This is a genomic window from Niastella soli, assembly GCF_017742245.1.
In the GTDB taxonomy this organism is placed as follows: Bacteria; Bacteroidota; Bacteroidia; order Chitinophagales; family Chitinophagaceae; genus Niastella; species Niastella soli.
Map to the genome: position 1 here is coordinate 346,027 of NZ_JAGHKO010000004.1, position 115,343 is coordinate 461,369.

Below are 115,343 nucleotides of genomic sequence, written 5' to 3' on the forward strand. Positions count from 1 at the left end.
TTGGGATCTCCTTTAATACGCCCACTGTATACGGGTTGAAGGAAAGATATACCGCCAAAATGGTTACCGATCTAGAAAATCTGTTCGCGCCCAACTATCCGGGCGTCGACAGCATTGATCAAAGTTATTATGGCCAGGACCCGGAATATAAATACGACATGTCTTCCCCCTGGAAGTTCCTGCTTAGCGGCTCGCATGTATTTAATGCAGTGGAAGACGTAACCCAGCAAAGAGGCTTTATTTCAGCTGATATAGAGTATGTGACCTATGGTTCTTCGAAATTCAGCCCTGCCGATCAGGGTGATGACCAATCTTATTATGATGACGTGAACAAGGTGGTAAAGGGCATGTATAAAGGCGCCTTTAACTTTCGCGTGGGTGGTGAAATGAAGTTCAACACATTTATGACCCGGTTGGGATTTGCACATTATGGCAATCCGTATGAAAATTCACCTGTTAGTTCCGGCAAAACATTGCTCAGCGGTGGCGTGGGTTATCGCAATAGTGGGATCTTTCTTGACCTTACCTATGTGTATACCCTTACACACGATGCTCATTTCCCATACCTGTTACCTGCACCCAAATCAAACGTATACGCTGATTACAAAAGCAAGATCGGACAAATACTGGTTACGATAGGTTTTAAATTATAGACAAAAGACCTGTAAGGTCCGCCATAGGGTCATGCGCAATTAGGCGGTTTAAGCGGTCCTGACAGGTCTTATCCGTTTTTTAAACCAGACCTGTCAGAGCTTGTCCCGCTTTGCGGGATGCAATTCAACCCACTACTATGGCAAGCCCAAATGATACACCTTACAGGTCTTCCACTTTTTAACCTATTCCCCTAATCAACTTGTCAACATATCACCTTTCTTCCTCCCATATCAACCCTATCAATTCCGTCACCCTCATCAATTTGACTTCCTGGTCACCTGGTCAACTCTATTAACCATCTCACCTATCGCCTCCGGAGATAACCACTCCATCTCCCCATCCTTCTTAAACCAGGTCATCTGGCGTTTGGCGTAGTGGCGGGTGTTTGTTTTTATTTGATCGATGGCTTGTTGCTGCGATATTTTTCCTTCCAGATATTCATACAATTCACTGTACCCAACTGTCTGCAACGCATTCAACTCTTTATAAGGCAACAGCGTTTCCACTTCTTCCAGCAATCCCTGTTTCATCATTATATCAACCCGGGTATTAATGCGCGCATGTAATTCTGGTTTTGGCAATTCAAGTCCGAGTTTGATGATATTAAAAGGACGGGTAACTTTTTTCTGTTGTTGAAAGGTGCGTATGCTCTGGCCCGTTGCCTGTATAACCTCCAGTGCGCGCATCAGTCGCTGTGGGTTTTGTATTTCGCCCGTAGTATAATACAAAGGGTCCTGCTCTTTTACCTGTTGTTGCAACCAGGCAAGCCCGTGTTGCTGGTATTGGTCCTGAATGACAGTGCGTATCTCGGGCGATAAAGGCGGCATATCATCGAGCCCCGCACAAAATGCTTTTATATACAAACCGGTACCACCGGTAACAACAGCTATATCCTGTTGCTGAAAAATTTTATCAATTGCGTGTAACGCATATTGCTCAAACACTGCAGCATTTACAGTATCATGAATGGAATGGGTGCTGATAAAATAGTGATGGACCTGTTTCAGTTCCTCAGGGGAAGGTTTGGCAACCCCAATGTTCATTTCTTTAAAACATTGCCGGGAATCGGCAGAAATGATCTCAGTATTAAAATGGCGGGCTATTTCAATAGCGGCAGCCGTTTTGCCCACAGCGGTGGGCCCGGCTAAAATAACGCAAGTTTTTTTATTCATGTTATTTGTCTGAGCTTGTAGAGAACCCACAACAAATTTTGAGATTTCCTGATTATGGGATTTGGAGATTTAGCGCATTTGAATTTTCTTATTACTCTCGAAAATAATGAAATCACAAAATCGCTAAATCCAGAAATCAGCAATTGCATTTATGCTTCATCATCCTGGCCTTCTTCGGCTTCTTCACTCTCACCAAGGTCTTCTTCGTCGTCGCTGTCGCCTTCAGTGCCAAAACCTTCGGTACCGGCTTTCAGATCGTATTTTTCTTCCATTTCAGTAAGCTTGTCACCGGCAATGCCTTTGGTGCCATACTGAGAAGGAGCGATCCCTTCGGATTTTACCATAGCAGGATAATCGATCTTGCTGCTTTCTTCTTTGGAAACACTGATCAATTCTACCAAAAAGCCCCAGTTCTTAACAAAATCGTAAACGTAAATAAATTTCTGGTTGGGATCTTTGATCTCCGTACCAATGGCCGTATTCTCCATTAGCAAGGGGGCCACTTTATAAGCCTTGTCGTAAACGGCCAAAGAGATCTCGCGTCCGCGTTGCCAGTTATCATTACTACGGTAAAAAGTAGCCTGATGTTTGTTATCAAACTCGTACGCTTTCAGTATTACCTGATGCAACTGCAAAAAAGTTTGCGTGTGTTTAATGGCAACATCGCGGTAGATACTGTCATCTTCTTCAAAATATATTCTGAATTTTAAAACAGCCATACTTAAAATTTCAGGTTACGTGTTTCTGATTTTATTATACTTATTGCTGAATACTGAGCTTATTCGAAATATAATTCTCTATAATCGTGCCAGCCGGCACACCTTTCCTGTTAATACACTGCGTCCTTGCCTCGGGTCAAAAATAAGACAATTCCCCAACTCTCAAACTATGCAATTTAAGTATTTACATAGCAACAAAATACCCGAACATACACAGTGATATTGACTTATGCAAATAAAACTATAGTTAAGAGGGAAAAAATACTACCTGGAAGGCAGCACCGGTCAGTTACCGGCTGCATTTTTGTTAACAATCTGCAACCCCATTTCTGTTGCTTTTTTCATCATAAAATCGTATGCGGCGTCATACGTGTTATCAATTTCACCATCCAGAATGGCTTCCCGGATGCAGTTTTTCAGGTCACCCACTATTTTACAGGGTGACAGCCCAAAGATATCCATTATTATTTCACCGGTGATGGGTGGTTGCCAGTTACGAATGCGGTCTTTTTCCTCCACCTCCTTCAATCGCTGACGAACCAGTTCAAAGTTCTCAAGAAAGCGGATCACCTTTTGTTTGTTCTTCGAGGTAATGTCGGCCTCACACAACATCATCAACCCATCTATATCATCACCAGCATCGAACAACAATCTGCGTATGGCAGAATCAGTGATATTCTCTTTTGTAAGGCTTATAGGCCGTAAATGCAGTTCAACCAGTTTGCGCACATAACGCATCTTTTCATTTTGTGGCAATTTTAATTTGGTGAACAAACGGGGTACCATCCTGCCCCCTACAACCTCGTGTCCATGGAACGTCCACCCATGGCCTTTTTCAAACTTCTTGGTGGCCGGTTTGGCAATGTCGTGCAGCAAAGCTGCCCAACGCAACCACAGGTCATTGGTATGTCTGGAAATATTATCTACTACCTGTAAGGTATGATAAAAATTATCTTTATGCCCTAAACCATCTATATATTCAGCACCCGCAAGGTCAACCAGCTGAGGAAAGATGATATGCAATAACCCGCTTTGGTACAACAGATCGAGCCCAACAGATGGTTTGGCGCTTAACAGGATCTTATTCAGTTCTTCAGTAATGCGTTCCTGCGAAATAATTCTAATGCGGTCTGCATGGTCCTTGATGCTTTGAAAGGTAGCCGGAGCAATGGTAAAATTCAGTTGCGAGGCAAACCGAACGGCCCGCATCATACGCAAAGGGTCATCACTGAATGTTTGGTCCGGATCGAGCGGGGTCTGTAAGATCTTCCGCTCAAGATCAAGCACCCCATTGAATGGGTCTATGAGCTTACCATAATCTTCGGCATTCAGGGAAATGGCCATGGCATTGATGGTAAAATCCCTTCTATCCTGGTCGTCTTTTAATGTTCCCGGCACCACTTCCGGGTTCCGGCTATGGTACCGGTAACTTTCTTTTCGCGCCCCTACAAATTCTATTTCAAGAGCCGACTTTTCTTGTACCGGCTCCGCCTCTGTGTCAAAAACCTTTCCCTCCTGGCCATTATCCTCGGCAACAATATGTTTGTGATCAACAGCACCGGGCTCCTCTTCATAAAAATGTTTCAGCTTTATCTGGGCTGTACCAAAATTCTTGAAGAAAGAAACGGATGGTTTGGGCTGGAACCGTTCTGCAACCTTATGTGCCAGCTGAATGCCATCGCCCACACAAACAATATCAGCATCCTTGGTGGCGCGACCCAATAATTTGTCGCGTACAAAACCACCAATTACATAGGTGGGCACCTTCAGCTCTTCAGCAGCATGTGCGATCTTTTTAAAAACAAACAGTTCCTTATCGTTGCATTTTATATCCATCAAACAACAAATGTAATTAATGTTTCGGGGTATAAACTATAAACTATTCAATAGTTGGGCATTGGTTATCTCATAAGCACATTTGAAATGTCCCAGCGGACACGCAGGCCGGCCATGCAACCCGCATGGGCGGCAGCTTAATGGCTCCTGTACTTCTACAATGAACCGCTTGTCAGACAAAGGCCCAAACCCGAATGAAGGCAGTGTTGAGCAATATACCGCCGTAACCGGTGCATTAACCGATGAAGCAAAATGCATGGGCGCCGAATCATTTACATAATTCATAACGGCCTCCTTCATGAGGGCCGCAGATTGTAAAAAACTAAGCTTGCCACACAGGTTCACAACAGTAGCACGGGCACCCACTGTACGGATCTCTTCCGCCAACGCTACATCACCCGGCGCACCGAGTAAATAAATGGTATAGTTCGCCGGGATCTCCTTGGCAAAGCTGATCCACTTATCTTTCGGAAATTGTTTGGTGAACCATACCGATGCTGGTGAAATGGTGATATAAGGAGGCTTTTTATAAGGCTGCACCATAGCTATATCCTGTTCAGAAGGATACAGGTGCGGGTTTATCACTTCCTCATTGGTAAACTCCCTGATCAATTCATTATTTCGGTCAACTTCATGAATGGGATGGTTCACGTCGCTGATAACATGTACTATTTTTTTATCGAACAGCCAGCTTAACGGATTTTTATTGAACCCGATCGTTTGTTTGGCGCCCGAAAAAGCCGTGAGTATACCGGTGGCGGCAAAACGCTGCACATTTATCACTTTATCATACCGGCGTTTACGAATGAGGCGTAACAGCTTCCACAGGTTTTTCAGCTTGCCGTTCTTTTTATCCCAGATCAATACTTCGTGCAGGTATGGGTGGTTTTGTAGCAGGCCTTCATTGCCTTTTCTTACCAGAAAATCAATTTGCGCCTCAGGAAAATGCCGATGCAGTTTTTCCACGATGCCCGTTGCCAGTACCACGTCACCTATAAAGGCTGTTTGTATTACGAGAAATTTCATTAGTTTGTTTGTTGTTACGCTCTGATCACCGTGACACTTCCATCCTTATTCCATTTTATAATGGATGAAGCCGCATGTTGAGTAGTTTCTTTTTGGCGGTGTTGTACTATATAATCAACGCCCTGCCAGATCGCCGGCGAAATATCGTGAAATATGGCCGGCGAGGGATCGCCCGAGATATTGGCGGAAGTAGATACTATGGGTTTGCGCAACCGCTTGATCAGGTGTTTGCAAAAAGCATCCTTTACAATACGAATAGCTACCGTTCCATCGGCATTGATCACATTATCGGCCAAACCGATGGCCCCCTCATAAATGACCGTGGTAGGCTTTTTTGTCTTGGCCAGGTAATCGAACACCTGCAGGTCAATATGCGCCACATACTGCATCAGCTCTTTTTCATCGGCCAGCAGAATGATCATACTTTTTGCCTCGGGGCGCTGTTTCAGATTAAAGATCCGGTTAACCGCCGTCGCATTGGTAGCGTCGCAGCCAAGGCCCCAGATGGTATCCGTAGGGTAAAGGATCAGCCCCCCACCCTGCAACACTTTTAAACAGTGATCAACGTCGTGTGAAAAATCCATGCTGCAAATGTAATGTCAAAATGCCAATAGCCCATACCAGGGGGAAAACCTGGCAATGCAGTTCGGGGAAAATACCAGTTACAGTTTTAAAATCACCACTTTACGGCCTTTTTTATCGTAATAGGCATAATAATATCCGCCATTGATCATAAAAAGGGTTTCTCCTAAGGGAGGCCTCTTCAGGTCCTTTGAAAATTGTTCAATTTCTTTACTCAGGATCGTTGGCGGCGCTCCCTTTACATGTTCTCCCGAACCTGCATCAATCAGCATTGTGAAATAATTAGTTTCCGGAACAACTTTTTTTGGACCTGCTGCTACTGGCAGCATCAGTAAATGTAGCGGAAACATTCCGGGTATTAAAAGAGGTACAGGAATAAAGTTATGCCCTCTTGCCACTGTATTTGTAATGGAACTTGATCCTATTGTTATGGCCAACTGATTGTTATTCGTTGGCATTGCCATGATCAGGGGATAATTACGCAAAATTTTCCGGTACAACTGGTCAGTTTCAGGTAACCGGTCGCCTTCAATGAAAGGTTCACTAAAAATAAGTGAATTTTTGAACCCGAGCACCTCTTTTGCCGAAGCCTTGAATGTAGTAAGCGTTGCCCCCGTATAAAAATTCAGGATCTGAATGCCCATGCTGTCTTTTGAAACCCTTACATACAATAATTTATCCTGTACCAGAAAAGAGTTGTCTACCGCATCATCAGATGATTTATACGGGAAGCCAGCAAAATGGGAAACCCCTCTTGTGGTTACCTGTTTATTTTTCAGATCGAAACAGTACACGCTGGTTTCCTTTAATTCATTATTCATTAACAACAGCAAGGTATCATTCCTGGAATATATTTTATTTGCACAGGCCGATAAAGGCAAATTGCCTTCGCCCTCCACTTCAATGTTTCCTACCTGCAGGCCCTTTTTTATATTGGCGGTCTTAATCAGTTTTCGCCAGAGTTCCGGATCGAAATGATATCGTAACGTAGCATACTCATGCTCATTGGCAAAGTCATGCACTAACAACTCAGCGTTTTTGGGGTTAATGTTTACATACACAAAATGATCACCACAGTTTACGGCACTTACAAGGTTTTCATCTTTAAAATCTAAAGGAATACCGGATTCGGTTACATCCCCTGTTGCACTATCCAGCTTCCAGGCACGCACAACCGGGGCTTCAGGATTTTGATTGTAGAGATACATTTTTCCTTCTTTTATAAACCCGCCCAATAACGGCTCCTCTAATCCGCGTGCCATAGCGAATTGTTTCACCACCTGCTTGTTACTGTTTATCCAGCTAACCCTGATACTATCCTCGTTCGCCACCAGCAATCCGCATTGTTGCTTCGCGTTATCTGAAACAGTATGTATCTCAATTGCATTGCCTTTCCAGCCAATGGCTTGTTCCAATTGTTTTTCCTGACTGAATAATTGGGAGGTAATTAAACAAAGAATGATTAATAATAGGGTGCGCATGTTCTGGTTAGTGTAAAAGCCCCAAAATATAAAAACCATTGCAATGCGCCAACTCCCTTAAAATTATCAGCTTGTTATCCTTAACTGATTTTTAAACCTTATGTCTTGTGCCTTGTTTGACTTATGTTTGCAAAAATTTAAAGAAATGCAAGACCTGATACTCGAAGCCTGGAGCAACCGCGAGTTATTAAAAGAAAAAAAATATACCGACGCGGTAAAAGCTGTTATTGAAGAAGTTGATAAAGGCCGTTTGCGCGTGGCAAGCCCCACCGATGGCAAATGGGCAGTGAACGAATGGGTAAAACAGGCTATCCTGATGTATTTCGGCATCCAGCCAATGCAAACCTGGACTATGGAGCCTTTTGAGTTCTATGACAAAATGCTGCTGAAGAAAAATTATAAAGAACTGGGCGTACGTGCTGTACCCCACGCTGTAGCGCGTTATGGTGCTTATGTGGCCAAAAACGTGGTACTGATGCCTTCTTACGTAAATATCGGTGCTTATGTCGACGAAGGCACCATGGTGGATACCTGGGCTACTGTAGGCAGTTGCGCCCAGATCGGAAAAGGTGTGCACCTGAGCGGTGGTGTAGGTATTGGCGGTGTACTGGAACCTTTACAGGCTACGCCTGTTATTGTGGAAGATGGTTGTTTTATCGGCAGCCGTTGTATTGTGGTGGAAGGCGTTGTGGTTGAAAAAGAAGCAGTATTGGGCGCCAACGTAGTATTAACACAAAGTACCAAGATCATCGATGTAAGCGGTGATACACCGGTTGAATACAAAGGCCGGGTACCAGCACGCAGTGTGGTGATCCCCGGTACCTATGCTAAAAAATTCCCTGCGGGCGAATACCATGTTAGTTGCGCACTCATCATTGGTCAGCGTAAACCCAGCACTGACCTGAAAACAAGTTTGAATGATGCGCTGAGAGATTTTAATGTATCCGTTTAAGATTTAATATTTGGAAGGGAAAAAACATACTGTTGCGCTAGCGGGTTTCCTCATTACCATAACAGGCTCCATTTTGTTTTCAACAAAAGCCATTATCGTAAAAGTGGCTTTTGCACACACGCATATGGACGCCCTTACCCTGCTGATGTTACGCATGACTTTTTCCCTTCCCTTCTATTTGGCCGCAGTCTGGCTCACCCGCCAAAAGGGACTCACCCCGCTTACTACCCGGCAATGGCTGGGTGTTATCGGTCTTGGCCTGTTTGGTTATTACCTCAGCAGCCTTTTTGATTTTGTTGGGCTGCAATATGTTACAGCAGGCCTTGAACGGCTGATCCTTTTTTTGTACCCCACCTTCGCCGTGCTGATCAACACCTTTATTTTTAAACAACCGGTTGTTCGCACGCAAAAAATAGCCCTGCTGCTTACCTACACGGGCATTGGCATCGCTTATTTAGGCGAATTGAACATTGACACGTCAAACCCTAACTTTTTCTGGGGCAGCTTTCTTATCTTTTTATGCTCTATCACCTATAGCGTTTATATTGTCGGCAGCGGCCGTATGATCCCCACTGTGGGTGTTACCCGCTTTACCGCGTATGCCATGCTGGCCTCCACCGCCGGCGTTTTTACCCATTTTGCCTTGCAAGGCCGCGGTTTGCACGACCTGCAACAAGGCGGCACGCCCATTATCTGGTATGGCATTTTACTCGCTACAATCGCCACTGTTTTGCCTACTTTTATGATGTCGACCGGCATGAAACACATCGGCTCCAACAATGTGGCCATTATATCAGCTGTTGGCCCCGTTTCAACCATCATTCAGGCACATTTCATCCTCGGCGAAAAGATCTTCACCGCACAAATTATTGGTACCGTGTTGGTTGTAATTGGTGTTATCCTTATTGGCTGGAAACGCAAATAGTTTACCATGCACAGTTTATAGTACGCAGTTCCTGGTTCAGCACGCAGGATTCCCATTTCATATATACAGATTATTCAGGGTATATTCGAATTTTACTTATAAGTATCTAAGCTATAAGCCGTACATAAGCCGTACCTATATAGGAACGTGATATGTACGGCTTATATACGGGATATATACGGGATATGTACGGGATATCTATCACAATGCAATGAATCAGAGATAGTTCTAACCTCTGTTAAAAGCGGTGTTTTCTGGCAAAATTGGGCAATCCACACATTGGGAGACCGCAGCGTGCAGTACATAAACACTGATGGTAGGGGTATTGATTTGATTAACCTGGAATTGAAACACAAGGATAGTAACATTATAAACCCACCCCAACCTCTCCCAGGATTCCCAGGAAGTAATTTCTTAAAACAAACATTAACTAAACGACATTAAATCGGCAATGGGTTTCCGAAATTCGGGAACCGTCTCTGCTTTTTGCTCTCTGCCTTTTGCACTTTCATCAATCCCAGTGCGAGCACCTGCTCCGGTAATAACTGCACGACTTTTTAGCCGGTGCTGTTGCGGCAGGTTTGGCAGTCCCTACTGTTGCTGGCGTTTCCCGTTTTACCGGCGCTACCGCTTTTGCCGGCGCCGCCTGTTGTTTGTTCTTGCTAAAGGAAAGCGGAATGCCGATATTAATATTCCAGGCAGATGAAGATGAAGATAAAGTAGTTGTAGTTAATTTATTCTCGATAGTAGTATTTAATGTTTCTGTGTTCATATTGCCAATGCCTTTGAGGTATTGTATACCTATCACATACTTGCTCACACTGCCTTTGGCAAATGCCAGGTTAACTCCGGTGATAAAAGCAGACGTATAGTTACCGGCATGGTACTGGTAAACAGTTTCGCTTCCCTGAACAGCCGTGGTAATACCCGGTTCAGGATTGGGCACAAACGCCATTCCCGCATAGGGCTGGACCCGCAGGCTCATCACTGGTTTTTGCGGCACAGCAGCCTGAGCCCTCATTACCCGCGCCGCCGCACACGGACTTAAATTAGCGGTAGATACAGCCGGCTCAGTTGTTTGTTTGGCCGCCTTACCCAAAGCAATGGCTTTACTGCTTACCTGATAACCAGCTTCCAACCGAAGCTTCCAGTCGCCCTGAGCGGAAGTAAATTCCTTGTCGCCAGTTTCCGGATTGGCAAACTCATAGGTGACAAGGGAACGGTTACTTGCAATACCTACAAACGGGCCATGAACATTGTTGAAGAGATAATCGGCCCTCACACTTACTTGTGGAGAGATGTTAGGTGAAATTGGATTAATACAGGACGAGTTGTTGTACTTCACACAGTTAAAAGCCTGTTCAATACCCACTCTGGGTGAAACAGAGAACTGGGCATTCGTTGCAAACCCACACGCAACGAACACCAGGCTGGTCAACGCTGCTTTTCTCATAGCTTAGTAATTTTATTGTCTTATAAGTTACACCATCTCCCGCAATTGAAAAATTAGAATCCATGAATGGCATTATCTAGAAAATATTTCTATCCACCTGTCCAATTGTAACAACCTCGATTGTAATAAGGGCATAATAATTATATTCAATAACTTAAAACTAAAAAACATGAATGAGTACATGTTGATCTTAAGGCATCAGGATGGCAAAAAAATTGCTTCGCCAGAACAGATGCAGATCTGGATGAAACAGACCATGGATTGGATTGGAAGTATTGCTGCCCAGGGAAAATTTGTTGAAGGCAACGGGTTGCTGTTTGATGACAGTAAAGTAGTGTGGCACCAGGGCGTTGTTACCGATGGTCCATTCGGTGAAATAAAAGAAACCATTGGCGGATACATGGTTGTAAAAGCCGGCTCGGTTGAAGAAGCCGCTGAATTTGCCAAGGGTTGCCCGGTTTTACAAGGTGAGGGCAATAGTGTGGAAGTGAGATTGATGGCCAAAAATGATGGCACCCATTAATAAAAGCAGCCAGTCAGACCAATGATCATTCAACTGATCTGACTGGCTTTTCATTATGCAACAACCCGAATTAATTCCGCATTTATTCAGAACAGAATACCGCAAGATCGTTGCGGTACTCTGTAAGCGATTCGGCTTTTATGAAATGGAAACGGCTGAAGACATTGCCAGCGACACCTTTATGCTGGCGGCTCAAACCTGGGGATTGAAAGGCATTCCGCCCAATCCTGTTGCCTGGTTATACACCGTTGCAAAGAACAAAGCCAAAAACTTCCTGCATCGCCAGGCTACTTTTAGCAGTAAGGTGGCAACAGCCTCAGCTGCTACTGAAACCCCTTCCTCCATCCCCGAATACGAGATCGACCTTTCTCCGCAAAATATAAACGACAGCCAGTTACAAATGATGTTTGCTATTTGTCACCCTACCATTGCACGGGAAGCACAAATAGGTTTATCCTTGCGCATTTTGTGCGGCTTTGGAATAGAAGAAATTGCCGATGCTTTTCTTACCAATAAAGAAACCATCAACAAACGGCTTTTCAGGGCCAAAGATAAACTTCGCTCCACAAACATTCCTATAGAATTGCCCGGCAGTTCTGAAATTGACGAGCGGCTGAATGCCGTCCTTGCTACCATTTACCTGCTGTTCAGTGAAGGGTATTATTCCATCAGCAATAACAACACCCTGCGCAAAGAGTTGTGTTTTGAAGCTATGCGTTTGTGTTATATGCTGGTGGAAAACAAACAAACCAACAAACCACCGGTGAATGCCCTGTTGTCGCTGATGTGTTTTCATGCCTCGCGTTTTGAGGCCCGCATGAACGAAAACGGCGAACTTATTTTGTACGATGAACAGGATACCAGTCTGTGGGATACCGACCTCATCAGCAAAGGCAGCTATTTTCTGAATTGTTCCGCCACCGGTAATCAACTAAGTAAATACCACATCGAAGCTGCGATTGCTTACTGGAACACGCAAAAAAACGATACCCGCGAAAAATGGGAAAGCGTTTTACAATTGTACAACCGGTTACTACAAATTGAATACTCTCCTATTGCCGCGCTCAACCGCACCTTTGCCCTGTCAAAAGCCAATGGCAAAGAGGAGGCAATCATTGAAGCAGAAAAACTCCAACTCACCAGTAATCATTTTTATTATACGCTACTGGGTGAATTGTATACCGGAATAGATAACGTTAAGGCAAGGTCGCATTTTGAACAAGCGCTTTCTTTGGCTAAAACTAATACGGATAGAGGTGTTATTCAGAGGAAAGTTAACCAGTTAACCAGTTGATCAGGGAGGAGGTTGATAGGGGTGATAGTGGTGATAAAGTTGACCCACCCCAGCCTCCCGCAAAGCAGGACAGGCTCTCCCAGGAGGGGATTAAACCAGGCCCTAACTAAACGACATTGATTGCCGTTTGCCGTCTGCCTTTAAATTAACTTATCAAGCGTTGATTTAAATTCCGCAATAGATGTTTGATCGGAAATGACCACATCAGCACCGGAAGGAATTTGATTTTCAACAGGGCCTGTTTGCATGGAGTAGATCGCGATCTTCATATGGGGGCATGCCGACTTAAGCATTTTTATGGTCTCATAACCCACTTTTTTTCTCGCATTAAACTCCAACAGGCAAACGTCAGGTACGTTTTCCTTTGTTAATCGATCAATAAGTTCCTTTCCATCATCAACCTGTAGCGTTATGGCATACTCAAAGCCGGATAAATAATTTGAGATGCACTCGCGCATTAATGGATGGCTGTCAATAAGGGCAATTTTAGTTGCACTGGTCATAGTAATAGCAAAGGTTTAAGTCTGTGGTAGCATAAAGGTAGTTCAACAACCAACTGATCACCGGTTTGGTATTACCGTTAATCATAATTTGCCCAAAATTCCTAAAACACCTCTAAGCAGAAATACGTATAACGGCCTGCTCACATTCGCATTTTCCACAATACAAGTGTAAATTTTACTTTTCTCGTAAATGGTTTTCCTGATCGCGCTCCCCACTTAATTGATCAACAGGTATTTTCGCGCCGATTAAACCAACCAAAGCCCGCGAAATGTTTATGAAAAAATCTGTCTTGCTACTACTAAGTAGTATCATTATTGTACCTGCAATGGCGCAGGACACGCTAAAAACTACCCATAAACAACTAAAGCAAGTGGTGGTAACCGGCAAAAGTGATCTGCGCGCCGCCAAAGAACAGGCCTATACCGTTTCGGCTATTGATGCCACCCGTTTGCATAATACTACCAAAGACATCAACCAGGTGCTCAACCGCTCCACAGGTGTAAAGATCCGGGAAGAAGGCGGTCTGGGTTCTAACTACTCTTTTTCTCTCAATGGTTTTACCGGTAAACAGGTGAAATTCTTTTTAGACGGGATGCCTATGGACAATTTCGGTTCCTCCCTGTCGCTGAACAATCTGCCAGTGAATATGGCCGAAAGAATTGAAATTTATAAGGGCGTGGTACCTGTTTTCCTGGGCTCCGATGCCCTGGGTGGCGCCGTGAACGTGGTCACCAACCAGAAAATAAAAGAATACCTGGATGCTTCATATAGTTTCGGCTCCTTTAATACACACCGGGCTTCGGTAAATTCCCGGTATACTACCAACAAAGGCTTTACCATTAACCTGAATGGTTTTTATAATTACAGCGATAACAATTATAAGATCGATGAACAGATACCCGACCCGCAAACCGGTATCTATGGTAACACCCTAAAAATAAAACGGTTCCACGATGCATACCGTTCTACAATGGGTCAACTGGAAGCCGGTTTTGTAAATAAGAAATTTGCCGACAAATTATTATTTGGTTTGATCCTGTCTGAAAACAAAAAAGAAGTACAAACCGGCATGAATATGGACCAGGTAACGGGTCAGGTATTCACCTCCAGCCAATCACTCATTCCTACTTTCAAGTACAAGAAAGAAAATTTCTTTTTGCCCGGTCTTACCTTAACAGCCAATGCCAATATGAGTTTTATAAAATCAGGTATTACCGATACCAGCTCACGGCTGTACGACTGGTATGGAAATTATACTGTAAAAACCTTTGGCAGCAACTCGGGTGAGATCTCTTATTACAAAACAAAATTCCATTTTAACGACCGCAATGCCCTGGCTTCCGCCAATTTGAGTTATGAGTTGAATAAACAACACAGTTTTAGTCTCAACCACAACTACACCTATTCGCGGCGTAAAGGTGATGACCCTATTGCCATTGACCCTATCCCCTTCGATATTCCTAATACACTATCCAAAAATATAACCGGACTGGCCTATAAATATTCAACCCTGAGCAACCGGTTCTCTGCCACCCTTTTTGCAAAGCAGTTCAGCATGAGCGCCCGTACGGTAGATGCTGAATGGGGCACACATGAAAGCATGAAAAGCAAACACAACAAAACAGGATATGGTGTAGCCGCTATGTATTATATTTTCCCGTTTGCACAGGTGAAAGCTTCTTATGAAAGTACCTGGCGCCTGCCCGAAGGGGAAGAAATGTTTGGGAATGGATTGCTGTTAAAAAATAATCCTTATTTAAAACCCGAACATAGCCATAACATCAACGTGGGTTTGGCACTGATGAAAACCTTCAACAAACACAAACTGGAAGGTGAGCTCAATTACCTGTATCGCAAAGCGGGTGATTTCATCAGACTGGAATCAGACGGACAGATCAGCCGTTACACCAACCTGGATAGTGTAAGGACCTCAGGTGTTGAATGGAGCGTGCGTTATACATACAACGACGCATTGACCTTTGAAGTGAACAGCACCTACCAGAACACGCTTAACATAAAAACATTCGACAAGGGCATTCCCAACTATACCTATTGGGACCGGCTGCCCAATATGCCTTATTTATTTGGCAGCTTCGATGCGGGCTATAAGATCAAAAAAGCATTTTATACGCATGACGTGCTGACGTTTAATGTAGGCGGCAATTTTGTTGAGAAATTCTACCTGTTCTGGCCAAGCCAGGGAAGTGCAGGCACCAAATTCATTATTCCCCGCCAGTTTACCCAGGATGCATCGATTACTTATTCTTTGCAAAACGGTAAATATAATATGGCTGCCGAATGTACCAACCTGGGCGATGTAAAATTGTATGACAATTTCAAACTGCAGAAACCCGGCCGGGCATTCAACATAAAACTCAGATACTTTTTTCACAACTAATTATTCATTGTAAAACACATTATCATGCGTTTTTGCAAATCAAGATATACCCAAACGTTTCTTATTTTATTGATAATATCAGTATTACTGAGTGGTTGTTATAAACCCAAGAGTCATTTTTTACAGGCCAGCGGTAATTATATCCTGGGCTTACGCACACAGGGCGCCAACGGAACCTCTGATTACCTGCTTTCGCAGGACACCATCAACAATGCTGCCAGATCTCTTTCCTCAACCGGCAATGGTATTGAACAACTTGGCTGGTGTTATTATGGTAGTACGGGTAACACGGTGTTCAGTTTTACCTATGACAACATTAAGACCGGTATTGGTTATGGGATAAATGAAGCCGGCGCTTTGTATGAAAAAGGAAGGTTTGCCTTTGAACGCCTGGACTGTTTTGGCAAAGGTGATGACAGTACCCTGGTTGCCATAGGTGCGCCCTGGGGCGGTGGCAGTTATGATTGTGAGATCCAGCTGATCGACGCCAATAACATCCGAATAAAGAAAAGAAGACTAACGCCCTTATACATGTGGAATAAATCGGACGTGCTGAACAAATGGCCTACTTCGATAGTAGTGAATGATAACAAAATGTATGTTTCGTTTTATCCGCTCGATGGCGGCACCTGGAATACAGAGTATACCGACACGGCCTATGTAACCATTTTCAGTTATCCCGGTCTGGATTCTTTAACTACCATCAAAGATCCCCGCACCGGCCCCATTGGCTTATACGGAAACCAGATAGGGATGATGAGGGCAGAGAATGGCGATATTTACACCGTTTCACCAAGCAGCCTGGCAGCCGGTTATACCCAGGTAACAAAAAAATCGGGTATCCTGCGCATCAAAAACGGACAACAGTCATTTGACCCTTCTTACTTCTTTGATGTAGAAACAGCTTCAGGCGGCGCCAAGGTGCTTACAGCAGCTTATGCAGGTGACGGTTTACTGGTAGCCAGGATGCAAATACCCGGCACCGATGATATCAATGCTGTTTGGGGCGCTTTTGATGTAACCAATCCCATTTGTAAAATGGCGATCATTGATCTGAATAATAAAACGGTTACCGATATTGCCGATATCCCTGCTCACGGTGGTCAATACGGGGCCCGATGGCTGGTAGAAGATGGAAAAGTATATGCGTCCATCACCTCTACCCCGGCAAGTGAAGCCCGTATTTATGCCATCGATCCGCTTACTGCCACCGCCACCAAGGCGGCAAAAATTGAAGGACAGGAAGTGCCGGCTATTTATAAAATAGGCAATTAGGATGGTGAGTTGTGAGTTGTGAGTTGTGAGTTGTGAGTTGTGAGTTGTGAGTTGTGAGTTGTGAGTTGTGAGTTGTGAGTTGTGAGTTGTGAGTTGTGGACTCGCGATTATTTACAACCCCGCAACTTCTCATAAAAAAAGACAACGAGAAGAAGAAATCAATTTAAGAAAAAGGCCAAAGTTGTTATAACAGCTTTGGCCTTTTGTATTTCCTACCTCCTATCTCCTATCTCTTATCTCTTATTGATCTAATTATATGCACACCACGCACTCAGGGCTGGTTAACATTTTAAACCCACCCCTACCCCTCCCGGGAGGGGATTCCTTAAAACAAGCATTTACTAAACGACATTGATTGCCTACTGCCTGATCCCAACGACGTCTGCCGAAGCCTTGGCGAAGGCAGATTGTCTACTGCCGTTGCCGCGTTGCAGTCTGCCGACTGACGTTTCACGGCCCTGAGCGTAGCGAAGGACCGAATCCCATTGCCCATTGCCTACTGCCCATTGCCTTTCCCGATTTCAACAGTATCTTGCTTCCATGTATACCCCTGATCTCCTTGTGCTGATTTTTATTGTAGTAAGTGTAGCGGCCACTATTATTTTCCGTAAACTGACCGTAGCCGGTGCGCTTACGGGTGGGTGCCTGGCGGCCCTGCTGTATACCGGCTTTGGGCTGACCGGCATTGGGTTATTAGGGACTTTTTTTGTAACAGGTACGGTGGCCACCTCGCTGGGTCGCCGTAAAAAAGAACAGTTAGCCATAGCAGAAAAAAATAAAGGGCAACGCACCGCCTCCCAGGTGCTGGCGAATGGCGGTGTGGCCGCATTAGCGGCCTTATTTACGTGGATCTATCCGGAATTCCTCCGTGCCTGGCAACTGGCAGCGGCAGCAGCCCTGGCCTCCGCAAGCGCCGATACGCTTTCTTCAGAATTGGGTAGTGTATATGGGAAGCGTTTTTATAACATCCTCACCTTTAAAAAAGATACCTGCGGTCTCGATGGAGTGATAAGTCTGGAGGGCACGTTATGGGGCATCGCCGGCAGTATCCTTATCGCGGTCATTTATTGCATTGGATATGGCTACACCGCCCTGGCCTGGTACATTGTACTGGGTGGCTTTATTGGCAATATAGCCGATTCCGTTCTTGGCGCCACCCTTGAACGGAAGGGATGGATAAAGAATGACCTGGTTAACTTTCTTAATACACTTATAGCAGCTTTGGTTAGTTTGTTAGTTATTTAGTTTGTTATTGCGTTCTTTGCCCGGAATTCATCGTTCTTGTTACACGATCATAACCGACCAGACCTGTCAGGGTCACATAAACCCACCCCAACCTCCCGCAAAGCGGGACTGGCTCTCCCAGGAGGGGATCAAGCTTTAACTAAACGACACCCCTTTCACGATTCACGTTTCACGATTCTTACAACTGACTCATGATCTTCTTCAACAACACGATCTGCCCCAGGTGATAATGATTATGCTCTACAATGCCCTGGAAGTTCCGGTAATAGCTCCCATACTTTTCATCATGAAAGATATCACCCAGCTTTTCTTCGGGGAACAGTTCAATTAACCGGGCGAATTTTTCAGCATCGGTAAAAACAGTGTTCTTTAACTGTTCCCAATCTTCGGCCGATTGGACCGGTGGCGCATCAAAAGCAAATTTATCACTGCCATCCAGTGGCTGCCCCTCCAATACTCTCGTTACCAACCGTACATAGTAATTCATGTGATAGATCAATACCGCAATGGTATTACACTTAAAGATGGAGGTAGTGGCTTGTTGCCAGGTCACCCCTTCGAGGACGTTCTTTAAATTTACATCTGTCCAGTTACCACCCGTGTAAAATGTTTTGAAGTGAGTGGCTATTTGTTTTGGCAAGTTCATGTCAGCAGGTTTAATGCCTACTAAAATAAACATTATTTACGAGCCGCCCCTGGCTCATCTGCTCAATCTGGGTGCCCCAACTCGTGACGCTGGTATTATTTTCCCTGGTTCAGGGCCAATTGATTCAGGGCGCTGAGCCAACCGGTACGCATACCCGACCAATCATCGGTAAGGGCTTCTGGTTTCAGGCCGTTCTCAAAATTCTTTAATAACCCGGCCGCATCCCCCATGGTTTTTGCCTTACTTCCCAGATCTATAAGTGATTTCCCCGTTGTGCCCGTTTTAAACATATCGGGTTTTACATAACCAATCAGTGAGGTAACTGTATTGGCCATTTCTGCAGCACTGGATATTTTTTGCGCCTGGCCTAAAAGGCCTTCTTTGGCACCGGAGAATTCGCTGGTAAATGCAGCAGGTTTAATGGCGTTTACCAACTGGGTCACTAATTGCCCTGCGTTTGCAATAGAACCTACTTTTGGCAATTGGGCCTGTAGCAACTGGCAGGAAAGGGTAAGCAGCGCCAGGCTGGCGAATAACTTTTTCATACTCGATAGTTTAGTATATATGTGTGAAGGAATAGCATGGTCTATGCACGCTACAAGAAAAGGGAAACCAATAAGAAGAAATGTATAAATGAGGGGATCAGCCCAGCATGCCTTTCAGTTTATCGAGCACGGAGCCGCCGCCTGCAAACAGGGATTTTAGGTCCTGCAGGTCAACATCGCCGTCTCTGTCGCTGTCGAGGCCGCCTTTTAGCTTATTCAGTATGCCCTGCATGTTCATCCCGGCAGTTTTACCACCGCTGAGTTGATTGAAGATCTGCTGTACGTCAAAACTATTATCATTGGGATTAGCAGTCTTTTGTGCCAGTTGGTTCATTACAGACGGGATCAGGCTTTGAGCAATACCGGATGCCTGGCTGCTGTTCAATCCGAATTTACTTTGCAGTCGTTCCATGAAATTACCGGTAGCCTGTTGTACTACGGGCGCACTGGCATTGGCCTGGCCGTTCGCAAACATGCTTAATACATCATTGATCTGTCCACCCGATAAGGCGTTTTTCAGGGAATCTATTACCGAATTACCGGCTTCCTTTACAGCTTCTTCATTGTGCTGGTTAGGAATGGCAGGATTATTAATAATAGCATCCCCGGCCTGTTGTTGTACGAGGTTGAAAAGATTTTCCAGCATATACACTTATTTTTTGGTGATAGTGCGGTGCGGGCCGGAATCGAATAGGGAGAGTTCTAAAGGGGTTGGAATAAGTATAACCGAAAATCAAATAAGCAATTCTCTAACAACGAATCATAATTGCTAACAGTGTTAGACTAAAGGTATGTTATTTATTTTATTTATAAATCAATTTCGCCATGCATTGATCTTTCTGAGCAGATTATTCTTCGTTCCACACTTCAATTTGAAGATGATACCCTACATCGAAATACCTGACAATTTTCCTTTTAAAAAGATCGAGCAGTGTATCTGCTTCCTGTGAAACCGGGCAAACTTCAAAATAATGCTCATCGGTTCTAACAACCTGGAATAAATTTCCGGTGCTTAATTCGCGGGGGGCGTTGTTGAATCTTATTCTATCGCCCTGATAAACTCGATGTGAGTTGGCAAGAGATTTCCACATGGTACTGGATTTTTATTGATTAATACGGATTTAAAAGTGACCAATTAATTATTAATACGAAATATAAAAATTAGGTAGAAGAAATGCAATGCCTCGATTGATATATTTTTTAACCACATAGGTCACAAGCTTATCCTGTAGTGCGGAAAACCTGTACCTATGTGGTATTACACGAGGTAAAGCGACATACTTGGCAATAGTATTAATACCTGTCCAAATAACGTCAATTAGTTAAAGTCCCGGGTTTTTACGAAATGATTATTGGGGTCAACGTAATAGTAACCAAGTTTAACCGCTGAATCAACCTTGTATGGTTTTTCTTCAGTGATTGATAATTCGGTTTTCTTAATGGTAAGAAAAACCCATTTGTCGGTAAACTGTGTTAGGAAATAATGAGCCTGGTTGTCGGTGCCGCGATAAAGAACGCAGTTAGTGTTGTACTTTTTAGCGGAATCTTTATTATACGATTCTTGCACCTCCTTTACGGTCCAGACTGATTTTTGGGCCTGGTAGGGTGCACTACATGCTACCAAAATAGCCATTGCGCCAATGGCGTAAAGAACGTTCATTTTCATCGGTAATGGATTAGATATTAGGTATACTTTATGCAAAGTATCGCATTTTGATCGCAAAACCAATGCCAGACATTGAAAATAATATTATGTAATACAACCTGTTACAGAATATAGTAAGCCTACTTCGAATAATCACGGTAGCTTGTATGAATAATTGCGGTAATATGTAGGCTAAAATCCGGGGAGGGCTAGAGAAGAGAAGGAAAATAAAAAAGCCCCCCCGATAAATCGGAGGGGCCAATCCGCAACTGTTATTGAAAATGAGAATTGAAAACGAGCATTACCAACCTGCGTTTTGATACGCCGCTTTCTGATCTGCAGTCAATGGCTGACCATTTTCCTTGATCACATCGAGAAAGCTTTGGGGTATCGGCCTCAGATAGTCTTTAGGAGCTGTAGGCTTTGCTAAGGCGTTAAAGGCTGCACAACGGGTTACCAGCGTTCTGGTACGCGTCAGGTCATCCCAGCGTTGCAATTCGCCCATCAGTTCGCGTGAACGTTCATTCAGAATAAAGCACAGGAACCTGTCCATATCAGAGCTAACCTTCAACTTGTCGTAAAACTCGCGGGTAGAAGCCAGGATATCATTTACACTGTTGATATGCATGGCGCTGACCGTGCTGGCATTGGTATTGGTATCTAAAGGTTGTACCATACCATTCGACTCATAATAAGTGTTCTTGTCGCTTAAAGAAACATAGGTAGCAGTACTGGCAGCCGGGTTGTTCTTGTAGGCTATACCACCATCTACATAGAAAGAACGGTCTTCCTTGGCTCTGTAAGCGGCGCGATCACGAATGGCATTGATAAAAGGCAATGCGTCCACGTATTGTCCTTTACGGCCATAGGCTTCCGCCACCATTAAATAAGTATCGGCCAGACGGGCCAGAATGCCATCACGACGGCCAAACTGGTTGGCCACATCAGCTCTTGAACCATCCATAAATTTCGACAGGCCTACGTAACGGGAAGCTTCATAATTCCCGTGACCACCCAGCATGTTTTCAGCCTCGCCATTGAAATAGCGAACAAACATATGCGGTGAACGGTACTTGATGCTTTCTTTTGTATAGCGGGTATCAGTACTGTTATTAACTATGTAAAGAATAGAGGTATCGCCACCGCCGAATTTTGCTTTACCGGTCTGACCAGCCGGAGCATAAGTAGCTTCCCATTTGGGAGCGCCACTTGGGTTATTACAAGAATATCTTGTTTTAAAGCTTTTCCAGAAACGGGAGTCGTTCACGCGGTCGTACACATCAAGGGCATAGTCAGTAGAACGTAAACGTTGGAACTCTCTTCCTCCGGGCAGGTCGCGTACCATCCCGGCCAGGTTCTGGTAAACGGAAGGATAATACAAATGCATCTGGTTACCGTAACGACCTTGCGTAGAGACGTTGTCAGAGAACTGGGCGCTCAAAATGATCTCGGCATTGGATTCATTAAGGCTGTTGGGCACCGTATAATTCCACAGATCGGTGAAGTTAGAGGCCAGTTTATGCCCGCTGTTATTGATCACGTCTGTACCAAACTTGATCGCATTGTCCAGATCAGCAGCAACGTTGGCGCTGTTCCAGCTTGCGTTCACTTCACTGGCGCGGAACAGGTAGATCTTGGACAAATAATGTGCAGCCGCCCATTTGGTAATGCGGCCTCTTTGTACCGGAGTGGCAGGCAACAGATCGTATGCCTGTTTCATATCACTCGTTATCTGATCATACACTTCCTTCACCGAATTACGGGGGAATTCAAAATCAACTTCAGTAGATGGTATCAGTTTAAGCGGCACGCCGCCATACTGGTTCACCAGTTTGAAATAGTTAAAGGCGCGCATGAAATAGGCTTCGCCCAACCGGGTATTTTTTTGTGAGCCATCATAATACACCGGAACGTTCTGTAACAGAATATTAGCAGAGTTAATGGCGCCGTACATGTTATCCCATACTGTTCTGATATCTTGTGTCTGCGAATTCAGGGTGCTACCATACGAATTCCACATTTCATAGGTAAGGTCGCCGCCCGCCGTGAATTCATCTACGCCATAGTTGGTACTGGTATAGGCCCACTCATAGTTAAAATGAAAGCGAAGACTTTGATACATACCTGTAGCCAGCTGGTCGAGCCCTACTGTTGTAACGTAATCCTGTGTTGTTTTTGAGGAGATCTGGTTTTCATCCAGAAAAGATTTTTTACAGCCCCCACCTATCGTCAGCATCAATGCCAAAGCACCTGCGGGGATCAATTTATTTGAACGTATCATATGATAGTATTAATCGTTAAAAATTAGAAACCTGCATTTACACCAATTACAAAACCTTTGTTATAAGCTGATACACCCAGATCTGGTTCGATCCAGCTGATCTTAGAATAGATCAAACCGGGGTTCATCAACTGTCCGTACAACCGGCAGTTTTTCATTTTCAGCTTGCTCATCACGTTTCCTGGCATAGTGTAAGACAGGGTTATATTTCTGATCTTTACGAACGAGCCATCCTGGTAGTTCATAGAAGAACGGTAAGCATCACCAGCCGCGTTGCCAAAGTTAGGAGCCGGATAATCGTTGGTAGGATTGCCGGGCGTCCAGTAGTTCAGCACGCGTTGCGCAAAGCGACCTTGTAACGATTCTGCACCTGTTTGGATGAAATAGCCCCAACGGGAGAAAATGAAGATGTTCAGGCCCCAGTTTCTGTAGGTGAATTCATTGCTCAAACCACCATTCCACCGAGGTTGTAAATTACCAACCACTTTACGGTCGTGGTTCGCATCAATGAGGTAATCGCCATTCTGGTCTTTTACTTTTATCATACCAGGTTTAAACTGGCTGGCCGCAGGCAGTTTCGCATTGAATAAAGCCAGCTCATCTTTATCACCTTCCTGCCAAATGCCAGCCTTCTCATAATCATAGATCGACTGTATGCGTTGACCAGGGAACCAGGCATTGGTTACATCATCAACTTTTCCATTGGCGGTCTCAATGATCCGGTCGCGGTTGGTTGAGAAATTAATAGTAGAACTCCACGTGAAATCTCCCTGTTGCATGTTGATCGTATTCAGGGTGATCTCTAACCCTTTGTTGCCGGTCAATCCTATGTTATCCAAACTTTGGGTATAACCAACAGCAGAAGGAATAGTGCGCAACATCAGCAGGTCTCTTGTTCTGGAAGAATACAGGTCAATAGCACCGTCCACTCTGCCTCTGAATAAGCGAAACTCTATACCGAGGTCTTCCTGGGTAGTACGTTCCCACTTCAGCTGAGGGTTAGGCATGGAAATAGGAGTAGCGGCAGAAGGATCTGATGATACAAACCCGAAATCAACCACATTGCCCCAGGTGTAATACAGCGGTTGCGCTGTACCTACTGTAGTATATGGGTTAATGGCAGCATTACCTACTGTACCAAATCCTAAACGGATCTTCAAATTATCAACCCATGAAACCTCTTTCATAAAAGGCTCCTCGCTTACACGCCAGGCTGCTGATGCAGCAGGGAATACATCCCATTTGTGACCAGGGGCCAGCTGCGAAGCGCCATCCCAACGGGTAAAGGCATCGAAATAATATTTTCCTCTATAGCTATAGGTAATACGGCCCATATAGGAAAGCAGTGATCTTTCTGACAAACTGGAGCTGTAGGCATCCAGTGCAGTTACCGAGTTCAATGCATACCATTTTTGACTGGCCCATGGTAATTTAGTGGCAGTCATGGAAGAGTTTTCATCACGCACCTGAGTAGCGCTGTACAGGAAACTGGCGCCTACGTTGTGCTCTCCACCAATTGTTTTATTATAAGTAAGCAAATGGTCAAGCGTCCAGGAAAAATTATTGGTCTGTGCCAACTGGGCATAGTTGCTTGAACCAGACTGGCCACTACCGCGTTGGATCGACATGGAATCCATGTAACGACCATTATAATAGTTGTTATAATCAGGCCCAAAGGTTACCCGGTAACGTAAGCCGGCTATAGGATTGAGCTCTATATGAAAAGCGCCCATCGCCCGCAGCGTTTTACGCAGGTTTATATTGTATTTGTCTTCACCAATAGGGTTATTGATATTAATGTCGCCGCCAGGTAAGTTGATACGTTTGCCGGTAGCCGTATCAAAAGGAACGGCATAAGGCAACATACCTTGTGCCGCGGCATACAACGATCCGGGGCCAGTGATGTTAGCGGCTGTAGCAAAGCCATAATTCTGCAAACCATATGAAGTGGTAATGCTGGTTCCCATAGTGAACCATTTAACCGGATTTACCTCAATGTTGAATTTGGAAGAATAGCGGGTAAAATCCTGACCCAGCTGTGTACCATCCTGTTTCAGATAACCAAAAGAGGCATAGGCTCTCACTTTTTGAGAACCACCGGCTACACTGATGATATGGTCATGGGTTACACCAGTTTGTTTCACCATGCTTCTCCAATCGGTTGTGGGTACCAGGCTGCCATCCCAGCTGCCATTGGCCCAACCTCTCAGCACGTTGCCATAAGCAATTGGATCGGCGCCAAAGATAGTTTTGTCTGCAGCAATGGTAGGATCATCGGGATAACTGGTACCAGTACCTCCCAGATATTTAACCCTTCTGTAAGCATCGCGGCGGAAATCGATGTATTGGGCGGAATTCATCATCTCCTGACGATCTTTGATATCTTCAACGGCTACAGTTCCTACATAATTCAGACTGAATTGTCCGTTCTTGCCTTTTTTCGTAGTGATAAGGATAACGCCATTGGCGCCTCTTGAACCGTAAATAGCGGTGGCAGAAGCGTCTTTAAGAACGTCGACAGTTTCGATATCGTTTGGGTTTACAGAAGCAATGCTTCCGAAGTTGAGCGGCACTCCATCTACCACATACAGCGGATCGTTGATGCGCTCCAATACAGTGGTGTTGGCCAGAGAACGCGTTCCCCTGATGGATACTTTGCCTACTTCACCAGGGCGTTCATTAGAAGTGATGTCGATACCTGCAGCCTTGCCCTGTAAGGCCTGCAGCGTATTCTGCACGGGTCTTGATTTAATATCCCCGGCATCGATACTAACAATAGAACTGGTTACCTCGCTTCTTTTACGGGTACCATAACCCACTACTACTACCTGATCTAGTGTGGATTCAAATTCATGCATGGTAACAACCAGTGATAATGATGCCCCCTCTTTAAGCGTATAACCATTCAAATCCTGCGACTGATAACCTACGCCTGTAAAAGTAAAATTGTACGGTCCACCAGCTGGCAAGTTGGTGAAAGTAAATACCCCGGCAGTGTCTGAACTTGCGCCGGCCGCAAAATTTGTCTTTGTGTTGCGCGCCACTACAGTCACATGCACCAGTGGCTGGTTCTTTTCATTGGATACAACCCCTGTTACGGTGCTGTTTTTTTGTTGCGCGTGTGTTGGTGTTAGAAATAGAAGGTTACTGAGAAAGAGTAGGGGCAATACAATTGCCCTGGATTTTAAAGCCGTCGTTGATCTCATATGCTTGCATTTTAAATAAAAACGGGTTACCTGCCCGGCCAGAAAGCAGCTCCTGTCCGGTACACCGTTTTAATATCGTTTGGTCTACTTAATTAATGGTTGGGTTCACTTATTGATGGATAATATAGGTGTTATCCTCACGGGTACATTTTAGTTTATTAGCTTTGGTTATTAAATTCAAGATCATTTCTATTGAGTCGGTCGTCCTGAACTGACCTACAAAATATTTTTGTTGCACATCTTTAGTATCATACACGACGGTCACTCCGTAACTGGATGCCAGGTGATCAAATACCTGCGACAATGCCTGGTTGTTATACATGCGCCAGGAGCCGCTTTTATTTACAGGCAACATGGGATTGTCATTGGGCATTACTTCTTCCTCCTCCTTTTTTACAACCGGCTCCTGATTGCCGCCGGCCCCAAATGAACGCACCAATGTTATAAGGGGGCCATACACAAACTCCTGACCTGGCAACAGATATACATCGTTCTTAAGCAGGTTATTTGTTGTTGCCAAAGGCTGTATCACCACTCTCCCATTGTATAATCGTACCGTGATCTGCTTTTTCGTTTTGTATGCATCCACGGTAAACTCAGTACCAAGCGCCGTTGTAGTAATTGCATCACTTTCTACACTAAAAGGCCTGCTTGCATTTTTTGCTACTTTAAAGAACGCTTTACCGGTGAGTTTAATATATCTTTCTATAAAATGTTTTTCAAACACTAATTCACTATTGTTGAACAACACGACCAAAGAACCATCGGCCAGCATTATTTTTCTTTCTTTACCTGTTGTATTTACCTCGTGTTGCCAAACTGTAGCAACACTTTCCTTTTTATTTTCTGTTTTCTTTACAACAGATCGCTGTTGGCCATTTTTATTTTTATAAAGCCAGCTTAACCCTATGGCCAGCAATAACGCGGCAGCAACACCCACCCGCAAAACCCTGCGGAAAATAACGCCGTTCGATCTTTTGTGAATGGGAACAACATTAGCATCTCTTGCAGAGATGTTTTCTCTGAATTTATTCCATTCTACGTCTTCATTCACCTGTTCTGTCAGCTTAACAGCGGTAAGCTGCCAGGCATTTTTGATATTTATAAAGTAGCGCTGGTTCTCCTCACTGGCATTGATCCAGGCAACTACCAACGCATGCTCTTCCTCATTCAGGTCATTGATCAGTAATCTGGCTATCAGCTCATTTATTTCATTGTTTCGTTCCATGCACAATAAATTGATACGACTGGGAAAGGGATTACCCTTACAAAGGCGTTAAAAAAAATTATTTATTAAACAGGATACTGAAAATCAATACAATATTTAGGTAAGAAAGATGGGGCGACAATTTCTCCCGCAACCTGGCCAGGGCCCTGCCCATCTGAGTTTCCACCGTTTTTACTGAAATACTCAACCGTTCGGCAATTTCACTGTATTTCAGGCCCTCGAACCGGCTCAATTCGAATACCCGGCGCATTTGCTCGGGCAGTTCAGCAATGGCTGCATTTATTTCTGACTGTAATTGTTTTACACTTAGCTCATCAAAACTATTGGTGGACGCATTTTCCGGCATCGTATGCAATACAAACTGCATGTATTGCTGTTTTATCTTCCCGTGTTTCAGGCTATCGAGCACATTGTTGGTGATGATCTTGTAGAGATATGACTTGGGGGAAAGGCCGGGGGTCAGGTTTTCACGGGCATCCCAAAGCTTAATGAAACCGGTATGCACTGCTTCCTTGGCCGTGTCGAGATCGAGCCCAAACTTAAACTGGCAGTATGCGCATAATGACGAAAACTGCTTTTTAAAGAAGTCTTCAAAGGAAGCATCATCAAATCGCCACTCATCAGTAGAAGCACCTTCAAAATTTTTCTCCGGTGGATTTCGGTTCATTAGCAAGCTGTTTCGTCTAGGTTACAACAACAAAATAAGCACAAATGGTGCTCATTGACAAAAAACTGTCATTTTAACGCAAAAAAGCCCTCCCGACTTTGGCCGGGAAGGCAAGCAAAAAAGTTTAGCAGCATCTAGTGTATTGATATGCAGCTTATTCAATCAATCACTATCGAAGACCTTCTCATTATTACTTCTTCGTTATCGGATTAAACCGGCAGGCATTTATAGCGGGGTTCGCCTGTAGCCCATTTGCTTCCCTGATCAATTGAAAAATATGATCGGGCCGAACTACTATATAATCACTGTTGAGGGAATTGGCCACGTTCTTGAAATTGGTGGGTTTTATATCCGTCCAGGGTTGCGCCTGAATGATGATGAATCTTGGCGAAGTGCCATTCCAGCCTGCAGCTGCACTGGCAATATGATCTTTCATTGCCTGTTCACTGGTGCAGTAGTTGCAGGAAAGCGCCATGCCAGGCAAACTGTTATTATAAATGGTCAATCCACCACCCGTGTTTTGCGCCGTGAGGCCTAACAACGATGGCGCAATACTGGCAAATGTTTGTCCAACATTCTGGTTAATGCCACCAGTAATAGTATTCCAGATGGTGATCACCCTGAAACCGGCACGGCGGTTATAATCGTCTGTTTTAGCCACAAACATATTCAGCAGGTTTTGATTGGGCCAGCTGTTCGGATAAGTATACCCATACCCTGAAGGGCCGGAAATAAGGTTATCATTATCGGTGGCTGTTTTCCAGTAATAATTGAGGGCACCGGGCATGGCATCCAACATGGCGGGTGATAACGTCCAGCCCATAGGCACAGAACCCCGGTCTGGGTTATTCCATAGTTTGCGCATTAAATGTTCAATGTACTGCAGGTTATCACCATCACTTAAGATAAAGGCAACATACAATTTGTTTTGCAACGTTGGTTTGGGCGGCGCGGGTTTAAGGGTTACTGTTCTGGAGGTACCACTGTGCATGGTTAAATTACTACACCAATCGCTGGCAATAGTGGTAATACCATATTGCGAAGTACGTTGTACACCCGGTTGTTCTTCGGGCCACCAGCCCATAAAATTGGAACCGGGCGGCATGGAAGACAGAAAGCTGTTTAACAAGGTACTTTCAGCCGCTACATTGGGATCGAGCCAGATAGCGGCAGCGCCCAGGGCAGTAGCATATTCGCGCAGGGCAGCCTTATGCACATCGGGGTTTAAACCAATTATTAACCGGTGATCGATGCCGGGCCAATACGTATTGTATAAAGTTTGGTATACCTGCAGCTTGCTGGTATATTGTCCGCGCAGGTCAACCAGCACGGGTAAATTATAGGGAGCAGCTGTTAAACGGGCTACCAATAAAGGCGAAGCGATCAGGGCCTTCCTGCTTTTTGCCATTACGGTGGCCAGGTTTACCGTATGGATCTGCGCTGGGTCATATACGATCAGTCCGGACAGTTCGCTGCGGTATTTGGTTATAAGACTGTATTTATCGGTGATCTCCGTATAACTCAAACCCAACGACTGCAACCAGGTATAAGGTCCTTCAGCAAACGCATCCCCTTCATAGGAGAAAATACGTGGCTTTGTTTTGTTTACTATACCTTTCAGTGAAGCAAACAAATACATTTCGGCAGAGGACGCATTTTGCTGCACAGCCACCCAGTCTACCTTTGTATAGGAGGTACCGCGCCAGTATACCCGCAGTTCAATGGATTGGTTATCGGCCGGCATGGTAAAGGGCAAGGTGAAATTTACATAGTCACCTGCAATGGAAAATTGTAACCGGGTAATTGTTTGTGAAGCCAGTACCTGGCCAGTGGTAGCGTTCCTGACATCGATATCAACAACCGGGTCGTTATTGGCGGTGTTGTTGTCAACCTTCATGCGGAACTCGGCCACATTGGGTCCTGCCGGTATGGTGGCATCATAAGGGCCATAGATCATATGATCGTTAGGCGCATCTATTCCGGTTTGGCAAAGCCAGCCATCGGATTCCAAGCGCCCGGTCTTGTGACCTAAGTTTGGCCCCTCGCCTTCCCAACGGGTACTTGTTTCGCGAAGGGTGATGAGGTCCTGCGTTGGTGCAGGGGCCGGAAAAGTAGGAAGCAGTTGTGATTGTGGCCAGCTGATCTGGGCCATTGCGGGTATAACGATCAATTGTAACAGGGGCAATAGCCAGCCTGTTCGCCTACAGAGCGAGGTAAGTAATTTCATAGAAACCAGTTTAATGTAATTAATGGACTTGTAATTTCGGCATTTAGCAAATACCAAATAAAAAAGGGGTAAGCGGTTAAGCTATAATGCCTTGTAGTGCTGAAACTAGGTAGGTTGGTTGATACGTTGATATGGGTGGCAGGTTGACCAGTTGACCAGTTGATCGGTTGATCGGTTGATCAGTTATTACAATTTAAAGAAGACCAGGGGCGTCCTTTAACGTAGAAGTAAAACACAATTTCACTTTTATCCTGTAGCTTGCAGCATGAGATATATTCTGAAGGACGAAAAAACAGGTGGTGATCTTTTGTTATTCAAGAATGAACCTGGTTTCGATCGTTTATATTTCAGTCGCGACCGTTTCAATAAATACTTTACCATAGCCTGGAATCCCGGGGAAAAGCAAACCGTGACCATCGATGGCACTGAACATGATCTTCCACCCAATACCCTGCTAACGCTGCTGTTCAACCAGTCGTTCTCATTCGAAAGATCGGAGGAGATCATTGCCTGGCAGTTTAACCGTGAATTTTACTGTTTGATAGATCATGATAAAGAAGTGAGCTGCGTTGGTTTTTTGTTTGGCAGTACCGATCATATTTTGATCCGGTTGCAGGAGGAAGCCCAGGAAAAACTGAAACTGCTCTCGGCCATATTCATGGATGAATTTAAAACAACCGATAATATCCAGAATGAAATGCTGCTGGCCTTATTGAAACGGCTCATCAGCTATATAACCCGTCTGGCCAGATCGGAGTATGTGCCAGAGAAAAAAGTGCAGGAAGAGAAATATCATTTGATAAGAAAATTCAATCTGTTGGTGGAAATGCATTTCAAAGAAGAGCACTCGGTGAGCTTTTATGCCCAACAACTTTTTAAATCACCCAAAACGCTGTCGAACCTTTTTGCCATTTATAATAACAAAACTCCTTCACAGGTAATACAGGAAAGAATACTTATTGAAGCCAAAAGGTTGCTGACCTACACCAGCAAAACGGTTAAGCAGATCACCTTTGAATTAGGCTTTGAAGACGTATCCTATTTCTCTAACTTTTTTAAAAAACACACATCCTTATCGCCTGTTGATTTCCGGCATGCGACCCCGGTCTCAAAAGAAGGGAAATAATTACAACTGACCGGGAAATCAGCCCAAGATCCAACGCCCTTTTCCGTACCATCTTTGTATCGTTGAAGCAAACAAAATCACTCAACAATCAAATAACATGGAAAAGCAAACATCCCCCATTAAAAATGTAGTATTAGTTCATGGCGCCTTCGCCGATGGATCAGGTTACAGAGGTCTTTATGAAGTGCTCACCCAAAAAGGGTATAATGTAACCGTAGTTCAAAACCCGTTATCTTCCCTGGAAGCCGATGTGAAGGCTACTACGCTGGCCCTTGACAAACAGGACGGCCCTACCATTCTGGCCGGTCACTCCTGGGGCGGTGCGGTGATCACAGAAGCCGGTAATCACCCCAAAGTGGCAGCCCTCGTTTACATTGCCGCCTTCCAGCCCGACAATGGCGAATCTCCCCTTACCTGGATCCAGACACTCCCTCCTGCCCCGGAAAACGGTATTACCCCCGATGAGAACGGTATTCTGTATTTTGTTAAAGAAAAGTACCATGCCGGTTTTTGTGCCGACCTGAGCGAAGCGGAAGCAGATTTCATGTACGCTTCACAAGGCGCCTTTTACGCCAGCGCATTCGCTACGAACATTACCAATGCCGCGTGGAGACATAAGCCAGCCTTTGGCATTGTAGCCACCGAGGACAAAGCTATTTTACCCGACATTGAACGGAATATGTACAAGCGTTCCAATACCAAAGTAACGGAAATACAGGGAAGCCATGTGGTGTTTATGTCACAACCTGCAAAGGTGGCCGCTGTGATCATTGAAGCTGCGGAAAGTGTGGCTGCTGAAAGTTTGGTTGCCAGTAAGTAATTGGGCTTGGTAAGTACGCCAAAACGGGCTGTTCCGACTAACGTTGGGGCAGCCCGTTTTATGAACCAATCGTTATATCTTGCCGCAAATAGCGTAGCTTCGTAATCAATTAAATCTGAAGCAGATGAGGAAGAAAATGCTTTTTTTCTTTATTAGTATGAGCTGCTCACTGCAATTACTGGCCCAGTCGAAACTAACCATTGCAGTGGCCGCTAATATGCAATATACCATACAGGAACTGATCACAGAATTCAATAAAGCAAACAAAACAAAGATCGATGTGGTGCTGGGCGCTTCCGGAAAACTCACCCAACAGGTACTGAACGGCGCCCCTTTTGATATTTTTATTTCAGCAGACAAGGAATTTCCCCAAAAGCTGGCGGACAATCATTTTACCCTGGAGCCGCCTAAAGTGTATGCACAGGGGCTGCTGGTATTGTGGAGCGTAAAACCCAACATTCAGCCGGCAAAGGACCTGAAGCTTCTGGTTAGCCCTGCTATTAAAAGTATTGCTATTGCCAACCCCAAAACAGCGCCCTATGGCAGCGCAGCAGAAGCAATTTTGAAGAAATATAATCTGTATGCTATTATTTCCTCAAAACTGGTAACCGGTGAAAGCATTACCCAAACAAGCCAGTTCATTGCCACCCGCAATGCAGACATTGGCTTTACGGCAAAGGCCATCGTGATCTCCGGTGAGATGAAGGGTAAGGGCAAATGGGTGGAATTAAATTCCGCGGATTATCCGCCTATTGAACAGGCGGCCGCCCTGTTGAAACACGCGAAAGAAGCCAACGAAGGGGCAGCCAAACAATTTTATAATTTCCTGTATTCAGCCAAAGCAAAAGCCATTTATAACAAATTTGGGTACATTGTAAAATGATCGCGTTAGCTCCTTTGTGGCTTACTTTAAAACTGGCGTTGAGCACAACGCTTATTTTGTTTATTATAGCTGTACCGTTGGCCAACTGGCTATCCGGTGATAAAGGCTTTTTCAAAATAATTGTAAAGACCATCGTCAGTATGCCGCTTGTTTTACCACCTACCGTTATTGGGTTTTATTTATTACTGGCATTCAGTCCGGCCAATTTTTTTGGCCATTGGCTGGAAGAATGGTTTGACATCCGGCTGGTATTTTCCTTTTCGGGGTTATTGATCGCATCGGTCATCTACAGTTTGCCTTTTATGGTGCATCCCATACAATCGGGTCTTTCTTCTTTATCGCCCAGTTTAAAAGAAGCAGCTTTCTCATTGGGAAAAACCAGGTGGCAAACGCTAACGCAGGTATTACTGCCAAACATCAAACCATCCCTGCTCACCGGCATTGTGCTCACCTTTGCGCATACCGTTGGGGAATTTGGCGTGGTACTGATGATCGGGGGTAATATGCCGGGCAAAACACGTACGGCCTCCATTGCAATCTATGATGAAGTGGAAGCATTCAATTACCATAATGCGAATGTATATGCAGGCATTTTGCTGGTGTTATCATTTGCGATATTACTGATACTCTATTCATTCAACCGTAAAATGCAGCAGACAAAATTTTACTGAGCGCTATGATCAATTTTTCCTTGCAAAAGAACTTACATACGGCAGAAGGTGAAATACAATTGAATGTAAGCGCCCGGATCGAAAGCGGGAAATTTGTGAGCTTATACGGCGCCTCGGGCGTTGGTAAAACATCCATTCTGCGTATGTTGGCGGGTTTTATGAAACCTGACAACGGGTATATCAATGTAAACAATTCGGTCTGGTACCATGCTTCCGCCAAAAAGCACATAGAGCCACAGCAAAGAAAGATCGGGTTTGTTTTCCAGGACTATGCCCTGTTTCCCAATATGAATGTGCGGGAAAACATCCGATTTGCATTAGGTAAAAATGAATCCCCTGCTATTGTAGATGAATTACTCGAGCTTACCGGGCTGATCAATCTTGCGGCCAGAAAGATCCAAACGCTTTCCGGCGGCCAGCAGCAACGCGTGGCGCTGGCAAGGGCCATTGCCAAAAGACCGGCCATTTTATTGCTGGATGAGCCGCTGTCGGCCATTGACAATGAGATGCGGGTATACCTGCAGGACACCTTAAAGGAAATACACCGGCGTTTTGCACTGACCACCATCCTGGTGAGCCATAATGCCAATGAGATCATCAAACTGTCAGATACTGTTATTCATCTTGAACAAGGCCGGTTCCAACAGCAAACAACGCCGGCGCGGTTTTTCCAGAACGGGAATGAGGCGGCAAAAATAACCGGGAATATAATCTCGATCGAGGAGAATGGCAACGCAGTTGTTTTAATTGAAAACCGCCTGGTAAGCGTGCCGGCAGCGGGAGAAAAACTAAACCCTGATGATAAGGTCGACATCACCTGTAGTAATATGAGGGCCGCTGTTTCAAAAAAGGAGAAATAACCAAGAAATAAACACCCAAAATTTTAAAAGCCATCCCGGTGACGGGATGGCTTTTTAGTTGGCGTGCCACGGTTTGAGACCTTGGCAGCCTTGCTGCTGTTTAACTGTTAACCCATCCGGGAGGGCTAAATCATTCGTAAATTTCCTTTAATATAAAAACCATGAACGCGCTTAGGGAAAATCTTTTTCAGGTGAATGCCATGTTGCTCGCATTCATTTTTTTCATCCAGATCTTTGCGTTTAATTGGTTGGGCTATTGGGTTAAGAAAAGAGTCGCCAAACGCCAACCTGATAAGGAAATTAGTTTAGGCACCGCCGAAGGGGCGCTTATGGGACTGATGGCATTATTGCTGGCGTTTACGTTTGGTATGGTTTCCACAAAATATGAATCCCGCCGGCAAACCATCATCGATGAAGCCAATTTGCTAAATACAGGTTTACTCCGATGCAGCCTCTTTCCTGATAGTATAAAAAAAACGTTGATCCCTGATTATAAAAACTACCTGGAATCAAGGATCGCCTATTATGATGCGGGCGATAACCCGGAAAAAATAAATACTGCGCTGGAAAATACCCGGAAATATTTCAATGGCATCTGGAACGAAAACGCATTGTTGATAAAGGACCAATATAACAGGCCCCTTGCCGAGCAATTGGTGCCGGCACTGATCAATTTGAGAAATATGGTTATTTCACGGGAAGCCGGAAGGATAGCAACCGTCCCCAGCCTGATCCTTGTTGTTTTGCTGATCCTGATTTTTGTAGCCAGTTTTTTGACCGGTTATGGCTTGAAACCAGGCGGAAGAAATCCGGTGTTCTCAATGGCCTTTGCCATTATGCTCTCCGTTGCTTTATACCTGATAATGGAACTGGGGCGTCCGCGGCAAGGTTATATAAATCTTGAAAATGCAGAAAAAGAAATAGTCAACCTAAGGAAAAATCTGCCATGATACGTTCATTTATTATTATGATTTTATTCGCATCGTGCTCCTCTTCATCGGATTCATCCTTTGATATCCAGGAAAGCGAGGTGCCACCCAATGTACTGGCCGCGTTTAAAGCAAAATACCCATCGGCCGAGCAAGCCACCTGGGAGGCAGAAAAAGAAGATGGCAAATTCTTTTTCGAAGTTGATTTTAAAGACAATGGCAAAGAGAAGGAAGTACATATAACACCTGATGGTTCGTCGATTGTAGAGGGAGATTAGAAATTGTAATCCGATTTTAAACCGTAGTTTTTACACTTTTAGAAAGAACGGTGTATCTTAGCCAGTAAAGAAACCTGGTGAGCAGAAAACTGATCTTATATATAGCCATGAGCCTTGACGGGTACATTGCCAAAAAGGACGACAATATTGACTTTTTGTCAATGGTAGAAATTCCCAATGAAGACTACGGCTATGCCGACCATTTACAAAATATTGATACCATCATCTGGGGAAGAAAGACCTTCGATAAGGTACTTTCTTTTGGAAAGGGTGTTCCCAATAAGGACAAAAAGATCTTTGTTATTTCCAGGTCAAAAACAGGAAAAGAAGAACACGCTGAATATGCTGATGACCTTATTCCCCTGGTTACTACCTTAAAGCAACAGGAAGGAAAAGACATTTATTGCGACGGCGGCGCTGAAATAGTGTATCAGTTATTACACCACCGCTTAATTGACCGTATTATTGTCAGTGTGATCCCCCACTTGTTGGGTGATGGTATCCGGCTTTTCAAGGATAACAACCTGGAACAAAAACTTTCCCTCAAAAGAAGCTTAAGTTATCCTTCGGGATTGGTTCAGCTCTGGTATGATGTCAGGAACGACTAAAACCCTAAGAATAATAAACCACCCGGCCGCTTATCAGCTTTTTTCATTCTAAAACACAACTACCCTGAAACAGTTACTTTTTTTCCTTTCCTCCTTTATTGTATTAAGTGCCGCTGCCAAACCTGAGTTGCCCCTCGTATTTGGCGATCATATGGTTTTGCAACGCAATAAGCCGGTTCCCGTATATGGTAAGGCCACAGCAGGCGCTTCGGTTAAATTGATCTTTGGTAACCAGGTAAAACCAGGTGTAGCCGGTGCAGATGGGTCCTTCCAGCTCCTGCTCGATCCCATGCCTGCTAACAGCAATGGGCAGTCCCTTTTCGTGATCAGTGGAGATACTGTTGAATACAAAGATGTGCTGGTTGGTGAAGTATGGCTGTGCTCCGGACAAAGCAACATGGAATATACCATGAACAGAAGTGCGCACTGGTATAAGGCTAAACGGTCTCAGGGTTTGGATTCCCTGCAGGTAAGCCAGGAAAACAATCCGGCCATCCGGCTCTTTCTGGTGCATCGCGATCTTAACAAACCTTCCGATCGGAATAAAGGCTGGCAAAAGGCTGAATCACCCTGGGTAGGACAATTTTCTGCCGCCGGTTATTACTATGCCCGGGAATTACAAGCGCGGTTGCATGTACCTGTTGGTATGATAGCTGCGTCCGTACCCGGCTCGGCTATTGAGCCCTGGCTGCCCGCAAGGCCATCTGCTCAAAACAAAGATTCGGTAGAACCTGCCGGTAAATTCTTCTCGGGTCTTATAAAACCACTGGCCCCCTATGCATTGAATGGCTTTCTCTGGTATCAGGGCGAAACCAATTGCATGTTGAATCAGCGGGAGGAATATACCCAAAGCTTTTTGTTGCTTATAAAAAGCTGGCGTGACCTTTGGAACAGCAGCAGCCTGCCTTTTTATTACGTGCAGATTGCGCCCTTCTACTACAGCCAATCCAAAGGTAAGCTCAAACAGAATGAGCGCAGCCTGGCCTTTTTCCGTGCGGCCCAGGATAAAGTACTCGCTACTACCCACCATACAGCCCGCATTATTACCACCGACCTCGCAGACAATCTGCAGGATATTCATCCTACCTACAAATGGGAAATTGGCAAGCGATTGGCCTGGCTGGCGCTGGACCGCACTTTTCATGTAAAGCAGGTTTCGCAAGGTCCGCGCATTAATGCAGTGAGCTACAATAATCATCAGGCTGTTGTCAATTTTGCAAATGCTGAGTCAGGACTGGTAGCGCATGATAGCAGCAAGATCGCAGGCTTTGAACTGGCGGGAAAGGATGGAAAATTTTATCCGGCCACGGGAATGATCATGAAGAACAAATATGTGCAGGTAAGCTCGCCCTCAGTTCCTGATCCGGTGATGTTACGATTTGCCTGGAAAGAAGATGCACAACCAAATCTGTTCAACAATGCGGGTTTACCGGCGGAGCCATATAGTACAGGGGGAGCGGAAGTTGCAGACTGATGAAATACATAAATCCGGAATCCGATCAGGAAAATCCAAATCAGTTCCATTTTTCACCTAACACAAAAGACACCATATAATACACATCATCCGGCAAAACCGGTTTGCTCATGAAATGTGCAGCGCCAAGTCCTTTTAACCTGGCAGATTCCTTTTCATCCCTGGAAGTTGTATAAATGATAACCGGAATTGCAGCCAGCCGGGGATCTTTTTTTATTTCTATCAGGCATTGCTCTCCGTTCAGGCCTGGCATTCTTAAATCCAGAAAAATAAAATCCGGCAACACATTGGCCGCATCTTTCAGGTATAGCAATGCTTCCCGGGCATCAGCCGCAGCAATATATTTAATAGTGTCATCATATTCTGCTGTAGCCTCAAAGAACAACTTCCGGTCATCCTCATCATCATCAATAAGCAAAATAATCATAGTCTTTTTTTGAAGAAATTTAAAAGTGATCCTTTATTCTATAGGAAGAAGAACATGAAATTCCGTCCCAATCCCCTCTTTTGAACTCACATAAATTTCACCTTTATGATTTAACACGATCTTTTTGCATAAGGCCAGGCCGATACCTGTTCCTTCAAAACGATCCCTTGCATTTAATCGCTGGAATATGAGAAAGACCTGTTCCATAAATTCTTCTTCGATCCCTATCCCGTTATCAGAAAAAACGATTTCACAATAAGTTGAGGCGCTGTTAAGAGATGGATAGGTTTGAACTTCGCCAGCCATGAGTGTTCTGTAGGTAATATGGATTACCGGCGACACATCAGGCCTGGAAAACTTAATAGCATTTCCCAGCAAATTGTAAAAAAGCTGGTTCATTTGCAAAGGCACTGCTTTAATAACCGGAAGCTTATCCTGCATTATAACGGCTTTTTTCTGTTCAATCAGCATATCAAAATCGTTTCTGACATTTTGCAGAATAACGTTCAGGTCTACCCGTTCAAAAACATTGGAGTCTAATACCTTTGAAAAATTTAACACATCACGGATCAGCCCGGACATCCGCAGTGCAGCCACGCTGATCTTGTCGATCAGTTCCTTGGCTTCACCAGCAATATTTTTACCAAACCGTTCATTAAGGAGGGCCGAGAAAGTCTGGATCTTTCGCAAGGGTTCCTGCAAATCATGGGAAGCAATTGTTGCATATTGTTCCAGGCTTTCATTCGATTGTTTAAGCAAGGTATTGGCTTCTTTAAGTGATAGGGTGCGTTCGGCTACTTTGATTTCCAGTTCCCGTGAAAAATTAATCAACACATGTTCCCGGTTCCTGGTATCTGTGATATCTTCAAAGGCCAGTAATATCAACAATTCAGCATTGTCTTTTCTGGAGATCCGGCAGGCATTTAACAACAAGGTCCTTTCTCCGATCTCATCAATTTTTTGTTTAACCTCCACATCAGTAATACGGCCATCTGTCAATAAACTATTTTCCAGGGCCGATCGAAGTGCAGGGATATTCCACTGGCCATTCCTCAGCTGATAAAAGGATTTCCCTTCCGTCTCGTCCTCCGATGTTTTGAACTTTTTATAATAAGACTGGTTAGCCGTTCTCACTTTCAGGTCCTTATCCAGCACAATGAGGGGCTCGCGGATAGTAGCTATTATAGATTCCGCGTACAAACGGGAAATATTCAATTGATCATTCCGGTCTATCAATTCCTGGTTCAGGGTAGTCAGCTCTTCATTAGTGCTTTGAATTTCCTCTTTCGATGTTTCCAATTCTTCATTGAGGCTTTGCAATTCTTCACTCCCTGACAACAATTCTTCGTTTGCGCTTTGCAGCTCCTCATTAACCGCTTCCTGGTCTTCCGTGATACTTCTTATATCTTCACGCAATTGGGCCAGTTCCCTTTCCAACTGATTGTTCCGTTCGCTTTCCGCCAATTCTCTATTCAGGGCATCCCTGGTCGACCCTTCCAGGTCTTCCCCTGCCAGGTTAGTCATTGTATCCTCAAAAAGCACCAGGTAATAACGTTCGATGGTATTCAGCAACGGGATAACTTCAATGGTCACGAATTGCTGTTTATCGGGAGAAACAAGAGAAATACCTTTTTTCACTACGGGTTTGTTATCCATTTTTACTTTATGCAAGGCATTCCGCAGTTCAAATGCCAGCCCTGGTTTAACCATTTTCAAAACATTCAGGCTTGCTTTTCCTGGTGATGGCTCCAACCACGCACCCACCCCTCCCCTGAACTGAACAATATCCATTTCTTCATTCACCACTACCCCGGAAGGGGAAAATTTTGCCAGGATTATTTCATCGGCGCCCCGTTGAAAATCGTCGCGCCCTGGTTCCTTTTTAAGCGTGTTCCCATTGCCTTTCGGAATATTTTCCGTTCTGGCGGAAGCCAGATGTAAAAACTTTCCGGGAACGCTTTTTCTGGTATAGATCTTTTCACTTTTTCCGTAGGCTGCAAATAGCTCTGCTGCAGGCGCCGTAGTCTCAGAATTGCCCAAAAATAAAAACCCATGTTCATTCAGCGCGTAGTGAAAGGTGGTAAGCGCTCTTTTTTGGAGGAATGTTTCCATATAGATCAGCACATTCCGGCAACTGATCAGGCTCATTTTTGCAAAGGGCGGATCTTTTAAAAAGTTGTGGCAGGCAAACACACACATATCCCTGATGGACTTATTGACGTGATAGCCGCCATTTACTTTAGTAAAATATTTCTCCACCTGCTGGGCGCTTAACCCGCCCATTTCTTTTTTGGAGTAGACGCCGGTACGGGCTTTTGAGATCGATCTTTCCGAAATATCCGTCGCAAAGATCTGGATCTTATAGTCAACCACCTTATCACCTAAATATTCGCTCAGGTTTATGGCAATTGAATAAGGCTCTTCTCCGGTTGAACAACCTGCTACCCAGATGCGTAACGGGTTGGCATCATCTTTATCATTTAAGATATTTGGGAATACCGACTCGTATAGTACGGAAAAAGCCTTCGGATCGCGGAAGAAACCCGTTACCGGAATAAGCAGGTCCTGATACAGAAGGTCCTGTTCTGCAACACTCTCCATGAAATAGGTGAGGTAATCAGTGATATTTTCAATCTTATTCAATCCCATCCTGCGAACGATACGCCGGCGGATAGTAGTCTGTTTGTAGTAGGTAAAATCATTCCCTTTCCGTACACGTAATAACGCAATTATTTGACGAAATGCATCCTCACTGGCCGTTTTGCCATCTTTCTCCGCTTCCAAACCTTTTCTGAAAATTTCCGATATCCTGGCCAGTTGTAATGGGATCTCTTCTGGCGTAAGCACGAAATCCACCACATCCGCGTCGATAGCGCTCTGAGGCATGGCGGGAAAGGCAATAGATTGTGTTTCCTGGGCGAAAGTAAAGCCCCCATGCTCTTTGATCGCCATCAATCCCTGGGTGCCATCAGTTCCGGTCCCGGATAAAACCACGCCGATAGCCTGGCTCTGGTGAACTTCAGACAGGGAGGTGAAAAACAGATCAATGGGCATATTCCGCTCACCTTTCGGCCCCCGGGGACTTAATTCAAGACGGCCATCATTTGCCGTCAGCAATTTATTGGAAGGGATCACATACACCCGGTTTGGTTCAACCACTACATTATTAGTGATCTCCTGTACAGGGATGGAGGTGATCTTTTGCAGGATCTCCACCAGCATACTGTCATGAGAAGGCTCCAGGTGTTGTACTAAAATATAGGCAACCCCGGCATTCTCTGGGATTGCTCTGATCAGTCTTTTAAATGCATCCAGGCCTCCTGCTGAAGCCCCCACGCCAACTACCGGAAAAAGATTATCAGAACGGTCCTTGTTTTTAATTTTATTGTGCATTTCAGACATGATCTGGCTTTTGCTGAAAACTATGATCAAAATACCTTTCCAAGGTACGTTTATTAACTTTATGTTTACAATTCGCAGTCCTCGTGAAGATGGAAGCAGCGGCAGAACTGGTATAATTATGGCATAATCTATTTTCCATACCTAATTATCTACAGTCCTAATCCCCTAAGAGAGCTTCCTGTTTAAGTCAATTATATCGAAAATATACTTACTTGAAACTCTACATTAAAAATATGGTCACCATCCGCTGCATTATGGCCGTAAAAGATGCATTGGAAAGGCTTGGGATCCAATATAGCGAAGTAAATCTGGGGGAGGTTAGCCTGAAAGAAAACATCTCCGATATCCAGCTTGATCAGATCAGGTCCACGCTGTTATTATTAGATCTGGAAGTACTGGAAGACAAAAAAACGATCCTGGTACAACAAATAAAGACCCTTATTATTAAGCTCATTTATCATTCAGACGACCCCTTAGTCAAAAACCTGTCTGTATACCTCAGTCATCAATTGCAATATGATTATACCTATTTGTCCAACCTGTTTTCAACTCAACAGGGAATTACTATAGAAAAATTCTATATCTGTCATAAAATTGAACGGGTTAAGGAATTACTTCTTAACAAAGACCTTTCCCTCACTGATATAGCCTTTACACTGCACTATAGCAGTGTAGCACATCTTTCGGCCCAATTCAAAAAAGTCACCGGCCTTACCCCTACTCACTTCAAACAAAGCAACGGCAATAAACGTGATCTTGTAGAAAACATTTGCCGTGATCAGAAATAGCCGGGGATCATTTCGTAATCACCTAACTTGCCTTCTGAAGGTAAGCATATGCATTATGTGACAGGGCGGTATCTGGCAGCCATTGCCACCACACACCGAGGTCCTTTTTAATAATGTTTTTATAGAACTCCGGCAATTGCTGTGACTCCCCTTCAAAATATTTTCTAAAGCTGCGATCCTGAACAAGGTTTTGCCTAACCTGCCGGTAAAATTTCAACCGGCCCCATCCTTCCGAAGAAATAGCGCGCATAACATTCATCCATTTAGGTGTAAACCCCTGCGTATGCATAAAACGGCGATAAATTGCCTTTGGTGAAAAAGCATATTCTGTCAGGTCAATCACTTTGTCGTAAAAATCAACCCAATCATAATTTTTGGGTTTTACATTCATGGCCAAATGATTATTAAGAAAATGGAAAGGAAACGGAAGGATCCGTCCTGCCTTTTGATACTCCAGGTTTAGAGGCGCAGCCTCTCCGAAAGCAGTAAGGAGCGAAAACCCGGGGAATGCGTTAGGGGAATAATCTAAAAAGCGTTTGGTAAGCTCAAAAGGTTCGGCACCCGAATCGCTATCAAGGCCCAGCACAAAGTTCGTTTGCACGTATGGCACATAGCGAAAGACCTTATTTATATGTTCAGAGATCTGCTTTACTTTTTCCGTTCCTGTAATATGTGCAGACCGCGATTTATTCCCCAACTCATACCACGATTCAACTCCGGGAAGCAGGGCGTTAAAGCCATTTTCCTTTAACTTATTCAGGTGAGGCTCTGTTAAAATGGAAAGGCTGCTTTCCGCAATAAAACGAAAACTCTTAGGCGGTGCAGCGGAAGCGATTGCCTGCATACTTTCGTCAAACCGGATACCAAAATTCGGGTCATGCCATGCTATATATGGTCTTTTATACTTTGTAAGCAAAAATTGAAGATCAGAAGTTATAGTTTTAAAATCCAATGCCTGATAAGTGACCGTTGAATCAATACAGAACGGACATGTATAGGGACAACCGACACTTCCCAGGATAGGTACGATCTTTATAAAAGGGGCCTTCTTTAAAGTAGGCTCAATAAACTTCCATCGTTCCTGTACCCCACATAAAGATGCCGGTTGTTTACCGGCACACATTTTTTTTCCTGCAGGGCGCTGAGGTGTACAATTATTCAATAACTCAGTAATTATTCGCCGGTCGGTAAAGCCTAGCACATAATCGAAATATTGAATAGCATCATCTGGATAACACCGTGCATGCGGACCACCAAGCACGGTCATAACCCCACGGCTACGAAAATAGTTACTGATTGCGTAGGCCAGAAGCGCAGCCTGGGTAAATGAGCTGATGAAAATCAGGTCTACATTCTTCGGTAGCTCTTTGACCAGATCTTCACTCCCCGTATAACAGATCATAGTGACGGTATGCCCTTCCTGTTCGCACCAGGTAGCAACAACCTGCGGCATAATACTGGCAAGGTTAGCATGCATGATCTTTGCCCACAATGAATTGGAGGGATTTTTACATACGAGGTCAATAACCCCTATTTTAAGCGATCGCATATTATTGATGATTTCTTCTTCCTAATTGTTTCATGAGCTGAACATGCGAGTAAATGGCCTGCCGCAGTGTTGGGTAATAGTTATAGGGAAGGCCAAATAACTCACATTGTTTCCGTATTATTTTACTTAATGCCGGGTAATGTATATGACTGATCTGCGGAAAAAGATGATGTTCTATTTGAAAATTTAATCCACCTACCAGCCAGCTAATCACTTTATTTTTAGGCGCAAAATCGGCTGTAGTTTTCACCTCATGAATAGCCCATTCCGATGCTATTACCTTATTTTCTTTTGCAACAGAATCAAAAGAAGTTTTTTCAACCACATGAGCCAGTTGAAATACCACAGATAATACAAGACCCATTGTTATATGAAGAATTAAAAAACCGGTTAACCATGCCTGCCATCCTAAAAAACAAACTGGTACAACAACATAAAAAAATATATACAGCATTTTACTAACCCAGAACATGATATGTTGCCCTGCATTTATTTTTTTAATAACGGTAGTATGGATCTTTTTTGAAAAGTATTTATGAAAATCAGTACCCCACATCCAGGCAAGCGTGCTTACAGAATACAGGATGAACATATAGATGAACTGGTAACGATGTATAGGCATCCATTTTTGGGTAATGCATTGCCTTAATAACGGACCATTGGCGATGTCATCATCAACCCCTTCTATGTTGGTATAAGTATGATGAATAATATTGTGCTTAATCTTCCAAAGAAATGCATTGCTACCTAAAATATTCATACTTAATCCCATGAATTCATTTACCCATTTCTTTCCAGAATAGCTGCCATGACAGGCGTCGTGCATAACATTAAACGCTATGCATACCAGCGTAAACCCAAACAACCCGGATAGTATTATTCCAACCGGCCAACTATAATTGCCAAACAGCAACCAGCAATAGATGGCAACAGCAAGTGGTATCAGTATTAGCGCTTTTACATACAATTTCCAGTTTCCGGTTTTTTTGAGCCGGTTGTTTTGAAAATAATCTTCCACTGAATTTTTAACAGACTGGAAAAACAAATGATTTTTATTGCTAAATGTGATTTTTGGCATCTCCGAACACTGTTGGTAAAATAATTTTTTTCTGATATTGTAACCAGTTTATCATTTAAATCAATAAAGCTGCTTCCACCAAAGTTGCCTGAATTTCACCGTAGAATTGTTATATACTTCAGAGTGAGAGTTATATTATTCACACATTATCAGCCAATGCATATACCGCCAACCGCCTCTTATGATGGGCATCATTTAAATTACTGGCAGTTATTGAATGTCACCATTTTATATTCATAAAAAAAGGGCCCGGATAAAAATCCAGCCCTGATTAATCCAATATCCTATGAAAAACCGGAACAAAGATAAAAGCCGGTTTTTTGTTATTATTATACAGTTTTTTAAATATGTTACATAATTCACACATTCAGGAACACGCTATCGTTTTTCTCATGAAAAGATGTAACATCACATTTCATCCAGCATGGATCGTCGTTTATTCTTTAACTGTTTAAAATGTGAAGGAGTGAGACCGGTTACTTTCTTGAACTGGGCTGAAAGATGCGCCACACTGCTATAATGTAACCGGTAGGAGATTTCAGTTAAATTTAACTCATTATATACAAGTAATTCTTTTACCCGTTCAATTTTGTGAGCGATTAGGAATTTTTCAATTGTGGTACCCTGCACTTCGGAAAAGAGATTAGCCAGGTATGTATAGTCGTAATTTAATTTAAGGCTTAAATATTCAGAAAAATTTATGGTTAATGGCTCTTCTGAATAATGGACTAATTCAATAATAACATTTTTTATTTTCTGGATCAATATACTCTTTTTGTCGTCCATTAATTCAAGTCCCGATCTCAATAACGCTGCCTTTATCTTTTCATGTTGTTCAGCAGAAATATTCTCAACCACTTCCGCCTCGCCTAATTCTACTGAAGTATAATGGATACCCAGTTTTGTCAACTCCTCTTTCACGACCATCTTACAGCGGAGACAAACCATATTTTTAATATACAATATCAAAGGAGCATATTTACAGTATTTACAGGTAGTATAAAATTTACCGCCTGTATGGAAGGGTAGCACAGGCCTGATCGCGTTCCGTACTTAAATGTACGCAAAAACTTCTTTATTTATCTTCTTTAGGAAGCAATTGATTCATTTTCAGTTCATCTATATCCATATCCCTTTCTACCTTCCTTATTGCCACATCGCTGAACTGGCCTTCTTTATGGAGTTTCAACAACAGTTCCCGTTGAAACCGGCGGATCTCTATCTGTGCTTTTTGCATTTCGGTAAGCGTTCTTACAGGTACCTGTTCTTCCTGGTTTTCATTCCTGGTATGTATATCGATCTCATTGGTTAATTTGTTGGCAACCTGTTCAAATTTATTTTTTAACTCCATTCTTATCCGTTCTTCCGGTTGCGGGTAAAATTCATGATCAATAAAATGCAGGGTACTGTTCACCATATACAATTGGAGTTCTTTTTCTTCCTTATCCTCACTAACAGAAGGCTTCACCTCAAGCAGCCTGATCAACAAAGGAAGTGAGAATCCCTGTACTACCAGTGTTATAAAAACCACAACAAAGCACACAAAGATGATCAGGTGTCTCTGCGGAAAGGTACTTCCATTATAAAGGGTAAGCGGCAGCGCAAGGGCTAATGCCATGGAGATCACCCCTCTTGTTCCCGTCCAGGCTACTACTAAAACATTTTTCCAGTCGCCATACTGTTCCTGATTTGAGGTTACACCGTTATGTTTTTTCTTATCCAGTTTAAACATGCTGAGTAAATATGCACCCCCGAATACCCAAATCATGCGTACCAAAATAGTCACCATGCTAATGATCATTCCATATCCTATAAGGGCAGAGAATTTATAACTTGTTAATTGCTTTAAAATACCAGGTAATTGCAGACCAATAAGAATAAACACAAAGCCGTTCAGCAAAAATATTAAAGTGTCCCAAACCACTCTTGTTCGTATCCTGGTCTGGTAAGAAAATATTTCCGGAGAACGCCATGCTAATAAAAGTCCGGTACTTACTACAGCCAGTATACCGGAGGCATGTACCTGTTCAGCAGCTAAATAGGACAAAAAAGGGGTTAACAAAGTTAGGCTTGTTTCAACTATAAACTGGTTCTCGATTCTTTTATGAATAAATATCAATATAAAGCCAATCAACAAACCCATAATTATGCCCACACCTGCAACATACAAAAACTCTAAACCAGCATGCCATAACATAAAACTCCCTGTAATGCTTGCCACCAGTGCATACCGGTAGGCAATTAAAGCAGAAGCATCATTAACAAGGCTTTCACCTTCCAGAATACTGATGACCTTTGTATTCAGTCCAAGCCCTTTAATGATGCCGGTTGCAGCTACCGCATCAGGCGGAGAAATGATTGCACCCATTAGAAAAGCCAGAGGCCAACTAAACATTGGAATGAAATAACGGGCTGTAATGGCAACAGCAAGTGTAGTAATAAAAACAAGACTGACGCCTAAGGCTGATATCGGTTTTATATTAGTTTTAAACTCATGCCAGGAAGTGCGGAAAGCCGCATCATAAAGCAAGGGAGGTAAAAAGACAAGAAATATAACATCCGGGTCCATAACCAGGTCAGGCAATACAGGTACAAAGCCAATGATCAGCCCCACCAACACCAGAAAAACGGGATTAGGAAGTTTTAGTTTATCAATAAGAGCCGATAAACTGATCAACACTACTAATATAAAAATGATGACCTTAAAGTTTTCCATTTTTCATTCAAATGTGTGAATAATATAACTTTAATCTCCCATTAAGTAACAGCTATTTGAATTAAAAGATACAGTTTTGTATATTATTGAATATTTAGTTATTCCCACACATTTAAACATAGGAATGATGAAAAGGTTTAGGGATATTCAATCTCACAAATTTTATGTCAAACAATACCAGTAATATTAATATAAAGAACAACGAGAAGTTTAATCCGGCAAACTATCCAAATGCAATGAGTGAACTTTCTGCTTTACGATCAGGGATCTCAGCTACTTCTATTTATTTCAAAGCTGAGATCATTGTGTCGTATTTAAAGAACCACACCCTCCCTATTGCCTGGGTTGATGCGAATCCTGCACTCACCCGAATAGTTACAACCGGTTTTTTCAAAACTTCGCATTTGGAATCATTATTTGAATCGGCCCGCAACAACAAAACTTTTCTTAAAGATTATGAAGAGTACATTAGCAAACAACTTCTGTTAGGCAACCCATAGTCCGATAATAAGTCCCGGATGCATTTCATAAGCTTATTTTATTCTTCGCAGAATAGCCCGGTAAATACTTAGTTTTTGCTGGTCTCTCATCACCTAATAGTACCCCCCATTTTTTAAATTGTTCAGTGCGGTCGAATATAATCTTTAACACTGCTATTATCGGCAGTGCAAGGAACATTCCGGATACGCCTGTCATTGTTCCGGCGATAAAAATACCGATGATGGAAATGAGCGGATTGAGTCTCACCTGTGAACCTACAATACGCGGCATTAAAATATTATTATCCAGGAATTGTACCACAGCAATAGCACCCAACACAAAAAGAATGTCGGATATACTTTCAGATGAAGCCAATGTAATCAATACACCTAAAATGTTACCGACCAATGCACCGAGATATGGGATGAGATTTAAGAAAGCAAACATAATTCCTATCAGCAATGCATGTTTTATCCCGAAAATAGCCAGTATTGCCCATAACAGAATAGTAATATAACAGAGTTGGATCAGCAAGCCTAACAGGTATTTTTTACCCATCTTTTCAATTTGCAGCGTAATGTCTTCTATATTCCCATGGTCTTTAGGCTCAAAACACATCAATATGAATTTCATAAAAATGCCTCTATACATTATTAACAGGTAGGTGTAAATTGGTAATAACCCAAAGAATATTAAAATGCCTGTAGCTGAACCAGCCGCACCGCTTAAAACATTGGCTGCGTAGCTGAGAAATTTATTGCTTTGCTCATTAATAAATTTCACCTGCTCTGTGGGTGAGAAGCCAAATACCCGGCTGATCCATAAACTCAACGCATTAAGATGAGTGGTTAAATTTTTCTGTATTTTATGAAAATCATAAATGAGAAAGCTTATCTGGCTGTAAAACAACCAAACTATGAGGGCAGTTCCGATGACCACTAATAATATCGATAAAAAAACAGCTAAAGATTCCGGTAATTTTCGTTTTCTGAAGAAGCGGTATACTGGCAACAACATAATACTAATAAAAAATGCCATCAGGAGAGGCATGATGATAATTTTCCCAATTACAATTATACATCCGATCAGAACCAGGCCGAGCAATTCAATTGAACGTTTTATGGTGACAGGAACTTCTTTCATATAGATAATTTCATGAATCAAGTAATGCAAACGCAGTACCAGCACGCCCCGAAGGGATATGCGTGCAGAAATAGTGTGAATTATATAATATATTTCTATAAAAATGTAATCATTAAAACCAGAAAGTGACCACCTTTACAGGTGCTACATCCAGCACTGTAAATAACATTTATATGCTTTTTTATTCCTACTTTCTTTTATTCATAGGGCTGTCAGTTATTATTCTTGTGTTGCGTCCTTTAGTGCTACGAAAAAAGAATATTTCTGTTGACTTATATAATGAGGCATTAAGAAATGAAAATAATGGCTTGTACGAAGAAGCTGTAGTTAATTATAAAAGTGCCCTGTACGAAGTTAGCAAAATCAGGCACCATGGAAATTTTAGAAATAAGATCATTGAAAAAATAAAAGTATTACATACTTTGATCGAATACAATAATAGTGTTCGCATAATCAGACAATAAAATGCAAATGGGAAACTTACTCTATATCGTTGGCATTTTTTTCATTATTGGATGGATGATAGGCGTTTTTGGCTATAACGCCGGAGGCCCGTTTCACCTACTGCTTATTCTAGCGTTTATTGCCATTCTCATAAGTCTGTTTCAGAAAAAAAATGTTCATTAAAAGGGTCGGAAGATGCAGCCAGAAGCAATGTGTGAATCCTGTAATTCTTTTCTATAACTGCATAATATAAGGCACGGGGAATAAGCTCACCTTTACAATATGAAAAAGATATTATTTTTAACTTCCAGTGGTTTGTTACTTTTTTGCATGTCAATATTTGGCCAGGTGAATACAGATTCTCTTTCGTTAGTATCGGAGATAAGCAAGGACCAATTGCAACTGGGAAAACTGCAAAATCAGCTTGAACAAAAGACGAACAATAAACAAGATGCTTCAGAGAAAGCACAAAGTTCTGCAAATAAAAATTCAAATGCAGCAGACAAGTTAAGTGAAAACCCGAATAATAAACAAATGGCCAAAAAGGCAAAGAAAGAGGCCAAAGCGGCAAAGAAAAATTCAAAAAATGCAAGAATTGAAGCGGGTAACCTGGACAACTTGAATAAAGACATCCAGAACCTGGAGAAAAGAATAGCTAATAATCAAAACAAATTAAATAAGTACATAAAAGACGGAACAACCAAACGAACAGTCTCCGATACGCTGCGGACGCAGCTATAATTACACCTCCCATTTCTGCAGCTGAAACGAGCATGCTTGCCCATACAGGCAGGCTTGCTTTTTTCTTTAATAAATAAAGTATGAGGAATATTAAAGTTTCAGAAAATATACATAGTTCATTGCGCGAAGGCCGAATACGCCCCTTTCATATAAAAGCGCACTTTTTGTTAACAGGCCCATATGTCAATTATGTTTTTAATACAGCTTACTGGTTGCAAAGCCCAGACCAAGCGTAGCTACTTTTCCATTTTTCACTCAAATGTGTGAATACTATAACTTAATTCCCCAATTACGTAATCGCTATCTGAATTAAAAAACACAGCTTTGTATGTATTGCATATTGCTACAAATTCAAATACAGAAAATATGAAAAAGTTTATAGGAATTTCAATCCTGGCCTTGTTAGCAGGATTTTCGGTCAATGCTCAAAGTACAGCCGATAAAGTAGGAAAGGATGTTGAAAAAGGTGCTACAAAAGCCGGCGACAAAACAGCCGAAATAGCATCAAAAGGCAAAGCCGGTGTTACTGATAAAATTTATAAGGATAAGGAAGGACCAAATGGTGAAACCATTTATATTGACAAGCATTCAAAATATTATTGGATTGATAAAAAAGGACATAAGATTCCCATAGAAAAAAATAAATTGAAAACAAAACCGAAAAATTGAGGGTGATTTATTAGTGGGGAAAGACCTCTTTCGTTTCCAGAAAAACTGCATATGATCTGGGAACGATCTTTCCTCCATACAAATACGCATATTCTTTTGTAAATGTGGCTCCGAAGTAGATAATGACGCTCGAATAATAGATCCAAAGCAGCAAAACCACCAGACTTCCTGCAGCACCATAGGTGGAAGCTGTATGAATATGACCAAGAAAATAACCAATAACTCCCTTACCCACCATAAAGAAGAAGGAAGTAAAGACAGCCCCCTTTATGGCATCTTTCCATTTCACTTCTCCATCGGGCACATATTTGAACATGAATGTAAACAGTACCGCCACAACAGCGATAATAAATATCCGGTTAATTAAAAACATCATGAAAACGCCCGCACCTGCAAAATAGCCAATCAGGTAATTGCCTAAAATATCAATCAGCAAGTTGATTACTAATGACAAAACGAGTATGAAGCCAATGACGCTGAATATCCCTAAAGATATCACCCTTTTTATAAGATATTTCTTTCGGTCAAGTTTTGGTATTGGTTTCAACTTCCAAATGTGATTGATAGCGTCCTGCACTTCTGTAAAAACGGCTGCAATGCCCAATACTATTATTATGATTGCCGCAACCTTTGCTACAAAAGAATCCTGTTCTAAAACAACATGCTGAATCATTTGCTGTATCTGCATTGCGGCAACATCACCAACCTGTGAGCGTATTTCTGAAAATATTCTCCCTTCCATAGCCTGCTTTCCAAAAAAATATCCAAACAAGGAAATAGTAATTATAAGTAAAGGAGCCAGTGAAAAGATAGTATAGTAAGAAAGTGAGGCACTATAGCGAAGGTAATTTTCGGCAATAAAGGTTTTAAGCGTAGTTCTGAAGGTAACCCATAGCTGAGTAAAAAAATTCTGGATCCATTTCATGAGCTTATTTTTTTCGTCGCCGGATAGCCCGGAAAATATATAGGGCCTTTCAGGATTTGCATGGAGTGACTATGCTTAATAATAACTGTATTATCCGGACATTTGTTGTAAATAAGATATACAACCGAAAGGGTATTTTATAATGTAAATAACAAGGAGCTATTTTAGTAGTGGCAACTTTTACGGCACTTTATAATATGTAAATCATATAATTTATTTCTGGAATGATATAACAATTTAGCACAGAAAGAATCGCACCTTTACTTTATGCAAAAACTAGTATTATTAATATCGTGTACCTGGTTGCTTTTTTGCATGCCAATATCAGGCCAGGTAAATAAAGATTCTATTTCGTTAGTATCGGAAATATATCGGAATCAATTAAGACTGGGCAAATTACTGGGTCACCTTGAACAACAGTATAATAAAAAGCAAAACACTTCCGAGAAAGCACAGAATTCAGCGAATAAAGATTCAATTGCAGCAGATAAATCAAGTGATAATCCCGGCAGCAGGAAACTGGCCAGAAAAGCAAAAAACATCGCCAATGATGCCCGGAAAGACTCCAGGAGTGCAAGAATAGAATCAGAAAACCTGGATAAATTACATAGCGATATCCAGTATCTAAAGAATAAAATTGAAAATAATCAAGCCAAATTAAATAAAATAAACGACGGAAACGCTAACAACCACAGTTATCGATAAAACATCGAACTAATTAATATATAATAAATGACATGCCAAACCAGGAAATGGATACTATAAGTACTGTCCTTAATATGCTAAAACTAAAAAATCAGGACAATGAATTTGTTATTAATCAAACCGGACAGTTAAGCCTTAATGGGAAATCTTATGGTAAGCATGACATTAAAATTATCAAAACATATCGTTTTGAGGGCGAGTCAGATCCTGCGGATGAAGCTATAATATACCTCATTAGGGCTCAAGATGGCATTGTAGGCTATAGCCTGGATGCCTATGGAGTATATACAAATCACAGGAATGATGGGTATACCGATTTAATTCAACAAATAGCAATAAATCAGGCCATCAACGCAGCAGAATAATCTTCCCCGAACTATTTAATCCTGATACAGGAAGTTGAAAAAAAGCCCCTTACGGGGCTTTGACATAAAGTCAAAATGAATTTAGTATCTATTTTCATTATAACTTTTTCCGCTATTAAAGCCACCTCTGTTATTTCCGCGAGAAGATCTTTCTTCTTTTGGTTTTGCAACAGATACGCTGATTGTCCTGTTATCTACAGTAGTACCATCAAGTTCAGTGATTGCTTTTTTTGAAGCAGCTTCATCAGCCATCTCAACAAATCCGAAACCTTTTGACCTGCCGGTTGCTCTGTCTGTTATAACTTTTGCAGAAGTAACTTCTCCAAAAGGAGCAAAAAAACTTTTTAAGTCTTCATCATGCACATCGAAGCTTAAATTTGAAACATAAATGTTCATTTGTAAAAATTAATTGGTGAATAAATTTAGAGGAAAGCAAGAAGTAAGAAACTAACTATAATGCGGATACTAAGCAATGTAATTAATGAATACTGATGCGAGGCTCAAATTGTCATTGAAGATACCACTCTTTTTTTCATATTCCTAAAATCATTTAATTTGGGAAAAGAGGAAGCACTTAAAGCATTAGTAAGTGTGAATTTTGTAATTCGTTTCCGAAATCATATAACAATTCACATCAAAAGAATCTCATCTTTATAGTAGCAAAAATCATTCTCACACTTGATCTCTGTTATTATTAACACCATTAGACAACAAATAAAAACGGGAACATAACCTTATTCCTAATATTGATTGGGGGAATAGCATTTCCCCAATCAATATTTCCTAAAGCGGATCAAAAACACTTCATCATAAACTCCAGTGGCGTCAAAATTTGCCAATACGTTATACATGTGAGAATGTGTGAATGATGTAATTTATTTATCCTATCCTGTAACATTAGCCATCAAAAACAATCTCACCTTTGTACAATAGTTTATTAAAAATCAAATAAAAATACTTTTATGGAATATAAAGCAACAACAAGTGGAAACTGGAACGAACAAAAGACCAGGTTAAAGAAAGAATTCCCTGCACTTACCGATAAGGACCTGTTTTTTGAGATAGGCAGGAAGAACGAAATGTTGGCAAAGCTTCAGGTTAAACTCGGTAAAACGAAAGAGGAGTTGCAACGAATTATCGAGGCATCGTAGCTAAGGAATAAATTTTAACCTATCCCAATGAATTGTATCGGGCGAAAAAATCCGGGATCTTTTCCGGATTTTTTATTAACAGGTTTATAGATCAGCTTATTTTTCACTCAAGTTGTACCACTTCGTTTTATTTAATTTAATAGATCATCCATATAACATCTGCCTATAAGATCGATCTCATCTTTATGTTAAAAGCAATTATATGAAAAATTTAAACAATACTGCAGCCGAAGTTCAATTATTAAAAAGCGAATTGGAAGTAGCGCAGATGCAACAAATAAAGCAAAAAGAAATAAACAGAGCAGTACTAGCTGCACGGGAGAAAGAACGGGCAAAAATTAATCTGGAAATACAGGAGAATCTGAATCAGCTTCTGGTCGCTGCTTTGCTATATATAGAACTGGCTGAAACTGATGATGAAATCCGGAAAATATGTCTTCAAAGGTCCCGCTCATTTATTTCCATAGTCATAAAAGAGCTTACCATCATATCCCGTTCGCTTGCAAACAGGGAGATCAACAGGAATCTGGCTGAAATGTGAACAGAATAATTCAGATAAGAAATACAACATTCGACAGCCATCCGCGGGGGCCGGATATCCCGAACAAAGGCAAAACAAGTCTTACAGCAACTCGAAGAAATTGCACCCATTATCATTTCTGCCGCATTGTCCATTTTTTCGCAGCGTCCAGCGTACCATCGGCAGTTAGTGTATTTTCTTTTACCAATACGTCAGGAATGATCCTATCTCTGTATACCCGCTTTTTTCTGTCTGCGGCATAGGAGTAGGCCAGGGCTAAAATAACGCCGCTGGAAAGCCTGATGGGTTCATTTGCGGTAGTATAACCAGCAGAAGGCTGGCCAAATGTTCTTACATTGCGTAACCCAATAAAAGACATAGCCGCCATTTCGCCGCTGCTGGCACTAAACGAATCAATAAGTACAGCTATAGGCGGAAAGCGCTTTTTGATCTTATAAAAGTTCCCTCTTCCCATAAAACTCTGGCCGTAGGAATATATTTTTGTTCTTTTATTTTTCAGATCAATAAAATAGCCGACAACCCCATCTTTTATTAAGGCATTCAGCCCTGCAAGCGTAGTCCGCAGATCGCCCCCGGTATTATGCCGCAGGTCTACGATCCAGCCAGTGATCTCGTTTTCTGTATCCAGCTTTTTTATGTGTTGTTGAATGTTATCCCGGAAAGCGTCCTTCACCGAGTCATTAAACGACATTATCCCAGGTACTTTTAGATAGCCGGTATGCGCATCTATGAGCCGGCCTTCCGCCTGTTTGGGCTGCGATGGCGCATACAATTTTCCTACCCCCTGTTTATCTATAAAAGCAGAATGCCTGTCGCCCGCCTTCCTTAGCACAACAGTAATATAGTCCAGTACGCGCCTGCAACTATCCACCTCGTTTATATTCTGGGATAGAAAAGCAAGGTCTTTTTCGTATTTCACCCAGTCAATATTATTGGCTACAATACTTTTATTTTTTATGATGCTGGTTATTTCGGCGAGATAACTTTTTACTTCGGCGCTTTGAGAAAATCCGCTTAGCTGCCACCAGCAAAGAAAGATCGTCGTTAAAATTCTTTTCAGGCCCATACAGGTTATAGTTATACTGCAGATAAATATATACAAAGCCATTCAAACAACCAGCTTTCTGTTGAAGCTCCCGTTATATTATTGAAATAAGTTATCTTTATACAAACCAGGTCATATGGGAATGAAATTGGCTTGCCTGTCTGTATCAAAGCGCATTGTACCGATCGTATTCGCCTGGCTGCTGCCGCTGGCGCTGCTGGCGCAGGACCAATGGGTGGTTACCGCCAATAAAATTGATCCCGCTAACTATTATGGCGAAACGGTTGCCAATGGCATGATCGGTATTGTTTCCTCCCCCACTCCGTTTAAAGTAAAAGATGTGGTATTGAATGGCGCTTTTGATCTGTATGGCCGGGGCAGGGTGAGCAATATCCTCAAGACATTCAATTTTGTGAACATGCAGTTGTCTGTCGACGGCACCGACATCGGGCGTTTTAACCAGGTTACCAATATGTCGCAATCGCTCGATATGAGACATGCGGCGCTCACCACCCGGTTCGACTTTGAAGACAAAGCCACCATTCAATATACTTATTACTCCCTCCGCCAGTTACCCTATTGTGCACTGGTAGATGTAGTGGTCACCGCAAAGAAAGAGATTGAGATCATACCGGCCAGCGTTATGGAAGCCCCCGATATGCTCAACAACGTTCAACCTTATTACAACCAGATCGACAGACCGCATGTAGCCATTTCATTATTGACCTCCACCGCAAAAAGCCCAACCGGAAAACTGTTCATTGCCGCCAGTAACAGTTTTTTGTTTGATGAACCGCATGGCAGTGAACCTTCACTTATTCATGAATTGTGGGACAACAATAGGCACCTGCTGAAATTCAAAAAGAAAATAAAAGCCGGGGAATCGTATCATTTTGGCATTGTAGGTTCCACCATCACTTCTGCGCAGCACGACGATCCGTTAAACGAGGCGGAACGCCTTACATTGTTTGCCACGCTGGAAGGTGAAAAACGGTTATTGGACCATCATAATAAAGCCTGGGAGGACCTATGGAAAAGCGATATTGTTATCACCGGTGATGATACGGTGCAAAAACAGGTGCACAGCATGATCTATCACCTGTACGCCTTTGCGCGGGCAGGAAGCGCCTATGGGCTCTCACCCATGGGATTGAGCGGTCTTGGTTATAATGGGCATTCCTTCTGGGATACGGAACTCTGGATGTTCCCGGCACTGTTGCTGTTGCAACCCTCCATAGCCGAATCATTACTTGAATATCGGTATCAACGGCTGGAAGCCGCCAAACACAATGCCTGGTCACACGGGTATAAAGGCGCCATGTTTCCCTGGGAAAGCGCTGCCAGTGGTAATGAGGAAACACCGGTATGGGCGCTATCGGGCCCCTTTGAACATCATATCACCGCCGATATTGGCATAGCCGCCTGGAATTATTATTGTGTTACTCAAAACAAAGAGTGGCTGCGGCAACGGGGATATCCCTTACTGAAAGCCACTGCCGATTTCTGGGCCAGCCGAGTGGAAAGAAATGGCCCAAATCATTATGATATAAAGAACGTAGTAGCTGCCGATGAGTGGGCCGAGAATGTTGACAACAATGCGTTCACCAATGCAGCGGCAAAAGCCAACCTACGCTTTGCTACCCAGGCAGCCACGCTCTTAGGTATTACCCCCGACCCCGACTGGCAGACAGTGGTCAGCAACATCCCCATAGAAAAATTTGCCGATGGGGTTACCAAAGAACATACCGCCTATGCCGGGGAAAAAATAAAACAGGCCGACGTTAACCTGCTGGCCTATCCGCTTACGGAGGTCTCCAGCAGCCAAAACATCAAAAAAGACCTGGACTATTATGAGGGCCGGGTGGGTGAAGGACCCGCCATGACGCATGCCATCTTTTCCATTTTATATTCCCGCCTGGGGATGCCCGACAAAGCATACAACGCTTTTAAAAATGGATATACGCCCAACCTGCTGCCGCCCTTTGGCGTGATAGCAGAAACAGCCGGCGGTACCAATCCCTATTTTGCCACAGGCGCCGGTGGGATGTTGCAAGCGATGTTGAATGGATTTGGCGGATTGTCCATTACCCCAACAGGTATTGTACAATTAAAGACCGGTCTGCCCGCACCCTGGAAATCGCTTATACTTACCGGCATTGGTACTAATAAGATCACTTACTCCAAATAAAAACGGCATCATAATTCAGTCCATCGCTGTGCAGTGGTATAAAAAGCGGGTACAGTTTTAGCACTTTGTTGACGTTTGCTCCTGTATCTTGGCTGACAAATAGCATCCTGATGAAAAAAATGGTCATGCTGGCAATGTCAATCATTGCTTTTTCCAGTACCCGGGCTCAAACTTTTCAATACCGGAACCTGGTGATGGAAGGTGCGGGGGTAAAAGGATTTGCGTATGCAGGCGCCTTGCAGGTGCTTGACAGCATGGGCATTTTGCAAAAGATTCAACGGGTAGCCGGCACCTCCGTAGGCGCCATCCAGGGCGCGTTGCTGGCGGTTGGTTATTCCTCCACTGAGATCATCGAGTTGACCGCGCATATCCCTTTAAAGCAGTTTAATGATGGCGGCGGTATGCTACCAGGCGGCATCCATCGTTTGCGTAAACAATTTGGCTGGTATAAAGGTGAAAAGATCGCGCATTGGATGGAAGGATTGATTGCCGCTAAAACCGGTAACGGCCAGATCACTTTTGCCGAACTGCATGCCCTAAGTGCCCAAAAAGGATATAAGGACCTGTATATAACCGGTACCGATCTAACTTATCAAACGTTACGTGTTTTTTCATACGAGCACTATCCAAACATGCGGATCTGTGATGCCGTTCGCATTTCCTTATCTATACCGCTGTACTACCGGGCTGTACTGATGGATGATAGTGGCCGGGTATATAAAAAGCCAGCCGGGAAGCAATTGCTGCACGTAATGGTAGATGGGGGCGTATTAAGCAATTACCCCATCTATCTATTTGATTCTGCGAGGTATGTAAACGATCGGGCAGCTTATACCAACACCGCGTTCGAGAACCGGGAAACGCTGGGTTTACTGATGGAGATACCCGAACAGATCAAATACAATGCGCAACAGCCTGGTGTTTATCCATTTGAGATCGACAACATGACCGATTATTTAAAAGCATTATACCACACCCTGATAGACAAGGCCAATCCGGAAGTTACCAACCCAAACAGTATTCGAAGAACAATAGCCATTGACAATTTAAACCTTTCCGGCAGGGTGCGTAAGCTACCCAGGAAAACAATAACGGCATTGGTTGAAAACGGCAAAGAAGGTGCCCGGCGTTTTTTTAATACGGGTGAAACCGATCTGGAAACCCTTAAACTTGCCCGCGGTCTATAATTTTTTTAGACATATATCTGCGCGCTTATTGACAATAGGTGTGTTGATTTTGCCAATAACTGTATAAAGCAGCGGTTTACCGTACAAGTACGAAAACCCGCTGCTTTTTTTCTCTAAAAAAAGGTATTACCTTACCTCCAATAATCCCAGGCTTCCCAAACCATAAGATTAGCTCAGTGGCATTGACACCCCAATTAACCAGCTTGATGTGTAAGGCAAGATCCGTAGCCTGCTGTCTTTTTATTTTTTTATGTTTCCTTTCCAACGCTTATAGCCAATCTTCCTGTCCACCCAATCTTGATTTTGAAAAAGGTAATTTCGATGGCTGGGAATGTTTTACAGGTTATGTTGATACCACTTTTGATGGAAAGAACAGAATGAATCTTACGCTGTCACAACCTGAGAACAACCGGCATACAATTATTTCTTCCTTTAACAATCCGGGAAAAGACCAATATGGAGGATTTCCAAAACTATGTCCATATGGTGGCAACTACTCCGTTCAGTTGGGAAATGATATAAACGGGGCACAGGCTGAAGCCATTTCCTATACGTTTGAAGTGCCCAATACGGTTGACACGTTTACCTTCACTTATTTTTATGCGGTAGTACTGGAGGATCCGAATCACGAGTATCAGGCGCAACCCCGTTTTTTTGTAACCGCTTATGATGTAGTTACCGGGTCCCTTATCAACTGCGCTTCTTTTGATTATGTGTCTACGGCACGTTTGCCTGGTTTTACTGTGTCAAAAAAGAGTTCGCCAGGGGGCGAGCGCGTTATATATAAAGGCTGGACGCCCACCTCCCTTCAATTTGCCGGTATGGGTGGTCACCTGGTCCGCCTTGAGTTCCGCACGGCCGATTGTACCTATAAAGGTCATTTTGGTTATGCTTATCTTGATGTAGCCAGCGCCTGTTCCAACATTCTGGCTACAGCGCCGTATTGTATAGAGACCAATTCACTTATTCTTGACGCCCCATTCGGATTTCAATATTACACCTGGTACTCCTCTGATTACAAACAGATAATAGGTCATGGTCAGTCAATGACGTTAAGTCCACCCCCGGTTACCACGGGTGTTTTTTATGTGGATGTAGAGCCCTATCCTGGTTTCGGTTGCCGCGATACCTTACAGGCATATGTTCAACCCTACCCTGTGCCTGATACGCCCGATGCGGTCACTACAGTTAATTTATGTCAGCATGAAATCGCGGAGCCATTGGTGGCATCCGTTTTACCGGGGCATCAATTGATGTGGTATACAACACCCACAGGTGGCATCCCTACTTCTGACGCGCCTGTTCCAGCCACAACGGTCCCGGGTACCGTAAAATATTATGTTTCACAAAAAGCGCTGTATGGTTGTGAAGGGTTCAGAAGGGAAATAACCGTGAATGTAAGCGAAACGCCCAATACCTCGTTCCTTATAAACAATTATAGACAGTGTGTGGTGGGGAACAATTATATTTTCACCAACACCACCACCAATTTGGTCAACCCGGTATATACCTGGGATTTTGATGATGGAAATACAGATACAACACTCAACACCCTTACTAATTACCGCTTTACCGTAGGCGGCGTTTATAAGGTAAAATTAAAAGCAACCAATACTACCCAGTTCAGGTCCTGTTCAAAAGAAGAATCAAACCAGGTGACCGTAATTCCCAAACCAACGGCGGCTTTTGTGTATCCCGATCCCATCTGCGAAAATCAAACATTTATAACGTTAACCGATAGGTCTTCTATCTTACCAATATATGCAACAGGCATTGCTACCTGGTGGTGGAATATCAATGGAAAAATAACTACGGGTAAAACGCCTACGTCGTTTTTGGCGCCCCCCGGGGGAACGTTCCCGATTAGGCTGGCGGTTTCCACCTACGAAGGTTGCCGCTCTGATACAACCAGTAACCTGATCTACGTGCGTTTTAAACCCCTGCCTGAATTCAATTATGGCGACCTGATGTGCAATAATGAAACGATCTGGTTCAGGGACCAGTCACAAATGCCTGCCGGTTCAGCAGGTGAAGTGGTGTCTAAATGGAACTGGACTGTTGATAATTCTTACACGGTAGACCCACAAAACCCAACACTCCACTTCAATGCCGGCATGCATAAAGTACAGCTTGTATCAGAAAACAATTTTGGCTGCCAAAGCCCGCCAGTGGAACATAGTTTTGAGATCTACCCCAAAGCAACCATCAAAATGGAAATGAGTGATTCCTGTGTTTATCTTCCTATAAACTTTACGGCTATTGATGTAGCGGGCAATGTGGCCAACTGGACCTGGAACTGGGACAAGTGGTCGTTTCAACAACGCGGACCCAGAATCACAAAAACCTTTTTCAATAATGGCAACTGGACCCTGACGCTGATCGGCTATACCGACAAAGGTTGTAAGGACACCGTCATCCGCCCCATTACTATTTTCGAAAACGCTTCTGAACCGGGAAAAGATACTACAGCCCCATACAATGAACCCATTGAGCTGGATGCCCATGGCGAACCCAATATGAAATACACCTGGTCGCCACTATCGGGGCTCGACCGGGGTGATGTTGAAAAACCGATCGCTATACTGGGCCACGATCAGGTTTATCAGTTATATACTGTTACTGACAAAGGCTGTAAAAAACAAACAGACATCCTGGTTAAGCGATATGCCGGCCCTGAGTTATTTGTACCCACTGCATTCACCCCCAATAACGATGGTAAAAATGACCTGTTTAAAGTAATCCCTACCGGACTCAGGACCTTTGGCTTCCTGGCCATATATAACCGTTGGGGACAGCTGGTCTTTCGAACTACCGACTATAATAAAGGCTGGGATGGCACCTTCAATGGGGCCAAAGCAGATGCCGGCTCCTTTGTTTATATAGTACAAGCCATTGATTATAAAGGAAGACCCATGAATAGAAAGGGAACATTTATTTTGATAAGATAGCAGGGGGAATATCGACATTGATCTCAGATTGCGGTTTTTCTTTATTTTCGCCGCAACTTGAATCAACATATTATATGAAAACAACCCACTTCCCGGTTCTGTTGGTATTACTCGCAGCCTGTAATTCACAGCCAAAGGAAACAGAAAAAGAAACCGAAAAACAAGCCGAAGCACCAGCTGTTGCAAAAGCAGATTCAGCTGTTAGCTGTTATCAGTATGCAACTGCAGCCGACACCATTACCCTGAAACTGGTTCGGACAGGTGAAAATGTAACAGGAACGCTTGTTTACCTGTTAAAGGAGAAAGACAGCAACAAAGGCACCATTCAGGGAACTTTAAAAGGCGACTTACTGGTGGCTGATTATACCTTTATGGCTGAAGGCAGCCAATCTATCCGCCAGGTTGCGTTCAAACAAACCGGCAATACTTTTATCGAAGGGTATGGTGATATTGTGGAGGAGAATGGCAAACAGCATTTCAAAAACGTTGATTCGCTTGACTTCAGCTCTACACTGAAACTGCAGGAAACTGCGTGTAAACCATAGCATGTATAAGTAAGCAGTAAAAGCACCGATCGATTACTGCAACTTCTTTTTGGGTACGCCTTCAAAAGTGATTTTAACCGGTTTGATGAATCCATTTTCATCAAACTCCATTTTTTCTATACAGGTTACCCGATGATTACCGTCGGTTTCGCCAAGAGGCCGGCGGTGATATACTATATACCAGTCATTGCTACCTGGAATTTGAAGTACGGAATGATGACCTGCACCTGTAGCCACCGCAGCATCCTGTTGTAATACGGTCCCAATACGCTCAAAAGGTCCAAACGGCGAATCACCTATCGCATAAGCCACCCTGTAATCAGGTCCCGTCCAGCCACCTTCACTCCACATAAAATAATATTTATTGTTTCGGATAAACATAATAGGCCCTTCCACATAACCTTTTGGCGTGATCTCGCGGAAAGTATTTCCATCTTCGAACGGCACCAGCCCGGTAAAATCATTTTTTAGTTTGGTAATGTTACAATGCCCCCAGCCGCCGTAGATCATGTAATATTGACCATCCTTGTCGTGAAATACAAACTGATCTATAGGCTGGGCCTTGTTCACGATCTTATCGAGCAATGGTTTGCCCAGGTAATCTTTAAACGGGCCTTCCGGTTTATTGGCAACAGCTACGCCAATACCACCTGGCTGCTGCTCGTTTTGAATATCATTAGCGGCAAAAAACAAAAAATATTTCCCATCCTTGTGTATAATAGCAGGCGCCCACATGGCCCGATTTGCCCATTTTATAGCCGCTGTATCTACAATGTGTTCGTGTTTGGTCCAGTTTACCAGGTCTTTTGAAGAGAAAGCATCCATAAACACCTGTTGGTTGTAAGGCGCAGAATAAGTCGGATAGATCCAGTATTGTTTGTTAAAAATAGCGCCTTCCGGATCGGCATACCATCCCGGGAAAACAGGATTGCCAGCTTTTTGCTTCCCGGCGGACTGGGCTATTCCTGACAAACAACCGCTGATAATAAAGGCAAATAACAAAGAAGGAAATAATAGTTTTCTCATGTTCTTTGGTGCTTCAAGTGAAGGTAGTGCAAAAATCATTTTGCAATCTCCCGTTGATATTCATTTTTAAAATCATACAAACCTGACGAAAGTCAGCTACCAGGCAAAAGCTAAATTCTATTTTGCATTTGATAATAAGATTGGAAAAAAATGAATACAGTACGGAAAATAAGTCCGCTTTCATCCGTTTCAGATATTGTGAACAACGATTACCGAACGGCCGCCGTATTTAGGAAATATGGCATTGAATATTGTTGCGCAGGTAAATTTCCATTGCAAATGGTTTGTGAATCAAAAGACCTTGATTTTACAGCTATAATAAATGAGCTGGAACAATCGATACATCCCATTAGTATCCCCAATAACCTGCCTTTTGAAAAATGGGACATCGATTTCCTCATAGATTATATTGTCAACATTCACCACGCCTATTTGAAACAGGTGTTGCCTGATACCAAAGACCAGTTGGAAAAATTTGCAGAAGGACACTATAAAAATTATCCTGAGCTTACAGAACTGGTCTTGGTATTCAAAAGCCTCACCCTGGAAATGTTACCGCATTTGCAACACGAGGAAGATATTATCTTTCCTTACATTAAACAAATTGCGCACGCTTATGATAATAAGGAGGCGTATGCAGGTCTGTTGGTACGCACCTTGCGAAAGCCGGTAGAAAACGTGATGAACCATGAGCATGAGTCAATCAACAAAGTGCTTGCCAGAATGCGCAAACTCACCAACTCCTATACCTGGCCCGAGCAATCCTGTACCAACCACCGCGTAACCTTTTTAAAGCTGCTTGAAATAGACAGCGATCTGGTTCAACATATGCACCTGGAAAATACCATTCTTTTCCCCCGGGCCATTGAAATGGAAAAAAAGCTGTTGTATTTATAAAACCGGGCATCCTTTTTTTGTAAGTTCGTTCCCATGAAAAATATAGATGCCACACACCTGTCTGCCTTATTTGTGCATGCTACGGAAGGCATTGTACTTACCAATGGCGAAGGGAAAATTGTACTGATAAACCCTGCCGCACAACGGACTTTTGGTTATAATGATACTGAATTGATCGGCAAACACATTGAGATCCTGATCCCCACGCGGTATCACCATCACCATTCGGAATTGCGGGAAAGCTTTTATCAACACCCACAACACCGGGTAATGGGTCATGGCCGCGACCTGTATGGAAAATGTAAAGACGGTTCAGAGATCCCCGTGGAGGTAAGCCTTAGTTTTTACAAACGGGACGAAGAGCTGTTTGTAATTGCCTTTATTGTCGACATTACCCACCGGAAAAAGATAGAACAGAATATCCTGTCGCAGCAAAAGCAGCTGGAGCAGATGACAAGCGACATGCGAAAGTTAAATGCCGAGCTGGAAAGCAAGGTGGAAGAACGAACTATGATCCTGAAGGAAGCCCTACAGGAGCTGGAGAAATCGCAAAGGAATTTAAGCGAGGCGCTGGATAAAGAAAAAGAACTGAATGAAATAAAATCCCGGTTCGTATCCATGGCCTCGCATGAATTCCGTACGCCGCTTAGTACGGTATTGTCATCCGCGGCACTGGCGTCTAAGTACAACCAGCCAGAAGACCAGGATAAAAGATTACGGCATATCAACATCATCAAAGACTCTGTTAAACACCTCAACGACCTGCTGGAAGATTTTCTTTCGTTGGGCAAACTGGAAGAAGGAAAAGTTCATATAAAAACCGAACCATTCGAAATAAAGGAATTCCTGCAGGAAGTGACAGAAGAAGTAAAGGCCATTATAAAGAAAGGCCAGCAGATCCAGTTGACCTGTAATGGCAGTGGTTCATTTATAACAGATAAGAAATTATTAAGGAACATTCTTATCAACCTGTTAAGCAATGCCATCAAATTCTCACCTGAGAATGGTTCCGTATGGTTACAAACCGAACTGACTGATAACAAACTGGTGTTGTCGGTGAGGGATGAGGGTATTGGTATTTCTGAAGAGGACCAGCAACATTTGTTCACCAGTTTTTTCAGAGGACGGAACGCCATCAACATTCAGGGAACTGGTCTTGGGTTACATATTGTAAGCCGGTATGTAGGTTTGTTGCAGGGCGCCATTCAGTTGGAAAGCCAATTGAACAAAGGCACTACTATTACGCTGGAGCTGCCTGCGCTGAAAGAAACGGAAGCATGAAACGTGAAAGGGTTCGCGAACTTTGAGACCACTTCAGCAATCGGTTTTAGCTCAGCCGAGAGCAAACGACAGACGGCAAATGGCAGACGCTCCGTCGCGGCTGTCCGGGTGGAAAATCAAAGTCCTTCGCTTCCGGTCAGGATACACTCAGTAACCCAACAACCTAGTAACATACGAACCTAATAACTGAGACTTAAAATCCAGAAAGCAACACTTTAAACTGAAAACTCTGAACCTGGAACTTGAAACCCGGAACCCCGAAGCTGTCAATGACAGGAGATCACATTCCCGGGTACATCGGCAATAACCGGACTGATGAATGGGATACCCAGGTTAAGCCCGCGTAAGATCAATATTATCGCCATAGCGGCCATCATAAAAGGGATGGCCGTTTTTAGTTGCTGCCGTACCGGCAAAGTGATCCGCATCCCAAATACGCCTAACAGCAACATAGCAGGCAATGTGCCGGCGCCAAATACAAACATAAACAATACACTGCCCCCCACAGAGGTAGCCGTTAAAGCTCCTGCTACTGCCAGGTACACCATGCCACAGGGCAATAACCCGTTAGCAATACCCAGGAACAGGTAACCGCTCATTCTTTTTGACTGTAAAAAACGGAACATCAACTGCCGCACCTGTGCATATACCCATTGCAGCCATTGGGGTTGAATGGCAGTGTGTTTAAAATAAAAATGGATAACCGCCAGCAATATTATAACTCCCAGGGTAATAGAGAACCATCGCTGAAAACCGGCCAGGTAAATTCTACGTCCGGCCAGTCCCAGCAAAACCCCTATCAGCGAATAGGTAACTATCCGTCCTGTATTATATAAAAAGATGGCCAGTACCTGTTTTCTTTTGGTCATATGAGATACGGGCAGGGCCATCATCAGCGGCCCGCACATGCCTATGCAATGCAGGCTGCTTACAAGCCCCAACAACAAACCCGCTATAACTATCGACCACATATTTACTTATTGTATGGTTAAGTATTCCTCGGCATAATATTGCTTCCCGCTGCTCTCCCATTTCACCTTTACGATATATTTGCCAGGCTGGAAGAAATTACTATTGATCGATTGTTCGCCAGCGGCATTTACCGCCAATTCTATCTTTCTATCCCGGGCTGCATTAGGCGCATAATAAAACCACACAGTACCTTTTACCGCAGTATTTTTCATTTCATTGGGCAATTGCAGTACAACGGTCTCTCCTGTTTGTGTAATACTTAACTTTTTCCCTAACTGGTTTGCCCGGCTTTCACCATCAATTACCTGCTGGTACGACAATTCCTCCTTATAATAATCCTTTGAAACAAGGTCGTAATTTGTATTCATACAACGGTATACCAGGTACGACATGCTACCTACAAAGATCAGGAATACCCCTATCAGCTTATGTCCCCAATTCAGTGTCATATTAAATTGTTTTATAGTAATCAATTACTAACCGGACCAAGGAAATTTGTTTTTATCACATCAACTTTCTCATTGCCATTGTACAAGGCTATGCTAATAGGTTGTTTCCGGGAATGAATGCTGCTTGCAGGCAGCACCACAAAGAAAGTACCATCCCCCTGTCCTTCTTCCTTTACAGCAATAGCATGGTGTTCCCCAATAATTTCTATGGTCCCGTCAATGCCTTCCAGTTTCAGCTGCAGGGGTACTTTGTAAATGGTCTTATTAGCCACCTTAATGTTGTACAGGTTCGATACGCTGTCGGCGCCCCGTTGCTGGTACAACATCCCGGGCGTGCGCATTACTGTAGCATCTATTTCTTTCCGGGTATATAATAACACACACAACACCCCCAGCAAACCGGTCAGCAAAACGGAATACAATTTCATACGGCCGGTGAACCGCAATGGTTCTCGGTTCTCAATGCCATTCTCCGACGCATACCGAATAAGCCCCAATGGCTTATTGATCTTATCCATGATGGCATTGCACGCATCGATACAGGCAGTACAACCTACGCACTCCATTTGGTTGCCATTACGAATATCTATGCCGGTAGGACAAACCTTTACACATTGGTTACAATCGATGCAATCGCCCAGGTCACGCTCAACCTTCTTATTGAATTTTCCTCTTGGCTCACCGCGTTTATGATCATAGGCAACGATCATCGAGTTGCGGTCCATTAGTACCCCCTGTAACCGGCCATATGGGCAAATAACCGTACACACCTGTTCTCGAAAGAAGGCATATACACCATAAAAAACACCGGAAAAGATCATGATGGAGAACAGGCCGCCAACATGCTGCGAAACCGGTTCGGTAATTATTTTTCCCAACTCTTTAATGCCGATAACATATGCCAGAAAAAAGTTGGCAATGATGAACGACATTAAATAAAACACCAGGTGTTTACTGGTTTTCTTAAAGATCTTCGTGCCCGTCCAGGGGGCCTGCGCCAGTAACCGTTGTTCGGCCGCGTTGCCTTCGATAGCATATTCAATTTTGCGAAAGAACATTTCCATGAAAATGGTCTGCGGACAAACCCAGCCGCAAAATAAACGACCAAAGGCGGCGGTAAACAATACTATGAACACAATAAACGTGACCATAGCCAGACCAAAGATGAAAAAGTCCTGCGGCCAGAACACCTTACCAAAGATGATAAAATGCGCTTCTGTTACATCAAAAAGGAATAAAGGGCGCCCACGGACGTATATGAATGGTAACGCAAAGAACAATAAAAAGAATCCCCCGCTGATCCAGCTGCGCCAGGAATATAATTTACCTTTTGGTTTTTGCGCATATACCCATTTCCGTTTACCACTGGCATCAACCGTGGCAATTCGGTCGCGAAAAGATTCCTTTTCTTCACTTACAGCGGGTGATATTTTAGAGTCAGATCCCACAATTTATTTTTTAGTGACTTCAGTCGCTTTATTGCTAACTGAGTCGGTTTTATTGCCTTCTTCTTCTTTGTACAGATCGCCTTGCTGTGGTTTTGCATTGGGCGGGTTGGTACCGTGTATGGATTTAATATAACTGGCTACCTGCGCTATTTGCACGGGCGACAGATCGTCTTTCCAGCTGCGCATCCCCTTATCGGGCCAGCCGTACTTGATAGTTTTGAAGACATCTTTAATGCTGCCACCGTGTAACCAGTAATCATCCGTTAAGTTCGGTCCTACAACCCCTTCCCCCGCCTTACCATGACAGGCAGCACAGTTTTGTGCAAATACTTTTTGTCCGCCTTCAATATCTGCCGCTGCTGTTAATACCTTTACGGTGTTTTCATCAACGTTATTGGCTGAATTTTTCAGGTAAGCCGCTTTTTGTACTTCAGCCTCATTCATAGCTATCTGATATTCTTCAATACTTGAGGGTCCGGAATGGGATACATGGTAACGCCAGAGATAAATACCGGCAGCAATAATAGAGATATAAAACCCATACAACCACCACGGTGGTAACCGGTTATCCAGTTCCCGGATGCCATCATAATCGTGTCCCGTATCGATCTGTGATTCCCTTTCAAGTGGCTGAAAACTATTCATCTTATTCCAAAAACTGATAGCAGGTTTTGGTTTGTATGCGATGACCCCGGCAGCTTCTTCGGCTTGTTTCTTTCCTTTTGCCAGGAAAACGCGCAACTGGTACAGCAGTACAAAAAGCACCAGTATTTCTACCGCAATTACCCCCGTCATAAAATAAAAGGTAGTGGCAGACAGTCCGCCATAAGAGCTGGTAGTTTGTACCGCTGCAACAGTGGCGTCTCCGTCCTGGGCAAAAGAGGGCGCTGCTACAAACAGCAGCGCTATGATCGAAAGCGCCTTCAGCGTAGTACTGCTGGCGCTTTTTTGAGCAGTTTCCTTTTGCCGCTGGTAATAATAACTGGCGGCACCCAACAACACATGGGCCAGTAATCCAATAGCCAGCAACAGGATGATCATTATGATTATCAGGGTTACGATAAACGGATTATAAAGGGAGGATTCTATAGGGGCATGACCACCACCTTTCGCCATTACAAATGGCGCAGTGAATAAGAGGACGGTCAATGCAGCAACTGCTTTACGCATGTTATACAAGTTTTAAGGAGGTTAGTCTAAAGGAATACGGCTGATATCATGGATCAATTTCTTATCGCTCTTCAATACCCAGATCAACATTACCAGAAAGAAAAGACCGAATAGTACAAAGGAGGTCAGTGGGTAAATGCTTACACCGGTTATCTTTTCTAAATAGTGTATAAACTTCATATAATTAGTTTTTAGCAGTTTGCTCTTTAGGCATTGCCTTTATATCTTTTCCCAGACGTTGCAGATAAGCGATCACCGCTACGATCTCTACATCTTTGGGCGTTTCAATTTTATCCATTTTTAAACTCAGCCTGATACTGTTGGCCTGTGTCATCAGGTCTGCGTTTGCCTGTTTGTCGTAGCCTGCCGGGTAAGGTACCCCCATGGTTTGCATGGCGCGGATCTTGGCCGGAGTGGAAGCCGTATCAATTTTATTATCCAGCAACCAGCTGTACGATGGCATAATAGAGCCAGGCGACATGATCCGGGGGTCCATCATGTGGTTGTAATGCCAGCTGTCGGGGTATTTACCACCCTCACGTGCCAGATCGGGTCCCGTTCTTTTTGACCCCCACTGGAAGGGATGGTCATATACAAATTCACCGGCTTTGGAATATTCACCATAACGGGCCACTTCATCGCGGAACGGACGGATCATTTGTGAGTGACAGGTATAACAACCTTCCCGTACATAAATATCCCGGCCCTGCAATTCCAGCGGCGTATAGGGTTTTACGCTGGCAATGGTGGGCACATTTTCTTTTACCAGGAAGGTGGGTACCATTTCAATAGCGCCGCCAATAGCCACTACGATCAGACTGAATACCAACAGGGTCATGGGCTTTTTCTCTATCCAGCGATGCCAGTGTTCCCGGGCGTGGCTGGTCTCTTTGTGTAAAGGCGCTGCTTCACAAATTTCATCAGCGATAAAATACCCTTTAGCGGCGGTCTTTAACAGGTTATACACCATCAGTAAGGCGCCAATGAGGTACAAAGTCCCCCCGATGCTACGGGTAATATACATGGGAACAATATGGGTCACGGTTTCCAGGAACTGGAATTTCAACTGTCCTTCTTCGGTAAAGGTTTTCCACATTTGCGCCTGCGCAAAACCAGCCCAGTATAGCGGTACTGCATAGATCACGATACCGATAGTACCCAGCCAGAAGTGATTGGTAGCTAATTTCTTTGAATACAGCGATGTGCCCCACATCCGTGGCACCAGCCAGTACAACATACCAAAGGCCATAAAACCATTCCAGCCCAAACCGCCGATATGCACGTGGGCGATGGTCCAGTCGGTAAAGTGTGAGATCGCATTTACACTTTTCAATGACAGTAAGGGACCTTCAAAAGTGGCCATACCATAACAGGTAATGGCAACCACAAAGAATTTCAACACAGGGTCTTCCCTTACTTTATCCCAGGCACCCCGCAAGGTAAACAAGCCATTGAGCATCCCGCCCCAGCTAGGCAACAACAGCATAATGGAAAAAACGGTACCGAGCGACTGTGCCCAATCGGGTAAAGCGGTATATAATAAGTGGTGTGGACCAGCCCAGATATAAAGGAAGATCAAAGCCCAGAAGTGAATGATAGAAAGCCGATAAGAATACACAGGTCTGTTGGCTGCTTTCGGCAGAAAATAATACATCAGGCCAAGAATGGGAGTAGTAAGAAAAAAAGCTACCGCATTGTGCCCATACCACCATTGCACCAGTGCATCCTGCACACCAGCATACCAGCTGTAGCTTTTAAAAAAGGAAACAGGTATCTCAACAGAATTCACAATATGCAACAACGCTACCGTAACCCAGGTGGCGATATAAAACCAGATAGCCACATACAGGTGACGCTCCCTTCTTTTTATAATGGTGCCAAACATGTTGATACCAAAGATTATCCAAACCAGGGTAATGGCAATATCAACTGGCCATTCCAGTTCAGCATATTCCTTTCCGGTGGTATATCCCAGCAACAAGGTCACCGCAGCCACTACAATAATCCCCTGCCAGCCCCAGAAGTGCAGCTTACTTAACTTATCGCTGTACATGCGCGCTTTACAAAGACGTTGCAGGGAGTAATAAACACCGGTAAAAATACAGTTACCAACAAAAGCAAAAATGACGGCATTGGTATGTACCGGGCGTACACGGCCAAATGTGGTGGGTGCAAAGCTAAAGGCTGTACCGGGGGCGTACAATTGAATAGCAGCATACAAACCGGCCAGCATGCCTACTATGCCCCAGATGGCCGTTGCCATCGCAAACCATTTAACAATCTTGTTGTCGTAATAAAACTTTTCAACTTGCATAAGGAACTACTGGTTTGAATTTTTATAATTCAGCTTTCTGTTTACTGTTGTTGTCGCTCAATGGCGTGTTTGTCTGATTATCGAACAAAATGCGTTGGGGTGGTGAAAAATCATCATCATATTGACCGGAGCGTACACTCCAGATAAAAGCAGCCAGGAAAATAGCCGACACTGATATACTTGCTATAAGAAGTATCACTATGGCACTCATAATGTTGTAATTATCTTGCACAAAACTATTCCCGGGGGCCTATCTATTGAATGACAAGCCTCAAAACAAAAACTGATTTTGATCATGTTGTACGGAAGAAATGCTTCAACATTTCAATAGACGGGCAGCAATATTTCCACTGCCAAAAGTGACCAGCAAAATACTTAGCGAACTTGCAGGCATGAGTATAGCTGCAATAAGCGGCGACAGATCGCCCTGAACGGAGAAGGAGATTCCGATTATATTGTAGGCAATGGATAAAATAAAACTCACTAAAACAATCCGTTTATTGACTTTGCAAAGTCTTATAAAAACGGGGATCCTTGATAACTGGCCAGCATCAATAATAGCATCGCTGGCTGGTGTAAAATTATTACAATCTTCCGTTACGGCAATACCAACATTGCTCTGTATTAACGCACCGGCATCGTTCAACCCATCCCCTACCATCATTACTTTTTTGCCATGTATTTGCAAAGATTGTATATAATGTAATTTATCCTCAGGTCTTTGATTAAAAAGTATAACGCTGTCATAGCCCAATAACCGCTCCAGTTTGGTCTTACCGCCTTCATTATCGCCCGACAAAACCGACAGCCCGTATTTTGGCTTCAGGCTTTTTACCAATTCCGGTACCGATTCCCTGAACTGGTTACTGAACTGGAAACAGCCCTGTAAGGCCTGATCATAACAAACGTATACCGCTGTTCCTTCCGGTTGATCAGCCTTACCTGTTACATACGTGTAAGCGCCCAGTTTTATAAAATGATCGCCCACCTGCCCTTCGATGCCCATACCGGTAATTTCAATAAAATTGTTAACCGGCATTTTTCCTTTTCTGCCAATATGATTTACGAGTGCTTTACTCAACGGGTGGTTGCTGTTCGCAGCCAGTGTGGCTATCTGCAACAATTGCCGGTTGCTTAATGGCTTTCCAAAGTATGCTATTTCCTGGTCGTGGGCCGCAGCAAGGGTACCGGTCTTATCGAAAACGATATGGTCTATTTTTGCCATTTCTTCAATAACCTGGGCATTGCGTAAATAGAATTTATTACGGCCCAAAATGCGCAGGATAACGCCATTGGTAAACGTATTGGAAAGCAATAAAGCGCAGGGGCAGGCCACAATTAAGACCGCGGTAATGGCATTCCACACTTTACTACTGTCGAAAACAGACCAGTAAACGGCTGCTATGGTAGCAATACCAAATACGATAAAGGTGAACCAGCGGCTAAGCAGTTGCACAAAGGAACCATTCTTCTCTTCTCTTTTTTTCAGATCATTGTCTGACCAAAGTTTGGCCAGGTAACTCTGCGCTACTTCTTTTACCACGAGTATTTCCATAACGCTGCCTGTTTGTTTGCCACCAGCGTATACGATCTCGCCCATTTCTTTGGTAACGGGTACCGACTCCCCGGTAACAAAACTATAATCAATAAAACCCTTTCCGCGGGTAAGAATGCCATCGGCGGGGATCAGTTCTTCATTATGAATGACCAGGGTGTCGCCCACTTTTATATCTGGCAGTGCAGTAGGAATTTCTTTGTCATCCTTCAATACTGAAACTGCCACGGGGAAATAAGAAGTGAAATCACGTTCAAACGACAGCTGCTGGTAGGTCTTATCCTGGAAAACCCTGCCCACCAACATAAAGAATACAATGCCCGACATGGAGTCAAAATAACCGCCCCCCGTTCCGCTTAAAACTTCATATACACTTCGGCTATAGGTGATAAGAATGGCCAGCGCAATGGGTGCATCTATATTAAGGTGTTTATGTTTTAATGCTTTCCAGCCGGAACTGAAAAAAGGAAATGCACTGTAGAAAAACACCGGTAATGCCAGGATAAAATTCAAGGTGCGGAAAATTCCCTGAAGCGATCTTTCCGCCCCTTCCAGTCCCAGGTATTCGGGAAAACTGGTCAGCATAATATTGGCAAAACAAAACCCTGCTATCCCTAACCGGTAGATCATTTGCCGGTCAAGCGGCGTTTTTTTCAGACCAAGGTTATTCAAACTGATATAAGGTTCGTATCCGATACTGGTTAACAGTTCTGCCACTTTTCGTAAGGAGATCTTATTATGATCAAAAACAATGGCTACTTCCTTGCGGGTAAAGTTTACCACGCCGCTGATGACGCCAGCATGCAGTTTGTGTAAATTCTCCAGCAGGTACAAACAGGAACTGCAGTGAATTTGCGGCAGGTAAAATGTTATATTGGTTTGCTTGTCATCCTTAAAGGAGATCAGCTGCCGTTGAATATCCTCCACTTCGAGGAAGGAGAATTTATCTTTTCGTACGGTGATCCGTTGACTGGCGCCGGGTTGGCCATTGAGGTCGTAATATTCGCAAAGACCGTTTTGGTTCAACAGTTGGTATACCATTTTACATCCTTCGCAACAAAAATATTTCCCATCTGAGGTTATCTTTCCTTCCTGACAATTCTCTCCGCAATGGTAACATGCTGTTTGCTTTCCGGTAACGGCCGTTCGCATACTACAAATTTTAGTACTAAATTAGCTATTGCGATTTTGGAGGTAAATGATGGGAATCAAGAAAAAAACTGACTTTTATCAGTTCTTTTATTCCACGTATTTGTATTTTTATCGACCTATAATACTGATAGTGAATGAAAACGATTTTAGTTATCGACGACCACACCCAGATCAGGGAAAACATAGTAGAGATCTTAAGCCTCGCCGGCTATAACGCATTTGGCGCCGAACACGGCAAACAGGGCGTGGAAAAAGCCATAAAGGAAAAACCCGACCTGATCATCTGCGATATTATGATGCCCGAGCTGGACGGTTATGGCGTTTTACACCTGCTCAAAAAGAATCCTGACACGGAACACATTCCCTTTATTTTTCTGACAGCAAAAGCCGAACGCAAGGATTTCAGAAAAGGTATGGAAATGGGTGCCGATGATTATATCAGTAAACCTTTTGACGATATAGAACTGCTGAATGCCATTGAAGTAAGGTTAAAGAAACTCGACATCATCAAAACGCAATATCCTGCGGGGGATAAAGGCGCCAATGAATTAATAAAAGAGCTGAAAGGTTCGGGCATGCTGCCCCTCGATCCTGATCAATACGACAGTGAGCGATTGAACAAAAAAATGAACCTGTACAAAGAAGGCAAACGCCCCAAGTACCTGTATTATGTTAAAAGCGGCAAAATAAAGACCTTCAAAGTGCATGAAGATGGAAAAGAATACATAACCAACCTGTACAGCACCGGTGATTATATTGGCCACGTAGCCTTGCTGGAAGACACCAATTACGACGATACCGCCGAAGTACTGGAAGATGCGGAAGTGACCACTATCCCCAAGGACCATTTTTTACAGGCCGTATACAACGACATGAACATTGCTTCCAAATTCATAAAACTGATCTCGAAAGAGGTAAAAGAAAAAGAAGAGAGGTTAATGCGGCTGGCATATGGGTCTCTGCGTAAACGAGTAGCGAAAGCCCTGATCGATATTCATCAGAAATTCAATACAACAAATCAGGCCCCGCAAAACATCGATATTTCCCGGGAAGATATTGCACAATATGTAGGTACTGCTACAGAGTCGCTCATTCGCACATTAAGCGATTTTAAATCGGAGAAACTAATTGAGATCAAAGCCGGTAAGATTAAAATTGAGCAGCCCGACAAGCTGCGTAATTTGTTGTTTTAATCAGCGGCCGGGGTGCTGTCGGGTCTTATACTGATAGTGATCTCGCGGCCATGATCATTCTGCTGCTTCAACGTCCAGCCATTGGTAATGGACGTTGTAAGCCAGATATTTCCTGAGCGGCGAAATACCTGTGCCGCCAAACCGAATTTATCTAAAAAAGTACTCTCCAGGGCCGACACCGTCATTACGTCATCAATAAACAATTCCCCCTCTCCTTTTTTTCCGGTCCAGGCATCCTTTAATTGAAGGGCATCCGGTAATTGTTTTTGCCGGGGGTATAGCTTTTGCCGGGAATCTATACTCTTAAAGAATTCAAGCTTCAGAAAGGGATAACCACTGGCAAATTGATGTTGCACATCAGTGATCAGCCGCTCTCCATAAATCGATAAACGCATATGCAATTTTTTTCGGGTTATTAAATATCAATTACCAGTTTCTCTTACAAAGATATTGGCCGGCGAACCCGTAAACCATGATGCTGATTATTGACCGGGCTGATAAAGCTCAACAACCTATTAAATGGCCTTGCTGAAAGTCTGTTGCGGACTGGCGGCATCGCGGCGTAACAGGTGCAGGTCAAAAGCCTTACAGATGTTTCTGATAAAATTCCTGCCAATGGTTGTAACCTCCACATAATCAGCACTCAGGTTAACCAGTCCGTCGTCTTGCAGGTCTTTTAATAAAGGTAGGCTCCATTGTTCCAGTTCCCTGCCATCGGACGTATTGAACTGTGTACGGCCCTGGCAGGCGATATCCAGGATGTGACGGCGGAACAGTTCATCTTCTTTACTCAGGAAATACCCTTTATGAACGGCCAGCTTGCCCGAATGAATCGCCTTGTAATATCCCCCCAAGGTCTTTTCATTCTGGGCAAAGGCCGTGCTGGTATCACTGATAGCTGAAACACCGAGTCCCAGAAGCATACCGCTTTTTTGCGTGGTATAGCCCATAAAGTTCCGGTGCAATGCCTGCTTTTGCCAGGCTTTATACAATTCATCATTCGGCAGCGCAAAATGGTCCATGCCAATATTGGCATATCCCTGTGCCGAGATCAGTTCTTTTCCCAAGAGGTAAAGCGATAACTTTTCAGCCGCCGACGGGAGGTCGTTTTCATCGATCAATCGTTGCGCATCGATCACCCTGGGTGTATGCGCATAGCTGTAAAAAGCGATCCGATCGGGCTGCAAACTCAACGATTGCATGATGGTATGTGCCAGGCGGTCGCCATGCTGGCGGGGAAGCCCATAAATAAGATCAAAATTCACCGCGGTAAAACCGGCGGCGCGGGCGTCTTCCGTAGCCTGCTGTACATTTTCAAAGGGCTGTATGCGGTTTATGATACGTTGTACTTCAGCGTTGAGGTCCTGCACGCCGTAACTGATGCGGCGAAAACCTAACTGATACAGGGCATCCAGGTGTTGCCGCGTGGTGTTATTAGGATGGCCTTCAATACTGAAGGCATAGTCATCATGTATAATAGAATCTTTTAGGATAGCCGACACCAGCCGGTCTAAATTATCAGGAGAAAAGAACGTGGGGGTACCTCCGCCGAGGTGCAGTTCCCGGATCACGGGTGGTGCCGGCATCATCTCACGGTACAAACGCCATTCCTTCAAAATGGCTTCCAGGTAAACTTCTTCTACTTTATGGTTGGTAGTGATCTTTTTGTTACAGCCGCAGTAGGTACAAAGCGATTCACAAAAAGGCAGGTGAAGATATAAACTGATCCCTTCGCCATTATTACAAGTGGAAAACTGCTGTTGAACAGCTGATGACCATCGACCGCTATCGATCCCTTCCTGCCAGAAGGGCACCGTAGGGTAGCTTGTATAACGGGGTGTGGGTTGATTGTATTTTTGCAATAAAGCCTGATCTATTAGCACGGGGAGTAATTTGTTCAAAAATACACCCGGCACCCAGAGCGGTTATCTGATGTATGTTAACCGGCCAGGTGATTTTGATCAATACCGGTCATCATCGCCTTTTTACCATTCAAATGGAAATTCGTATTACTGCTCTTAAAATCTATATCAAAACTAACAGACAGTAATTAGATTTATAAAGCCATATGAAATGAACTAACTAAATTCTATTTTATGGCTACAGGTCTGTCCGTACAACATGTACTCCCCGACTCCACTTTCACCTGTTTTGTGATCCCTTCGCTTTTCTCGCAATCAGAATGTGAAACCTTATTAACCCCCGCTATCAAAAACTCATTTCAAAAAGCAAGCTCAAATTATCCTACTTATTACAGAAATAATGACCGGTTTGTAATAGATGATGAAACGCTGGCAGACAAACTTTTCCAAAAAGTAAAGTCTTATTTACCAACAAGCATTGAGATAAATAATTCTATACAATCCGAAAATGGCATTTGGGAGTTAAAAGAATTAAATACCCGACTTAGATTCTGCAAGTATGCTGCCAATCAGTATTTCCATCGCCATCTCGATGGCGTTCATTACCGCAGTGAAACAGTTCAATCCAAACTCACGTTCATGATCTACCTGAATAGTGCTACGGAATTCAAAGGCGGCAGGACGTTGTTCTTCAAAACAAAAGACACCAGCGAGATCTGGGCTTCCTATATTCCAAAACAGGGAGACCTGATCGTTTTTGATCACAATGTATGGCACGAGGGAGAAGTATTGACGGAAGGTGAAAAATATGTACTTAGAAGCGATATCTTATATACCAGAACAACACTGCCTTTTCAAAAGGAACATTTTTCAGGACATTTAGGTTATATATGGTCGCTATTAAAGTTTGATGACAACACTATTTTAAGCGGTGGCAGGGATACAAGCATCAAGGCCTGGACTATTACCGGAGAAGAAAAATTGTCGCTCAAAGAACACCAAAACTCCATCTTAAGTCTTGAGAAAATAAATAAAGACACTTTTATTTCAGGATCGAGGGACCAGCATATTATTGTTTGGCAGCACTTCAAAGCAATAAAGAAGATAAAAGCGCACACTGCCATTGTATTATCGTTATGCCGGTTAACCGATCATTCTTTTGCATCGGGTGGTGGCGATAACACCATCCAGATCATTGATCTAAATGGGTCTGTTTTACAAACACTCAATGGTCATACCAACTGGATTTGGCAGGTGATAAAACTGGATAAGAAAACCATAGCATCAGCCTCTGAAGATCATACCATCAAAATCTGGAATATAGAAACCGGTCAGTTATTGACTACGTTTACTGAGTACACCCCCATTATCAGCCTTGCCTTTCATGCCCCAACCCAACAATTGATCAGCGGCAACCTGCATGGTGAGATCTCTATACGAACATTGAACGAAAATTATCAGCAGCAAATGCTCACCACCTTCAACGCGCATAACGGCATCATCAGGACTATAAAACTTATAACCAACAACATTATTGCAACAGGCGGTGAAGACAACAAAGTAAAACTCTGGGATTTTAACGGAAACTTACTGACAGCACTCGAACACCAGAACTTTGTCCAAGCCATTGAACAGATAAGCGACAATAAGATCATCAGCGCTTCGTATGATGGAAGCATTAAGGAGTGGGATATAAAATGGTGATTGGCAACCTATTGAGAAATGTAGGAATTATGATGCATTTATGGTCAGAATAAAATAAATATGGTATCTTTAATATGTAAAATAAAGTTGTCTATGCTAACAACAAAATTTAAGAAATATAAACCACTCAAAGTTACTATTGTTAAAGAATTAAGGGATTACAGTAATGATCCTATGGTTTTAAGGAAAGCAGAAGAAGCCAAAGAGTTTATAAAAAAAGCAGGCATCCCTGAAGATTTTAAACAGAAAAAATTATAAAGGCATTATAATAATACTCAAACCATCCCGATATAATCGGGGTGGTTTTTTATTTATTGTTTATCAAAGAGATGATTTATTGATCTCAGTCAAGTAACATTACCCAACAAACGCTGCGCGGCTATGCACTTTAAACCGGGCATGAAAGGCTTTTTCAAGTGCTTCGCGATGATCAGGATGGGCGATATTAATAAGAGCCTGCGCTCTTTGTTTCAGGTTCTTGCCAAACAGATCAACCATACCATATTCAGTGACCACCCAATGTACATGCCCTCTAGTGGTGACTACGCCGGCGCCTTCTTTTAAAAATGGCACTATCCGCGACAATCCCTTTGAAGTGGTGGAGGGCAAAGCAATAATGGGCTTACCACCTTCTGACAGCGAAGCGCCACGAATGAAATCCATTTGTCCGCCTATTCCCGAGTATTGATACGTACCAATTGAATCGGCGCATACCTGGCCCGTATAATCAATCTCCAGCGCGCTGTTAATGGCCACTACAGCGGGGTTTTGCCTGATAATACTGGTATCGTTCACATAGGTCATTTCCATTACCCTGATACTCGCATTGTCGTTTACAAAATCGTACAATCGGCGGGTACCAACCATAAATCCGGTAACGGAACGCCCGGTATTCAGTTTTTTACGACTGTTATTGATGATCCCTTTTTCGATCAATGGAACCACCCCATCTGATAACATTTCAGTATGCAACCCCAGGTTTTTATGATTATTCAGATTCCGGAGTACCTGGTCAGGAATGCTGCCAATACCCACCTGTAAAGTGGCGCCATCGTCGATCAGTGAGGCCACATGACCGCCGATCTTTTCCACCACGGCATTTGTCTTCAGTGAGTAATCTGTTTCCGGCAATTCCGACTCCTGCCATACCAGGGAGTGAATGCTGTTGACATGAATAAATCCATTGCCATGGGTACGGGGCATTTTAGGATTCACCTGTGCGATCACATGTTTGGCCGTATCAACGGCCGCCCGGGCAATATCAACCGACGTGCCCAGGGAACAATAACCATGACTATCAGGTGGTGATACCTGTATCAATGCTACATCTATAGGCAGGATGCCTGTTTTGAACAACTTTGGTATTTCGCTTAAAAACACGGGTACATAGTCCCCGTCTGCACTATTGGCAATAGCCCGCGTAGTTGCAGAAACAAACAGGGAGTTACAAAAGAAACTGCTCTTATAGGCAGGATTATCAAAGTCCAGATCACCCATCAGGGTTATGCTTACCAGCTCCACATCGCGCAATTCGCGATGTCTGTTTTGAAGTGCTTTCACCAGCACCACCGGGGTGGCTGCACTGCCATGAATAAAAACCCGGTCGCCCGATTTAACCACTTTTAACGCTTCTTCCGCTGCTATAAATTTTTCAGTATGCATGTGTTACTATTATGATTTTATTTGTTGTATATAAAGATGGAACTGTACATCGAGCTCATTTTTTACCCGGATGATACCACCCATTTTCCTGGGCGGCTCCAAACCAAAGTCAGAAAACCGGAATGTTTGACAACCGATCAGCTCCATACAAGCCTCGTTTTTGACCAGGGCCGCATAATTTATTTCAAATCGCTTACAAACGCCTGCCATTTCAATGTTTACACAACCCTTCATATTGTCATTCCCCATCTGGCCAGCAATTTTTTCAAGGGTTAGGAACGCTATTTTCAAAAAAGGGTACTGCGGTTGTTTTAATGTCCTTTTGAGTTCACAGGTCATGGGTTTGTTGCGGCAATCGATCAGGTTGATATCGATCAGCAGCGCCCCTCTTAATTTTATGCAGGAAGAGGTAGGGTCGTACATAAACGTGATCGTATCTGTCCGGGTGTATTGATCTACTCCACAGGCAAAATTGTTAACGTTAGTATGTCCTGCAATGTTCAACCTGCTGGTCTTTTGTATCACCCATTTGATTTCGGTCCGGTGCACACTGGTATCACCAGTATGCCAGGTTGAAAAAAAACAAAGCAACGGGATGAGATGTAAGAGTTGCATACATTGTTTTTAAAGGAACACGGTTTGAATTACAATGCAAGATTAGGGCATTGCCGGGCCCTGATAAATGTTGTGCCTCAAACACCGGTATGAGCTTGATCATAAATGACTATGAGTGTGATCAGGAGTAATAAGACAGTTTCCGGCGGGTTTTGTGACAATAAATACCAAAATTTCCGTAACATTGGGAAAGGGACCAACCAACAACCTTACGATATGAAAATCATCCTTGCCTGCCTGTTTCATTTTATTGCACTGAGCGCATTTACCCAATTACACCCCGTACAATCGGGCGTTTATCACTGGAACGACCTCCCCGTTACAAAAGGTGACCAGCGCGAAAGCCGAAAGATCACAGCAGGCACTACCCCCGAATTCGAATACTTTGAAATACATGCAACCACCCAGGAAAAAGGCGCCTTGCCCAAGCCAGCCCATGCGCAAAAAGACCGGGAAGAATTGATCATTGTAAAGGAAGGCACCATGAAATGCACGGTGGGCAATCAAACAAAAACCATAGGAGCCGGCAGCGTGGTATTGATCCCCCCACAGGAACTACAAACCTTTGAGAATGTAGGAAATGGACCGCTTACTTATTATGCCTGTGTTTTTCGCTCAAAAAAGCCAATGGACCTGGAACGAAGCCAAAAAGCCGGGGGTGAATTGATCCTGAATATAGATTCCTTACCATTTAAAAAGACAGAAAAAGGCGGCACACGCAAATACTTTGACCGGGCAACTGCTATGTGCGAATACTATGAAATGCATGTTACTCAATTAGACCATGCCGGCCCTAGCCATGCCCCACACCAACATGTGGAAACAGAGATCATTTTAATTACTGAGGGTAATACCTCCATGGTCATCGATGGTAAAACCTATACCGGTGGCCCTGGCGATCTGTATATCATGGAAAGTGGAAAGATGCACGGTATTACCAATACCGCAGACAAACCATGCAGCTATTTTGCTTTTAAGTGGCGGTAAATTGTTTAAAATGAATTAAATTGCTGAAAATAAAGGCAGCACCTAACGCTTCATCCTGAATCCCTTCGTCTGTTCTAAATACCCATATACATACTTCACAATCTTGACTAACGGCCTCTTTAGGCAGCATATCCTTGTTAAATTAATTCGTAAACACCTGGTTACCCTAGGCTGAGAATTTGAACATTAAATCAGACTCGGTATATGAAAAAGATGCTCTTTATCTCGGTAATAATTAACCTGGTCCTGGTGCTGTTCATTTTTGGAAAACGAAGGCATCACAGCAAGGGGACTTTGGAATATGCCAACCATCTTAATGATGAAAAGAACACTCTTCTTCAACATTTATCAATCCATAAAGGAGATGTTGTTTTCATAGGCAACAGTATAACTGAACGTTTTCCGCTGAATGAGATGTTTGGTTCCATAAGATTAAAAAACAGGGGGATTGCCAATAACCAAACCAGGCATGTACTGGATAGAATTGGGGCGGTAGCCAGGTCACAACCTGAACAGATCTTTATTGAGATCGGTCTCAATGATCTGGCCCAGAAAATACCGCAAAATCAAATCCTGACAAATCTTAAAGCCATCATAGATACAATAAAGTATAACTCCCCGGTTACCCTGATCTATATTGAATCCATTCTCCCCACTAATGGTCCCAATAAATACCTCATGCCCGCGATCGTTCATTTAAATGGAGCATTAAAAAGCTTTTGCAGGCACAATAGAACTGTATTCATCGATATGTTCAAGGCATTTGAGGTGGAACACCACATGAATAACACCCTTACCACAGATGGAACACATTTAAACTACGACGGCTATTTACAGTATAAACATATACTGGAAAAATATTTAGACAGTGATATACTGGCCCTGAAAAGTTAAAATTCTTTCCTATTATGAAGCAAGGCATCGATACTCCAGCGGAAGTTTTGGTGGGTGTATAAAAGCAACCCGGCCCCCGTAAATACAAATACCGGATAGTTGAATGGCGCGCTGATACCCAGGGAAAGGATCATAAACACGGCAAAGGTGAGGGTGATAATGGCCGCGCCCAACCCCATCCACTTTACTTTATAACCAACAATAAGGCATACCCCCAGCACACATTCTGCAATGGTAGCCAGCAGTCCAAAGATATTAGCCGTGTTAATATTGGTAAAGGGCATTAACTGGTGGGTGTATGCGACAAAATGCGACCAATCGCCCCAGGCTACCTTGGCTGAACCAGGTGCGCCCAAAAATCCTAACCGGTCAAATACTGGTAACAGAAAGCCAAGTCCTAAAGCAATACGGGCAAATAATTGTGCGAAGGAGGTCAGTCTTAATTTCATAAAACAAAGTTAAAGGGACCAGGCTTCGCTTTTCTTAAAGCAGTTTAAGATTTTTGCCCCCGGCCACTGATAGCTTTGTGTAAAATTTTAAAACATGAGCAAGCGAATAGTTATTCAGGCATTACAGCCCAAGGCATATGAAGCTATGTTTGGTCTGGAAAAGTATTTAAGCCAAAGTAAAATTGAACCTATCCTCCACGAATTGATAAAAATAAGGGTATCCCAAATAAATGGTTGCGCCTACTGTATCGATCTGCATACAAAAGATGCGAGAAAGCATGGCGAAACAGAACAACGCATTTATGGATTGAACGCCTGGCGCGAAACGCCATTTTACAACGAGACAGAGCGCGCAGTATTGGCGCTGGCCGAAGAGATAACCCATATTTCGGTACACGGGGTAGCTGACCAAACATATAACAACGCACTGGAGCAACTGGGTGAAGAAAAACTGGCGCAGGTAATAATGGCCATCATCACCATCAATGCATGGAACCGGATAGGTGTAAGTACCCATATGATGCCGTCATTAGATTAACCTATCCATCAGGGTCACAGGAGATAGATACAAAGGTCTTCCCGATAACGCGGAAGACCTTATTTTTTTGTTTACACGCTTACCGGGCTGTCCCTTTCATCGGGACGTTTTTTTAACAATTAATACATTACATATTATAAGTTGCAATAAATGTCGTGCATTGACGTTAGTACGCGTTCCATAAAATTCATTGACACCAATCATTATTTAAACACCTAAATTACTTTGATCCTTTCCCATGAAAAAGTTCTCATTACTGTTATTTTCACTAAGTACTATTACTATCTGTAACGCTCAGGTAAAATTCGACTGGGTAAAACGTGCAACCAGCACAGGGCAATTGGTTCCGGGAAACATAGCCGTAGATGCAACGGGCAATGTATACCAGGCGGGATCTTTTGTCACCGATGCAGATTTCGATCCGGGTTCAGGCACGGCCCAATTTATTTCGACAGGAGGCAGCAGTGATATTTTTATTACCAAACGCAATGCTGCCGGTGACCTGCTATGGGTAAAAACCATAGGCGGCGCCGATACGGAAGAGGCTACAGGCCTTGGGCTGGATGCCTCAGGCAATGTATATGTGATCGGAGATTTTACCGGCACCGTAAATTTTGATCCTGGTTCTACTAACAGTACCCTAAGCACTGCCGTAAACATGTACAACATCTACGTTTTAAAACTGGATGCTTCCGGCAATTTTGTATGGGTAAAAGGCATGACCGGCAATATGAACGCCCTGCCCAATGACATGGCCGTAGATGCGGCGGGTAATGTGCACGCAACCGGTCGCTTTACCGGTACCGTTGATTTTGACCCTGGCATAGGCGAACAAAAGCTAACTGCAACTGCTCAGGATATTTTTATTTTTAAAATAGATGCATCAGGCAACTATGTATGGGCCCAAAGTATAACGAGTACCAACACGCCTGGTAATGAAGGAATGGGTATTACAGTAGATGCAACAGGAAACGTATATACAACCGGTGAATTTACCTCAGATGCCGATTTTAACCCCGGTCCGGGAACGGACATCCTGACACGTACTGGCACTATTGATTGTTATATCCTGAAACTGGATGGATCAGGCAATTATGTATGGGCAAAAAAGCTCGGTGGCATTAATAGCAGGATGTCTCCCATAGACATAGCCGTAGACGCTTTCGGCGCGGTTTATTCCACAGGCTCTTTCAAGGGCACCGTAGACTTTGATCCGGATAATACCGGCACCCAACCTTTGTCTGCAGCTACTAACGCTGAAGACATTTACATTTCAAAACTCGATGCTTCCGGTAATTATGTGTGGGCTATAAAACTGGACGAAAATGATACTGGTTACCCCTATGCAATTAAAGTAGACGCTGCCGGCGATGTATATACAGCCGGTTATTTTTCCGGCACCATTGATGTGGACCCAAGCGCCACTGTGCATAGCCTCACGGATAATAATGGCAATGGCGACGGTTATCTTTTAAAACTTACTTCTACCGGCGATTATGTTTGGGCAAACAACTTTGGAGGCTCCGACTATGATGCAGGAGTTGGTTTAGCAGTGACAGCTCCTGACAACGTTTATCTTTTAGGTACGTTTATCGGCACCGTTAACTTCGATCCTGGCACCGGAACACAGGACCTTACGGCTGACAATGATGACACCTATATTTTGCACCTCACGCCATCAGGCACACTACCCCTCACCCTGTTGCAATTCGAGGCCGTTGACAACAATACTTCGGTACTACTGCAATGGCAAACAACCCGGGAACAAAGCATGAGGGGTTTTGAAATTGAACGAAGCGCAGATGGCAAACAGTTTGAGACCATTGGTTCAGTAGCGGTAAAAAACAGTTACAACATGCTGAACAACTATGCTTTCACTGATGCACATCCGATCAATGGTAAATGTTTTTACCGCCTGAAAATGCTGGAGCTGGAAGCCCCAGCTACTTATAGCCGCATCATTCCTTTAAGAAGACAAGGGAATGTACAGGCCCTGCAAGTATCGCCCAATCCAGCCACAAACGTATTGTACGTACAAATAGACGCACACGAAGCCATTACCCTGCAAATAGCCGATGTAAATGGCCGTATAATGTTCCAGCAGAACCGGAACCTCAATGGCAATACGACCTTCTCGTTGAGCGTTCAAAGCCTGCCGGCCGGTAGTTATTATTTGATCCTGAAAGGAAAAACTACTCAAAAGACCCAACAGTTTTTAAAACAGTAATTTTCTTTTCTAATATTATAATAGTTTTTAAGGCGGCTCACCTTCCAATACGGAATGAGCCGCTTTTTTTTACAGGTACATTTTATTCCTGATTGGCTGCCTCTTTTCAATACAAAATATAAATATGTGTTTCAAATGATCAGATAAACTATTTTTGTCCCCACACTAACTGCTACACTTCGAACGTGCTACTTTAGACTTCGAAACATCCTATTAATCAATGATTTTATAACCTTATCAAAAGTTCTTGGTTCAGCCAAATTTAAAAACGACCCCGGGTATAAGAATTGCGTTGCTACCCAAGCTTGTACATATGAGATTTTCCCTTGTTAAACCGAAACATAGATGATGAAAAGCATATTGAGCGTCCGTATTACTTTGTTGCATTGCATATTGGTATTGGTGATAGTTGCCTGCAACAAGGTTGATCATGCTGAAGATGCTCCCGGGCAAAATCAGAATAATACTACCAATGCAACAGACTCATCGATCACAGATTCAACGTATACTATAAACTATCCGCCAGTAAATGTAACAACCTGTCCCAGTGCACCCAATTATGGCGACAGCATTGTTTTTATAAAACCAAAACTTGGCGCCGATTTCATCTTAGATCCTGTAAACAACAAAGGTACTTCCGGTACGTATTTAAGCTGGCCCGAAGGATTGCAATTGAACCAGAACACGGGAGCGATCAATCTTTCCAAAAGCGAAACCGGCATCCGGTATAATATAGCATTCATAAAAAAAGGCACCACCGATACCTGCGTAAGCCAACTGATCGTAGGCGGCTTAACCTACCTGGATGGTATATATATCCTGGACCAGAACGATACCCTCGCGTTGCCCATCTTCAACGCCGACCCGTTTGCGGCTCCGGTTTGTAATACCAGCAACGACACCGATTATCCTGATAACAATGGAAATGGCGATAACAAATGTACATTCGATGATGATGCGCCCGGTCAACGCGCCAACGACCAGAAATTACGCGTACGCACAAAAAGCGGGATCATCAACCTGAAAAGATCAGTCGCTGATGGTCTTTTTGGTAAGAACCCAAAAGACGGTGCCAAAAAAATGTTACAGATCAGGTATGCCTTGAACGATGCCAGCCAAAAAGCATCACAAAAGATCTCTGTACAGGTCATTTACTACGATAAAGCATCGAGCATTCCTACAAATTTACAACAGGAAGTAACCACTAAACGCGCCAACCTGTTCCAGTATAAAATAGTGAATGGGAAACCCAGGCCACCGTTGTTGATCATTGCAGGCTACACAAAATAAAACAAGGAGCAAATTGGCTTTACCTCTTCATTGGCGGAAATATGCGCCAGGTTGAACAAAACCCGCAGATAGTCGGAATTGAAATCACCCGAACGATAATTATTTCTCTGATTGCCTTCGTCATCCTGAATCTATCTTTTTAAAGGCGCCTGTGGCCTGCTCACATTTCATGATACAGGACGGGTATGGGCAGAAAAGGAAAAAGCCAGTAACTGGCATACCGGCTATGGCGGTGGTATCTTTATTGCGCCTTATAATAAGATCGTAGTGGCAGGGATGCTAACGGCATCAAAAGAAGTAAGTCTGCTTCCAATGATAACTTTGGGATTTCAGTTTTAATTATCTATTTCAGCTTTCCTTCAGGATCGTTTCTTTCTTTAACATCTCAATTATTGAATCCAGCACTATAACGGTATAGGACCCTCCATTTATACACAACCCGACAGCGTATCACATACGCACATATCATACATCCCTAACGGCTTGTACTCATTTGTATTGCCCTGCAACAACATTCTGTTGCCAATGTAATGCAGCGGATCTCAGGCGTGTCTATTGAACGCAGCAATACCGGCGATGGCCAGCATGCCATTATAAGAGGCATGGATAAAAGATACAACACCACACTCGTAAACGGCATCAAGATCCCAAGCCCCGATAACCGTAACCGCTATGTACCTCTGGATATTTTTCCAGCCGAATTATTAGATCCAATAATAGCGGCCAGTTATCAAAACACCTACCGGGGCAGCAATTCGCAGATCCTGCAACAAAGCGCCACGGTGCATTGCTCAGTTGATCAACAAGTTGTTTTTCCATTTCCGTCAAAAGTAAGTTTTTATATCTGTTGTCCCGCAGCTGCAATATGCTTCCAGTCAAGCGAAAAAAGGTAGGTCAGTTTCTGGATTAAGTGTGTTATGTCGAAGGGCTTTTCTAGGAAAAATGTGGCCCCAAGCTGCTTTGCATCTTCCAGGTGGGTCGGGTCAAGAAGACCGGTAAATATAATGATGGGTACGCTGCTGTATTGTGGAAGTTTCCGAAGCCTGGTCAGCACCTCCCTGCCACTTATCTGTGGCATGCGCCAATCCAGGACGACCATATCAGGTACGGTCCTGGCAGTATCTTTTGCCATTCTGATGAGTGCGGAACTGGCGTTTTTTTCGTACACTAATTCAACACCTTTACAACACTCATTCAACGCAGCAGTAAAAATATCGTACTCCTCATAGTCATCATCTATAAGTAACACCTTTTTGGGGAAATTCATATTTATCCGTTCTTGTAATGAAACAATACGGCCTAACCAAAGGATCATTCGCAGGATCGAAGTTAACATATCCTGTTCAAATGAAATATATGGAGAACGGCCTTGATGACTATATTTTCACATGCACTTTATTTGGCCTGTGGAAGAATTTCCGCAATCCCAAATTCTTCACTTTCTTTTTGAAAAAGGGTATCTGCCAGTAGCTTCATTTGATCTTTTATCTCCTGAAGATCGCTGATCGCAGAGCCATATTCAAGCGCCAGGGCCAATCCTCGCATCTCATGAATAAGGATAGTTTTTAGTTGAGCAGCAGAAAAGCGATGAAATCGTGAATTCATGTATTTTTTATTTCATAATAGCAATTATTATTCCTTCCCTTACAATTGCAAATCTTCTCCACATTGAATAGAACAGGTACAATTGTTGATTTGCCCCACATAAAATAACCTTACTTTATGAAAAAAAGCAGTAGTGTTGCCTGCAACACACTTTTCCCTATCCTTACCATCGTACTATTACTATCCGGCTGCAAACGGGACCTTGATGCAGTTTCCAATGAGAAAAGCAATTCGGCCGCCGCAGGGTCCTATACAGTTCTTACCACGCAGCGGCCAACCACCACTGATTCAGATACCCCCGTTGAATTGGGAATGAAATTTAAATCGACGGCTTCCGGCGATATCACCACATTCAGGTATTTTAAAGTAGCCAGTGAAACGGGTACACATACGGGCCGTTTATGGTCTGCAGGGGGCACTTTGTTAAGGACAGCGACATTCACCAACGAAACAGATACTGGCTGGCAAACTGTTGTGCTGGATACGCCCTATCACATTGCAGCAAATACCACGTATGTTATTTCAGTTAACGCAGTGACCCGGTATGGCGCTACCACCAATGAGTTGGGGGCAGCTATCGTAAATGGCCCATTAAGCAGCATCGCTGGTAATAACGGCGTTTATAATTACAAATCAGGCAGCTTTCCTGCGAGCAGTTATAGCAACACCAATTACTACCGCGACATTGAATTTATTCCCACGCAAAGCGATTCCATTGCCCCTACAGCGCCGGGCAACCTAACGGCATCGAACATCACCAACAACAGTGCGGTGCTTGGCTGGACAGCCGCCACCGATGATGCAGGCGTTACCGGGTATGAAGTATACCGCAATGGCACCTTGTTAACCACAGTTACCACTACTACTTATTCTGTTACCGGTTTAGACCAGGGCACTGCCTATAGTTTTTATATAAAAGCAACAGATGCGGCTGGCAATCGCTCTTCGTCCAGTAACGTAGTAGGTATTACCACATTGAATACTGGTGGCAGCAGCATTACGCATGGTTCCCAATTGACCACCGCCCTGGTAGGTCCGGCGGGTATTTCCATCTCATCCCTCACCACTGTTCCAGGCGGAACATTTAATGGCACCGCACTGAGTGGCTGGGGCAACCTGGCACGCACGATAGGGGCAGGCGGTGAGATCATTGATGGATTTACTTTTCCGGCAGGGACCGTTGTATTGCAGGGAGCCAATGTAAGTTCAAAGATCACGGTAAGCTCAGGCTGGCTGGTAGTACGCGGTTGTAAAGGAAGTATATATGCCAACCACCCAGTTGGCAATGGCGGCGGCGTAGCAGCGTTGTATTGTGAACTCGCCGAATTTAGTACCGTTGGCCGCAGATGGGGCTATCAACCCGCCGCTGCGATTGTACATCGTTGTTATTTTCCACATACGGGGCTGGAGAATGTTTACTCAGACAATGTTACGGTAACTGAATGCTGGATAACACCAGACCCCGCCGCAGCAGGCTCAGGAGAGCATATAGACGCCATTCAAACCTGGGGCGGACAATCATACCTGAATTTTTCCCGCAATCACATTGAGTTTAATGGGCCGTATACAGCAAGCGGTGGCTTTTCGGGAATGATCGCCATGTATTCAGATGGGGATCAGAATGGATATTCAGGCTACGATCATGTGACTGTAAACAACAATTACTTCATCCTGCATGGGTATGGGATTGCCTTGCATGCGCCCCTGGCAGTGCCTGTAACAAATATGGTGGTTACCGGCAATCGCTGGAAATGGTCATCAGATGCAAGTGATAAAGACTACACCAATGCGGTGTACCATAACACCAGCCAGGCGATTCCCAATTATAAAGCAAATGGTAATAGCTGGGCAAACAACCGGTGGTCCGATGGCCCCTATGCAGATTCCTTTTTATTACCTGATAATGTGACGTCAGGCGCAGATTATTAAAACCGGAAAACTCAATAAATTCACAAAGCCTCGACTTATTGGTCGGGGCTTTTGCATGTAGCACATCAATTATTTCCTTTCTGCTTATTCAGAATAGCTTCCAGCTTTATTACAAGCTCTTTTAGCGTTGATGGTTTGGCGAGAAAATGAGAAGCGCCTAACTGACGGGCTTCTGCCTGCAGTTGCTCATGATTGGAGGTGCTATAAATAATAATGGGTACGGCATCATAACCCGGCAGTTTTCGAATTGACTGCAAACAATGATTGCCACTTAACTTTGGCATGTTCCAGTCTATAAACATTATATCTGGTGGGCTAAACGCATTATCTGAAAGTCTGGCAAGCGCTTGTTCACTGTCCTGGTAATACAGCAATTCAAACTGATGAGGAAGGCTGTTAAGCGCTTCATTAAAAACGAACCCATCGTCCTCATCATCATCAATGAGGAAAATTCGATTTGGATAACTCATGGAAATAAAAATACCCAATGCGGTTGATCCATAAATGGAAGAACCCGCTTTAGTTACCCGAATACTGAGTTATCGGGCCTCCCATACATATAACCTTCTACCAGATTGCTCTATATCAGGAAGAGACTATTGTGCATATTTAACGTCCAAACAAGGAACTGACTCAGACCTTACAGTGACAAAGTCCCTGTGAGGTTCCTGTTATGTCCCTGTTAGGTCGTTCAGCAATCCGCTTTATGTATGGGCCATTTGCATACACGCCTCTGCACATCGCCTGCACGCCTCGGCACAGGTTCGGCAATGTTCCATGGCTGCATGTTTTTCGCATTCGGCTGCACACTTTTGGCAGATCTCAGCGCATTCACCCATCACATGCTCGGCATGTTGCGATCCGCGTGCTAAAAACCCCATAAGCAGGTTACAGATATCTGCGCAATCAAGATCAAGCTTAATGCACTTGGTAAGATCCTTAACATCCGCTTCCTCCAGACAGGCGCTTGCACAGTGATTACATTCAGCAATGCAATTCGACAATAGATTTACCAGCTGCATATTCATTTCGTGGTCCATACAATTCGTTTTAACTGGAGAAGGCTGAAAATATTATACCATAAGTGGGGCAACAAATCCGCATCCTCTAATCCCTTTCTAATCTTTCCAACTGTTGTCGTTGTTGCGAGGTATTACTGAATAGGTATCTTTGCGGGGAATTTTAGCAGAACAACTTCAATTATTTATGATCGCCATCTTCCGCAATAAACTAAAAAGCATTGTCGCCAAACTGAAAAGTGAAAGGGTAAAGCTGAATTTCATGCAGGGGCTGCCTTATTGGACGGCCTCGCTTATTGCAGGTTTACTGGCCGTATTGTACGCCCAATTATTTTCCTGGGTAGAAGAAGCGAATATTTTCCTTTTACATAATTACAAATGGAGCCTTTTAGTAATTACTCCCATTTGTTTCATTTTTGGCTGGTGGACTGTTCAGCGTTTTGCCACCTTTGCACGAGGCAGTGGCATTCCACAGATCATGGCTTCCATTCAATTGGCAACGCCAAAGGAGCATAACAAAATAGACCGGCTATTAAGCGTTAAAATAATTGTTGTAAAGATCGTATCGAGCTTGATAATGGTATTTGGCGGTGCTGTCATCGGGCGGGAAGGCCCCACCATACAAATTGCCGGTTCCGTCTTCAGGACCATCAATAAATCTTTGCCTGCCTGGTGGCCAAAGATCTCAAAAAAAAATATGATCATAACGGGTGCTGCTGCGGGGTTAGCGGCAGCTTTCAATACCCCGTTAGGCGGAATTGTTTTTGCGGTGGAAGAATTGTCAAAAACCCATATCAGTTATTTTAAAACAGCCCTTTTTACCGCGATCATTGTGGCTGGGTTAACCGCACAGGCTTTACTTGGACCTTATCTATATTTGGGTTATCCCGATGTAACCCACCTGTCATCCATTGTTTTTGTATGGGTAATACTAACAGCGATCGTAGCCGGTCTTTTTGGAAGCGGCATTTCTAAAGTGCTCTTATCCATAATGAGCTGGAAAGCTCGCTTTAAAAAGAAATATCAAACCATTTTCTATCTCATTATTGGCGGTTTATTGATTGCACTGGTTGGCATTTTTATCAATCCTGATGCTATAGGATCTGGTAAAAGCGTTATGACAGGCACTTTGTTCACCACTGATAAGTATGTACCCTGGTACCTCCCTTTTGTTCGAATTGGTGGACTCATCCTGTCATTTACTTCTGGGGCCGCCGGCGGCGTGTTTGCTCCATCATTAAGTATCGGCGCTTCCTTTGGCTCCTGGATAGCAGGTTTATTACACCTTTCTTTAACAGATAGTAACCTGCTTATTCTTGTAGGAATGGTTGCGTTTTTAACAGGCGTAACAAGAACCCCATTTACCTCAGCCATTCTGGTACTGGAAATGACCGATCGTCATAACGTGATCTTTTACCTGATGCTGGCCGGTCTGTTGGCCAGTCTGGTCTCATTTCTTATCGACCGCCATTCGCTGTATGATCACTTAAAGGTCAGGTTTCTGAAGGAGATTGAAGAGGAAATCCCGAAAGAAGCGTAATTTACAGTACTTTATGAAATGGATCACCCGTGAACACCCCAAAATTGACCGCCTGGCCTGTCCCTGGTTGATCCGGCGTTTTATTGACCCGGTGGCAACGATCATCTATGTTCCTTTTAATGACGTATTGAGCAAAGCCGAACAACTCAACGCTATCCCTTTTGATATTCCAGGGGTGGAATATACTCACTATGGTGATGAATGCACTTTTGACTACCTGATAAAAAAGCATAATATTAAAGATGAGGCTGTATATGCAATGGCCCCCATTGTACGTGGTGCCGATACGGATCACCATGAGTTAGCCGCGCAGGCAGCCGGTTTATGGGCTATCTCCGCCGGACTGGCTTATAATCATAAAGATGATCAGGAACTGTTGGAAAAGGGCCTGTTTATTTATGATGCTTTATACAGCTGGGCAAAATACCTGCAAAAAGAAAAGCATACCGGGCAGCCATTTGAAAACTTATTACTGGATGTATTCAATAAATTTCTAAAAGACAAAAAAGGAACCGGTAAAAAAATACCGGCCTGGGCACAGGAGCTTAAAGACCTTATACAGGACCATATTGATACCAATCTCAGCTTAAAAGAACTATCCAAAGATCTTTCCATTAACCCTTCTTATTTGTCACGCGAGTTTTCTAAACACTTCAACAACCTATCCTTTGGTGAATACATTCGTAAACAGCGAATTGAAAAGGCAATGGAATTAATGGCATCGACTACCCATTCGCTTACAGAAATAGCTTATCTGACCGGCTTTTCCGATCAAAGCCATTTTACGCGGATCTTTAAGAAGCAAACCGGTCTGAGCCCGTCTGATTACCGGAAAAAGAACCGAAAAAAGTAATTTTTATACCAGTTGGTAATTTTTGTTCTATTCCATCGAATTGCAATTGGGTAACATTGCGCTACACTATACCCGATCAATTTAATGGACAATCAAAAACCAACCGGCAACAAAGAAACTTTTAAGAAGGCATTTATTCTTATTTTTTTATTATCAGCCTTACTACCTGAATGGGGAGCAGCGCAGCAACCCGTAACCTATCCTAAAATAAATGCGTACGTAGGGATCCTTCACCCATTGGTAACGTATAGCAGCGATGAACCACATTATAATTTCGATGGAGCGTATGTAATTGGGATGCCTACAGGTATCAATATCTGGAAAACGGCCAAAATAGGTTTTTCTATGGAGTTTGTACCGCTGATAAAAGCTGCCAATGGCACCAGTAAGATGAGTAATTTCCTATTTCATCCCGGAGCCTTGTTTGGATTAGGTAAGGGTTTTACCCTGGCAACCCGGGCTGCTTTTGAAACCTCAGGAAGGTATGGTCTTACGCCAGTAATAAATAAGATAGTAAAGAAAAGCCAGGGCTGCAGCTATTTTGTGGCCGTTCCTGTTCCTGTACGGTTTGGTAACGACCTGCCTGCTTCGTTAACTATTGGCATCCAGTTTGGGATTGTTTTTTAACCTGGAATATTAAAACATAACTAATGAAAGCCCCGTATAAGTTGAAAGAACTTGCCTTATACTTTTTAAAGCTAGGCACTATAGGCTTTGGCGGCCCTGTAGCATTGGTAGGTTATATGCACCGTGACCTGGTTGAAAAACGCAAATGGATCACGGAAGAGGATTATAAAGAGGGGTTGGCACTTGCCCAATTAGCGCCTGGCCCACTGGCAGCGCAGCTATCCATATACCTGGGCTATGTTCATTATAGAATTATTGGCGCAACGCTTGTTGGGCTTGCTTTTGTTTTGCCTTCTTTTTTAATGGTCCTGGCCATTGGATATGCCTATGTAAAAGCGGGAGGGCTGCCCTGGATGCAGGCTGTTTTTTATGGTATAGGGGCAGCAGTAATTGGCATCATTGCAATTAGCAGTTACAAACTGTCTAAAAAAAGTCTGGGCAGGAATTGGTTACTCTGGGGGATCGCTGTGGTAGTGGCTACTGCCACTTTCATTACTGAAAAAGAAATTTTATGGTTAATACTGGCAAGTGGAGTGGTTACCTGGCTGTACAGCACATCTGCCCGAACAAAGACCCGCGCACTTTTTATTTCTCCGATCATCTTACAAATAACAACCAGTGTTACCGGGAATGAAAAAGTATTACAAATAGGCTGGTTCTTTTTCAAAGCAGGGGCTTTTGTATTTGGCAGCGGACTGGCCATTGTTCCCTTTTTATATGGCGGCGTGGTAAAAGAATACCATTGGTTAAATGACCAACAGTTTTTAGATGCGGTGGCAGTGGCCATGATCACGCCGGGCCCTGTGGTAATTACTGTAGGCTTTATAGGTTACCTGGTTGCAGGATTTCCCGGTGCCTGTGTGGCGGCCCTTGCTACGTTTTTACCTTGTTATCTTTTTACCATTATTCCAGCTCCCTATTTTAAGAAATATGGCAAACATGCCGCTATTAAAGCGTTTGTTGATGGCGTTACCGCAGCGGCTATAGGCGCTATTGCCGGCGCTGTTCTGGTATTGGGCAAACGTCAAATATCCGATCTTACATCTGCGATCATCGCTTTAGTTACCCTCCTGGTGCTTTTAAAATTCAAAAAAGTGCAGGAGCCTGTCATCATAGTGGTTGCGGCTTTATTGGGGCTATTGCTAAAAAACTGATCTAAACGACCGGTTTACCCCGCTGGCCCTTTTGCATCCACCAACCTACAACAGCGCTAATGGCGGTAATGAGGTAAAAAAGCAGGCTGGCCGTAACGGCTATGGTAGCCGAAACATGAAGATACAGCGCACCCGTTGTCATGGCTAATTCACGGGTACCGATGCCACCGATACTTATTGGCAGTGCTGCCACCACAGCACCTGAAAAAAATATTACTGCATATTCCTTATAAGCTATGGGGGCTGGCTGCAAAAAATGAAGCAGGCAAAAAAAGGCAACCAGTTGCAGACATTGTACCGCCATTGACAATACAATTGCTTTACTTATAACGCTGCCAAATGGCGGGAAAAATCGCTTTACAATAAACCAATAGAGTAGAAAACCGGGAATGATTGCCAATGAAACTATTCCAATGAGCCCTGCAGGCAAAGCAAGCGTAACAAAATTCAGGAGCACTACCATAATAGAAAGCAGTACCAGCAAACCGGTGACCCTGTCAAGTAAAGTAGCTTTGGCCGCCGGTGCCCAGGCAATGCCCCGATTTTTTAAAATGATCACTTTGTATACATCCCCACCCACCCCACCAGGAAGGAATAGGTTGTAGAACATCCCCGTATAATATAATTCCAGGTTATCTCTGTACGACAACCCTCCTTCCTGCAATTTGTTATAATACTGTAACAACCGGTAAGCACTAACAAACTGGGAAGCATTAAAGAACAGGATGGCCGGCAATAGCCAGATAACGGCAACGTTCCAGCGGAGATGCTTTAGTTCATTACTGTTTACATGACGCAAAGCAAGGAAGATCGCTACAATAGCCACCATACATTTGATCAAAAGAAGCAACCATTTCTTCATTACGGTTCGTTGTGATATTCAGTAACCGATCTGATCCGGAAGGCTTTTTTATTTTGCGATTCATAATAGGTCCGCATCATTATTTCGGCTACAAACCCAAATAATATTAATTGCAGTCCTGCCAGCAATAAGATCACCCCCAGAATAAGCAATGGCCTGCCGCCGATCTCTGCACCCAGCATTTTATCCACCAGCAAATACCCATTGATAATAACACCTGAAAAAAATAATAGCAGTCCAATGGGGCCAAATAAATGCATGGGGCGTTGAAAATATTTCTGTATGAACAGGATCAGCAACAGATCGCTTAACACTTTGGTTGTACGGCCTATTCCATATTTAGACTTGCCATGAATGCGCGGGTGATGTTTCACCGGCATTTCACTCATTCTGGCACCCTGGATGGCAGCCAATACGGGAATAAAACGATGCATATCGCCGTAGAGGCCCAAGGATTTCGCTATCTCCTGCCGGAATACCTTCAGGGTGCATCCATAATCATGCAGCGTAACACCAGTGGTTGATCTGATGATCTTATTGGCAATACGGCTGGGCACTTTTCTTAGCCAGTTATCTTGTCGGTTTGCCCTGATGCCCGCTACCAGTTCATGATCTTCCGCCCTCAATTTCGCCAGCATAACCGGGATATCTGTTGGGTCGTTTTGCAGATCGGCATCCATAGTAGCAATGAACTCGCCCCGCGCTACATTGATGCCAGCGGCCATGGCGGCCGACTGTCCATAATTCTTCATCAACACGATCAGCTTCATATCAGCCTGCAGGTGTTTCTTTATTATAGCAGCGGACCCGTCAGTAGATCCATCATCAACAAGGATCAGTTCGTAGTCAAGAGGTTGCAGGGCTGCAGCAGATTTTTCTATCAGGATCGGGATGTTGTCTGCTTCATTATACAATGCAATCACCACAGAGACCAGTACCCTTTTCATCTGTTATTTTTTATTTGTTTTTCAGTTGATAAATAAAGGAATGTTGGCGGCTAAAGAGGTCTTTACCGCTGGCTGTCATAAACAGCTGGGGTATACTTTCGGGTAGGGCCGGTGCTGAAGATCGTTCCAGCACAAGGGCGTCTGGATGCTTTTTCAGGTATTCCATAATGGAATCAGTCGCATTCAATACAACAATGGGCTGTTGGTGATAAAAAGTAAAAGCATCGTTGAAATTGTGATAGGCAATAACGGGTCTATTGGTTTGTACCAGGTGTTTCATTTGGTACACCGAGCCCTGCTTATCCAATGCGGGAAACAAGAAAGTAAAGAAGATCCCGGTTACGGCAATGGCCCCTGCAGCCGTTATATTAAAAGCCAGCTGAACACGCCATTGCTTATAAAAATAAATGGCCGCCAACACAGCAACGGGCAATACGATCAGCAAAATACTTAACGGCGCTATAGACTGTAACCCCTTTTCCGAATGCATCCAAAAATACATGGCGGGAGCCAGCGCAACAGTAAGGATGGCGAGTGTTATCCATTCGGGCCACAAACGTTTTGTACCAGGCTTTTGCGCTATAGCATGAAAGATAAAAGGACCGATGATCATTGCCAGGAAGGGATAAGAAGGAGTTGTGTAATTAAGCAGTTTGGTTGCCGATACAGAATAGGTCAGAATGATCACGGCTGCCGCTACCAGATTGAAGAATAACCAGTGGCTGCTTTTACGTTGTTTCCAGGCCCAGCCTGCACTCCTTATTAAAAAGATCGAAAATGGGAACAAACCCATAATAACAAAAGTCCAGGTTAAAATAAAAGGGCCCTTGTGACCATCCATCGGGTCTTTAAATCTGTTGATGTTATGCTGGATAAAAAAGCCTTCCGTCCAGGCGCCCTGAGTGTGTATATGCACCAGGTAAAACCAGGGTATAGTTATGCCGGCAGTAATAAAAAATCCGGTTATGGGGTATAGCCTGCGCCAGTTTTTTAACAACCATTCTTTTTGCAACAACAAGTATAACACAATCGTGACAAGCGGCAACGCCACCCCTACCGGCCCTTTGGACAGCATGGCGAGCCCCAGCAAAGCATACATCCCCCACAGGAAAATTTTTCTTTGAGCGTGGTAGCCTTCCCAAAAACAATACAAGGACAAAACATGACAGGCGATTAAATAAGGATCCGGAGTAGCCAGCCGGAACTGGAATATGGTGTGTACAGATCCTAACAAGACCGCGCTGCTCCACCAGGCGGCTTGTACACCGGCATATTTTCGTGCAAAAAGCCAGGTGGCTAATATAACCAGCACACCACATATAGCAGAAAAGAACCGGGCACTCGCTTCTGAAACACCACCGATGCGATAAGCCAGTAACATGGCGTAATAGTGCAGCGGAGGTTTATCAGTGCGCAGCATGCCATTAAAATACGGCACTAGATAATCATGCCTGTCCAGCATTTCAACAGGCACCTCACAGTTACGGGCTTCTGCAACCTGGAAGATGGTAACCGCCCCCAGTCTTATAAATAATAAAACCACCGAAAGAAGCAGGACAAGAAAAAAAGACCTGAAATAATGCATACCTCAATTGTTTCCTGGCAGATTGTAATTCAACTGATCCGGAATGCTGGACAAATCAAGGCTGTTCCCAATTCGTTTAAATTTAAGAGAATTCTTCCACTTTTATATCAGTTATACACATGAACCTGATGTTAATCATAATAATGGCTGGTGTTATTTGAGATCAGGCCAGAACTTTTTCCTGGCAAACAAATGCTTCCACCTCCTTCACCAATGGAATAATGTGTTCCTTTCTAACATCATCAAAGTCGGTCACCATTTCCTTTTTTACTTTAGGGTCCTTTACCAGGCTGGCGCCCAGTTTAAGCCCAAACCTGTCTAACCAGTGAAGCCCTTTGAGCAGCATTCTACCATGCAAAAAATAAATGGTGGCTTGTTTTAATAATGACAATTGACTGTTATTCTTCAGGATCACATTCAATTTTTCCTGCTCTTCAGGTGGCGTACCACAAACAATAAAAAGGAATATCTTTTTATTTTGTAAGATAGGCATCTGTTTTGCCAACCATTTCCTGATCAACAGCTTGCCAACATATACCGAGCTTCCAATAATAACAAAATCACAGTTGGCAATGTCTTCTGAAGAAATTTCTTCCGGCTGGCGGAGCGGTAATTGTAGCTCCTCACCCAGCCAATGGGCATACTGTCTGGTTGCCCCATATCTGCTTCTATAAATGATCAATCCTTTCATAGCAAACAATTTGCTATAAAGTTATTTCCTGGATCGCCGGGAATGCATGAGGATACTTATGATCGCAGGTGATCCTGATCAATATTGGTATTTTCAAGCATGCCCATTCATTGACTTATGAAAATAGGCATTGGCATCGTGTGAAAGGGCGTTCGCCGGTAACCATTGCCACCAGATGCCCAGGTCTTTTTTTATGATCTCATGATAAAAGGCAGGTAATTGCTGAGTTTCTCCTTCAAAATATTTTCTGAAATTTCGGTCATGAACAAGATGTTGGCGTATTTGCCGGTAAAATTTTAAACGGCCCCAGCCCTCTGAAGAAATGGCCCGCATTAAATTCATCCACCGGGTAGTGGTGCCATGTGTATGTATAAAGCGGCGATACAATGCCTTGGCAGAAAATGCATAGTCAGTAACATCGATCACCTTATCGTAAAAATCTACCCAATCGTAATTTTTGGGTTTAATATTCATAGCCAGGTGATTGTTGAGAAAATGAAACGGGAATGGAAGTACCCGCCCTTGTTTTTGATATTCCAGGTTCATGGGGGCAGCCTCACCAAAAGCGGTAAGCAGGGAAAAACCCGGGAATGCATTCGGGGCCTGATCTATAAACCGTTTGGTCAACTCAAATGGTTCGGTGCCGGCATCACTGTCGAGCCCCAGCACAAAATTCGTTTGTACATAGGGTACATAACGAAATATGGTGTTAACGTGTGCAGATACCTGGTTAACCTTTTCCATTCCGGTAATATGGGATGCTTTTGATTTATTTCCCAGGTCATACCAGGACTCAATACCTGGCAACACGGCAATAAAACCATTCTGTTGTAAAAGCTGCAGGTGCTTCTCTGTAAGAATTGATAAACTGCTCTCCGCAATAAATCGAAAGCTTTTAGGCGGACCAGCCGCAGCAATGGCATCCATGTTCTCTTCAAACCGAACACCAAAATTCGGATCATGAAAGGCTACCCAGGGCTTTTTATATTTGGTACGTAAAAACCGGAGATCTGATTGTATGGTTTTAAAATCCAATGGCTGGTAAGGAACCGTTGAGTCGATACAGAAAGGGCAGGTATAAGGACAACCCACACTGCCAAGCATAGGTACTATCTGAAGAAAAGGCGCCTTTTTTAGCGTAGGCGCTATAAATTTCCAGCGTTCCTCTACACCGCAAAAATTAGCCGGCTGTTTACCGGCACTCAATTGTATTCCCACTGGTCGATGTGGTACGCAGTTGTGTAAGATCTCTGTGATGGTAGACCGGCTGGTAAAACCCAACACATAATCAAAGTACAGCGCCGCATCATCGGGGTAACATCGGGCATGCGGCCCGCCCAAGACCGTTACTGCCCCCTGGCTGCGATAATAATTACTCAACGCATAAGCCAGCAGGGAAGCCTGGGTAAATGTGCTGATAAATACCAGGCTTACATCTTTTGGAAGTTCCCTGGTAAGGTCTTCATAGCCGGTATAACAGATCAATGTCACGTCATGCCCCTCCTGTTCGCACCAGGTAGCAATTACCTGAGGCATAATACTGGCCAGATTAGCATGCATGATCTTAGCCCATAAAGTGTTGGCAGGGCCTTTACTTACAAGGTCAATTAAACCAATTTTAAGTGGTGGCATACAGAAGGCTACATCTGGTACCTATCCAAAGGGGTTCAATATGTTTCTATACAACAATAAATCCGCGATTCAAATCAAGAGAATCCCTTACCACCTGTTCTTGTTATAACCACCACCTCCTCTATCATTGCGGGGCGAAAAATTTTTACGGGCAGGTCTGTCTTCCTTAGGTCTTGCTTCTACCACCTTTATGGCCCTGCCTTCCACCATGGCCTGGTCAAGTTCTGCAATTGCTTTCCGGGCAGCGGTGTCATCAGGCATTTCAACAAAACCAAAACCACGCGATCTTCCGGTTTCCCGGTCTGTGATGATCTTTGCCGAAGTGATTTCGCCATAAGGTGCAAAAAAATCTTTCAGATCTTCATCCTGTACGTTGAAACCTAAATTTGAAACATAAATGTTCATTGCTCACGATTGAAAAAATTAAAAATATCTCTGAGAAAGGCAACAAGTAAGACTAATGAAAGTGCAGAACCAGCAATTTGATTAATACTACTAATGCGAGGCTCAAAATTTACATACCTAAGTTAACGTTTATTCGTGGCAACCAGCTTTATTTTATCGTTTGAAATCGGTTACACGCCTGTTTTACAGTTACTTTATTTGAAATCAGCCCCTTAAGCTTATATTTTCAATTTCCATGTGAACCGGTTTAGCATTTTATTTACCTTGTGCCCGATGCAGCACCAGGAATTTGAAGCGCCACCAACACTTCGTGATACCATAAAATGCTTTTGGTACACCCGAAAAGATTTCGGGGAACTGCTCTCGGGTTTTGAGGTAGTGCCGGATGGCTATGCTGAAATTATTTTTCATTTCGGAAGCGCCTGCAGTTTTGTTTACAATGGGACCCTGCAACCGCTGCCCTCCCCGTTTATGACCGGACTGCTCAATCAGCCGGTTACTTTTTACACAAAAAACAAGTTGGAGATCATTGGTATCAGGTGTTTTCCCTGGACCGTATTCAATTTACTGGGACTCCCGGCTGGTAAAGACGGGGTACGCGTATTTGAGCATCCCATCGTCCGGCTTCAACCCAGGTTGAATACCTGTATGCAGGCTGGCCATATTGAAGAAGCGCTGTCTCATCTTATACAATATTTACTGCAGGCCCGGTCGCAGATCGCAGTTGATGCCATGCTATTTAAGGCGGGTGCTGCCCTGCAGGAAGCAAACGGCACCATTCCGGTAAGCCAGGTTGCGGCAGCCGCGCATACTACCGTGCGCACCCTGGAAAGAAAATTCAAGTTCTTTGCGGGCCACAGTGTTAAAGACGTGTCAGGGCTTATGCGTTTTGAACAGGTACGAAACCAGTTATGGCATTCCCCAAAAATCAATATTGCCGGCCTGGCCCATGAACTGGGGTATACCGATCAATCTCACCTAAGCCGGGAATTCAAACGTTATACCGGCACTACACCGGCCCTCTTCGCGCGCAGGCAAAACCGGACTAACAAGTAGTAAGCACTATTTTGTCGCATTTGTACAAGACTGGCGACTGTACATTCCGGAATTTTGTGGCTCAATCATTCTCTATATGAAAGCTACACAAGATCCTCCTGTTCATGATGTGATCATTGCCGGCGCCGGGCCCGTAGGCTTGTTCCTCGCCTGTGAACTGGCCCTGGCCAATTGTTCCGTTCTAATACTGGAAAAAGCGGAGCAGCCAAATTCGCCCCTGAAGTTTTTACCTTTCGGCATCCGGGGTCTCTCCGCCCCTACCATTGAAGCCCTTTACCGCCGGGGTCTGCTACCCGAACTGGAAGTACACAAACACCTTAAAAACCCGCACCAAAACGCCCAGAAGGGAGCTCGCCGCCAGGCAGGACATTTTGCGGGCATTCCCTTTCAAGAAGGTGATATTGATACCTCAGCATGGACACATCGTTTGCCAGGTGCTACCGACAACAGTTTAATTTCCGAAATGGCCGAGTTGGAGACCGTGCTGACCCGTAGGGCAACATCCCTTGGCGTAACGATCAAACGCGGGGTTGCCATTACCGGGTTTCATCAAACCGCCGAAGAGGTAACGGTGCTGTCAAATGACCAGTCATTTACAAGTAAATGGCTCGTAGGTTGCGATGGCAGCCGGAGTGTGGTGCGTAAAGCGGGTGGGTTTGAATTCGCGGGTACCGAACCTGAATTCACCGGTTATACGGCAAAGGTTGACCTGGTGGATGGGGAGAAACTCAGTCCGGGCCGTACCATGACCGCAACAGGTATGTACCTGCAATCACAACCAGGTTATCTGCTGATCCAGGATTTTGATGGCGGTGCATTCCATCATTCAGAAATGCCCCTTACGCAGGAACACGTGCAGGCGGTATTGCGGCGCGTCTCGAACACCGATGTTACTATCAGTGCACTGCATATGGGCACCACCTGGACCGACAGGGCCCGTCAGGCCACCAACTACCGCAAGGGCCGGGTTTTATTAGCCGGCGATGCCGCACACATTCATTCGCCATTGGGCGGTCAGGGGCTTAACCTTGGAATGGGCGATGCCATGAACCTGGGTTGGAAGCTCGCGGCCACCATTCATAATAAAGCACCGGAAGGTTTGCTGGACAGTTATCAGACCGAAAGACACCCTATTGGAGCACAGGTACTGGATTGGTCACGCGCCCAGGTTGCCATCATGAGACCTAACCCGGCTGCCCGTGCGCTGAATGCAATCATGCGTGATCTTATAAATACCCGCGATGGCGCCACTTATTTTGCGGCAAGAGTGTGGGGCATTTTCACGCACTACCATCTCGGTGGCGATCACCCGCTAACAGGGCACTCCGTTCCCAATTTTGAATTCGAAGATGGCACAACAATTGGGGAACTCATGCACGATGGCAGGGCCATACTGCTTGATCTTGGCAGTAACGATTCTCTTAAAAAACTGGCAGATGTATTTGGTTCTCCCCTCAACTATATTACCGCCAAAGCAAAAGAACAATTAGGGCTAAGCGCCGTACTGATACGCCCCGATGGCATTATCGCCTGCGCTGCAGACAACGATCCCGATCACCAGGTATTTCAAAAAGCTGCGGCCCGATGGTTTATACCCTCCTAAAAAAGGGTAACTTTAACTATTGGATCATGAACCAGAAAAACCATGGCTGACCTCCAGTATCAAATAAATACACCCGACCCGTTGTTGCGCGAGTATGTAGACAGCTTCTGGTTATTGCACAACCAGTCGCACCAGGAGAAGACCGTGGTGATACTGCCTGATGGACGCATCGATCTGTTCCTGTCCCGGTCGTCTACAGAACCCTTTCGCCTCACTTTAATGGGAATAGGCAGCCAGCCAGATCAGGCGGTGATCGCACCCAACAGCACCACCTACGCGATCAGCTTCAAATTACCCGCTGTAGAATATATTTTTGGGGAACCTATGGCGAACCTGCTGAATACGGCCCAAACACTGCCACCCGGTTTTTGGGGTTTTATGGAAGCGGACCTCCAACATTTTGATCATTTCTGCCGCAAGGCTTCGCAGCTCATACAATCAAAACTGCCCGCGGAAACAGATACCCGAAAAATGGACCTGTTTAATAGGATCTATGAAGCACAGGGCAATGTACACATCAACGAGGTATCACAACAGGTATACTGGAGCAGCCGGCAGATAAACCGCTACTTCAATCAACAGTTTGGGCTTTCTATGAAAGCCTATTGCGACATCCTGCGTTTCAGGGCAGCCTTTCCGCAATTGAAGGAAGGCAAGTTGTTTCCGGAAGAAGGCTTCGCCGATCAATCACATTTTATAAAAGCCGTCAAAAAACTGGCAGGCGTTTCGCCCAAAGTACTAAACCAGAACCCGAACGGCCGATTTATACAATTCTCCACCCTTGACGGGCAATAACTTTGTGTGACAAAACAAAGTCAGGATGTTATTACAAAACAAACAGGTAGCCATAGTGGGTGGCGGCCCGGGTGGCCTTTCAACAGCCAGGTTGTTACAAATAAAAGGAGCACAGGTTACCGTATACGAACGCGACGTTAACCAGGAAGCAAGGGTGCAAGGCGCCACGCTGGACCTGCATGAAGAATCCGGGCTGGAAGCCTTGCGTCGTGCCGGTCTGATCGATGCATTCTATTCCCACCATCGGCCTGATGCGGGTAAATTACGGCTTGTTGACAAACACGCGGTAATAATGCTCGATGACCATACAGCCGAAACGGCTTATGCAGAGGACAGACCTGAAATAGACAGAGGGCCGCTTCGCAAGATATTGATGGGATCATTGAAACCGGGTACCATTGTGTGGGACAGTCAGTTTGTTTCCATGGATAAACACCAGGAAGGCTGGGTATTGCATTTCAGGAACGGCCAATCAGCCTATGCGGATGTAGTGATTGCTGCAGATGGGGCGAATAGCAGCATCCGGCCCTACCTCACTTCTATACAACCTGTTTATTCTGGTGTTACAATCGTGGAAGGCAACCTATACCATGCCGCCAAACACGCACCTGCGTTGAATGACCTGGTCAAAGGCGGAAAGGTATTTGCGTTTGGTGACGAACAATCGCTTATTCTCAGCGCCAAAGGCGATGGCTGTCTGTCATTTTATACAGGTTGCAAAGTGCCCGAAACCTGGATGCGGGAGAGCGGTATTGATTTCACCAGCAGGGATGCTGTGCGCACCTGGTTTATGAGCGCATTTGGCACCTGGGACCCGGTGTGGCAGGAATTGTTCGCCAGCGATGAGTTGTATTTCATTCCCCGTCCACAATACCATTATCCGCTGGACCAGACCTGGCCTGCACACCCCAACCTGACCATGCTGGGTGATGCCGCGCATCGGATGCCTCCCTATGCCGGTGAAGGTGTAAATATGGCTATGCAGGATGCTTTTGAGTTGGCGGACTGCCTAACAAGCGATGAATATCCCGATCTGCAAACAGCTATTGAAGTTTATGAAAAACAAATGCGGCTACGCGCCATGGAGATCACCCGGGTTACCCTGGAAAACACCGCCCTATTGCATGCAACAGATGCCCTGGACAATATGGTGGCAATGATGCAGGGGTAGCAGGTTGTGCTCCCCTCCGAACAACAAGGCAATAACAAATAGTTGTTAGCTGCAAATGAAAGCCCTGCCAATCTCCCCAAATAGAGGAAGGTTGGCGGGGCTTTTATGCTAATTTTTAAAATATTTGTTAGAAATAAAAAAAAACGATCTTTCAAGACAAGTATCATTTACTGATTTAAATTAGTTTTGCACCATACTAAAAAAATACTGGTTTCAAACGTGCTTATATGTGTAAAGATCAGGCGATAATCTTACTGGTCGATGACGATGTAGACGATCAGGACCTTTTAACCGAAGAGATAAACAAACTCGAACCTTCCATCCAGGTAAAGCAATTCTACAATGGAATGCAGGTAATGGAGTATTTATTCAGCATGGAAAAAGAACCGCCGTGCTTGATCATTCTCGACTATAATATGCCCGTGGTATCGGGATTGGAAGTGCTGGAGAAACTGGCTCACCTCCCCCACTTGCAACATGTGCCTAAAATAGTGTGGAGCACATCCAATTCATCTACTTACCAGAAGAAATGTCTGCAAACCGGCGCCTTAAAATACATTGTAAAGGCAAATGACATGAATGGGCTCACAAAGATCGCATCAGAAATGATCGCTGCTTGTTGTGTGGTAAATTAAGCTGTGCAAATTACCCCGGCAACAAAAAGCCCCGTAAATAAATTTTACGGGGGCTTTCAGGTCATGGGCCCTTGAACGGCCTTCTGGTGTCGGAATTCAATATATCCCGCTAATATTTTTCAATAATATAGTTCCCGAGAACCAACACATCCAATCCTGTTGTAAAGAAACATCGAATAGCATCATACGGTGATTCCACGATCGGTTCCCCCATCACGTTAAAACTGGTGTTGAGCAACACCGGAACACCACTCAGTTTCTCAAACTCTTTTAGCAGGGTATGAAACCTGAGATTCGTTTCCGGGTGGATGGTTTGCAAACGGGCCGTTCCATCCACATGCGTAATAGCCGGAACTGCGAACCGCTTGTCGGGCAATACATCACATACCTTCAGCATAAAGGGGTCAGCAACATGCTGTTCAAAATATTTTGGAACGTCCTCAATAGGACAGGAAGGCGCAAAGGGTCGAAATGCTTCCCGGTGTTTTACTTCTGCATTTACTTTATCCTTCATGTGCTTGAGGGTTGGATTGGCGAGTATACTCCGGTTACCCAGCGACCGTGGCCCGATCTCCATGCCACCCTGGAACCACCCTACGATCTTACCCTCATTGAGAATTTCAGCCGTCCTTTCTTCCACATTGTCATAATAAGTTGCGTTCAGTTTACAAATACCAAGAACGGTTTCAATATCCTTGTTGCTGTAACTGGTACCTACATAAGGGTCAAGATGTACAAAACCGCGCTTGTTCTTTAATACGCAATTGTACAGGTAATAAGCAGCACCTATTGCCGTACCATTATCCCCGGCTGCGGGCATCAGGTAAATATCTTTAAACCCACTTTCCCGAACAAGCCGTCCATTGGCCACGCTGTTGAGCGCAACCCCGCCGGAAATTACCAGGTAATCCTCGCCGGTCTTTTTGTACAACCCACGGGCAAGCTTAAGCATGCATTCTTCCAGGTGAAGTTGAAAGGCAGCAGCAACATCCAGGTGATATTGTTCAAATTTGGCACGTTTGTCATTATTCCGGGGTGGCCCAAAATCTTCGATGAATTTCGAACTGTACCGCACCGAAGCATAATACTGGTACCTGAAATAACTAAGATCAACGCCGATGGAGAGATCGTCGTTGATCCAAAATATCTTTGAGACTTTGTCGTAAAACTTTTGCGGATTACCTAAAGGTGCAAGCCCCATTGTTTTTCCCTCGTCATAGTTAGGAATGAAACCAGTGAATTGGGTGGCGGCTTCATACACGGAGCCCAGTGACATAGGAAAATTGTCCTGTCTGAAAAAAGTATAGCTGCAATCTTTTGCCTTGCCCATAAAGGTGGTGGCCCATTCGCCCGAACCATCTACAGACAGCAGCGCTGCGCTCTCATAAGGAGAGATCAAAAAGGTACCCACCACATGCGAGAGGTGATGCGGAACATAATGGACCGGCGGTTTGTGGCCATCTTTGAAAAAGGTCTGGTACCACCTTGACAAACGCTTGCGTTTCCAATACGAATTGATCACCAGTTCCTGCGAAATGAATTTGCTGCTTCGCATCAGGTGCCGCATGGCATAAAAGACCTTCTTCCCAAGATCCAGACCTGGATCTACAGACACCGTAACATGATCAATATCTGCAGGTGTTAAACCAGCCACCTCCATGCATTTTTTAATGGAATGAATGGGAAATTCGGTGGTGTGCTTTTTCCGGGTAATACGTTCTTCCTCGATCGCAACAACTAGACGACCATCTGACACAATACAGGCCGTAGAGTCATGATAATAAAAATTGATCCCAAGAATGTTCATAATCCTTATTTTAAGTAGATGGATAATCACATGCCGTTTCACATGCCACTACTCGGCCAATATGTGGTTCCCCAATACTGGTGTAATAACATAATAAAATTGAAAAAAGGGACACAGACAGAGTAGGATGTTATTATAATAAGGAAGCTAACAGGAAAAAGGCCGCATGCGATTTTTTACCTGCGCTCGTCTTACTATAATTTCATGATGGCTTTTAACAGGAAATTATTACCATGATGGCTTTAAACAGGAAGTTTGTAGATGGATCTTTTTTTAGTCAGGGATGAACGTTAACCGGCCCAATAAAAGGGCATGAAAATGGTTTGGTTAATGCTTGGTTAACGCGGTTTAAGTTAACATTCTTTTTCTAAAATTAAGATATTTTTTAATTGACGTTGGTCAGTTTGGGCATAATCATTCGAATCAGTTACAAAAATTGCTTTATGTCAATCAACTCACTCAAGAAATGAGCATTGTCTTTAATCTCATTTTAATGTCGGTATTTAGATGACAAGAAAGCTTCCGGAGTTTTTAGGAAATCGCTTTTACAATCTTTAGAACAAAAGCCATAAATTTTACCTTTATATAACGTGGTATCCTGAATGCCTGCAGACAACATCATTCCACAAGCCAGGTCCATTTTACTGGCATATTCAATTCCATCAAAACCCTGGTTTCGGGTAATCACAGTTACTGAATCTTTTTGTGTGGTGTCTACAGCATTTGCATGTTCGTTGTTGTTGCAGGAAAACAATACCATTAATAATAACGCGGCAAATAAATTACATTTCATCAGATTGTTTTAATTTATAGTAACCAATTGATAGGTCACATATGGTTTATCACCATTATTTAATGTATAAGCAACTATTGATTGATGGTCGTTCAAGGTTGACAATACCGGGAAACTGGCAGCCGAGCTATCGGCGGTCAAAAAACTGAACCCTTCACTTTTTCCGTCTTTATCCCTTACCTGCAGGCCTATTTTTTTACTTACGGTACTGTTGGCCACTTTCGATTCGTCCCAAACAATTACCACCGTTCCATTGCTTAAGGAAGCCAGTTGGGGATGCGAGCCTTGCGCACTTACACTGTCATGTTGCACAAAGCTATGGCCGTTATCAGTTGATCTTGTATAAAAACAGCCCTTTATTTTTCCGCCGGTAAACCAGGAGAAATGCAATCCGTCGGCATTCTCTGTCATGGCAGGCCCGGTATGCGGACAACCATTCAACACCCAGTTATCATTACTGATCCTTTCAGGCGCAGTAAATGTATTTCCGGCATTAGTCGATACCATATGCACCATATCGCGAATGCTATCGTCAATAATGCCCCGATACAACACATGCACACTTCCTTTTTTATCAACAAAAAGATCGGTACGGCAGCATGGGCAACAAGGCTGACTGATCAACCGGGCATTATCAAAACCATGGCTACCCTGGGTGGTGGCAAAAAACAGGGCCGACCCTTCCCTGGTTATTGTTTTCCGGTTATCGAGCCAAACAATACCCGCTTCGCCGTTGGGCAATAGCGCTATGTCATAGTAACGCTGATCATAACCGGCGGTATCACTGACAAGCGGTTTGGGGGCCGTCCAGCTTTTTCCTTCATCAAACGACTGAACGTAATATACCAATCCGGAATACTTGTTTTTAGGATTCGCATTACCCTCACCCCATAAAGCTATTATTTCGTGAGATGGCTTAAAAATGATCTTTGGCATGTTTTCGCCATGGGGCTGAATATTGCCGCTGCCGGGTATTACCACCGGAGCTCCAAATGTTTTTCCATCCTTACAGATTGCATAACAAAAGGCAGCAGTGCTGTCATTTACCAGTCGCACCCAGCTCATGACGGTATTTCCCTTCTCGTCCTTCGTAAGGAACGGGCATTGGCCGGGGAGAGAATCAATCGACAAAGCCTGTTCAGGCGAAATTAAAGGTTTTACGGACGTATTAGCGCACCCGGTACAGTATACGACCAGCATGACAAAAATCAGGTATTTCATGAGTCTTTCTTAAAGTCGTGGGCAAAATTACAACCCATTCAGCTGGTTTTTTAGGACAATAGTCATAAAACTCCTTTAGTTACAATTTTTTATGAACAACCAGGAAGTGTACCTACGACTTATTATCGCCGGGGATGGTAGTAGAGAGGCTGTCGGACTGTAGCGTAGTGGTCTGGAAGTGGTCATACGACCAGAGTCTCCAGAGAATCCCCTGGGCGCTTTTAAATGTTATCAAAAGCCCTATACGTTGAATGATTACCGAAAGATCATAAAGGAGATAGTTGGCATTTCCCTGGAATCCTGCAAAGCATCTAAATGATCGTCCTGGATCTGAACTGATGAACGATGCTTTTCACTGGCAAGTATCCGTTATTGAAAAACTAAATAGAATATGGATGGCAGTAACTCAATATTTTCTTAATGTCTGTTGTAAGCTCATTAAAAGTGGCAGGCTTGGTAAATGTTGCAACACTTTCATCATTCCAATATTCGTCTTCCCGCCTGCTTTTAAACGTTGTCAAAAGAACTACAGGAATTGAACCGAACTCAGGATGTTTTCTGATCTCTTTATAAGTTTCCATTCCATTCATCAATGGCATATTAAAATCCAAAATAACCAAAGAGGGTAACTCACCGGCAATTCTGGCCTTCCTCAATATGTCGATTGCTTTTAGCCCATTTTCGGCTTCTAATACCTTTATGGAAGGATTAATACTGTTAATAGCGGAGCTAACCAGAAAACGATCGTCGGGATCATCATCAACGTGTAGTACGATTTGAGGCCGCATAGAGGTCGAACCAGTTTTGGTTATAGGGTAAAACACATTAATAAAAACGAAACGCTGCACAATAATAGATATTACATTTCACATCCATCTATTTGTTGTATTATTTTTTTGAAATTCCCCCGCCCCAAATAATAAGTTTAAACATTAAAAGTCAGCACGTTAAGAACAACTGTTGCGGGCTGAAATTTTAGCATGCTGCTCGAATAAGCATGGGACTTCATTCCACCGGATTTTCTTTCCAACATAATAAAAATTGACTATCAGTCAGTTGTAATGCCCGCATGCTCACCTAAAGGTTATACATAGTTGAAAGACAGCTTTTTAATAGCACGCTTACTCATTTTTGTTCGGGATTTCTTTTGGTCTTCTCTGGGGAAGCACCCGGTTTTCCCTGGGAAAAGCCAAACCAGACCCGAACAAGACTTAGTGCAGATATAGCGAAGACCCGAACAAATTGAACCGGGGCCTTGTCGAATTTACTTCAGATATACCCGATAACCGATACTTATTCCACCAGAATTCCAGCAGAATTGCATCAGAATTACATAGTCTATGCAATTCCTATGCAATTCTTATGCAATTCCTATGCAATTCTGACCGGGTAAATGGCCTGTTTTAGTATATCTGGAAAGAATTTGACAAGGATGTCACTATAATTTGACAAGGATGTCACTATATCTCTCATCATGGCGCCCCGCCTCAGTGGGGTGCCTGCCTGGTATATGCGTTAAGTGATAAGGTGAGCCGTCCGCCAGTTGGCAGATGACCCACCTTAAATAAAAACGCCTCGCAATATTGATCACGAGGCGTTTTGAGTATGTTTCTTAACAGTTAGTCTAATACGTTACTGCTCTTTTTTTTGTGCTATTATTGCGATGAGATCGTGTCTGCGGCCGGTACTTCTGAGCAGGCTGCTTTTTAGCAGGTGCGTTTTTAGGTTTCTCTACAAATCCTGTGGTGTCTTCAACGACAGGGATCTTCATTTTGATCAGCTTTTCAATATCCCGGAGCAATGGTCTTTCTTCCGGGGAACAAAACGACAAAGCAGTTCCTGTTGCGCCGGCCCTACCCGTTCTACCGATCCGGTGCACATATGTTTCTGCCACCTGCGGCAGATCAAAATTGAAGACATGACCGAGCTTATCGATATCAATTCCTCTCGCTGCAATATCGGTAGCCACCAATACCCGCAACTTGCGAGCCTTGAAATTTTTCAACGCCATCTCGCGCTGGCCCTGAGAACGATTGCCGTGAATGGGAGCAGCCTGCACACCTGATTCATTCAGGAAGCGGCTCAGCCTGTCGGCCGTATGTTTCATTTGTGTGAACACGATGGCAGATTCCAATTCTTCCGATGCCAGCAAACGCAGCAGCAGGGCTGACTTGTGTTTCTTTTCAGTATGATAGATCAACTGGTCGATCTTAGGCGCGGCCGATGAAACGGCGGCCACCTGTACCTGAACCGGGTTGTTCAACAAACTGGCTGACAATTGCCTGATATCAGGCGGAATGGTAGCTGAGAAAAAGAGTGTTTGCCGGTTGGCCGGCAGTTTGGCGATGATCTGCTTTACATCTCTTACAAAACCCATATCGAGCATGCGGTCGGCTTCATCCAGCACCAGGTATTTGATCTGATTAAGCGAGAGTAACCGCTGTTGCATCAAATCCTGTAAACGACCAGGGGTAGCCACCAGGATGTCGAGCCCCGCCCGGATCTGTTGTACCTGAGAATGCTGAGGAACACCGCCGAAAATAGGGGCAAATCTCAGA

General features: G+C 43.8%; 108 protein-coding genes (2 of these 108 only partly in view). 51 read left to right on the forward strand and 57 right to left on the reverse strand.

The features are described 5' to 3' along the window. On the forward strand, window positions 1-653 hold the 3' end of the coding sequence (locus tag J7I42_RS16265; RefSeq protein ID WP_209139894.1) for a hypothetical protein. The gene continues 886 nt to the left of window position 1, outside the view; the window shows 653 of its 1,539 coding nt (coding positions 887-1,539); its start codon lies beyond the left edge, outside the window; its stop codon occupies window positions 651-653. A gap of 258 nt (window positions 654-911) precedes the next feature. On the opposite strand, the gene miaA is transcribed toward J7I42_RS16265, so the two are convergent. The 6 genes from miaA to J7I42_RS16295 all read right to left on the reverse strand — a co-directional run bounded on the left by miaA (window position 912) and on the right by J7I42_RS16295 (window position 7,470). Beyond that, window positions 912-1,826 carry a tRNA (adenosine(37)-N6)-dimethylallyltransferase MiaA gene (gene miaA / locus J7I42_RS16270; RefSeq protein ID WP_209139895.1) on the reverse strand — a complete coding sequence of 305 codons (915 nt, stop codon included), beginning with the start codon at window positions 1,824-1,826 and terminating at the stop codon, window positions 912-914. Window positions 1,827-1,975: 149 nt separating this feature from the next. After that, complete coding sequence (locus tag J7I42_RS16275; RefSeq protein ID WP_209139896.1) at window positions 1,976-2,545, reverse strand: IS1096 element passenger TnpR family protein; 570 nt, start codon at window positions 2,543-2,545, stop codon at window positions 1,976-1,978. A 285-nt stretch (window positions 2,546-2,830) separates the two neighbouring features. After that, window positions 2,831-4,381 (reverse strand): CCA tRNA nucleotidyltransferase, encoded by a 1,551-nt coding sequence (locus J7I42_RS16280; protein WP_209139897.1) that lies wholly within the window; start codon window positions 4,379-4,381, stop codon window positions 2,831-2,833. Between the two features lie 36 nt (window positions 4,382-4,417). Then, on the reverse strand, window positions 4,418-5,407 hold the full coding sequence (locus J7I42_RS16285) for a glycosyltransferase family 9 protein (RefSeq protein ID WP_209139898.1): 990 nt from the start codon (window positions 5,405-5,407) through the stop codon (window positions 4,418-4,420). A 14-nt stretch (window positions 5,408-5,421) separates the two neighbouring features. Then, window positions 5,422-5,991 (reverse strand): L-threonylcarbamoyladenylate synthase, encoded by a 570-nt coding sequence (locus J7I42_RS16290; RefSeq protein ID WP_209139899.1) that lies wholly within the window; start codon window positions 5,989-5,991, stop codon window positions 5,422-5,424. A gap of 78 nt (window positions 5,992-6,069) precedes the next feature. Further along, window positions 6,070-7,470: a hypothetical protein gene (locus J7I42_RS16295; protein ID WP_209139900.1), complete on the reverse strand. Its 1,401-nt coding sequence runs from the start codon at window positions 7,468-7,470 to the stop codon at window positions 6,070-6,072. 145 nt (window positions 7,471-7,615) lie between these two features. Here J7I42_RS16295 and J7I42_RS16300 point away from each other — a divergent pair, with 145 nt between their 5' ends. Together J7I42_RS16300 and J7I42_RS16305 are read left to right on the forward strand one after the other, a co-directional pair. After that, the gene (locus J7I42_RS16300) at window positions 7,616-8,422 is read left to right on the forward strand and encodes a 2,3,4,5-tetrahydropyridine-2,6-dicarboxylate N-succinyltransferase (protein WP_209139901.1); all 807 of its coding nucleotides are present in this window, start codon (window positions 7,616-7,618) and stop codon (window positions 8,420-8,422) included. A 10-nt stretch (window positions 8,423-8,432) separates the two neighbouring features. Further along, on the forward strand, window positions 8,433-9,347 hold the full coding sequence (locus tag J7I42_RS16305) for a DMT family transporter (protein ID WP_209139902.1): 915 nt from the start codon (window positions 8,433-8,435) through the stop codon (window positions 9,345-9,347). 511 nt (window positions 9,348-9,858) lie between these two features. On the opposite strand, the gene J7I42_RS16310 is transcribed toward J7I42_RS16305, so the two are convergent. Then, the gene (locus J7I42_RS16310; protein ID WP_209139903.1) at window positions 9,859-10,800 is read right to left on the reverse strand and encodes a hypothetical protein; all 942 of its coding nucleotides are present in this window, start codon (window positions 10,798-10,800) and stop codon (window positions 9,859-9,861) included. 169 nt (window positions 10,801-10,969) lie between these two features. On the opposite strand from J7I42_RS16310, the gene J7I42_RS16315 reads away from it, so the two are divergent. Beyond that, window positions 10,970-11,323 carry a YciI family protein gene (locus J7I42_RS16315; RefSeq protein ID WP_209139904.1) on the forward strand — a complete coding sequence of 118 codons (354 nt, stop codon included), beginning with the start codon at window positions 10,970-10,972 and terminating at the stop codon, window positions 11,321-11,323. A 55-nt stretch (window positions 11,324-11,378) separates the two neighbouring features. After that, the gene (locus J7I42_RS16320; protein WP_209139905.1) at window positions 11,379-12,617 is read left to right on the forward strand and encodes an RNA polymerase sigma factor; all 1,239 of its coding nucleotides are present in this window, start codon (window positions 11,379-11,381) and stop codon (window positions 12,615-12,617) included. 140 nt (window positions 12,618-12,757) lie between these two features. On the opposite strand, the gene J7I42_RS16325 is transcribed toward J7I42_RS16320, so the two are convergent. Further along, window positions 12,758-13,120: a response regulator gene (locus J7I42_RS16325; RefSeq protein WP_209139906.1), complete on the reverse strand. Its 363-nt coding sequence runs from the start codon at window positions 13,118-13,120 to the stop codon at window positions 12,758-12,760. A 275-nt stretch (window positions 13,121-13,395) separates the two neighbouring features. Here J7I42_RS16325 and J7I42_RS16330 point away from each other — a divergent pair, with 275 nt between their 5' ends. The 3 genes from J7I42_RS16330 to J7I42_RS16340 all read left to right on the forward strand — a co-directional run bounded on the left by J7I42_RS16330 (window position 13,396) and on the right by J7I42_RS16340 (window position 18,039). After that, on the forward strand, window positions 13,396-15,519 hold the full coding sequence (locus tag J7I42_RS16330) for a TonB-dependent receptor plug domain-containing protein (protein ID WP_209139907.1): 2,124 nt from the start codon (window positions 13,396-13,398) through the stop codon (window positions 15,517-15,519). Between the two features lie 24 nt (window positions 15,520-15,543). Beyond that, a complete protein-coding gene (locus J7I42_RS16335; protein WP_209139908.1) occupies window positions 15,544-16,794 on the forward strand; it encodes a DUF4374 domain-containing protein in 1,251 nt (416 codons plus the stop codon). A 540-nt stretch (window positions 16,795-17,334) separates the two neighbouring features. Then, on the forward strand, window positions 17,335-18,039 hold the full coding sequence (locus tag J7I42_RS16340; RefSeq protein WP_209139909.1) for a DUF92 domain-containing protein: 705 nt from the start codon (window positions 17,335-17,337) through the stop codon (window positions 18,037-18,039). A 178-nt stretch (window positions 18,040-18,217) separates the two neighbouring features. Here J7I42_RS16340 and J7I42_RS16345 read toward each other — a convergent pair whose 3' ends face one another. The 10 genes from J7I42_RS16345 to J7I42_RS16390 form a co-directional block, all read right to left on the reverse strand. After that, window positions 18,218-18,685, reverse strand: a complete 468-nt coding sequence (locus J7I42_RS16345; protein WP_209139910.1) for a DinB family protein — start codon at window positions 18,683-18,685, stop codon at window positions 18,218-18,220. Window positions 18,686-18,780: 95 nt separating this feature from the next. Continuing rightward, the gene (locus J7I42_RS16350; RefSeq protein WP_209139911.1) at window positions 18,781-19,230 is read right to left on the reverse strand and encodes a hypothetical protein; all 450 of its coding nucleotides are present in this window, start codon (window positions 19,228-19,230) and stop codon (window positions 18,781-18,783) included. A gap of 97 nt (window positions 19,231-19,327) precedes the next feature. Then, window positions 19,328-19,876, reverse strand: coding sequence for a DUF937 domain-containing protein (locus J7I42_RS16355; protein WP_209139912.1), 549 nt, complete (start codon window positions 19,874-19,876; stop codon window positions 19,328-19,330). Between the two features lie 202 nt (window positions 19,877-20,078). Further along, window positions 20,079-20,321, reverse strand: coding sequence for a hypothetical protein (locus J7I42_RS16360; RefSeq protein ID WP_209139913.1), 243 nt, complete (start codon window positions 20,319-20,321; stop codon window positions 20,079-20,081). Window positions 20,322-20,548: 227 nt separating this feature from the next. Beyond that, window positions 20,549-20,896 (reverse strand): hypothetical protein, encoded by a 348-nt coding sequence (locus tag J7I42_RS16365; protein ID WP_209139914.1) that lies wholly within the window; start codon window positions 20,894-20,896, stop codon window positions 20,549-20,551. A 280-nt stretch (window positions 20,897-21,176) separates the two neighbouring features. Next, window positions 21,177-23,156 carry a RagB/SusD family nutrient uptake outer membrane protein gene (locus tag J7I42_RS16370; protein ID WP_209139915.1) on the reverse strand — a complete coding sequence of 660 codons (1,980 nt, stop codon included), beginning with the start codon at window positions 23,154-23,156 and terminating at the stop codon, window positions 21,177-21,179. A 23-nt stretch (window positions 23,157-23,179) separates the two neighbouring features. Further along, window positions 23,180-26,362 carry a SusC/RagA family TonB-linked outer membrane protein gene (locus J7I42_RS16375; protein ID WP_209139916.1) on the reverse strand — a complete coding sequence of 1,061 codons (3,183 nt, stop codon included), beginning with the start codon at window positions 26,360-26,362 and terminating at the stop codon, window positions 23,180-23,182. A gap of 109 nt (window positions 26,363-26,471) precedes the next feature. Next, window positions 26,472-27,590, reverse strand: a complete 1,119-nt coding sequence (locus J7I42_RS16380; RefSeq protein WP_209139917.1) for a FecR family protein — start codon at window positions 27,588-27,590, stop codon at window positions 26,472-26,474. Between the two features lie 58 nt (window positions 27,591-27,648). Further along, window positions 27,649-28,257 (reverse strand): RNA polymerase sigma-70 factor, encoded by a 609-nt coding sequence (locus J7I42_RS16385; protein ID WP_209139918.1) that lies wholly within the window; start codon window positions 28,255-28,257, stop codon window positions 27,649-27,651. Window positions 28,258-28,447: 190 nt separating this feature from the next. After that, the gene (locus J7I42_RS16390) at window positions 28,448-30,484 is read right to left on the reverse strand and encodes a GxGYxYP domain-containing protein (protein ID WP_209139919.1); all 2,037 of its coding nucleotides are present in this window, start codon (window positions 30,482-30,484) and stop codon (window positions 28,448-28,450) included. Between the two features lie 265 nt (window positions 30,485-30,749). Here J7I42_RS16390 and J7I42_RS16395 point away from each other — a divergent pair, with 265 nt between their 5' ends. The 9 genes from J7I42_RS16395 (at window position 30,750) to J7I42_RS16435 (ending at window position 38,133) form a co-directional block, all read left to right on the forward strand. Next, entirely contained in the window at window positions 30,750-31,610 is an 861-nt protein-coding gene (locus tag J7I42_RS16395; RefSeq protein ID WP_209139920.1) for a helix-turn-helix domain-containing protein, read from the forward strand. Between the two features lie 97 nt (window positions 31,611-31,707). After that, window positions 31,708-32,430, forward strand: coding sequence for an alpha/beta hydrolase (locus J7I42_RS16400; RefSeq protein WP_209139921.1), 723 nt, complete (start codon window positions 31,708-31,710; stop codon window positions 32,428-32,430). Window positions 32,431-32,554: 124 nt separating this feature from the next. Further along, the gene (gene modA / locus J7I42_RS16405; RefSeq protein ID WP_209139922.1) at window positions 32,555-33,313 is read left to right on the forward strand and encodes a molybdate ABC transporter substrate-binding protein; all 759 of its coding nucleotides are present in this window, start codon (window positions 32,555-32,557) and stop codon (window positions 33,311-33,313) included. Then, window positions 33,310-33,984 carry a molybdate ABC transporter permease subunit gene (gene modB, locus J7I42_RS16410; protein ID WP_209139923.1) on the forward strand — a complete coding sequence of 225 codons (675 nt, stop codon included), beginning with the start codon at window positions 33,310-33,312 and terminating at the stop codon, window positions 33,982-33,984. Before modA ends, modB begins: the two co-directional genes overlap by 4 nt. Window positions 33,985-33,989: 5 nt before the next feature. Beyond that, entirely contained in the window at window positions 33,990-34,844 is an 855-nt protein-coding gene (locus J7I42_RS16415; protein WP_209139924.1) for an ABC transporter ATP-binding protein, read from the forward strand. Between the two features lie 161 nt (window positions 34,845-35,005). Continuing rightward, window positions 35,006-35,794: a bestrophin-like domain gene (locus J7I42_RS16420; protein WP_209139925.1), complete on the forward strand. Its 789-nt coding sequence runs from the start codon at window positions 35,006-35,008 to the stop codon at window positions 35,792-35,794. Next, window positions 35,791-36,051, forward strand: a complete 261-nt coding sequence (locus tag J7I42_RS16425; protein ID WP_209139926.1) for a hypothetical protein — start codon at window positions 35,791-35,793, stop codon at window positions 36,049-36,051. Before J7I42_RS16420 ends, J7I42_RS16425 begins: the two co-directional genes overlap by 4 nt. Window positions 36,052-36,128: 77 nt before the next feature. Then, the gene (locus tag J7I42_RS16430) at window positions 36,129-36,659 is read left to right on the forward strand and encodes a dihydrofolate reductase family protein (protein ID WP_209139927.1); all 531 of its coding nucleotides are present in this window, start codon (window positions 36,129-36,131) and stop codon (window positions 36,657-36,659) included. A 157-nt stretch (window positions 36,660-36,816) separates the two neighbouring features. After that, window positions 36,817-38,133, forward strand: coding sequence for a sialate O-acetylesterase (locus J7I42_RS16435; RefSeq protein WP_209139928.1), 1,317 nt, complete (start codon window positions 36,817-36,819; stop codon window positions 38,131-38,133). Between the two features lie 40 nt (window positions 38,134-38,173). On the opposite strand, the gene J7I42_RS16440 is transcribed toward J7I42_RS16435, so the two are convergent. Further along, on the reverse strand, window positions 38,174-38,560 hold the full coding sequence (locus J7I42_RS16440; protein ID WP_209139929.1) for a response regulator: 387 nt from the start codon (window positions 38,558-38,560) through the stop codon (window positions 38,174-38,176). 33 nt (window positions 38,561-38,593) lie between these two features. Further along, window positions 38,594-41,962, reverse strand: coding sequence for a CheR family methyltransferase (locus J7I42_RS16445; protein WP_209139930.1), 3,369 nt, complete (start codon window positions 41,960-41,962; stop codon window positions 38,594-38,596). Between the two features lie 212 nt (window positions 41,963-42,174). On the opposite strand from J7I42_RS16445, the gene J7I42_RS16450 reads away from it, so the two are divergent. Then, entirely contained in the window at window positions 42,175-42,750 is a 576-nt protein-coding gene (locus tag J7I42_RS16450) for a helix-turn-helix domain-containing protein (RefSeq protein ID WP_209139931.1), read from the forward strand. Between the two features lie 22 nt (window positions 42,751-42,772). Here the strand turns inward: J7I42_RS16450 and J7I42_RS16455 are convergent, their stop codons facing one another. From J7I42_RS16455 to J7I42_RS16470, 4 genes are all read right to left on the reverse strand, one after another. Further along, window positions 42,773-44,299, reverse strand: coding sequence for a B12-binding domain-containing radical SAM protein (locus J7I42_RS16455; RefSeq protein WP_209139932.1), 1,527 nt, complete (start codon window positions 44,297-44,299; stop codon window positions 42,773-42,775). Between the two features lies 1 nt (window position 44,300). Continuing rightward, the gene (locus J7I42_RS16460; protein ID WP_209139933.1) at window positions 44,301-45,377 is read right to left on the reverse strand and encodes a fatty acid desaturase family protein; all 1,077 of its coding nucleotides are present in this window, start codon (window positions 45,375-45,377) and stop codon (window positions 44,301-44,303) included. Window positions 45,378-45,785: 408 nt separating this feature from the next. After that, on the reverse strand, window positions 45,786-46,325 hold the full coding sequence (locus J7I42_RS16465; protein WP_209139934.1) for a helix-turn-helix domain-containing protein: 540 nt from the start codon (window positions 46,323-46,325) through the stop codon (window positions 45,786-45,788). Window positions 46,326-46,452: 127 nt separating this feature from the next. Then, a complete protein-coding gene (locus J7I42_RS16470) occupies window positions 46,453-48,093 on the reverse strand; it encodes a Na+/H+ antiporter (protein WP_209139935.1) in 1,641 nt (546 codons plus the stop codon). Between the two features lie 164 nt (window positions 48,094-48,257). Between J7I42_RS16470 and J7I42_RS16475 the strand changes: the two genes are divergently transcribed. Then, a complete protein-coding gene (locus tag J7I42_RS16475; protein ID WP_209139936.1) occupies window positions 48,258-48,593 on the forward strand; it encodes a hypothetical protein in 336 nt (111 codons plus the stop codon). Between the two features lie 25 nt (window positions 48,594-48,618). Here the strand turns inward: J7I42_RS16475 and J7I42_RS16480 are convergent, their stop codons facing one another. Beyond that, window positions 48,619-49,716 (reverse strand): AI-2E family transporter, encoded by a 1,098-nt coding sequence (locus tag J7I42_RS16480; protein ID WP_209139937.1) that lies wholly within the window; start codon window positions 49,714-49,716, stop codon window positions 48,619-48,621. Between the two features lie 471 nt (window positions 49,717-50,187). Between J7I42_RS16480 and J7I42_RS16485 the strand changes: the two genes are divergently transcribed. The 3 genes from J7I42_RS16485 to J7I42_RS16495 all read left to right on the forward strand — a co-directional run bounded on the left by J7I42_RS16485 (window position 50,188) and on the right by J7I42_RS16495 (window position 51,570). Further along, window positions 50,188-50,343 (forward strand): lmo0937 family membrane protein, encoded by a 156-nt coding sequence (locus J7I42_RS16485; protein WP_209139938.1) that lies wholly within the window; start codon window positions 50,188-50,190, stop codon window positions 50,341-50,343. A 99-nt stretch (window positions 50,344-50,442) separates the two neighbouring features. Continuing rightward, on the forward strand, window positions 50,443-50,901 hold the full coding sequence (locus J7I42_RS16490) for a hypothetical protein (protein WP_209139939.1): 459 nt from the start codon (window positions 50,443-50,445) through the stop codon (window positions 50,899-50,901). Window positions 50,902-51,267: 366 nt separating this feature from the next. After that, a complete protein-coding gene (locus tag J7I42_RS16495; RefSeq protein ID WP_209139940.1) occupies window positions 51,268-51,570 on the forward strand; it encodes a hypothetical protein in 303 nt (100 codons plus the stop codon). A 10-nt stretch (window positions 51,571-51,580) separates the two neighbouring features. Here the strand turns inward: J7I42_RS16495 and J7I42_RS16500 are convergent, their stop codons facing one another. After that, window positions 51,581-52,495: a YihY/virulence factor BrkB family protein gene (locus tag J7I42_RS16500; RefSeq protein ID WP_209139941.1), complete on the reverse strand. Its 915-nt coding sequence runs from the start codon at window positions 52,493-52,495 to the stop codon at window positions 51,581-51,583. A 267-nt stretch (window positions 52,496-52,762) separates the two neighbouring features. Between J7I42_RS16500 and J7I42_RS16505 the strand changes: the two genes are divergently transcribed. Then, entirely contained in the window at window positions 52,763-53,200 is a 438-nt protein-coding gene (locus tag J7I42_RS16505; RefSeq protein ID WP_209139942.1) for a hypothetical protein, read from the forward strand. Between the two features lie 32 nt (window positions 53,201-53,232). Continuing rightward, the gene (locus J7I42_RS16510; protein ID WP_209139943.1) at window positions 53,233-53,565 is read left to right on the forward strand and encodes a hypothetical protein; all 333 of its coding nucleotides are present in this window, start codon (window positions 53,233-53,235) and stop codon (window positions 53,563-53,565) included. A gap of 81 nt (window positions 53,566-53,646) precedes the next feature. On the opposite strand, the gene J7I42_RS16515 is transcribed toward J7I42_RS16510, so the two are convergent. Beyond that, a complete protein-coding gene (locus J7I42_RS16515) occupies window positions 53,647-53,961 on the reverse strand; it encodes an RNA recognition motif domain-containing protein (protein ID WP_209139944.1) in 315 nt (104 codons plus the stop codon). Between the two features lie 566 nt (window positions 53,962-54,527). Here J7I42_RS16515 and J7I42_RS16520 point away from each other — a divergent pair. Further along, a complete protein-coding gene (locus J7I42_RS16520) occupies window positions 54,528-54,716 on the forward strand; it encodes a CsbD family protein (protein WP_209139945.1) in 189 nt (62 codons plus the stop codon). A 202-nt stretch (window positions 54,717-54,918) separates the two neighbouring features. Continuing rightward, window positions 54,919-55,257, forward strand: coding sequence for a hypothetical protein (locus tag J7I42_RS16525; RefSeq protein WP_209139946.1), 339 nt, complete (start codon window positions 54,919-54,921; stop codon window positions 55,255-55,257). Between the two features lie 112 nt (window positions 55,258-55,369). On the opposite strand, the gene J7I42_RS16530 is transcribed toward J7I42_RS16525, so the two are convergent. Continuing rightward, window positions 55,370-56,323, reverse strand: coding sequence for a S41 family peptidase (locus J7I42_RS16530; protein ID WP_209139947.1), 954 nt, complete (start codon window positions 56,321-56,323; stop codon window positions 55,370-55,372). A 115-nt stretch (window positions 56,324-56,438) separates the two neighbouring features. Between J7I42_RS16530 and J7I42_RS16535 the strand changes: the two genes are divergently transcribed. The 4 genes from J7I42_RS16535 (at window position 56,439) to J7I42_RS16550 (ending at window position 63,170) form a co-directional block, all read left to right on the forward strand. After that, complete coding sequence (locus J7I42_RS16535; protein WP_209139948.1) at window positions 56,439-58,490, forward strand: glycoside hydrolase family 65 protein; 2,052 nt, start codon at window positions 56,439-56,441, stop codon at window positions 58,488-58,490. Window positions 58,491-58,600: 110 nt separating this feature from the next. Next, entirely contained in the window at window positions 58,601-59,677 is a 1,077-nt protein-coding gene (locus tag J7I42_RS16540) for a patatin-like phospholipase family protein (RefSeq protein WP_209139949.1), read from the forward strand. Window positions 59,678-59,883: 206 nt separating this feature from the next. Then, on the forward strand, window positions 59,884-62,625 hold the full coding sequence (locus tag J7I42_RS16545) for a gliding motility-associated C-terminal domain-containing protein (protein ID WP_209139950.1): 2,742 nt from the start codon (window positions 59,884-59,886) through the stop codon (window positions 62,623-62,625). Between the two features lie 74 nt (window positions 62,626-62,699). Beyond that, window positions 62,700-63,170, forward strand: coding sequence for a hypothetical protein (locus J7I42_RS16550; RefSeq protein WP_209139951.1), 471 nt, complete (start codon window positions 62,700-62,702; stop codon window positions 63,168-63,170). Between the two features lie 33 nt (window positions 63,171-63,203). Here the strand turns inward: J7I42_RS16550 and J7I42_RS16555 are convergent, their stop codons facing one another. Then, on the reverse strand, window positions 63,204-64,196 hold the full coding sequence (locus tag J7I42_RS16555) for a glycoside hydrolase family 43 protein (RefSeq protein ID WP_209139952.1): 993 nt from the start codon (window positions 64,194-64,196) through the stop codon (window positions 63,204-63,206). 150 nt (window positions 64,197-64,346) lie between these two features. On the opposite strand from J7I42_RS16555, the gene J7I42_RS16560 reads away from it, so the two are divergent. Both J7I42_RS16560 and J7I42_RS16565 read left to right on the forward strand, forming a co-directional pair. Next, a complete protein-coding gene (locus J7I42_RS16560; protein ID WP_209139953.1) occupies window positions 64,347-65,093 on the forward strand; it encodes a DUF542 domain-containing protein in 747 nt (248 codons plus the stop codon). 33 nt (window positions 65,094-65,126) lie between these two features. Next, on the forward strand, window positions 65,127-66,374 hold the full coding sequence (locus tag J7I42_RS16565) for a PAS domain-containing sensor histidine kinase (protein WP_209139954.1): 1,248 nt from the start codon (window positions 65,127-65,129) through the stop codon (window positions 66,372-66,374). Window positions 66,375-66,640: 266 nt separating this feature from the next. Here the strand turns inward: J7I42_RS16565 and J7I42_RS16570 are convergent, their stop codons facing one another. The 8 genes from J7I42_RS16570 to J7I42_RS16605 all read right to left on the reverse strand — a co-directional run bounded on the left by J7I42_RS16570 (window position 66,641) and on the right by J7I42_RS16605 (window position 75,434). Beyond that, the gene (locus J7I42_RS16570; protein WP_209139955.1) at window positions 66,641-67,345 is read right to left on the reverse strand and encodes a sulfite exporter TauE/SafE family protein; all 705 of its coding nucleotides are present in this window, start codon (window positions 67,343-67,345) and stop codon (window positions 66,641-66,643) included. A gap of 6 nt (window positions 67,346-67,351) precedes the next feature. Then, window positions 67,352-67,795 carry a FixH family protein gene (locus tag J7I42_RS16575; RefSeq protein ID WP_209139956.1) on the reverse strand — a complete coding sequence of 148 codons (444 nt, stop codon included), beginning with the start codon at window positions 67,793-67,795 and terminating at the stop codon, window positions 67,352-67,354. A 20-nt stretch (window positions 67,796-67,815) separates the two neighbouring features. Beyond that, window positions 67,816-69,243, reverse strand: coding sequence for a cytochrome c oxidase accessory protein CcoG (ccoG, locus tag J7I42_RS16580; protein WP_209139957.1), 1,428 nt, complete (start codon window positions 69,241-69,243; stop codon window positions 67,816-67,818). A 3-nt stretch (window positions 69,244-69,246) separates the two neighbouring features. Beyond that, window positions 69,247-70,413: a cbb3-type cytochrome c oxidase N-terminal domain-containing protein gene (locus J7I42_RS16585; protein WP_209139958.1), complete on the reverse strand. Its 1,167-nt coding sequence runs from the start codon at window positions 70,411-70,413 to the stop codon at window positions 69,247-69,249. 21 nt (window positions 70,414-70,434) lie between these two features. Further along, entirely contained in the window at window positions 70,435-70,593 is a 159-nt protein-coding gene (locus J7I42_RS16590) for a hypothetical protein (RefSeq protein ID WP_209139959.1), read from the reverse strand. 4 nt (window positions 70,594-70,597) lie between these two features. Beyond that, window positions 70,598-72,727, reverse strand: a complete 2,130-nt coding sequence (gene ccoN, locus J7I42_RS16595; RefSeq protein ID WP_209139960.1) for a cytochrome-c oxidase, cbb3-type subunit I — start codon at window positions 72,725-72,727, stop codon at window positions 70,598-70,600. A 22-nt stretch (window positions 72,728-72,749) separates the two neighbouring features. After that, window positions 72,750-72,938 (reverse strand): cbb3-type cytochrome oxidase assembly protein CcoS, encoded by a 189-nt coding sequence (gene ccoS, locus J7I42_RS16600; protein WP_209139961.1) that lies wholly within the window; start codon window positions 72,936-72,938, stop codon window positions 72,750-72,752. A gap of 105 nt (window positions 72,939-73,043) precedes the next feature. Further along, a complete protein-coding gene (locus J7I42_RS16605) occupies window positions 73,044-75,434 on the reverse strand; it encodes a heavy metal translocating P-type ATPase (protein WP_209139962.1) in 2,391 nt (796 codons plus the stop codon). A 134-nt stretch (window positions 75,435-75,568) separates the two neighbouring features. On the opposite strand from J7I42_RS16605, the gene J7I42_RS16610 reads away from it, so the two are divergent. Further along, a complete protein-coding gene (locus J7I42_RS16610) occupies window positions 75,569-76,627 on the forward strand; it encodes a response regulator (protein WP_209139963.1) in 1,059 nt (352 codons plus the stop codon). Here J7I42_RS16610 and J7I42_RS16615 read toward each other — a convergent pair. Together J7I42_RS16615 and hemN are read right to left on the reverse strand one after the other, a co-directional pair. Then, the gene (locus tag J7I42_RS16615) at window positions 76,624-77,022 is read right to left on the reverse strand and encodes a hypothetical protein (protein ID WP_209139964.1); all 399 of its coding nucleotides are present in this window, start codon (window positions 77,020-77,022) and stop codon (window positions 76,624-76,626) included. The genes J7I42_RS16610 and J7I42_RS16615 overlap by 4 nt on opposite strands. Window positions 77,023-77,142: 120 nt before the next feature. Next, the gene (hemN, locus tag J7I42_RS16620) at window positions 77,143-78,510 is read right to left on the reverse strand and encodes an oxygen-independent coproporphyrinogen III oxidase (RefSeq protein WP_209139965.1); all 1,368 of its coding nucleotides are present in this window, start codon (window positions 78,508-78,510) and stop codon (window positions 77,143-77,145) included. 213 nt (window positions 78,511-78,723) lie between these two features. On the opposite strand from hemN, the gene J7I42_RS16625 reads away from it, so the two are divergent. Beyond that, on the forward strand, window positions 78,724-80,193 hold the full coding sequence (locus J7I42_RS16625) for a 2OG-Fe(II) oxygenase (protein ID WP_209139966.1): 1,470 nt from the start codon (window positions 78,724-78,726) through the stop codon (window positions 80,191-80,193). Between the two features lie 93 nt (window positions 80,194-80,286). Then, complete coding sequence (locus tag J7I42_RS16630) at window positions 80,287-80,451, forward strand: hypothetical protein (RefSeq protein ID WP_209139967.1); 165 nt, start codon at window positions 80,287-80,289, stop codon at window positions 80,449-80,451. 99 nt (window positions 80,452-80,550) lie between these two features. On the opposite strand, the gene J7I42_RS16635 is transcribed toward J7I42_RS16630, so the two are convergent. Both J7I42_RS16635 and J7I42_RS16640 read right to left on the reverse strand, forming a co-directional pair. After that, window positions 80,551-81,855, reverse strand: a complete 1,305-nt coding sequence (locus J7I42_RS16635) for an acetyl-CoA hydrolase/transferase family protein (protein WP_209139968.1) — start codon at window positions 81,853-81,855, stop codon at window positions 80,551-80,553. Window positions 81,856-81,864: 9 nt separating this feature from the next. After that, complete coding sequence (locus J7I42_RS16640) at window positions 81,865-82,470, reverse strand: hypothetical protein (RefSeq protein WP_209139969.1); 606 nt, start codon at window positions 82,468-82,470, stop codon at window positions 81,865-81,867. A gap of 216 nt (window positions 82,471-82,686) precedes the next feature. On the opposite strand from J7I42_RS16640, the gene J7I42_RS16645 reads away from it, so the two are divergent. Together J7I42_RS16645 and J7I42_RS16650 are read left to right on the forward strand one after the other, a co-directional pair. After that, window positions 82,687-83,457 carry a cupin domain-containing protein gene (locus J7I42_RS16645; RefSeq protein ID WP_209139970.1) on the forward strand — a complete coding sequence of 257 codons (771 nt, stop codon included), beginning with the start codon at window positions 82,687-82,689 and terminating at the stop codon, window positions 83,455-83,457. A gap of 204 nt (window positions 83,458-83,661) precedes the next feature. Beyond that, complete coding sequence (locus tag J7I42_RS16650) at window positions 83,662-84,351, forward strand: GDSL-type esterase/lipase family protein (RefSeq protein WP_209139971.1); 690 nt, start codon at window positions 83,662-83,664, stop codon at window positions 84,349-84,351. Here J7I42_RS16650 and J7I42_RS16655 read toward each other — a convergent pair. Further along, the gene (locus tag J7I42_RS16655) at window positions 84,348-84,800 is read right to left on the reverse strand and encodes a DoxX family membrane protein (RefSeq protein ID WP_209139972.1); all 453 of its coding nucleotides are present in this window, start codon (window positions 84,798-84,800) and stop codon (window positions 84,348-84,350) included. The two genes, J7I42_RS16650 and J7I42_RS16655, sit on opposite strands and share 4 nt — an antisense overlap. Window positions 84,801-84,894: 94 nt before the next feature. Here J7I42_RS16655 and J7I42_RS16660 point away from each other — a divergent pair, with 94 nt between their 5' ends. The 4 genes from J7I42_RS16660 to J7I42_RS16675 all read left to right on the forward strand — a co-directional run bounded on the left by J7I42_RS16660 (window position 84,895) and on the right by J7I42_RS16675 (window position 89,748). Then, window positions 84,895-85,338, forward strand: a complete 444-nt coding sequence (locus tag J7I42_RS16660; RefSeq protein WP_209139973.1) for a carboxymuconolactone decarboxylase family protein — start codon at window positions 84,895-84,897, stop codon at window positions 85,336-85,338. Window positions 85,339-85,576: 238 nt separating this feature from the next. Next, the gene (locus J7I42_RS16665; protein ID WP_209139974.1) at window positions 85,577-87,565 is read left to right on the forward strand and encodes a T9SS type A sorting domain-containing protein; all 1,989 of its coding nucleotides are present in this window, start codon (window positions 85,577-85,579) and stop codon (window positions 87,563-87,565) included. A gap of 345 nt (window positions 87,566-87,910) precedes the next feature. Further along, window positions 87,911-88,855 (forward strand): hypothetical protein, encoded by a 945-nt coding sequence (locus J7I42_RS16670; protein ID WP_209139975.1) that lies wholly within the window; start codon window positions 87,911-87,913, stop codon window positions 88,853-88,855. A 503-nt stretch (window positions 88,856-89,358) separates the two neighbouring features. Next, the gene (locus J7I42_RS16675) at window positions 89,359-89,748 is read left to right on the forward strand and encodes a TonB-dependent receptor plug domain-containing protein (protein ID WP_262898142.1); all 390 of its coding nucleotides are present in this window, start codon (window positions 89,359-89,361) and stop codon (window positions 89,746-89,748) included. Here the strand turns inward: J7I42_RS16675 and J7I42_RS16680 are convergent. Together J7I42_RS16680 and J7I42_RS16685 are read right to left on the reverse strand one after the other, a co-directional pair. Then, window positions 89,694-90,122, reverse strand: coding sequence for a response regulator (locus J7I42_RS16680; protein WP_209139977.1), 429 nt, complete (start codon window positions 90,120-90,122; stop codon window positions 89,694-89,696). The genes J7I42_RS16675 and J7I42_RS16680 overlap by 55 nt on opposite strands. Window positions 90,123-90,250: 128 nt before the next feature. Then, a complete protein-coding gene (locus tag J7I42_RS16685) occupies window positions 90,251-90,460 on the reverse strand; it encodes a hypothetical protein (protein ID WP_209139978.1) in 210 nt (69 codons plus the stop codon). Between the two features lie 117 nt (window positions 90,461-90,577). Between J7I42_RS16685 and J7I42_RS16690 the strand changes: the two genes are divergently transcribed. After that, window positions 90,578-92,389 (forward strand): DUF4082 domain-containing protein, encoded by a 1,812-nt coding sequence (locus J7I42_RS16690; protein ID WP_209139979.1) that lies wholly within the window; start codon window positions 90,578-90,580, stop codon window positions 92,387-92,389. A gap of 65 nt (window positions 92,390-92,454) precedes the next feature. On the opposite strand, the gene J7I42_RS16695 is transcribed toward J7I42_RS16690, so the two are convergent. Together J7I42_RS16695 and J7I42_RS16700 are read right to left on the reverse strand one after the other, a co-directional pair. Continuing rightward, window positions 92,455-92,859 (reverse strand): response regulator, encoded by a 405-nt coding sequence (locus tag J7I42_RS16695; protein ID WP_209139980.1) that lies wholly within the window; start codon window positions 92,857-92,859, stop codon window positions 92,455-92,457. A gap of 234 nt (window positions 92,860-93,093) precedes the next feature. After that, window positions 93,094-93,429: a four-helix bundle copper-binding protein gene (locus J7I42_RS16700; protein ID WP_209139981.1), complete on the reverse strand. Its 336-nt coding sequence runs from the start codon at window positions 93,427-93,429 to the stop codon at window positions 93,094-93,096. A 166-nt stretch (window positions 93,430-93,595) separates the two neighbouring features. Between J7I42_RS16700 and J7I42_RS16705 the strand changes: the two genes are divergently transcribed. The 4 genes from J7I42_RS16705 to J7I42_RS16720 all read left to right on the forward strand — a co-directional run bounded on the left by J7I42_RS16705 (window position 93,596) and on the right by J7I42_RS16720 (window position 97,582). Further along, window positions 93,596-94,948 carry a chloride channel protein gene (locus J7I42_RS16705; RefSeq protein ID WP_209139982.1) on the forward strand — a complete coding sequence of 451 codons (1,353 nt, stop codon included), beginning with the start codon at window positions 93,596-93,598 and terminating at the stop codon, window positions 94,946-94,948. A gap of 13 nt (window positions 94,949-94,961) precedes the next feature. After that, a complete protein-coding gene (locus J7I42_RS16710; RefSeq protein ID WP_209139983.1) occupies window positions 94,962-95,801 on the forward strand; it encodes a chromate resistance protein ChrB domain-containing protein in 840 nt (279 codons plus the stop codon). A gap of 84 nt (window positions 95,802-95,885) precedes the next feature. Beyond that, entirely contained in the window at window positions 95,886-96,428 is a 543-nt protein-coding gene (locus tag J7I42_RS16715) for a hypothetical protein (protein ID WP_209139984.1), read from the forward strand. 23 nt (window positions 96,429-96,451) lie between these two features. Then, the gene (locus J7I42_RS16720) at window positions 96,452-97,582 is read left to right on the forward strand and encodes a chromate transporter (RefSeq protein WP_209139985.1); all 1,131 of its coding nucleotides are present in this window, start codon (window positions 96,452-96,454) and stop codon (window positions 97,580-97,582) included. A gap of 1 nt (window position 97,583) precedes the next feature. On the opposite strand, the gene J7I42_RS16725 is transcribed toward J7I42_RS16720, so the two are convergent. The 6 genes from J7I42_RS16725 to J7I42_RS16750 all read right to left on the reverse strand — a co-directional run bounded on the left by J7I42_RS16725 (window position 97,584) and on the right by J7I42_RS16750 (window position 103,704). Beyond that, window positions 97,584-98,444 (reverse strand): lysylphosphatidylglycerol synthase transmembrane domain-containing protein, encoded by an 861-nt coding sequence (locus J7I42_RS16725; RefSeq protein WP_209139986.1) that lies wholly within the window; start codon window positions 98,442-98,444, stop codon window positions 97,584-97,586. Then, the gene (locus J7I42_RS16730) at window positions 98,444-99,391 is read right to left on the reverse strand and encodes a glycosyltransferase family 2 protein (RefSeq protein WP_209139987.1); all 948 of its coding nucleotides are present in this window, start codon (window positions 99,389-99,391) and stop codon (window positions 98,444-98,446) included. The genes J7I42_RS16725 and J7I42_RS16730 overlap by 1 nt, the downstream gene beginning before the upstream one ends. A gap of 10 nt (window positions 99,392-99,401) precedes the next feature. Next, entirely contained in the window at window positions 99,402-100,976 is a 1,575-nt protein-coding gene (locus tag J7I42_RS16735) for an ArnT family glycosyltransferase (RefSeq protein WP_209139988.1), read from the reverse strand. A 163-nt stretch (window positions 100,977-101,139) separates the two neighbouring features. After that, a complete protein-coding gene (locus tag J7I42_RS16740; protein ID WP_209139989.1) occupies window positions 101,140-101,667 on the reverse strand; it encodes a flavodoxin domain-containing protein in 528 nt (175 codons plus the stop codon). Between the two features lie 93 nt (window positions 101,668-101,760). Beyond that, window positions 101,761-103,299: a B12-binding domain-containing radical SAM protein gene (locus J7I42_RS16745; protein ID WP_209139990.1), complete on the reverse strand. Its 1,539-nt coding sequence runs from the start codon at window positions 103,297-103,299 to the stop codon at window positions 101,761-101,763. Between the two features lie 87 nt (window positions 103,300-103,386). Continuing rightward, window positions 103,387-103,704, reverse strand: coding sequence for an RNA recognition motif domain-containing protein (locus tag J7I42_RS16750; protein ID WP_209139991.1), 318 nt, complete (start codon window positions 103,702-103,704; stop codon window positions 103,387-103,389). Window positions 103,705-103,977: 273 nt separating this feature from the next. Between J7I42_RS16750 and J7I42_RS16755 the strand changes: the two genes are divergently transcribed. From J7I42_RS16755 to J7I42_RS16775, 5 genes are all read left to right on the forward strand, one after another. Beyond that, window positions 103,978-104,760, forward strand: a complete 783-nt coding sequence (locus J7I42_RS16755) for a helix-turn-helix domain-containing protein (protein ID WP_209139992.1) — start codon at window positions 103,978-103,980, stop codon at window positions 104,758-104,760. 76 nt (window positions 104,761-104,836) lie between these two features. Next, window positions 104,837-106,363 (forward strand): FAD-dependent monooxygenase, encoded by a 1,527-nt coding sequence (locus J7I42_RS16760; RefSeq protein WP_209139993.1) that lies wholly within the window; start codon window positions 104,837-104,839, stop codon window positions 106,361-106,363. A 42-nt stretch (window positions 106,364-106,405) separates the two neighbouring features. After that, entirely contained in the window at window positions 106,406-107,158 is a 753-nt protein-coding gene (locus J7I42_RS16765; protein WP_209139994.1) for a helix-turn-helix domain-containing protein, read from the forward strand. A gap of 25 nt (window positions 107,159-107,183) precedes the next feature. Then, window positions 107,184-108,329, forward strand: coding sequence for an FAD-dependent oxidoreductase (locus J7I42_RS16770; protein ID WP_209139995.1), 1,146 nt, complete (start codon window positions 107,184-107,186; stop codon window positions 108,327-108,329). Window positions 108,330-108,556: 227 nt separating this feature from the next. Beyond that, on the forward strand, window positions 108,557-108,964 hold the full coding sequence (locus J7I42_RS16775; protein ID WP_209139996.1) for a response regulator: 408 nt from the start codon (window positions 108,557-108,559) through the stop codon (window positions 108,962-108,964). A 109-nt stretch (window positions 108,965-109,073) separates the two neighbouring features. On the opposite strand, the gene J7I42_RS16780 is transcribed toward J7I42_RS16775, so the two are convergent. From J7I42_RS16780 to J7I42_RS16800, 5 genes are all read right to left on the reverse strand, one after another. Beyond that, entirely contained in the window at window positions 109,074-110,771 is a 1,698-nt protein-coding gene (locus tag J7I42_RS16780) for a carbamoyltransferase family protein (RefSeq protein ID WP_209139997.1), read from the reverse strand. 490 nt (window positions 110,772-111,261) lie between these two features. Beyond that, the gene (locus J7I42_RS16785) at window positions 111,262-111,564 is read right to left on the reverse strand and encodes a YHS domain-containing protein (protein ID WP_209139998.1); all 303 of its coding nucleotides are present in this window, start codon (window positions 111,562-111,564) and stop codon (window positions 111,262-111,264) included. A gap of 9 nt (window positions 111,565-111,573) precedes the next feature. Then, window positions 111,574-112,785: a sialidase family protein gene (locus J7I42_RS16790; protein WP_209139999.1), complete on the reverse strand. Its 1,212-nt coding sequence runs from the start codon at window positions 112,783-112,785 to the stop codon at window positions 111,574-111,576. 380 nt (window positions 112,786-113,165) lie between these two features. After that, window positions 113,166-113,573: a response regulator gene (locus tag J7I42_RS16795; RefSeq protein WP_209140000.1), complete on the reverse strand. Its 408-nt coding sequence runs from the start codon at window positions 113,571-113,573 to the stop codon at window positions 113,166-113,168. 836 nt (window positions 113,574-114,409) lie between these two features. Beyond that, window positions 114,410-115,343: the 3' portion of a DEAD/DEAH box helicase gene (locus tag J7I42_RS16800; protein ID WP_209140001.1), read on the reverse strand. Its footprint extends 296 nt past the window's final position; 934 of the gene's 1,230 nt are visible here — the last part of the coding sequence; its start codon lies off the right edge, out of view; the stop codon is at window positions 114,410-114,412.

What these genes read in the sequence shown, in the direction of transcription:
- J7I42_RS16640 (WP_209139969.1), bottom strand. Translation starts at nt 82,470, where the DNA reads ATGCAACTCTTACATCTCATCCCGTTGCTTTGTTTTTTTTCAACCTGG.
- J7I42_RS16425 (WP_209139926.1), top strand. Translation starts at nt 35,791, where the DNA reads ATGATACGTTCATTTATTATTATGATTTTATTCGCATCGTGCTCCTCT.
- J7I42_RS16415 (WP_209139924.1), top strand. Translation starts at nt 33,990, where the DNA reads ATGATCAATTTTTCCTTGCAAAAGAACTTACATACGGCAGAAGGTGAA.
- J7I42_RS16550 (WP_209139951.1), top strand. Translation starts at nt 62,700, where the DNA reads ATGAAAACAACCCACTTCCCGGTTCTGTTGGTATTACTCGCAGCCTGT.
- J7I42_RS16355 (WP_209139912.1), bottom strand. Translation starts at nt 19,876, where the DNA reads ATGCTGGAAAATCTTTTCAACCTCGTACAACAACAGGCCGGGGATGCT.
- J7I42_RS16540 (WP_209139949.1), top strand. Translation starts at nt 58,601, where the DNA reads ATGAAAAAAATGGTCATGCTGGCAATGTCAATCATTGCTTTTTCCAGT.
- J7I42_RS16445 (WP_209139930.1), bottom strand. Translation starts at nt 41,962, where the DNA reads ATGTCTGAAATGCACAATAAAATTAAAAACAAGGACCGTTCTGATAAT.
- J7I42_RS16345 (WP_209139910.1), bottom strand. Translation starts at nt 18,685, where the DNA reads ATGAACTTGCCAAAACAAATAGCCACTCACTTCAAAACATTTTACACG.
- J7I42_RS16605 (WP_209139962.1), bottom strand. Translation starts at nt 75,434, where the DNA reads ATGCGAACGGCCGTTACCGGAAAGCAAACAGCATGTTACCATTGCGGA.
- J7I42_RS16625 (WP_209139966.1), top strand. Translation starts at nt 78,724, where the DNA reads ATGGCTACAGGTCTGTCCGTACAACATGTACTCCCCGACTCCACTTTC.
- J7I42_RS16585 (WP_209139958.1), bottom strand. Translation starts at nt 70,413, where the DNA reads ATGCGTAAAGCAGTTGCTGCATTGACCGTCCTCTTATTCACTGCGCCA.
- J7I42_RS16735 (WP_209139988.1), bottom strand. Translation starts at nt 100,976, where the DNA reads ATGCATTATTTCAGGTCTTTTTTTCTTGTCCTGCTTCTTTCGGTGGTT.
- J7I42_RS16680 (WP_209139977.1), bottom strand. Translation starts at nt 90,122, where the DNA reads ATGAATTTCCCCAAAAAGGTGTTACTTATAGATGATGACTATGAGGAG.
- J7I42_RS16670 (WP_209139975.1), top strand. Translation starts at nt 87,911, where the DNA reads ATGATGAAAAGCATATTGAGCGTCCGTATTACTTTGTTGCATTGCATA.
- J7I42_RS16440 (WP_209139929.1), bottom strand. Translation starts at nt 38,560, where the DNA reads ATGATTATTTTGCTTATTGATGATGATGAGGATGACCGGAAGTTGTTC.
- J7I42_RS16360 (WP_209139913.1), bottom strand. Translation starts at nt 20,321, where the DNA reads ATGTGGAAATCTCTTGCCAACTCACATCGAGTTTATCAGGGCGATAGA.
- J7I42_RS16710 (WP_209139983.1), top strand. Translation starts at nt 94,962, where the DNA reads ATGAAATGGATCACCCGTGAACACCCCAAAATTGACCGCCTGGCCTGT.
- J7I42_RS16750 (WP_209139991.1), bottom strand. Translation starts at nt 103,704, where the DNA reads ATGAACATTTATGTTTCAAATTTAGGTTTCAACGTACAGGATGAAGAT.
- J7I42_RS16490 (WP_209139939.1), top strand. Translation starts at nt 50,443, where the DNA reads ATGAAAAAGATATTATTTTTAACTTCCAGTGGTTTGTTACTTTTTTGC.
- J7I42_RS16505 (WP_209139942.1), top strand. Translation starts at nt 52,763, where the DNA reads ATGCAAAAACTAGTATTATTAATATCGTGTACCTGGTTGCTTTTTTGC.
- J7I42_RS16455 (WP_209139932.1), bottom strand. Translation starts at nt 44,299, where the DNA reads ATGCGATCGCTTAAAATAGGGGTTATTGACCTCGTATGTAAAAATCCC.
- J7I42_RS16740 (WP_209139989.1), bottom strand. Translation starts at nt 101,667, where the DNA reads ATGAAAGGATTGATCATTTATAGAAGCAGATATGGGGCAACCAGACAG.
- J7I42_RS16380 (WP_209139917.1), bottom strand. Translation starts at nt 27,590, where the DNA reads ATGGAACGAAACAATGAAATAAATGAGCTGATAGCCAGATTACTGATC.
- J7I42_RS16745 (WP_209139990.1), bottom strand. Translation starts at nt 103,299, where the DNA reads ATGCCACCACTTAAAATTGGTTTAATTGACCTTGTAAGTAAAGGCCCT.
- J7I42_RS16545 (WP_209139950.1), top strand. Translation starts at nt 59,884, where the DNA reads ATGTGTAAGGCAAGATCCGTAGCCTGCTGTCTTTTTATTTTTTTATGT.
- modB (WP_209139923.1), top strand. Translation starts at nt 33,310, where the DNA reads ATGATCGCGTTAGCTCCTTTGTGGCTTACTTTAAAACTGGCGTTGAGC.
- J7I42_RS16300 (WP_209139901.1), top strand. Translation starts at nt 7,616, where the DNA reads ATGCAAGACCTGATACTCGAAGCCTGGAGCAACCGCGAGTTATTAAAA.
- J7I42_RS16565 (WP_209139954.1), top strand. Translation starts at nt 65,127, where the DNA reads ATGAAAAATATAGATGCCACACACCTGTCTGCCTTATTTGTGCATGCT.
- J7I42_RS16635 (WP_209139968.1), bottom strand. Translation starts at nt 81,855, where the DNA reads ATGCATACTGAAAAATTTATAGCAGCGGAAGAAGCGTTAAAAGTGGTT.
- J7I42_RS16325 (WP_209139906.1), bottom strand. Translation starts at nt 13,120, where the DNA reads ATGACCAGTGCAACTAAAATTGCCCTTATTGACAGCCATCCATTAATG.
- J7I42_RS16765 (WP_209139994.1), top strand. Translation starts at nt 106,406, where the DNA reads ATGGCTGACCTCCAGTATCAAATAAATACACCCGACCCGTTGTTGCGC.
- J7I42_RS16655 (WP_209139972.1), bottom strand. Translation starts at nt 84,800, where the DNA reads ATGAAATTAAGACTGACCTCCTTCGCACAATTATTTGCCCGTATTGCT.
- J7I42_RS16340 (WP_209139909.1), top strand. Translation starts at nt 17,335, where the DNA reads ATGTATACCCCTGATCTCCTTGTGCTGATTTTTATTGTAGTAAGTGTA.
- J7I42_RS16310 (WP_209139903.1), bottom strand. Translation starts at nt 10,800, where the DNA reads ATGAGAAAAGCAGCGTTGACCAGCCTGGTGTTCGTTGCGTGTGGGTTT.
- modA (WP_209139922.1), top strand. Translation starts at nt 32,555, where the DNA reads ATGAGGAAGAAAATGCTTTTTTTCTTTATTAGTATGAGCTGCTCACTG.
- J7I42_RS16290 (WP_209139899.1), bottom strand. Translation starts at nt 5,991, where the DNA reads ATGGATTTTTCACACGACGTTGATCACTGTTTAAAAGTGTTGCAGGGT.
- J7I42_RS16575 (WP_209139956.1), bottom strand. Translation starts at nt 67,795, where the DNA reads ATGACACTGAATTGGGGACATAAGCTGATAGGGGTATTCCTGATCTTT.
- J7I42_RS16630 (WP_209139967.1), top strand. Translation starts at nt 80,287, where the DNA reads ATGCTAACAACAAAATTTAAGAAATATAAACCACTCAAAGTTACTATT.
- J7I42_RS16330 (WP_209139907.1), top strand. Translation starts at nt 13,396, where the DNA reads ATGAAAAAATCTGTCTTGCTACTACTAAGTAGTATCATTATTGTACCT.
- J7I42_RS16570 (WP_209139955.1), bottom strand. Translation starts at nt 67,345, where the DNA reads ATGTGGTCGATAGTTATAGCGGGTTTGTTGTTGGGGCTTGTAAGCAGC.
- J7I42_RS16720 (WP_209139985.1), top strand. Translation starts at nt 96,452, where the DNA reads ATGAAAGCCCCGTATAAGTTGAAAGAACTTGCCTTATACTTTTTAAAG.
- J7I42_RS16525 (WP_209139946.1), top strand. Translation starts at nt 54,919, where the DNA reads ATGAAAAATTTAAACAATACTGCAGCCGAAGTTCAATTATTAAAAAGC.
- J7I42_RS16375 (WP_209139916.1), bottom strand. Translation starts at nt 26,362, where the DNA reads ATGAGATCAACGACGGCTTTAAAATCCAGGGCAATTGTATTGCCCCTA.
- J7I42_RS16295 (WP_209139900.1), bottom strand. Translation starts at nt 7,470, where the DNA reads ATGCGCACCCTATTATTAATCATTCTTTGTTTAATTACCTCCCAATTA.
- J7I42_RS16700 (WP_209139981.1), bottom strand. Translation starts at nt 93,429, where the DNA reads ATGGACCACGAAATGAATATGCAGCTGGTAAATCTATTGTCGAATTGC.
- J7I42_RS16480 (WP_209139937.1), bottom strand. Translation starts at nt 49,716, where the DNA reads ATGAAAGAAGTTCCTGTCACCATAAAACGTTCAATTGAATTGCTCGGC.
- J7I42_RS16495 (WP_209139940.1), top strand. Translation starts at nt 51,268, where the DNA reads ATGAAAAAGTTTATAGGAATTTCAATCCTGGCCTTGTTAGCAGGATTT.
- J7I42_RS16350 (WP_209139911.1), bottom strand. Translation starts at nt 19,230, where the DNA reads ATGAAAAAGTTATTCGCCAGCCTGGCGCTGCTTACCCTTTCCTGCCAG.
- J7I42_RS16465 (WP_209139934.1), bottom strand. Translation starts at nt 46,325, where the DNA reads ATGGTTTGTCTCCGCTGTAAGATGGTCGTGAAAGAGGAGTTGACAAAA.
- ccoS (WP_209139961.1), bottom strand. Translation starts at nt 72,938, where the DNA reads ATGAGTGCCATAGTGATACTTCTTATAGCAAGTATATCAGTGTCGGCT.
- J7I42_RS16610 (WP_209139963.1), top strand. Translation starts at nt 75,569, where the DNA reads ATGAAAACGATTTTAGTTATCGACGACCACACCCAGATCAGGGAAAAC.
- J7I42_RS16335 (WP_209139908.1), top strand. Translation starts at nt 15,544, where the DNA reads ATGCGTTTTTGCAAATCAAGATATACCCAAACGTTTCTTATTTTATTG.
- J7I42_RS16760 (WP_209139993.1), top strand. Translation starts at nt 104,837, where the DNA reads ATGAAAGCTACACAAGATCCTCCTGTTCATGATGTGATCATTGCCGGC.
- J7I42_RS16690 (WP_209139979.1), top strand. Translation starts at nt 90,578, where the DNA reads ATGAAAAAAAGCAGTAGTGTTGCCTGCAACACACTTTTCCCTATCCTT.
- J7I42_RS16275 (WP_209139896.1), bottom strand. Translation starts at nt 2,545, where the DNA reads ATGGCTGTTTTAAAATTCAGAATATATTTTGAAGAAGATGACAGTATC.
- J7I42_RS16315 (WP_209139904.1), top strand. Translation starts at nt 10,970, where the DNA reads ATGAATGAGTACATGTTGATCTTAAGGCATCAGGATGGCAAAAAAATT.
- J7I42_RS16790 (WP_209139999.1), bottom strand. Translation starts at nt 112,785, where the DNA reads ATGAAATACCTGATTTTTGTCATGCTGGTCGTATACTGTACCGGGTGC.
- J7I42_RS16370 (WP_209139915.1), bottom strand. Translation starts at nt 23,156, where the DNA reads ATGATACGTTCAAATAAATTGATCCCCGCAGGTGCTTTGGCATTGATG.
- J7I42_RS16395 (WP_209139920.1), top strand. Translation starts at nt 30,750, where the DNA reads ATGAGATATATTCTGAAGGACGAAAAAACAGGTGGTGATCTTTTGTTA.
- J7I42_RS16520 (WP_209139945.1), top strand. Translation starts at nt 54,528, where the DNA reads ATGGAATATAAAGCAACAACAAGTGGAAACTGGAACGAACAAAAGACC.
- J7I42_RS16660 (WP_209139973.1), top strand. Translation starts at nt 84,895, where the DNA reads ATGAGCAAGCGAATAGTTATTCAGGCATTACAGCCCAAGGCATATGAA.
- J7I42_RS16485 (WP_209139938.1), top strand. Translation starts at nt 50,188, where the DNA reads ATGGGAAACTTACTCTATATCGTTGGCATTTTTTTCATTATTGGATGG.
- J7I42_RS16665 (WP_209139974.1), top strand. Translation starts at nt 85,577, where the DNA reads ATGAAAAAGTTCTCATTACTGTTATTTTCACTAAGTACTATTACTATC.
- J7I42_RS16285 (WP_209139898.1), bottom strand. Translation starts at nt 5,407, where the DNA reads ATGAAATTTCTCGTAATACAAACAGCCTTTATAGGTGACGTGGTACTG.
- J7I42_RS16555 (WP_209139952.1), bottom strand. Translation starts at nt 64,196, where the DNA reads ATGAGAAAACTATTATTTCCTTCTTTGTTATTTGCCTTTATTATCAGC.
- J7I42_RS16795 (WP_209140000.1), bottom strand. Translation starts at nt 113,573, where the DNA reads ATGCGGCCTCAAATCGTACTACACGTTGATGATGATCCCGACGATCGT.
- J7I42_RS16590 (WP_209139959.1), bottom strand. Translation starts at nt 70,593, where the DNA reads ATGAAGTTTATACACTATTTAGAAAAGATAACCGGTGTAAGCATTTAC.
- J7I42_RS16615 (WP_209139964.1), bottom strand. Translation starts at nt 77,022, where the DNA reads ATGCGTTTATCGATTTATGGAGAGCGGCTGATCACTGATGTGCAACAT.
- J7I42_RS16755 (WP_209139992.1), top strand. Translation starts at nt 103,978, where the DNA reads ATGCAGCACCAGGAATTTGAAGCGCCACCAACACTTCGTGATACCATA.
- J7I42_RS16510 (WP_209139943.1), top strand. Translation starts at nt 53,233, where the DNA reads ATGCCAAACCAGGAAATGGATACTATAAGTACTGTCCTTAATATGCTA.
- J7I42_RS16725 (WP_209139986.1), bottom strand. Translation starts at nt 98,444, where the DNA reads ATGAAGAAATGGTTGCTTCTTTTGATCAAATGTATGGTGGCTATTGTA.
- miaA (WP_209139895.1), bottom strand. Translation starts at nt 1,826, where the DNA reads ATGAATAAAAAAACTTGCGTTATTTTAGCCGGGCCCACCGCTGTGGGC.
- J7I42_RS16785 (WP_209139998.1), bottom strand. Translation starts at nt 111,564, where the DNA reads ATGAAATGTAATTTATTTGCCGCGTTATTATTAATGGTATTGTTTTCC.
- J7I42_RS16500 (WP_209139941.1), bottom strand. Translation starts at nt 52,495, where the DNA reads ATGAAATGGATCCAGAATTTTTTTACTCAGCTATGGGTTACCTTCAGA.
- J7I42_RS16780 (WP_209139997.1), bottom strand. Translation starts at nt 110,771, where the DNA reads ATGAACATTCTTGGGATCAATTTTTATTATCATGACTCTACGGCCTGT.
- ccoN (WP_209139960.1), bottom strand. Translation starts at nt 72,727, where the DNA reads ATGCAAGTTGAAAAGTTTTATTACGACAACAAGATTGTTAAATGGTTT.
- J7I42_RS16365 (WP_209139914.1), bottom strand. Translation starts at nt 20,896, where the DNA reads ATGAAAATGAACGTTCTTTACGCCATTGGCGCAATGGCTATTTTGGTA.
- J7I42_RS16775 (WP_209139996.1), top strand. Translation starts at nt 108,557, where the DNA reads ATGTGTAAAGATCAGGCGATAATCTTACTGGTCGATGACGATGTAGAC.
- J7I42_RS16390 (WP_209139919.1), bottom strand. Translation starts at nt 30,484, where the DNA reads ATGAAATTACTTACCTCGCTCTGTAGGCGAACAGGCTGGCTATTGCCC.
- J7I42_RS16535 (WP_209139948.1), top strand. Translation starts at nt 56,439, where the DNA reads ATGGGAATGAAATTGGCTTGCCTGTCTGTATCAAAGCGCATTGTACCG.
- J7I42_RS16470 (WP_209139935.1), bottom strand. Translation starts at nt 48,093, where the DNA reads ATGGAAAACTTTAAGGTCATCATTTTTATATTAGTAGTGTTGATCAGT.
- J7I42_RS16530 (WP_209139947.1), bottom strand. Translation starts at nt 56,323, where the DNA reads ATGGGCCTGAAAAGAATTTTAACGACGATCTTTCTTTGCTGGTGGCAG.
- J7I42_RS16715 (WP_209139984.1), top strand. Translation starts at nt 95,886, where the DNA reads ATGGACAATCAAAAACCAACCGGCAACAAAGAAACTTTTAAGAAGGCA.
- J7I42_RS16560 (WP_209139953.1), top strand. Translation starts at nt 64,347, where the DNA reads ATGAATACAGTACGGAAAATAAGTCCGCTTTCATCCGTTTCAGATATT.
- J7I42_RS16685 (WP_209139978.1), bottom strand. Translation starts at nt 90,460, where the DNA reads ATGAATTCACGATTTCATCGCTTTTCTGCTGCTCAACTAAAAACTATC.
- J7I42_RS16400 (WP_209139921.1), top strand. Translation starts at nt 31,708, where the DNA reads ATGGAAAAGCAAACATCCCCCATTAAAAATGTAGTATTAGTTCATGGC.
- J7I42_RS16705 (WP_209139982.1), top strand. Translation starts at nt 93,596, where the DNA reads ATGATCGCCATCTTCCGCAATAAACTAAAAAGCATTGTCGCCAAACTG.
- J7I42_RS16515 (WP_209139944.1), bottom strand. Translation starts at nt 53,961, where the DNA reads ATGAACATTTATGTTTCAAATTTAAGCTTCGATGTGCATGATGAAGAC.
- J7I42_RS16420 (WP_209139925.1), top strand. Translation starts at nt 35,006, where the DNA reads ATGAACGCGCTTAGGGAAAATCTTTTTCAGGTGAATGCCATGTTGCTC.
- J7I42_RS16280 (WP_209139897.1), bottom strand. Translation starts at nt 4,381, where the DNA reads ATGGATATAAAATGCAACGATAAGGAACTGTTTGTTTTTAAAAAGATC.
- J7I42_RS16695 (WP_209139980.1), bottom strand. Translation starts at nt 92,859, where the DNA reads ATGAGTTATCCAAATCGAATTTTCCTCATTGATGATGATGAGGACGAT.
- J7I42_RS16460 (WP_209139933.1), bottom strand. Translation starts at nt 45,377, where the DNA reads ATGCCAAAAATCACATTTAGCAATAAAAATCATTTGTTTTTCCAGTCT.
- J7I42_RS16650 (WP_209139971.1), top strand. Translation starts at nt 83,662, where the DNA reads ATGAAAAAGATGCTCTTTATCTCGGTAATAATTAACCTGGTCCTGGTG.
- J7I42_RS16320 (WP_209139905.1), top strand. Translation starts at nt 11,379, where the DNA reads ATGCAACAACCCGAATTAATTCCGCATTTATTCAGAACAGAATACCGC.
- J7I42_RS16385 (WP_209139918.1), bottom strand. Translation starts at nt 28,257, where the DNA reads ATGAACCGAAATCCACCGGAGAAAAATTTTGAAGGTGCTTCTACTGAT.
- J7I42_RS16475 (WP_209139936.1), top strand. Translation starts at nt 48,258, where the DNA reads ATGTCAAACAATACCAGTAATATTAATATAAAGAACAACGAGAAGTTT.
- J7I42_RS16645 (WP_209139970.1), top strand. Translation starts at nt 82,687, where the DNA reads ATGAAAATCATCCTTGCCTGCCTGTTTCATTTTATTGCACTGAGCGCA.
- J7I42_RS16770 (WP_209139995.1), top strand. Translation starts at nt 107,184, where the DNA reads ATGTTATTACAAAACAAACAGGTAGCCATAGTGGGTGGCGGCCCGGGT.
- J7I42_RS16730 (WP_209139987.1), bottom strand. Translation starts at nt 99,391, where the DNA reads ATGAAAAGGGTACTGGTCTCTGTGGTGATTGCATTGTATAATGAAGCA.